Source organism: Mesorhizobium sp. WSM4884 (assembly GCF_029625675.1).
Classification (GTDB): domain Bacteria; phylum Pseudomonadota; class Alphaproteobacteria; order Rhizobiales; family Rhizobiaceae; genus Mesorhizobium.
This window is the reverse complement of the sequence record NZ_JARTVO010000003.1, coordinates 202501-317843: the sequence shown is the minus strand read 5'-3', so window position 1 is coordinate 317843 and position 115343 is coordinate 202501. Positions and strand designations below refer to the sequence as shown.

The 115343-nt window shown below is 64.3% G+C and carries 106 protein-coding genes, 1 tRNA gene, 2 rRNA genes and 2 pseudogenes (2 of these 111 only partly in view); 55 read left to right on the top strand and 56 right to left on the bottom strand.

The features are described 5' to 3' along the window. Positions 1-22 carry the final stretch of a zinc-binding dehydrogenase gene (locus P9236_RS06785; protein ID WP_278073832.1) on the top strand. It extends 899 nt beyond the left edge of the window, so 22 of the gene's 921 nt are visible here — the last part of the coding sequence; its start codon lies off the left edge, out of view; its stop codon occupies positions 20-22. 6 nt (positions 23-28) lie between these two features. Here P9236_RS06785 and P9236_RS06780 read toward each other — a convergent pair whose 3' ends face one another. The 9 genes from P9236_RS06780 to P9236_RS06740 form a co-directional block, all read right to left on the bottom strand. Next, positions 29-778 (bottom strand): SDR family oxidoreductase, encoded by a 750-nt coding sequence (locus tag P9236_RS06780; protein WP_278073831.1) that lies wholly within the window; start codon positions 776-778, stop codon positions 29-31. An 89-nt stretch (positions 779-867) separates the two neighbouring features. Continuing rightward, the gene (locus P9236_RS06775; protein WP_278073830.1) at positions 868-1206 is read right to left on the bottom strand and encodes a hypothetical protein; all 339 of its coding nucleotides are present in this window, start codon (positions 1204-1206) and stop codon (positions 868-870) included. Positions 1207-1209: 3 nt separating this feature from the next. Then, on the bottom strand, positions 1210-3468 hold the full coding sequence (locus P9236_RS06770; RefSeq protein WP_278073829.1) for a transglycosylase domain-containing protein: 2259 nt from the start codon (positions 3466-3468) through the stop codon (positions 1210-1212). Between the two features lie 279 nt (positions 3469-3747). After that, on the bottom strand, positions 3748-4131 hold the full coding sequence (locus tag P9236_RS06765; protein WP_278073828.1) for a hypothetical protein: 384 nt from the start codon (positions 4129-4131) through the stop codon (positions 3748-3750). A 167-nt stretch (positions 4132-4298) separates the two neighbouring features. After that, on the bottom strand, positions 4299-4445 hold the full coding sequence (locus tag P9236_RS06760; RefSeq protein WP_278073827.1) for a hypothetical protein: 147 nt from the start codon (positions 4443-4445) through the stop codon (positions 4299-4301). Between the two features lie 28 nt (positions 4446-4473). After that, complete coding sequence (locus tag P9236_RS06755; protein WP_278073826.1) at positions 4474-4728, bottom strand: GlsB/YeaQ/YmgE family stress response membrane protein; 255 nt, start codon at positions 4726-4728, stop codon at positions 4474-4476. 209 nt (positions 4729-4937) lie between these two features. After that, the gene (locus tag P9236_RS06750; RefSeq protein ID WP_278073825.1) at positions 4938-5141 is read right to left on the bottom strand and encodes a hypothetical protein; all 204 of its coding nucleotides are present in this window, start codon (positions 5139-5141) and stop codon (positions 4938-4940) included. 67 nt (positions 5142-5208) lie between these two features. Then, a complete protein-coding gene (locus P9236_RS06745) occupies positions 5209-5829 on the bottom strand; it encodes a ribonuclease D (protein ID WP_278073824.1) in 621 nt (206 codons plus the stop codon). Positions 5830-5977: 148 nt separating this feature from the next. Next, positions 5978-7363 (bottom strand): M20/M25/M40 family metallo-hydrolase, encoded by a 1386-nt coding sequence (locus P9236_RS06740; protein WP_278073823.1) that lies wholly within the window; start codon positions 7361-7363, stop codon positions 5978-5980. 536 nt (positions 7364-7899) lie between these two features. Here P9236_RS06740 and polA point away from each other — a divergent pair. Further along, complete coding sequence (polA, locus tag P9236_RS06735) at positions 7900-10866, top strand: DNA polymerase I (protein WP_278073822.1); 2967 nt, start codon at positions 7900-7902, stop codon at positions 10864-10866. Positions 10867-11070: 204 nt separating this feature from the next. Here the strand turns inward: polA and P9236_RS06730 are convergent, their stop codons facing one another. The 8 genes and pseudogenes from P9236_RS06730 to P9236_RS06695 form a co-directional block, all read right to left on the bottom strand. Beyond that, positions 11071-11475: a Fur family transcriptional regulator gene (locus P9236_RS06730; RefSeq protein ID WP_059184736.1), complete on the bottom strand. Its 405-nt coding sequence runs from the start codon at positions 11473-11475 to the stop codon at positions 11071-11073. A gap of 129 nt (positions 11476-11604) precedes the next feature. Next, positions 11605-12651: an L-glyceraldehyde 3-phosphate reductase gene (gene mgrA / locus P9236_RS06725; RefSeq protein WP_278073821.1), complete on the bottom strand. Its 1047-nt coding sequence runs from the start codon at positions 12649-12651 to the stop codon at positions 11605-11607. A 111-nt stretch (positions 12652-12762) separates the two neighbouring features. Then, a complete protein-coding gene (locus tag P9236_RS06720; protein ID WP_278073820.1) occupies positions 12763-13905 on the bottom strand; it encodes a Gfo/Idh/MocA family oxidoreductase in 1143 nt (380 codons plus the stop codon). Positions 13906-13916: 11 nt separating this feature from the next. After that, complete coding sequence (locus P9236_RS06715) at positions 13917-14663, bottom strand: sugar phosphate isomerase/epimerase (protein WP_278073819.1); 747 nt, start codon at positions 14661-14663, stop codon at positions 13917-13919. 38 nt (positions 14664-14701) lie between these two features. Next, positions 14702-15811, bottom strand: coding sequence for an ABC transporter ATP-binding protein (locus P9236_RS06710; protein ID WP_278073818.1), 1110 nt, complete (start codon positions 15809-15811; stop codon positions 14702-14704). After that, positions 15811-16686, bottom strand: a pseudogene (locus P9236_RS06705) (carbohydrate ABC transporter permease); the annotation flags it as partial. The pseudogene P9236_RS06705 and the gene P9236_RS06710, both read right to left, overlap by 1 nt. Positions 16687-16753: 67 nt before the next feature. Further along, the gene (locus P9236_RS06700; protein WP_278073816.1) at positions 16754-17647 is read right to left on the bottom strand and encodes a sugar ABC transporter permease; all 894 of its coding nucleotides are present in this window, start codon (positions 17645-17647) and stop codon (positions 16754-16756) included. 85 nt (positions 17648-17732) lie between these two features. Continuing rightward, entirely contained in the window at positions 17733-18971 is a 1239-nt protein-coding gene (locus tag P9236_RS06695; protein WP_278073815.1) for an ABC transporter substrate-binding protein, read from the bottom strand. 385 nt (positions 18972-19356) lie between these two features. Between P9236_RS06695 and P9236_RS06690 the strand changes: the two genes are divergently transcribed. After that, the gene (locus P9236_RS06690) at positions 19357-20400 is read left to right on the top strand and encodes a LacI family transcriptional regulator (protein WP_278073814.1); all 1044 of its coding nucleotides are present in this window, start codon (positions 19357-19359) and stop codon (positions 20398-20400) included. 111 nt (positions 20401-20511) lie between these two features. Here the strand turns inward: P9236_RS06690 and gndA are convergent, their stop codons facing one another. The 6 genes from gndA to P9236_RS06660 form a co-directional block, all read right to left on the bottom strand. Continuing rightward, entirely contained in the window at positions 20512-21936 is a 1425-nt protein-coding gene (gene gndA, locus P9236_RS06685) for an NADP-dependent phosphogluconate dehydrogenase (RefSeq protein WP_278073813.1), read from the bottom strand. A gap of 100 nt (positions 21937-22036) precedes the next feature. Further along, positions 22037-23671 (bottom strand): copper resistance CopC/CopD family protein, encoded by a 1635-nt coding sequence (locus P9236_RS06680; protein WP_278073812.1) that lies wholly within the window; start codon positions 23669-23671, stop codon positions 22037-22039. Positions 23672-23722: 51 nt separating this feature from the next. Beyond that, a complete protein-coding gene (locus tag P9236_RS06675; protein ID WP_278073811.1) occupies positions 23723-24241 on the bottom strand; it encodes a YcnI family protein in 519 nt (172 codons plus the stop codon). Between the two features lie 35 nt (positions 24242-24276). Beyond that, complete coding sequence (locus P9236_RS06670) at positions 24277-24804, bottom strand: copper chaperone PCu(A)C (protein ID WP_278073810.1); 528 nt, start codon at positions 24802-24804, stop codon at positions 24277-24279. 98 nt (positions 24805-24902) lie between these two features. After that, the gene (locus P9236_RS06665; protein ID WP_278073809.1) at positions 24903-25250 is read right to left on the bottom strand and encodes a DUF2946 family protein; all 348 of its coding nucleotides are present in this window, start codon (positions 25248-25250) and stop codon (positions 24903-24905) included. A gap of 128 nt (positions 25251-25378) precedes the next feature. Further along, a complete protein-coding gene (locus P9236_RS06660; protein ID WP_278073808.1) occupies positions 25379-26281 on the bottom strand; it encodes a GntR family transcriptional regulator in 903 nt (300 codons plus the stop codon). A gap of 253 nt (positions 26282-26534) precedes the next feature. Between P9236_RS06660 and P9236_RS06655 the strand changes: the two genes are divergently transcribed. The 6 genes from P9236_RS06655 (at position 26535) to P9236_RS06630 (ending at position 34190) form a co-directional block, all read left to right on the top strand. After that, positions 26535-28040 (top strand): altronate dehydratase family protein, encoded by a 1506-nt coding sequence (locus P9236_RS06655; protein WP_278073807.1) that lies wholly within the window; start codon positions 26535-26537, stop codon positions 28038-28040. A 109-nt stretch (positions 28041-28149) separates the two neighbouring features. Further along, positions 28150-29148: an aldo/keto reductase gene (locus tag P9236_RS06650; protein ID WP_278073806.1), complete on the top strand. Its 999-nt coding sequence runs from the start codon at positions 28150-28152 to the stop codon at positions 29146-29148. 180 nt (positions 29149-29328) lie between these two features. Beyond that, complete coding sequence (locus P9236_RS06645; protein ID WP_278073805.1) at positions 29329-30324, top strand: ABC transporter substrate-binding protein; 996 nt, start codon at positions 29329-29331, stop codon at positions 30322-30324. A 261-nt stretch (positions 30325-30585) separates the two neighbouring features. Then, positions 30586-32139, top strand: a complete 1554-nt coding sequence (locus tag P9236_RS06640; protein ID WP_278073804.1) for a sugar ABC transporter ATP-binding protein — start codon at positions 30586-30588, stop codon at positions 32137-32139. Further along, a complete protein-coding gene (locus P9236_RS06635; protein WP_278073803.1) occupies positions 32136-33101 on the top strand; it encodes an ABC transporter permease in 966 nt (321 codons plus the stop codon). The genes P9236_RS06640 and P9236_RS06635 overlap by 4 nt, the downstream gene beginning before the upstream one ends. A gap of 69 nt (positions 33102-33170) precedes the next feature. Beyond that, on the top strand, positions 33171-34190 hold the full coding sequence (locus P9236_RS06630) for a zinc-binding alcohol dehydrogenase family protein (protein ID WP_278073802.1): 1020 nt from the start codon (positions 33171-33173) through the stop codon (positions 34188-34190). Between the two features lie 149 nt (positions 34191-34339). Here P9236_RS06630 and phnF read toward each other — a convergent pair whose 3' ends face one another. After that, a complete protein-coding gene (gene phnF, locus P9236_RS06625) occupies positions 34340-35083 on the bottom strand; it encodes a phosphonate metabolism transcriptional regulator PhnF (protein ID WP_278073801.1) in 744 nt (247 codons plus the stop codon). 126 nt (positions 35084-35209) lie between these two features. On the opposite strand from phnF, the gene phnG reads away from it, so the two are divergent. The 12 genes and pseudogenes from phnG to phnE (P9236_RS06565) all read left to right on the top strand — a co-directional run bounded on the left by phnG (position 35210) and on the right by phnE (P9236_RS06565) (position 45914). Continuing rightward, positions 35210-35671, top strand: a complete 462-nt coding sequence (gene phnG / locus P9236_RS06620; protein WP_278073800.1) for a phosphonate C-P lyase system protein PhnG — start codon at positions 35210-35212, stop codon at positions 35669-35671. Then, entirely contained in the window at positions 35671-36282 is a 612-nt protein-coding gene (gene phnH, locus P9236_RS06615) for a phosphonate C-P lyase system protein PhnH (RefSeq protein ID WP_278073799.1), read from the top strand. Before phnG ends, phnH begins: the two co-directional genes overlap by 1 nt. Before the next feature lies 1 nt (position 36283). After that, positions 36284-37396: a carbon-phosphorus lyase complex subunit PhnI gene (locus tag P9236_RS06610; protein ID WP_278073798.1), complete on the top strand. Its 1113-nt coding sequence runs from the start codon at positions 36284-36286 to the stop codon at positions 37394-37396. Beyond that, positions 37393-38232 (top strand): annotated as a pseudogene (locus P9236_RS06605) (alpha-D-ribose 1-methylphosphonate 5-phosphate C-P-lyase PhnJ); the annotation flags it as partial. The gene P9236_RS06610 and the pseudogene P9236_RS06605, both read left to right, overlap by 4 nt. Before the next feature lie 137 nt (positions 38233-38369). After that, positions 38370-39146 carry a phosphonate C-P lyase system protein PhnK gene (phnK, locus tag P9236_RS06600; protein WP_278073796.1) on the top strand — a complete coding sequence of 259 codons (777 nt, stop codon included), beginning with the start codon at positions 38370-38372 and terminating at the stop codon, positions 39144-39146. A 163-nt stretch (positions 39147-39309) separates the two neighbouring features. After that, entirely contained in the window at positions 39310-40014 is a 705-nt protein-coding gene (gene phnL, locus P9236_RS06595; RefSeq protein WP_278073795.1) for a phosphonate C-P lyase system protein PhnL, read from the top strand. Beyond that, a complete protein-coding gene (locus P9236_RS06590) occupies positions 40011-40628 on the top strand; it encodes a DapH/DapD/GlmU-related protein (protein ID WP_278073794.1) in 618 nt (205 codons plus the stop codon). The genes phnL and P9236_RS06590 overlap by 4 nt, the downstream gene beginning before the upstream one ends. A 109-nt stretch (positions 40629-40737) precedes the next feature. Then, entirely contained in the window at positions 40738-41448 is a 711-nt protein-coding gene (locus tag P9236_RS06585) for a DUF1868 domain-containing protein (protein WP_278073793.1), read from the top strand. Between the two features lie 183 nt (positions 41449-41631). Further along, a complete protein-coding gene (phnC, locus tag P9236_RS06580) occupies positions 41632-42489 on the top strand; it encodes a phosphonate ABC transporter ATP-binding protein (RefSeq protein ID WP_278073792.1) in 858 nt (285 codons plus the stop codon). Between the two features lie 140 nt (positions 42490-42629). Continuing rightward, positions 42630-43538, top strand: a complete 909-nt coding sequence (gene phnD, locus P9236_RS06575) for a phosphonate ABC transporter substrate-binding protein (protein WP_278073791.1) — start codon at positions 42630-42632, stop codon at positions 43536-43538. A 56-nt stretch (positions 43539-43594) separates the two neighbouring features. Then, positions 43595-44548, top strand: a complete 954-nt coding sequence (gene phnE, locus P9236_RS06570) for a phosphonate ABC transporter, permease protein PhnE (protein WP_278073790.1) — start codon at positions 43595-43597, stop codon at positions 44546-44548. A 1-nt stretch (position 44549) separates the two neighbouring features. Beyond that, positions 44550-45914, top strand: a complete 1365-nt coding sequence (phnE, locus tag P9236_RS06565) for a phosphonate ABC transporter, permease protein PhnE (protein ID WP_278073789.1) — start codon at positions 44550-44552, stop codon at positions 45912-45914. 223 nt (positions 45915-46137) lie between these two features. Here phnE (P9236_RS06565) and P9236_RS06560 read toward each other — a convergent pair whose 3' ends face one another. The 3 genes from P9236_RS06560 to P9236_RS06550 all read right to left on the bottom strand — a co-directional run bounded on the left by P9236_RS06560 (position 46138) and on the right by P9236_RS06550 (position 49452). Beyond that, positions 46138-46989 (bottom strand): sugar phosphate isomerase/epimerase, encoded by an 852-nt coding sequence (locus tag P9236_RS06560; RefSeq protein ID WP_278073788.1) that lies wholly within the window; start codon positions 46987-46989, stop codon positions 46138-46140. A 63-nt stretch (positions 46990-47052) separates the two neighbouring features. Beyond that, a complete protein-coding gene (locus P9236_RS06555) occupies positions 47053-48240 on the bottom strand; it encodes a Gfo/Idh/MocA family oxidoreductase (RefSeq protein ID WP_278073787.1) in 1188 nt (395 codons plus the stop codon). A 156-nt stretch (positions 48241-48396) separates the two neighbouring features. Then, a complete protein-coding gene (locus P9236_RS06550) occupies positions 48397-49452 on the bottom strand; it encodes a sugar phosphate isomerase/epimerase (protein ID WP_278073786.1) in 1056 nt (351 codons plus the stop codon). A gap of 401 nt (positions 49453-49853) precedes the next feature. Here P9236_RS06550 and P9236_RS06545 point away from each other — a divergent pair, with 401 nt between their 5' ends. From P9236_RS06545 to P9236_RS06525, 5 genes are all read left to right on the top strand, one after another. Further along, on the top strand, positions 49854-50741 hold the full coding sequence (locus P9236_RS06545; RefSeq protein ID WP_278073785.1) for a sugar phosphate isomerase/epimerase: 888 nt from the start codon (positions 49854-49856) through the stop codon (positions 50739-50741). 59 nt (positions 50742-50800) lie between these two features. Continuing rightward, positions 50801-51970 carry a mandelate racemase/muconate lactonizing enzyme family protein gene (locus tag P9236_RS06540; RefSeq protein ID WP_278073784.1) on the top strand — a complete coding sequence of 390 codons (1170 nt, stop codon included), beginning with the start codon at positions 50801-50803 and terminating at the stop codon, positions 51968-51970. 2 nt (positions 51971-51972) lie between these two features. Further along, positions 51973-52689 (top strand): FadR/GntR family transcriptional regulator, encoded by a 717-nt coding sequence (locus tag P9236_RS06535; protein WP_278073783.1) that lies wholly within the window; start codon positions 51973-51975, stop codon positions 52687-52689. Positions 52690-52695: 6 nt separating this feature from the next. Continuing rightward, complete coding sequence (locus P9236_RS06530) at positions 52696-53673, top strand: hydroxyacid dehydrogenase (protein WP_278073782.1); 978 nt, start codon at positions 52696-52698, stop codon at positions 53671-53673. Positions 53674-53743: 70 nt separating this feature from the next. After that, positions 53744-54103: a hypothetical protein gene (locus tag P9236_RS06525; RefSeq protein WP_278073781.1), complete on the top strand. Its 360-nt coding sequence runs from the start codon at positions 53744-53746 to the stop codon at positions 54101-54103. A gap of 23 nt (positions 54104-54126) precedes the next feature. Here P9236_RS06525 and P9236_RS06520 read toward each other — a convergent pair whose 3' ends face one another. Beyond that, positions 54127-55422, bottom strand: a complete 1296-nt coding sequence (locus P9236_RS06520) for an amidase (protein WP_278073780.1) — start codon at positions 55420-55422, stop codon at positions 54127-54129. Positions 55423-55595: 173 nt separating this feature from the next. Here P9236_RS06520 and P9236_RS06515 point away from each other — a divergent pair, with 173 nt between their 5' ends. Beyond that, a complete protein-coding gene (locus P9236_RS06515; protein ID WP_278073779.1) occupies positions 55596-55943 on the top strand; it encodes a GFA family protein in 348 nt (115 codons plus the stop codon). 90 nt (positions 55944-56033) lie between these two features. Next, positions 56034-57203 carry a Tat pathway signal protein gene (locus P9236_RS06510; RefSeq protein WP_347405170.1) on the top strand — a complete coding sequence of 390 codons (1170 nt, stop codon included), beginning with the start codon at positions 56034-56036 and terminating at the stop codon, positions 57201-57203. A 124-nt stretch (positions 57204-57327) separates the two neighbouring features. On the opposite strand, the gene P9236_RS06505 is transcribed toward P9236_RS06510, so the two are convergent. Beyond that, on the bottom strand, positions 57328-58557 hold the full coding sequence (locus P9236_RS06505) for an MFS transporter (RefSeq protein ID WP_278073778.1): 1230 nt from the start codon (positions 58555-58557) through the stop codon (positions 57328-57330). A 171-nt stretch (positions 58558-58728) separates the two neighbouring features. Here P9236_RS06505 and P9236_RS06500 point away from each other — a divergent pair, with 171 nt between their 5' ends. Both P9236_RS06500 and P9236_RS06495 read left to right on the top strand, forming a co-directional pair. Further along, positions 58729-59694, top strand: coding sequence for an AraC family transcriptional regulator (locus P9236_RS06500; protein ID WP_278073777.1), 966 nt, complete (start codon positions 58729-58731; stop codon positions 59692-59694). 107 nt (positions 59695-59801) lie between these two features. After that, positions 59802-60233, top strand: a complete 432-nt coding sequence (locus P9236_RS06495) for a DUF4437 domain-containing protein (protein WP_278073776.1) — start codon at positions 59802-59804, stop codon at positions 60231-60233. Between the two features lie 34 nt (positions 60234-60267). Here P9236_RS06495 and P9236_RS06490 read toward each other — a convergent pair whose 3' ends face one another. The 7 genes from P9236_RS06490 to P9236_RS06460 all read right to left on the bottom strand — a co-directional run bounded on the left by P9236_RS06490 (position 60268) and on the right by P9236_RS06460 (position 66968). Beyond that, entirely contained in the window at positions 60268-61353 is a 1086-nt protein-coding gene (locus tag P9236_RS06490; RefSeq protein WP_278073775.1) for an ABC transporter ATP-binding protein, read from the bottom strand. After that, the gene (locus P9236_RS06485; protein ID WP_278073774.1) at positions 61353-62456 is read right to left on the bottom strand and encodes an ABC transporter ATP-binding protein; all 1104 of its coding nucleotides are present in this window, start codon (positions 62454-62456) and stop codon (positions 61353-61355) included. The genes P9236_RS06490 and P9236_RS06485 overlap by 1 nt, the downstream gene beginning before the upstream one ends. After that, positions 62453-62674 carry a hypothetical protein gene (locus P9236_RS06480; RefSeq protein WP_278073773.1) on the bottom strand — a complete coding sequence of 74 codons (222 nt, stop codon included), beginning with the start codon at positions 62672-62674 and terminating at the stop codon, positions 62453-62455. Before P9236_RS06480 ends, P9236_RS06485 begins: the two co-directional genes overlap by 4 nt. Further along, positions 62671-63627: a carbohydrate ABC transporter permease gene (locus P9236_RS06475; RefSeq protein ID WP_278073772.1), complete on the bottom strand. Its 957-nt coding sequence runs from the start codon at positions 63625-63627 to the stop codon at positions 62671-62673. Before P9236_RS06475 ends, P9236_RS06480 begins: the two co-directional genes overlap by 4 nt. Position 63628: 1 nt before the next feature. After that, entirely contained in the window at positions 63629-64534 is a 906-nt protein-coding gene (locus P9236_RS06470; RefSeq protein ID WP_192253241.1) for a sugar ABC transporter permease, read from the bottom strand. 67 nt (positions 64535-64601) lie between these two features. After that, positions 64602-65918: an extracellular solute-binding protein gene (locus P9236_RS06465; protein ID WP_278073771.1), complete on the bottom strand. Its 1317-nt coding sequence runs from the start codon at positions 65916-65918 to the stop codon at positions 64602-64604. Positions 65919-66272: 354 nt separating this feature from the next. Continuing rightward, on the bottom strand, positions 66273-66968 hold the full coding sequence (locus P9236_RS06460; protein ID WP_278073770.1) for a TetR/AcrR family transcriptional regulator: 696 nt from the start codon (positions 66966-66968) through the stop codon (positions 66273-66275). Between the two features lie 133 nt (positions 66969-67101). On the opposite strand from P9236_RS06460, the gene P9236_RS06455 reads away from it, so the two are divergent. The 3 genes from P9236_RS06455 to P9236_RS06445 are packed head-to-tail and all read left to right on the top strand — an operon-like array spanning position 67102 to position 69595. After that, positions 67102-68298 (top strand): Tm-1-like ATP-binding domain-containing protein, encoded by a 1197-nt coding sequence (locus tag P9236_RS06455; RefSeq protein WP_278073769.1) that lies wholly within the window; start codon positions 67102-67104, stop codon positions 68296-68298. An 11-nt stretch (positions 68299-68309) separates the two neighbouring features. Next, entirely contained in the window at positions 68310-69164 is an 855-nt protein-coding gene (locus P9236_RS06450; RefSeq protein ID WP_278073768.1) for a phosphoenolpyruvate hydrolase family protein, read from the top strand. A 14-nt stretch (positions 69165-69178) separates the two neighbouring features. Beyond that, a complete protein-coding gene (locus P9236_RS06445; protein ID WP_278073767.1) occupies positions 69179-69595 on the top strand; it encodes a cupin domain-containing protein in 417 nt (138 codons plus the stop codon). A 65-nt stretch (positions 69596-69660) separates the two neighbouring features. Here P9236_RS06445 and P9236_RS06440 read toward each other — a convergent pair whose 3' ends face one another. Then, positions 69661-70851 (bottom strand): Xaa-Pro peptidase family protein, encoded by a 1191-nt coding sequence (locus tag P9236_RS06440; protein WP_278073766.1) that lies wholly within the window; start codon positions 70849-70851, stop codon positions 69661-69663. Positions 70852-71163: 312 nt separating this feature from the next. Between P9236_RS06440 and P9236_RS06435 the strand changes: the two genes are divergently transcribed. From P9236_RS06435 to P9236_RS06410, 6 genes are all read left to right on the top strand, one after another. Beyond that, complete coding sequence (locus tag P9236_RS06435) at positions 71164-72774, top strand: ABC transporter substrate-binding protein (protein WP_278073765.1); 1611 nt, start codon at positions 71164-71166, stop codon at positions 72772-72774. Positions 72775-73053: 279 nt separating this feature from the next. After that, entirely contained in the window at positions 73054-74040 is a 987-nt protein-coding gene (locus P9236_RS06430) for an ABC transporter permease (protein WP_278073764.1), read from the top strand. Beyond that, positions 74037-74867, top strand: coding sequence for an ABC transporter permease (locus P9236_RS06425; RefSeq protein ID WP_278073763.1), 831 nt, complete (start codon positions 74037-74039; stop codon positions 74865-74867). Before P9236_RS06430 ends, P9236_RS06425 begins: the two co-directional genes overlap by 4 nt. After that, on the top strand, positions 74864-75874 hold the full coding sequence (locus tag P9236_RS06420; RefSeq protein ID WP_278073762.1) for an ABC transporter ATP-binding protein: 1011 nt from the start codon (positions 74864-74866) through the stop codon (positions 75872-75874). The genes P9236_RS06425 and P9236_RS06420 overlap by 4 nt, the downstream gene beginning before the upstream one ends. Then, on the top strand, positions 75871-76650 hold the full coding sequence (locus P9236_RS06415; RefSeq protein ID WP_278073761.1) for an ATP-binding cassette domain-containing protein: 780 nt from the start codon (positions 75871-75873) through the stop codon (positions 76648-76650). The genes P9236_RS06420 and P9236_RS06415 overlap by 4 nt, the downstream gene beginning before the upstream one ends. Beyond that, a complete protein-coding gene (locus P9236_RS06410; RefSeq protein ID WP_278073760.1) occupies positions 76647-77153 on the top strand; it encodes an L-2-amino-thiazoline-4-carboxylic acid hydrolase in 507 nt (168 codons plus the stop codon). Before P9236_RS06415 ends, P9236_RS06410 begins: the two co-directional genes overlap by 4 nt. A 62-nt stretch (positions 77154-77215) precedes the next feature. Here P9236_RS06410 and P9236_RS06405 read toward each other — a convergent pair whose 3' ends face one another. The 3 genes from P9236_RS06405 to P9236_RS06395 all read right to left on the bottom strand — a co-directional run bounded on the left by P9236_RS06405 (position 77216) and on the right by P9236_RS06395 (position 80892). Next, entirely contained in the window at positions 77216-78004 is a 789-nt protein-coding gene (locus P9236_RS06405) for a DeoR/GlpR family DNA-binding transcription regulator (protein WP_278073759.1), read from the bottom strand. Between the two features lie 213 nt (positions 78005-78217). After that, entirely contained in the window at positions 78218-79513 is a 1296-nt protein-coding gene (locus P9236_RS06400) for an FAD-binding oxidoreductase (protein WP_278073758.1), read from the bottom strand. A 2-nt stretch (positions 79514-79515) separates the two neighbouring features. Further along, on the bottom strand, positions 79516-80892 hold the full coding sequence (locus tag P9236_RS06395; protein ID WP_278073757.1) for a glutamine synthetase family protein: 1377 nt from the start codon (positions 80890-80892) through the stop codon (positions 79516-79518). A 409-nt stretch (positions 80893-81301) separates the two neighbouring features. Here P9236_RS06395 and P9236_RS06390 point away from each other — a divergent pair, with 409 nt between their 5' ends. Beyond that, positions 81302-81817 carry a GFA family protein gene (locus tag P9236_RS06390; protein WP_347405169.1) on the top strand — a complete coding sequence of 172 codons (516 nt, stop codon included), beginning with the start codon at positions 81302-81304 and terminating at the stop codon, positions 81815-81817. 18 nt (positions 81818-81835) lie between these two features. On the opposite strand, the gene P9236_RS06385 is transcribed toward P9236_RS06390, so the two are convergent. The 5 genes from P9236_RS06385 to P9236_RS06365 are packed head-to-tail and all read right to left on the bottom strand — an operon-like array spanning position 81836 to position 86636. Beyond that, positions 81836-82597, bottom strand: a complete 762-nt coding sequence (locus P9236_RS06385; RefSeq protein WP_278073756.1) for a glucose 1-dehydrogenase — start codon at positions 82595-82597, stop codon at positions 81836-81838. Between the two features lie 11 nt (positions 82598-82608). Continuing rightward, positions 82609-83421, bottom strand: a complete 813-nt coding sequence (locus tag P9236_RS06380; RefSeq protein WP_278073755.1) for an ABC transporter permease — start codon at positions 83419-83421, stop codon at positions 82609-82611. Then, positions 83421-84314 carry an ABC transporter permease gene (locus P9236_RS06375; RefSeq protein ID WP_278073754.1) on the bottom strand — a complete coding sequence of 298 codons (894 nt, stop codon included), beginning with the start codon at positions 84312-84314 and terminating at the stop codon, positions 83421-83423. Before P9236_RS06375 ends, P9236_RS06380 begins: the two co-directional genes overlap by 1 nt. 44 nt (positions 84315-84358) lie before the next feature. Then, positions 84359-85519: a spermidine/putrescine ABC transporter substrate-binding protein gene (locus P9236_RS06370; RefSeq protein WP_278073753.1), complete on the bottom strand. Its 1161-nt coding sequence runs from the start codon at positions 85517-85519 to the stop codon at positions 84359-84361. After that, positions 85500-86636 carry an ABC transporter ATP-binding protein gene (locus P9236_RS06365; protein WP_278073752.1) on the bottom strand — a complete coding sequence of 379 codons (1137 nt, stop codon included), beginning with the start codon at positions 86634-86636 and terminating at the stop codon, positions 85500-85502. Before P9236_RS06365 ends, P9236_RS06370 begins: the two co-directional genes overlap by 20 nt. A gap of 118 nt (positions 86637-86754) precedes the next feature. On the opposite strand from P9236_RS06365, the gene P9236_RS06360 reads away from it, so the two are divergent. Further along, on the top strand, positions 86755-87567 hold the full coding sequence (locus tag P9236_RS06360; protein WP_278073751.1) for a LuxR C-terminal-related transcriptional regulator: 813 nt from the start codon (positions 86755-86757) through the stop codon (positions 87565-87567). Here the strand turns inward: P9236_RS06360 and P9236_RS06355 are convergent. Further along, positions 87545-88198 carry a GntR family transcriptional regulator gene (locus P9236_RS06355; RefSeq protein WP_278073944.1) on the bottom strand — a complete coding sequence of 218 codons (654 nt, stop codon included), beginning with the start codon at positions 88196-88198 and terminating at the stop codon, positions 87545-87547. The genes P9236_RS06360 and P9236_RS06355 overlap by 23 nt on opposite strands. A gap of 335 nt (positions 88199-88533) precedes the next feature. On the opposite strand from P9236_RS06355, the gene P9236_RS06350 reads away from it, so the two are divergent. From P9236_RS06350 to P9236_RS06290, 13 genes are all read left to right on the top strand, one after another. Beyond that, positions 88534-89661: a BMP family ABC transporter substrate-binding protein gene (locus P9236_RS06350; RefSeq protein ID WP_278073750.1), complete on the top strand. Its 1128-nt coding sequence runs from the start codon at positions 88534-88536 to the stop codon at positions 89659-89661. Positions 89662-89683: 22 nt separating this feature from the next. Beyond that, positions 89684-90826: an ABC transporter permease gene (locus P9236_RS06345; protein ID WP_278073749.1), complete on the top strand. Its 1143-nt coding sequence runs from the start codon at positions 89684-89686 to the stop codon at positions 90824-90826. Further along, positions 90826-91752 carry an ABC transporter permease gene (locus tag P9236_RS06340; RefSeq protein WP_278073748.1) on the top strand — a complete coding sequence of 309 codons (927 nt, stop codon included), beginning with the start codon at positions 90826-90828 and terminating at the stop codon, positions 91750-91752. The genes P9236_RS06345 and P9236_RS06340 overlap by 1 nt, the downstream gene beginning before the upstream one ends. Positions 91753-91792: 40 nt before the next feature. Continuing rightward, positions 91793-92494 carry an isochorismatase family cysteine hydrolase gene (locus tag P9236_RS06335; protein WP_278073747.1) on the top strand — a complete coding sequence of 234 codons (702 nt, stop codon included), beginning with the start codon at positions 91793-91795 and terminating at the stop codon, positions 92492-92494. Between the two features lie 10 nt (positions 92495-92504). Beyond that, complete coding sequence (locus P9236_RS06330) at positions 92505-94037, top strand: ABC transporter ATP-binding protein (RefSeq protein WP_278073746.1); 1533 nt, start codon at positions 92505-92507, stop codon at positions 94035-94037. After that, entirely contained in the window at positions 94037-94705 is a 669-nt protein-coding gene (locus P9236_RS06325) for an isochorismatase family cysteine hydrolase (protein WP_278073745.1), read from the top strand. Before P9236_RS06330 ends, P9236_RS06325 begins: the two co-directional genes overlap by 1 nt. Further along, complete coding sequence (locus tag P9236_RS06320) at positions 94698-95048, top strand: cupin domain-containing protein (protein ID WP_278073744.1); 351 nt, start codon at positions 94698-94700, stop codon at positions 95046-95048. Before P9236_RS06325 ends, P9236_RS06320 begins: the two co-directional genes overlap by 8 nt. Beyond that, complete coding sequence (atzF, locus tag P9236_RS06315) at positions 95045-96841, top strand: allophanate hydrolase (RefSeq protein WP_278073743.1); 1797 nt, start codon at positions 95045-95047, stop codon at positions 96839-96841. Before P9236_RS06320 ends, atzF begins: the two co-directional genes overlap by 4 nt. Positions 96842-97127: 286 nt before the next feature. Next, positions 97128-97826, top strand: a complete 699-nt coding sequence (locus P9236_RS06310) for a GntR family transcriptional regulator (protein WP_278073742.1) — start codon at positions 97128-97130, stop codon at positions 97824-97826. 298 nt (positions 97827-98124) lie between these two features. Further along, complete coding sequence (locus P9236_RS06305; RefSeq protein ID WP_278073741.1) at positions 98125-99480, top strand: glutamine synthetase family protein; 1356 nt, start codon at positions 98125-98127, stop codon at positions 99478-99480. Between the two features lie 399 nt (positions 99481-99879). Next, entirely contained in the window at positions 99880-100947 is a 1068-nt protein-coding gene (locus P9236_RS06300; protein WP_278073740.1) for an HlyD family efflux transporter periplasmic adaptor subunit, read from the top strand. Then, entirely contained in the window at positions 100944-103736 is a 2793-nt protein-coding gene (gene rbbA, locus P9236_RS06295) for a ribosome-associated ATPase/putative transporter RbbA (RefSeq protein WP_278073739.1), read from the top strand. Before P9236_RS06300 ends, rbbA begins: the two co-directional genes overlap by 4 nt. Next, complete coding sequence (locus P9236_RS06290) at positions 103736-104848, top strand: ABC transporter permease (protein WP_278073738.1); 1113 nt, start codon at positions 103736-103738, stop codon at positions 104846-104848. Before rbbA ends, P9236_RS06290 begins: the two co-directional genes overlap by 1 nt. Before the next feature lie 71 nt (positions 104849-104919). Here the strand turns inward: P9236_RS06290 and P9236_RS06285 are convergent, their stop codons facing one another. The 7 genes from P9236_RS06285 to P9236_RS06255 all read right to left on the bottom strand — a co-directional run bounded on the left by P9236_RS06285 (position 104920) and on the right by P9236_RS06255 (position 112074). Next, entirely contained in the window at positions 104920-105909 is a 990-nt protein-coding gene (locus P9236_RS06285; RefSeq protein WP_278073737.1) for an ABC transporter permease, read from the bottom strand. Continuing rightward, positions 105906-107426 carry a sugar ABC transporter ATP-binding protein gene (locus P9236_RS06280; RefSeq protein WP_278073736.1) on the bottom strand — a complete coding sequence of 507 codons (1521 nt, stop codon included), beginning with the start codon at positions 107424-107426 and terminating at the stop codon, positions 105906-105908. Before P9236_RS06280 ends, P9236_RS06285 begins: the two co-directional genes overlap by 4 nt. A 64-nt stretch (positions 107427-107490) precedes the next feature. Continuing rightward, positions 107491-108483: a substrate-binding domain-containing protein gene (locus P9236_RS06275; protein WP_278073735.1), complete on the bottom strand. Its 993-nt coding sequence runs from the start codon at positions 108481-108483 to the stop codon at positions 107491-107493. Positions 108484-108567: 84 nt separating this feature from the next. Then, positions 108568-109344 carry an SDR family oxidoreductase gene (locus P9236_RS06270; RefSeq protein WP_278073734.1) on the bottom strand — a complete coding sequence of 259 codons (777 nt, stop codon included), beginning with the start codon at positions 109342-109344 and terminating at the stop codon, positions 108568-108570. A gap of 2 nt (positions 109345-109346) precedes the next feature. Then, a complete protein-coding gene (gene dgoD / locus P9236_RS06265; protein ID WP_278073943.1) occupies positions 109347-110510 on the bottom strand; it encodes a galactonate dehydratase in 1164 nt (387 codons plus the stop codon). A gap of 88 nt (positions 110511-110598) precedes the next feature. Next, positions 110599-111342: a FadR/GntR family transcriptional regulator gene (locus tag P9236_RS06260; protein ID WP_278073733.1), complete on the bottom strand. Its 744-nt coding sequence runs from the start codon at positions 111340-111342 to the stop codon at positions 110599-110601. Between the two features lie 90 nt (positions 111343-111432). Then, positions 111433-112074, bottom strand: a complete 642-nt coding sequence (locus P9236_RS06255; RefSeq protein WP_278073732.1) for a ThuA domain-containing protein — start codon at positions 112072-112074, stop codon at positions 111433-111435. Between the two features lie 63 nt (positions 112075-112137). On the opposite strand from P9236_RS06255, the gene P9236_RS06250 reads away from it, so the two are divergent. After that, positions 112138-112284, top strand: coding sequence for a hypothetical protein (locus P9236_RS06250; protein ID WP_278073731.1), 147 nt, complete (start codon positions 112138-112140; stop codon positions 112282-112284). A gap of 126 nt (positions 112285-112410) precedes the next feature. Here P9236_RS06250 and P9236_RS06245 read toward each other — a convergent pair. The 3 genes from P9236_RS06245 to P9236_RS06235 form a co-directional block, all read right to left on the bottom strand. Further along, positions 112411-112487: transfer RNA gene (locus P9236_RS06245), tRNA-Met, on the bottom strand. Positions 112488-112620: 133 nt separating this feature from the next. Continuing rightward, positions 112621-112735: ribosomal RNA gene (gene rrf / locus P9236_RS06240) — 5S ribosomal RNA — on the bottom strand. Positions 112736-112805: 70 nt separating this feature from the next. Continuing rightward, positions 112806-115343: ribosomal RNA gene (locus P9236_RS06235) — 23S ribosomal RNA — on the bottom strand (it continues 288 nt past the right edge of the window).

Genomic DNA, 115343 nt, shown 5'->3' with positions numbered 1-115343 from the left:
CGTTCTCACCATAAGCAGATGAAACTGCTCACACGTGCTGGCCGCCGTTGATGTGGATCTCCGAGCCGGTCACGTAGGACGCCTGGCCCGAACACAGGAAGAAGATGATATCGGCCACCTCCGAGGTGGCGCCGAGACGGCGCATCGGGATCGTCTCGACGATCTTGTCGGTGCCGGGCGACAGGATGGCGGTGTCGATCTCGCCCGGCGCGATCGCGTTGACGCGGATGCCGTGCGGGCCGAAGTCGTGCGCCATCTCGCGGGTCAGCGAGCCAAGCGCCGCCTTCGACGTCGCGTAGGCCGTGCCGGCGAATGGATGCACCCGCGTGCCGGCGATCGAGGTGACGTTGACGATCGAACCCTTGGCAGCGGCCAATTCCTTGAACAGGCCGCGCGCCAGCATGATCGGCGCGAAGAAATTGACCTGGAACACGTCGCGCCAGACATGCATCGGCGTCTCGATCGAGTTCATCCGGCCGCCGTCCTTCAGCTTCGGCGAGATGCCGGCATTGTTGACCAGCGCATGCAATTGCCCGCCATGCGCCTCCAGCCGGTGACGGATTTCCGAGACGGCGATGCCGACATCCTCCTGGTCGGCGAGATCGACCTTGATGTGGTCCTCAGGGCCGGCCGGCCATGGACAATCCTCGGCGAAGGCCTGGCGCGAGCAGGTGATGACGCGCCAGCCTTCGCGCGAGAAGCGCTTCACCGTCGCATGGCCGATGCCGCGGCTGGCGCCGGTGAGCACGATGGTTTTTCTGCTGTCGATTTCGGCCATGTCGCGGTCTCCGGCGCGTGATCTAGCCGAATATGGTTACAATGGCGAGAGGCCGCTAGGAGATCGCAAGATCGGCCGGCAATTGCCATTCAATAGCAAGTCGGGCACGCCGCGCGCAGGCCGAGATTGAGAAGAAAAACCAGACCCGACAACGTCCAGAGCACCGCTAGAAAAGTTCCCCGCGACCGTCTGGCTACGCGTGCAATGCCCCAGGCCAACCCATAAGGCAATAGAAACCCCAGGATGACGGAGCCGTATATTGCCCCGACTCTTTCCTGATCGAGGTATCGAGGATCGGGGTAATAGAGATATGGCAGGTGTCGAATGGCCACCACACTGACCGTCATCCCGGCCAGCAAGAGCCACTGCCACGTGCTTAGACGCTTGTATTCTTTCCCATCATTCGACTCGGCCGGTTCGCCTGCCATTGTCTAACCCCCGCTCAATATGTCGAGGATCGAGGTCTGGCGCTTCTTGGTGGGGCCGCCGACGTCGCCGGGCGGCACGGGATGCTTGATCGAAGCGGTCGATCCGCTGTCGCTCGGCATGTCGAAGCCGCCGGCGTCGACGGTCTCGGCCGGCCGTGCGGTCCGCACCGGACGCGCCGACGCCGGGGCGACGGGCTGCGACTGGCCGACCGCCGCAGGCGGCGCCGGAGGCGGCGAGCTATCCGCCGACGGAATCTCGTCCGGCACGACCGTATCGGACGGCGTCGATTTCCAGGTGCCGGGCAGCGGCCGCACAGGCACGCCCTCATGCGCGGCGACCATGAACTCGTGCCAGGCCTGCGCCGGCAATGCGCCGCCGGTCACCTTCTTCATCGGGCTGCCGTCGTCATTGCCGAACCACACGCCGGTGGTCAGGTTGGCGGTGTAGCCGACGAACCAGGCATCGCGCGAATTCTGGCTGGTGCCGGTCTTGCCGGCCGAAGGCCAGTTGAAGGCCGCCTTCTTGGCGGTGCCGACCTCGACCGTGCCCGTCATCATCGAGTTCATCATGCCGACGATGTCGGCCTTGAGGACGCGCGGCGCGCTGCCGCCATTGTTCTCGTAGAGCACCTTGCCGTTGGCCGTGGTGACGCGGCGGATGAAATGGATGTCAGGCTTGTAGCCGCCATTGGCGAACGGCACATAGGCGGCGGTCAATTCCAGCGGCGTCACTTCTGAGGTGCCGAGCGCGATCGAGGTGTTCGACTGCAGATCGGACTGGATGCCCATGCGGTGCGCCGCCTCGACCACCGCGTCGGGGCCGACTTCCATGGTGAGCTGCGCCGCCACCGAGTTGAGCGACTTGGCCAGCGCCGTCGCCAGCGTCACCTTGCCGTAATATTTGCCGCCGTAATTGTCGGGCGTCCATTTGCCTATTCTGATCGGCGCGTCGTTGCGCACGCTGTCCGGCGTGCGGCCGGCTTCCAGCGCCGCCATGTAGACGAAAGGCTTGAAGGCCGAGCCCGGCTGGCGGCGCGCTTCCGAGGCGCGGTCGAACTGGCTGGTCGAATAGTCGTAGCCGCCGACCATGGCGCGCACGGCGCCGGAATCGTCGATCGACACCAGCGCTCCTTGCGTGACGTTGAGCTTCTTGCCGCTCTCGTCGATCAGCCGGCGGATCGACTGTTCGGCAAGCTTCTGCAAGGTCAAGTCGACGGTGGTGTCGATGACGATGTCGCCGCGCACGTCGCCGATCAGGTCCGGAAGCTCTTCCATGATCGTGTCGGCGACATAGTTCTCCGAGCCGGTCCAGTAAGACGGCGCGCGCGTCGCCGGCGCGCTTAGCGCCACCTTGTACTCCTTGTCGCTGATCTTGCCTTCCTCGCGCATGGCGGCGAGCACGAGCTGCGCGCGCTCTTCCGCCGCCTTCGGGTCGCGCGCCGGCGATAGCCGCGACGGCGCCTTGAGCAGGCCGGCGAGAAGTGCCGCCTCCGACAGCGAGACATCGCGCGCGCTCTTGCCGAAATAGCGCCGCGAGGCCGCCTCCACGCCATAGGCGCCGGAACCGAAATAGACCCGATTGAGGTACATTTCGAGGATCTGGTCCTTGCTGTGCTTGTGCTCCAGCCAGAGCGCCAGGAGCACCTCCTGCACCTTGCGCTCCAGCGTGCGGTCCGGCGTCAGGAACAGGTTCTTGGCGAGCTGTTGCGTCAGCGTCGAGCCGCCCTGCGAGAAATGCCCGCCGAGCACGTTGGTGACCATGGCGCGCGACAGCCCGATCGGATCGATGCCGAAATGCGAATAGAAGCGACGATCCTCGATGGCGACGACCGCCTCGGGGATGTAGGGCGACATTTCATGCAGGCCGACGGCCTCGCCGCCCGACATGCCGCGATTGGCGATCAGCCCGCCGTCGACCGAGACGATCTTGATGTTGGGCGCGCGGTCGGGAATGGACCAGGTCGTCGCCGCCGGCATCTTGGCGCCGTAATAGACGACGATGCCGGCCGCCGCGATGCCGCCCCAGATGCAGAGCACGAAGCACCAGTAGAGCAGACGGCCGAAGATGGAAAACAGCCCGCGCCGGTTGCGATCGCGGCCACGGCCGCGCGATTTCGCCCTGGCGGATTTGCGCCTTGCTGCGGATTTGCGATTTACCGGCACGACGCGATCCTCCTCGCTGACCGAAAAGCCTTCGGAGGATTTCGCGCGCGGCGAGCCCTCGAAGCTCGGTTCGATGCGACTGTCTCTGCGGTTCGCCATGCGCTGTGCTTGCTGCCCCCGGTGCCGATGGCGCTCGAGTTGCAGAGTAGATGCGGCGGTTTAAAGGCGCGTTAAGTGGGGAAAAATCGATGCGATTGAGAATCAAATGCTTGGCAAGCACCCAATCCGGCCCGGTTCCGTGGGGCGAAGCTTCCGGTCACCGCACTGGACGGCTTGGGCAAGACTGCATGCGTTTTGAATCTTGTCGGAGCGCGATCGGCGTGAGGATTCGACCGCGCTCCTTGCCGGACTGCATCCGGCGGGCAAGTAGGCTGTGGACTAGTCGAGCACGGCGCGGACCGACAGCGCCGCTCTCGATGCCTGCATCACGTCGCCGACATGGCAGTAGCAGACGATCTCGTGCAGCTGATAATCGGTCAGCTGGAAGAAACGCTTCGCCTCTCCATAGCTGTCGCCCTTCAAACCTTCATCGTGCAAAACCGGGTCTTCCAGGGCCACCGATATCGGCGAGCCGTCGCCGCGCATGACATTGCGTTCCGCCGAGGCGCGGTACTCGGTGCCGGTAAGCGCGGTCAGGAGCCGGCTGGGCTCACGTTCGAGAAGCTCCGCCCAACGCTCGAGGCGCTGGGTTCGGCTCATGACGGGTTTAGCGATGCGGACCTCGGCAACGGCGTGCAGTTGGTCCAGTGTTTGGTGCCTCATGGCAACCTCCTAGTGGCTAGGTTGGTCGGCCCCAAACTCCCTATGCCCAGGATGATATCGCCGAACCGCCCGGACGTCATCTTGTTTGCCGCCCGCTCCCGCAAGATTGATGGGAGCCGTTATCCGAAACAGGCCGGTCAAGCCGCGAGATGCGGACGCGACCCGGCTCAATTCTGTTGGATCGAGATGCCCTTGTCGTCGATCTTGAGTTCCACGCCCTTCGGCCGGGTTTGCTCACGATAGATATAGATGCCGAGCGCGATGATCACGACCAGCAGCGCGCCGATGATCAGATAGAGCATGTTCTGCTTCATGGCGCGCCCTTGATGTCCATGCCGGGCATCAAGCCTGCTTCACCAGTTTGATCAGCACCAGCAGGATCACCGCGCCGATGGTGGAATGGATGATCGCGGCGAGAATGCCGCCGCCTATGGCGAAGCCCAGCCGTGGGAAGATCCAGCCGGCGATCAAGGCGCCGACGATGCCGACGACGATATTGCCGATCAGCCCGAAGCCGAAACCCTTGACGATAAGGCCGGCGAGCCAGCCGGCGATGGCGCCAACGATGATGAAGACGAGGAGACTTTCGATACCCATGCAGGTTCCCTCCGGACAAGCGGCGAGAGCGGAGCGAGGCTCCGAATCGCCTTCGAGATCAACGACTTCAAGCTATGCGAAAGTCCTTGTCGGCGCCAGCGACGGCGCTACCAACGCATGCCACCCAAGTGAGCAGCGGTTTTGGGAAAACGACATGCGTAAAAAAGCTAAAAGCGCGTCGCCTCAATCCGGCTCATAGCGACGCGCTTTTAGTCGTCGTCATCGTCGTCCGATGCAGGCCGCCAGCTCGTCGGATCGACCTTTTTCTGGGTGTCGCTGTCGGTGTAGACCCACCAGCCGCCGTCGCGATACTGGCCGACGGACTCGTTGATCACGCCGTCGCCGTCTTTCCACATGACGGTAACCTTGGAGCCGTCCTTCGGCGCGCTCGCTATCGGTTTGCGCTCTGCCATTTCATTCCCTCCCCATCTCATTGCGACAACGGACCGGCAGGAACGTCGCTCGACGCGCCGGGTTCCGTCAGCTATGCGCGAAGATGTCTTCCTCCGCCCAGCCCATCAGGTCGAGCTTGGCGCGCGTCGGCAGGAAACGGAAGCAGGCGTCGGCCTCCTTGCTGCGGCCCTCGCGCGCCAGCCGCATGGCCAGCACCTCGCGCAGTCGGTGCAGGTAGAGCACGTCGGATGCGGCATATTCGAGCTGCTCGGGCGAGAGCGTTTCGGCCGCCCAGTCCGAGGACTGCTGCGCCTTGGACAGGCCGATGCCGAGCAGTTCGCTGCAGATGTCCTTCAACCCGTGGCGGTCGGTATAGGTGCGGGTCAGCCGCGAGGCGATCTTGGTGCAGAACACCGGCTCGGCCATCGCGCCGAAGGCGTGGTAGAGCACGGCAATGTCGAAACGGCCGTAGTGGAACAGCTTGGTGACGGCGCGGTTCCTGAGCAGCGTGACCAGGTTCGGCGCCTTCTTCTGGCCCGGCGCGATCTGGATGACGTCGGCGCTGCCGTCGCCAGGCGAGATCTGCACCACGCAGAGCCGGTCGCGATGCGGGTTGAGCCCCAGCGTTTCCGTGTCGATGGCCACCGCCGCGACATTGTAGCGGGACAGGTCCGGCAGATCGTTCTTGTGGAAACGGATGTCGGTCATTCTCTTCTCCGGATCGCGGCCGCAATGACGCGCATCCCTTGGGATGCGCAAGCATGCGGCAGCACGTTGCGCTGGTAATCCGTCCTCGCCGCGATCCGGGGAAAAATCAACAGAAAGTTGATTTTCACACCTTGGGTTGATTTTCGGGTCAGCGGGTCAGCGCGTCGAGGATGCGCGCCCAGGAACGCTGCCCCTTGTGGAAGGAGGTGAGCTCGTACTTCTCGTTGGGCGAATGGATGCGGTCGTCATCGAGGCCGAAGCCGACCAGCAGCGATTCCATGCCGAGATAGGTCTGGAAATCGCCGACCACGGGAATGGAGCCGCCGCCGCCGGTGGTGACGGCCTGCTTCTCCCATTCGTCGGACAGCGCATCCTTGGCCTTGGCGAGGAAAGGCGAGTCGTAGGAAAGCTGGATCGCCGGCGAGCCGCCATGCGGATGGAACTCGACCGAACAGTCGCCCGGAATGCGTTCGCGCACGAACGCCTGGAAGGCAGCGCGGATCTTCTTCGGATCCTGCTTGTGCACGAGGCGGAACGACACCTTGGCCGAGGCTTCCGCCGCGATCACGGTCTTGAAGCCCTTGCCGGTATAGCCGCCGATGATGCCGTTGAATTCGGCCGTCGGCCGCGCCCAGGTGAGCTCGAGCAGGGAGCGGCCCTTTTCGCCGGCGGGAATGGAAAGCCCGACCGGTCCGAGGAACGTCTCGGCCGTTTCGCCGAGCCCCTCCCACGACTTCAGCACTTGGCTGGGCGTCTCCTCGACACCTTCATAGAAGCCCGGGATGGTGACATGGCCGTCCTTGTCATGGACGTCGGCGAGTATCCTGGCCAGGATCCGGATCGGATTGGCGGCCGGGCCGCCATAGAGGCCTGAATGCAGGTCGCGGCTGGCGGCCTTGACGACGACCTCCTCGCCGACCATGCCGCGCAGCGACACGCAGATCGAGGGCGTCTCGCGGTTCCACATGCTGGTGTCGCAGACCAAAGCGAAATCCGCCTTCAGCTCGGCTGCGTTCGCCTCGAGGAACGGCTTCAGCGACGGCGAGCCGGATTCTTCCTCGCCCTCGAACAGAATGGTGACGCGGCACGGCAGGTTGCCGTGTACCTGCTTCCAGGCGCGGCAGGCCTCGACGAAGGTCATCAACTGCCCCTTGTCGTCGGCCGAGCCGCGCCCCGTGATCACCTTGCGGCCGGGCTCGACCTCCTTGATCGACGGTGCGAACGGATCGGTTTGCCAGAGCTCGATCGGATCGACCGGCTGCACGTCGTAATGACCGTAGAACAGCACATGCGGCGCACCGGCCGGTCCGTCATGATGTGCCACCACCATCGGGTGTCCGGGCGTGTCGCGTACGCTGGCGTCGAAGCCGATCAGCTTGAGTTCGGCGACCAGCCATTCGGCACCCTTGCGGCAGTCGGCGGCATAGGCGGGATCGGTGGAGATCGACTTGATGCCGAGCAGGCCGAAAAGCCGCTCCAGGCTCTGGTCGAGATTCTGGTCGAGACGGTCGAGGACAGGGGAGATTCTGGACATTTCTTCAGCCTTTCGATTCTGGCCTCGACCCTAAAGGGGCGAGCGAAAAACGCAAAGCCGTGATCGTTGGACCAAGGACTCTGGCGCCGGTAACACGCGGGCTGCAGGCAAAAAAGAACCGCCGTGGTGGAGGGGAAACCACGGCGGTCTTTACTCGAAACGTTGCGGCAGCCCGGAGAGGGGGGATAGGCTGCCGCAGTTTGCCCGGGATAGGCGGGGGACGGGCCTTACTCCGGACTTCGGCGAAAACTGCCGATGACAGCTATTTGGGTCCGTGAACATGGCGATTCAAGGGCACGAAAATTACACTTTTGTAACATAGCCGTGAGCGGCCGGATTCTTATGCACGTCGCAGAAAATGCGCGGCGGTTTTGGGACCGGCATGCATCAAAGCATAGCCTGAAGGCGCGTCACCCGATGCCCTGTCGGCCCGATGCGCTTTGATGGACAGTATCTGTCAGGGGCGTTGCCGGAACCCGTGGGTTGCGCAGCCTTTGGCATGGACCGCGCCGCCCTGCCGCGCTATCCCTGCCGGCATGAAAAAAGGCGATCATCTCTTTCTTGTCGACGGCTCCGGCTATATTTTCCGCGCCTACCACGCGCTGCCGCCGCTCAACCGCAAATCCGACGGCCTGCCGACCAGTGCCGTGCTCGGCTTCTGCAACATGGTGTGGAAGCTGATGCAGGACGCACGCAACACCAGTGTGGGCATTGCGCCGACGCATTTCGCCGTCATCTTTGACTATTCCTCGAAAACCTTCCGCAGCGATCTCTATCCCGAATACAAGGCCAACCGCTCGGCGCCGCCGGAAGACCTCATCCCGCAATTCGGCCTGATCCGCCAGGCGACCGTGGCCTTCAATCTGCCCTGCATCGAGATGGAAGGCTTCGAGGCCGACGACATCATCGCCACCTATTGCCGGCTCGCCTGTGAAGTTGGCGCCGACACCACCATCGTCTCTTCCGACAAGGACCTGATGCAGCTCGTCGGCCCGACGGTCCGTATGTACGATCCCATGAAGGATCGCCGGATCAGCGTCCCCGAAGTGATTGAGAAATGGGGCGTGCCGCCGGAAAAGATGATCGACCTGCAGGCGCTGACCGGCGACTCGATCGACAACGTTCCGGGCGTGCCGGGCATCGGACCGAAGACCGCGGCGCAGCTTCTGGAGCAATTCGGCGACCTCGATGGGCTTTTGGCCCGCGCCGGCGAGATCAAGCAGGACAAGCGGCGCGAAACCATCATCGCCAATGCCGACAAGGCGCGCATCTCACGCGAGCTGGTGACGCTGAAGAACGACGTGCCGCTGAAGGAAGGGTTGGACGATCTCATCCTGCATGCGGCGGACGGGCCGAAGCTGATCGGCTTCCTGAAGACCATGGAATTCACCACGCTGACCCGCCGCGTCGCGGAAGCGACCGGAACCGATATCGGCGACGTGCAGGCGGCGCCCGTCACCATCGAGCGCGCCGACACCGCGCACGGCCCCGATGTCGGCGCCGGCGCGCCGCCGGCCCCAAGGCCGGCCATGGCGACGCCGAACGACGCCGCGAAGCCTGCCGCGCCAGTAAGAGCGGAAAACGCTCCGCCGCAGGGCGACACCCCTTCCCTGCTCTCGGCGCTGCGGCTGGAGCAGGCGACGGCGCGCAAGATCGACCCTTCGGCCTATACGGCCATTCGCGACACGGCCACGCTCAAATCCTGGATCGCCGAGGCGAAGGAGGCCGGCATCCTGGCCTTCGACGCAGAGACCACCTCGTCCAATCCGATGCAGGCCGAGCTGGTCGGCCTCTCCATGGCGAGCGCGCCCGGTCGCGCCGTATACGTGCCGCTCGCCCATAAGAGCGGCAACGGCGACCTGCTTGGCGGCGGCATGCTGGCGGACCAGATCCCGGTCCGCGAGGCGCTGGCGCTGCTCAGGCCGCTGCTCGAGGACAGGTCGGTCCTCAAGATCGTGCAGGACATGAAATACGACATCGTCGTGATGAGCCGGCACGGCATTGAGGTCGCCCCGTTCGACGACACCATGCTAGTCTCCTATGTGCTCGACGCCGGCACCTCCGGCGGCCACGACCTCGCCTCGCTGTCGGAGAAGTGGCTCGGCCATGCACCGGCCTCGAAGAAAGAGCTTGCCGGCTCGGGAAAGAGCGCCGTCGGCTTCGGCCAGGTCGACATCGAGCGGGCGACCGCCTATGCCGGCGAGCAGGCCGATCTGGCGCTGCGGCTTTGGCAGCTGCTGAAACCCCGGCTCGCCGCCAAGGGCCTCGTTTCCGTCTATGAACGGCTGGAGCGGCCGTTGGTGCCCGTGCTCGCCCGCATGGAGCAGCGCGGCATTTCGATCGACCGGCAGATCCTGTCCAGGCTGTCGGGCGAGCTGGCGCAGGGTGCCGCCCGCGTCGAGGAGGAGATATACGGGATCGTCGGCGAGCGCATCAACATTGGCTCGCCCAAGCAGCTCGGCGACATATTGTTCGGCAAGATGGGCCTGCCCGGCGGCTCCAAGACCAAGACCGGTCAGTGGTCGACCTCGGCGCAGCTTCTGGAAGACCTTGCCGCCGAAGGCCATGAGCTGCCGCGCAAGATCGTCGACTGGCGCCAGCTCACCAAGCTGAAATCGACCTATACCGATGCGCTGCCGGGCTTCATCAATCCCGGCACCAATCGCGTCCACACCTCATATGCGCTGGCGGCGACCACGACAGGACGCCTGTCTTCCTCCGATCCCAATCTGCAGAACATCCCGGTGCGCACTGCGGAAGGCCGCAAGATCAGGACGGCCTTCATCGCCGAGAAAGGCCACAAGCTGGTCTCGGCCGACTACAGCCAGATCGAATTGCGCGTGCTGGCGCATGTCGCCGAGATCCCGCAGCTCAAGCAGGCCTTCGCCGACGGCGCCGACATCCACGCCATCACCGCGTCGGAAATGTTCAACGTGCCAGTCGAAGGCATGCCTTCTGAAGTGCGCCGGCGCGCCAAGGCGATCAATTTCGGCATCATCTACGGCATCTCGGCCTTCGGCCTCGCCAACCAGCTGTCGATCCCGCGCGAGGAGGCAAGCGCCTACATCAAGCGCTATTTCGAGCGCTTCCCGGGTATCCGTGACTATATCGAGGAAACCAAGGCCTATGCCCGCGAATACGGCTTCGTCGAGACCATCTTCGGCCGCCGCATCCACTATCCGGAGATAAGGTCCTCCAACCCGTCGCTCCGCGCCTTCAACGAGCGCGCCTCGATCAACGCCAGGCTCCAGGGCACCGCCGCCGACATCATCCGTCGCGCCATGGTGCATATGGAAGAAGCGCTGGAGAAGGCGAAGCTGTCGGCCCGCATGCTGCTGCAGGTGCATGACGAGCTGATCTTCGAGACGGTGGAAGCGGAAGTCGAAGCGACGATCCCCGTGGTGCGCCGGGTGATGGAGAACGCGCCGATGCCGGCGGTCTCGATGTCGGTGCCGCTGCATGTCGATGCGCGGGCCGCGGATAATTGGGACGAGGCGCATTAACGCCTCAGATTCGTTCGTCATCCACGGGCGGAGCAAGGAGCGAAGCGACGCGCGCACGGCGGTTGCGGATAGCCTCGCAAGGTACGCCGCTCTTCGATCCAGATTCTGCGCCGTTGGCGGCGAGTGTATGTCACGGCATGGATACTAGGGTCTGCGCGCGTCGCTTCGCTCCTTGCTTCGCCCTAGTATGACGACGTGAAGGTCTTACGCGGCCTCGGCCCGGCACTTCGCGCACACGCCCCGAAACTCGATCACCGCCTTCTTGGCGGCGAAACCCGTCGAGCGCACCCACTCGTCCAGCCGGTGGTCGACATCGTGGTCGGACATCTCGGTCACCTGGCCGCAGCTGTCGCAGATCGCGAAGGCGGTCATCGAGTGGCTGTGATCGTGCGGCTCGGCGCAGGCAACGAAGGAGTTGAGGCTTTCGAGCCGGTGCACGAAGCCCGACTTCACCAGCGTGTCTAAAGCGCGATAGACCTGCAGCGGCGCCCGGAAGCCGCGCTCGCGCAGCTGGTCGAGCAGCATATAGGCGCTGAGCGGCCCGCTAGCGGCCTCGAGCTTCTCGAGCACGCACAGCTGGTTCTTGGTCAGCGCATCCCTTGCCGTCATCTTGTCCATCCGGTCGTCGCATCGTCTCGCGTGCCGATTGCGCACATGAAACGCTCACCGCTCATGAGATAGCGACGAATGCGCATTTTTGCCACTGTTTCCGCAGTTGGCTTGCCTGGCGCGCAGCCACTACTTGCGCGGCGGCCCCTTGCGCTCGGCGGAAGCCGCCCACAGGTTGATGTCGGCCTCGCGTGCGTAGCTGTCGATCTCGGCAAGCTCGGCATCGCTGAACTCGAGCGTCTTGAGCGCGCCGACGCAATCCTCGACCTGCTCCGGCCGGCTGGCGCCGATCAGCGCCGTCGTCACCCTGCCTTTGCGCAGCACCCAGGCCAGCGCCATCTGCGCCAGCGTCTGGCCGCGCCGGCCGGCGATGGCGTTGAGCGCCTTGATGTTGGCGATCGACTGGTCGTTGATGAAGGCGGGCCTGAGCGACTTGCCCTGGGATGCACGGCTGCCCTCGGGAATGCCGCCGAGATATTTGTCGGTCAGCATGCCTTGCGCCAGCGGTGAGAACACGATCGAGCCGATGCCCAGCCCCTCCAGCGTGTCGAGCAGCCCGTCCTCCTCGACCCAGCGGTTGAGCATCGAATAGCTCGGCTGGTGGATGAGGCAAGGGGTGCCGAGCTGGCGCAGAATGTCGGCCGCCTCGCGCGTGCGCTGCGAGTTGTAGGAGGAGATGCCGGCATAGAGCGCTCTGCCCGAGCGCACCGCATGGTCGAGCGCACCCATCGTCTCCTCCAGCGGCGTCTCGGGATCGAAGCGATGGGAATAGAAGATGTCGACATAGTCGAGCCCCATCCGCTTCAGGCTCTGGTCGAGGCTCGCCAGCATATATTTGCGGCTGCCCCATTCACCGTAGGGACCTTCCCACATCCCGTAGCCCGCCTTGGTCGAGATGATCAGCTCGTCGCGATAGGCGGCGAAATCAGTACGCAAGATCTCGCCGAACGCGGTCTCGGCCGAGCCGGGCGGCGGGCCGTAATTGTTGGCGAGGTCGAAATGCGTGATGCCGAGGTCGAAGGCCTTGCGCACGATCGCCTGCTTGGTCCTGTGAGGCGTGTCGTTGCCGAAATTGTGCCACAGCCCGAGCGAGATGGCCGGCAGCTTGAGGCCGGACCGTCCGCAACGGTTGTAGATCATTTTCTCGTAGCGGTTCTCGGCGGCGACATAGGGCATGGGGAATCCTCGGGATCGAAGCGGCGCGGGGATCGCCGCTACATGACTTGAATCGATGCTTGCCCTCCATCCTTACCCTCTCCCCGCCGAAACGGGGAGAGGGGTCGCCACCTACTTTTTCTTCGCCAGCAGCGCCTTGGCCTCCTTGATGCCGAGCGCTGCCGGTCGCTCGCAAGTCGTTTGCATCACGACGAACTTGCCGCTTTCACCGGAGCGCAGGATGCCGGTCATGACGTCGACGGCATGCAGCGCCAGCTCCATCGAGCAGCGATGCGGCCGCCCTTCGGCGATGGCGATCGCCATGTCGGCAAGGCCTGCGGTGCGATAGTTGGCCATCATGCCCTGGCTGTGCATCTCGTTGGGCACGCCGAACGGATGATCCCACTTGGGCAGCTTCTTCACCGGCTTGGTCGCATCGGTGAAGCGAACCTCGCCACCGAAGAAGTTCGGATCGGGCACGAAGACGGTGCCCGCCTCGCCATAAAGCTCCATCGGCGCGTGGCCATGGCTCCAGACGTCCCAGCTGGTGTTGAGCGTCACCACGGCGCCGTTCGCGAACTCCAGCAGCGCGTGGATGGTGGTCGGCGTGTTGACCGGGATTTTTTCGCCCGCGCGGGGCTTTGAGCTGATCGTTCGCTCCTTGGCCGGCGTCGCCGCAAAGGCCGCAACCTGCTTTACCGGTCCGATCAGCTGGATCAGGTTGGTGACGTAGTACGGACCAATATCGAGCACCGGGCCGGCACCCGGCTGGAAGAAGAAATCTGGGTTGGGGTGCCAGTGCTCCATGCCGTGGCCCATCACATGGCACGTGCCGCTGGTGATCCTGCCGAGCTTGCCGCTGTCGATCAGCTCGCGCGCCAGCTGATGCGCGCCGCCGAAGAACGTGTCCGGCGCCGAACCGATGCGTAGCCCCTTCTTCTCGGCCCGTTTCTTAAGGTCGAGCCCTTCCTCGATCGACAGCACGAAAGGCTTTTCCGAATAGACGTGCTTGCCGGCCTCGAGCACCGCCTTCGACACTTCATAATGCACGGCCGGAACGGTGAGATTGACGACGATGTCGATCTCGTCGTCCTTGAGAAGGTCGTTGACCGTCTCGGCGCGGAGCTTGAACTCCTTCGCCCGCATCTTCGCCGCGTCCATGTTGATATCCGCGCAGGCGCGCATCTTGATGCCGCGAAACAGCGGCGCCAGCGAGAAATACGCCTTCGAGATGTTGCCGCAGCCTATGACGCCTACGCCAAGTTTGTTTGCCATGATGGTATGTCCTAGTAATTCTTGACGGATTCGATCGAGCGACGGGCGAAGCGCTCGATGTCGTTGGGGTTGTCCTGCTCCATGACGAAATACTTTGCCGCGCTTCTGGCGCGCAACGTCTTGATCAGGCCGGGCCAGTCGATGGTGCCGTGACCGACATCCGACCAGCCGTCCTCGTCGAGCCCCTCGCCTGGCTTGGCCATGTCCTTGACGTGGACGGCATTGATGCGACTGCCGTGCCTCTCGATCCAGGGCAGCGGATCGGCGCCACCGCGCACCACCCAGGCGACGTCCATCTCCCAACCGATGTCGGGCGCCGCGGACAAGATATGGTCCTGCGGCAGCGAACCGTCGGCGAGCGACTTGAACTCGAAATCGTGGTTGTGCCAGGCAAATCCGTAGCCGCCTTTCTTCACGGTCTCGCCGACCTTGGCGAGCCGCTCGCCGAAGCCGCGCCAGCCGGTGGCATCGCCGGGCCGCGCATCGGGCATCAGATAGGGGCAGATCAAGAGCGAGATGCCGAGCGCATCGGCTGTTCTGCGCACGCCGTCGAAGTCCTTTTCCAGCGCATCGATCGAGAAATGCCCGGTCGGCATGGCGAGCCCGTTCTTGTCGAGCTCGGCGCGGAAAGCCTTGGGATCGTCATAAACGCCGCCGAAGCCTTCGACTTCCTTGTAGCCGAGCTCGCCGAGCATCTTCAGCACGCCGTCCCATGGCTGGAAATTTCGGGCGCTGTAGAGTTGGAATGACCAGTTCATCTGTCCTGTCCGTTCTGCTTGGGGATGATTTTTTCGGGTTAAAGGCGGCTGTCGGTCTCGGCGTCGAACAGCGAAGCGCGCGCCGGATCGAAGCCGATGCGGATCGCATCGCCGTTGCGCAGCGTCTTGTCCGCTTCGACGCGGAACGAGAGGATCTGGCCGCCGAGCTTGGTCCAAACCAGCGTGTCGGAGCCCATCGGATCGACGATCTCGACCGTTGACTCGGCGGTGAAGGGCATCGCCTTGGCCGCGTCTCCGAGGGCAATGTGCTCGGGCCGGATGCCGAAAACGCAGGGCTTGCCGGCACGGCCGTTGTCGCCATCGAACTGATAGCGCCCGAGCGGCACGGAAACACCATCGGCCTTGAACAGGGGAGCATCGCCCGCCTGCAACTCCCCTTTGAGGAAATTCATCGCCGGCGAGCCGAGAAAGCCGGCGACGAAACGGTTGACCGGGCGGTTGTAGATCGTCTGCGGCGCATCGAGCTGCTGGATCACGCCGCCCTTCATCACCGCGATGCGGTCGGCCAGCGTCATCGCCTCGATCTGGTCATGGGTGACGTAGATCATCGTGTTCTGCAGCCTGCGATGCAGAAGCTTGATCTCGACGCGCAGCTCAGAGCGCAGCTTGGCGTCGAGGTTGGAGAGCGGCTCGTCGAACAGGAAGACGTCGACGTCGCGCACCAGCGCCCGCCCGATCGCCACGCGCTGGCGCTGGCCGCCGGAAAGCGCCGACGGCTTGCGCTGCAGAAGCGGTTCGATCTGCAGGATCTCGGCCGCGCGTGCGATGCGCTTGGCGATCTCCTCCTTCGGCACGCCGGCCACGCGCAGGCCGAAGGACAGGTTCTTCTCCACCGTCATCTGCGGGTAGAGTGCGTAGGACTGGAACACCATGCCGATGCCGCGGTCTTTAGGCTCCTCCCAGGTGACGTTCTTGCCCTTGATGAAGATGCGGCCTTCCGAAATGTCGAGCAGGCCGGCTATGCAGTTGAGCAAGGTCGACTTGCCGCAGCCCGACGGCCCGAGCAGCACGATGAACTCGCCCTCGGCGACGTCCAAGTTGAGCGTCTTCAGCACCGACATGACGCCGAAATTTAGCGACAGGTCCTGGATCGAAACGCTGGGATTGGCGATTGCTGCTGCCATCATCATCCTTTCACCGCGCCAGCGGCGATGCCGCGCACGAAGAGCTTGCCGGAAACGAAATAGACGATGAGCGGCACGAGGCCGGTCAGGATGGTCGCGGCCATGTTGACGTTGTATTCCTTCACGCCCTGCACCGAGTTGACAATGTTGTTGAGCTGCACCGTCATCGGATAGGTGTCGGGGCGGGTGTAGACGACGCCAAACAGGAAGTCGTTCCAGATGCCGGTCACCTGCAGGATAATGGCGACGACGAAGATCGGCATCGACATCGGCAGCATGATGCGTAGATAGATGCCCCAGAACCCGGCGCCGTCGACGCGCGCGGCCCTGAACAGCTCCTCCGGCATCGACGTGAAATAGTTGCGGAACAGAAGCGTCAGGATCGGCATGCCGAAGATCGAATGCACGATCACCAGGCCGGTGAGCGTGCCGTAGATGCCGATCTCGCGCAGGATGATGACGATCGGATAGATCATCACCTGATAGGGGATGAAGGCGCCGACGATCAGGATAATGAAGAAGCTGTCGGCGCCCTTGAAGCGCCAGTTGGCCAAAGCATAACCGTTCACCGAAGCGATCGCGATCGACAGCAGCACCGACGGCACGGTGATGCGCACCGAATTCCAGAAGCCGCGCGAGAGCCCGTCGCAATTAAGCCCGGTGCAGGCGGTCGCCCACGCCTTTACCCAAGGCTCGAAGGTGATCTCCAGCGGCGGCGAGAAGATGTTGCCGAGGCGGATTTCCGGCATGCCTTTCAGCGACGTGACGACCATCACGTAAAGCGGCAGCAGATAATAGAGCGCCACGACGATCAGCGTGCCGTAGAGGAAGATGTTGCGGCGCGACAGCACGTGTCGCGGCTTCGTTCCGCTCGGCCCCAATGTATCGGGCAACGGAGCCTCGCGCCGGAGGGCGTCCGCCTTGACGGGGATGGAAGCCGCAATCTCAGCCATGCTTCTTGCCTCCGAATTCGAGATAGGCCCATGGCACGATCACGATGACCACCGAGAGCAGCATCATGGTCGAGGCGGCAAAACCCTGGCCGAGATTCTGGGCGAAGAACATGTAGTCGTAGACGTATTTCGCCGGCACTTCGGAGGCGATGCCGGGGCCGCCGCTGGTCTGGGCAACCACGAGGTCGTAGACCTTGACGATGCCCGCTGCGATGATCACCAGCGTGGTGATGAAGACCGGTCGCATCATCGGGATGACGATGAAGAGATAGGTCTTCCACATCGGGATGCCGTCGACCCGCGCGGCCTTCCAGATGTCCTCGTCGATGCCGCGCAGGCCGGCGAGCATCAGGCACATGATCAGCCCCGTGCCTTGCCACAGTGCTGCGATCGAAATGCCGTAGATGACAATGCTGGAATTGTAGAGCGGATCGAAGCTGAAGCTCGTCCAGCCGAGGTCGCGCACGACGCGCTGGACGCCGAAGTCCGGATTGAGCAGCCACTGCCAGACGAGGCCGGTGACGATGAAGGAAAGCGCGAAGGGATAGAGGAAGATGGTGCGGAACGTGTCCTCGAAGCGGATCTTCTGGTCGAGCAGCGCCGCCAGGATGAAGCCGATGACCAGCGAAAACACCAGCGAGATGGCGCCGTAGATCAGAAGATTCTCGATCGAGACCAGCCAGCGCGGCGTCGCCCACAGCCGGTAATATTGGTCGAGCCCGACGAAACTCAGCCGTGGCAGCAGCTTCGAATTGGTGAAGGAATAGAGCACCGTCCAGGCCGTGCCGCCGACGAAGACCACCAGCGCGGTCAGGATCATCGGGATCGACGCGACCTTGGCATTGAGATTGCGGAAAAGCTGGTTGGGGCGTTCGCTGTTGCTCATCTCGGCAGCCGCGCGGGGACAATGAGGACATCTCGCTCCCGACCCCGGATAAGCAGGGGCCGGGAGCTGGCGGGGGCGCCGTCGATCAGTCGGCCGAAGCGATGATGTCGGCGAAGCGCTTCTGCGCCTCTTCGAGCGTCATGTCGGGCTTGGCGAAGAATTCGGAGAACAGATCCTCCTTCTGCTTCTGGCTGTCCTGCGAGAGCAACTGGTCCGTCCACGGGATGACGGCGCCCTTGGCGAGGATGGCGAGACCCTTCTTCATGCAGTCGTTCGCCGTGTTGAGGTCGACGTCGCCGCGCACCGGCAGCGAGCCTTTCTTGAGATTGAAGGCGACCTGCGTCTTCGGATCGAGCAGCGTCTCGGCCAGGACTTCCTGTGCCTTGGCCTTGTCCGCATCCTTGAGCAGTGGGAAGTAGAAGGCGTCGCCGCCGGTCGCGATGACCTCGTTCAACCCGAGGCCGGGCAGGCAGGTATAGTCCTTGCCGGCGGTCTTGCCGGCGACCTGGAACTCGCCCTGCGCCCAGTCGCCCATGATCTGGCCGCCTGCCTTGCCGGTGATGACGAGGTTGGTCGCCTGGTTCCAGTCCTGCACGTTGGTGTTCTTGGCCATCTTGCGCGCGTCGTCGGCGGCCTTGAACACTTTGGCGATCTCGGGGCCGCCGGCGAATTTGGCGTCCTTTTCCTTGTAGACCTTGAGGAAGGCGTCGGTGCCGCCGACCGCAGCGAGCAGCACGTCGAAGGCGCCCGATGCCTGCCAGGGCTGACCGCCGACGGCGAGCGGGATGATGCCGGCCTTTTCCAGCGCCGGCGCAGCGGCCACAAACTCGTTCCAGTCCTTAGGCAGCGGCACGCCTGCCTTCTGGAAGGCCTCGTTCGACAGCCAAAGCCACTGCCAGGAATGGATATTGACCGGCACGCAATAGATCTTGCCGTCGATGGTGCAGCTATCGAGCAGGCTCTTAGGCCGCACGATTTCCGTCCACTTGTCCTTGGTGGCGAGATCGGTGAGGTCGCGCATCAGCCCGGCCTGGACAAGCTCCTCGGCCTGGCGACCGTGATTGAATTGGGTGGCGCCCATCGGGTCGCCGCCGGTGATGCGGCTGATCATGATCGGCCGCGCCGTGCCGCCGGAGCCGGCGATGGCGCCATCGACCCAGTGATTGCCGGTCGCGTCGAAGGCCTTGGCGAGTTCAGCCACCGCCGCCGCCTCGCCGCCCGAAGTCCACCAATGGGTGACTTCGAGGTCGGTCGCGGCCGCCGGTCCGGCGAAGTTGAGCGCGACCGTCGCGGCGAACGCGGCAGTCAGGAATTTGTATCGCATTTCGGTTTCCTCCCAGAATCTGAAACGTTACAGATTTTCGATACGGCAAATGACCGGCATAGGCAACCCCTCGAATGAACTTCGTCCAAAATTTTTTCGAGTCGCGAACAAAATCCTTCTGCTGGAAGCGCTCGGCAGTGCCAAGCTCAACCGAATGATGCCAAAACCCGCAGGAAACTGAGATTTCTTTGCGATTCCAGTGGCTTTCGGCTCACTTCCTCACCACTGGCGGTGAAGATCGCGCTCAACCGCCTGGTCTGGGGAGTTGGCAATCTGTAACGTTTCAGTATATTGAATCGCGTCACGGGCTGAAAGCCGCGCAAATGTCGACGCGAAGGATTGCCGGTCAGCCTCGCGGCTGCTATGCGCCTGATGGGCGGGACGAATGGACAGACGAACCAAGGACAAGGACGGCGACACGTCGGCCAGGGAACGGCCGACGCTGAAGACGCTCGCCTTCATGACCGGGCTCGGCGTCACCACCGTCTCGCGCGCGCTGAAGGATGCGCCCGAAATCGGCGCCGAAACCAGGCGCCGCGTCCAGCTCGTCGCCAAGCAGATCGGCTATCGTCCCAACCGCGCCGGGGTGAGGCTGAGAACCGGCAAGACCAACGTTATCAGCCTGGTGCTCAACACCGAGCACGAGCTGATGAGCTTCGTCTCCGACATCATCTATGGCGTCACCGAGGCGATCGCCGACACGCCCTATCACCTGATCGTCACGCCCTATTCGCGCTCGCAGGATCCATTGGATCCGGTCCGCTACCTGGTGGAGACGGGCTCCGCCGACGGCGTCATCATTTCGCGCACGCAGCCCAACGATCCGCGGGCCCGCTACATGCTGGAGCGCGGCATTCCCTTCGCCACGCATGGCCGCACCGACATGGGGCTGGTGCATCCCTATCACGACTTCGACAACTACGCCTTCGCCGGCGAAGCGGTGCGGCATCTGGCCGGCATGGGCCGACGCCGGCTCGCTTTGCTGACGCCACCCATCGGCCTGACCTATCGCGGCCACACTGTGGACGGTTTCACCGATGCGCTGAGCGAAGTCGGCGTCAGCGAAGTGCCGTTCAACACCGTCACGATCGATCATTCGATCGAGCAGATCAGGATGCGGACCGCGCAGCTGATGCGGCGCGAGGATCGGCCGGACGGCTTCGTCAGCAGCGCCGCTGCGGCGACGCTCGCCATCGTCGCCGGCATCGAGGATGCCGGCCTGAAGCTCGGCCGCGACGTCGACGTGGTTTCGAAACAGTCGTCGGAACTGCTGCATCTGTTCCGGCGCGAACTGCTGGTGGTCAACGAGAATTTCCGGCTCGCCGGCTCCGAGCTCGCACGCGCGGTGCTCGGCTGGATCGGCGGCGCCGACCCCGGATCGCTGCAGTCGCTCAGCACGCCGGGCGAGGTCTTGCCTTTTCGAGGTTAGTGCTGGTTGCCGGTCAAGGAGGACCCTCTGCTCGACGCCGGAGATTGGCCAAGGCCACGCGGCTTCGTCATCAACTCTGAGGAATGCCCGACGACTTGACGCGACCTGGGCCTAAGCAGCCCCGCTGCCCCACGGCCCGTGGAACGCACCCTGCTCGCCGATCCGCTCGAAGCCATGCGCGCCGAAGAAATCGCGCTGTGCCTGGATCAGGTTCGAGGTGCCCCGGCCTTGACGGTAGCTGTCGAAATAGGCGAGCGCCGAGGACAGCGCCGGCACCGGCGAGCCGGTCTCCGAGGCTCTCGCAACGATCCGCCTGAGCGACGGATGCGCTTCCTTCATCATGGCGATGAAGGCCGGCGCCATCAGAAGGTTGGTGGAGGCGCCGCCCGAGCCGAAGGCCTCCGCCATCATGTCCAGCATCTGCGAGCGGATGATGCAGCCGGCGCGCCAGATCTTGGCGATGGTCGGCATCGGCAGGTTCCAGTTGAACTCTCTTGAGGCGCCGCTCATCACCGCGAAACCTTGCGCGTAAGCCGCGATCTTGCCGGCGAACAGCGCCAGCTCGAGATCCTTCAAAAGAGCCGCCTTGTCGCCGGAAATCTTCTCGACGCCGATATTGCCATAGGCCTTTTCCGCCGCCTGCCGCTCGTCCTTGATCGACGACAGCACGCGCGCCGCCACGGCCGCTTCGATCGCCGTCGCCGGAATGCCAAGCTGCTGCGCCTCGATGACCGACCATTTGCCGGTGCCTTTCTGGCCGGCGCGGTCGAGGATGACGTCGACCACCGGCTTGCCTGTCTTCGGATCGTCGGCCGCCAGAACCTTGGCGGTGATCTCGATCAGGTAGGAGTTGAGCCGGCCCTTGTTCCAGTCTTCGAAGACCTTGCCGATTTCCTTCGGTCCCATGGAGAGGCCGTCGCGCAGGATGCCGTAGATCTCGGCGATCATCTGCATGTCGGCATATTCGATGCCGTTATGGATGGTCTTGACGAAATGCCCGGCGCCATCGGTTCCGAGCCAGGCGGCGCACGGCTCGTCCTTGAATTTCGCGGAGATCGCCGTCAGCACCTTCTCGACGCGCTTCCAGGACTCTTCCGTGCCGCCGACCATGATCGACGGCCCATGGCGCGCACCCTCCTCGCCGCCGGAGACGCCCATGCCGATGAAGGTCAGACCCGAGCCAGACAGCTCGGAGAAGCGCCGCATCGTATCGCGGAAATTGGCGTTGCCGGCATCGATGACGATGTCGTTGTCGGAAAGCACGCCGCGAAGCGCCGCGATCTGCTCGTCGACCGGCTTGCCGGCCAGCACCATGATGATGATCGGCCGAGGCGGTCGGATCGCCGCGGCAAGTTCCTCCAGGCTGTAGCAAGGGACGACCCTGTCCTTCAGTGGACCGGCGCTCTCGAGGAAGGTGTCGGTGCGCGATGGGGTGCGGTTGAAGACGGCGATGCGGTGCCCATGCTCGGCGATGTTGAGCGCCAGGTTGGAACCCATCGTGCCAAGGCCGATCAGGCCGATTTCGGCTTTTTCCATCGTTTCTTCCCTGCTTTCGAATGCTTTTGTTGGAGGCCGCGTTTTGCAAAGGATGATTGACGGGCCTTCGCGACCGCGTCAACCGCCTCGCCGAATAGTGTCACTCCGCTCTGATGTCGATCGGCGCCTCGATCTTCACCATCTCGAAATCCGAAACGAGAATGTCGAGCCGGGCGTTCCAGCGGCCCGGCAGCGGTATGACGAGATTGTCGACCCGCCAGGTGCCGTCGCCGGGTTTGGTCGCCGGCCGCCTGATCGGCTCGATGCCGGAGTCCGGCTTGGACAGCACCAGAGTTACCTCCTTGGCGTCGAGCGGCCCGAAATCGCCGGTCATGATGACCATGGAAGCGGCGACCTGACCGGCGTGGCCGGGTATGATGCTGAGATCGGCCATCGCCTGCAGCGTATGGATATGGACCGATACCGGCTGCGCGGCGGCGATCGCCAGCGCGCGCGGCGGCGGCGTGAAGCGCCAGCCGGCGGCGACGCCGAAGATGGCGAGCACGATCAGCGTCTCGATGCCGATCGAACGCACCAGTCGCCGCTGCACTTCCGTGTCGCCCGCCTCGGCTGGCGCGGTGAGCGTCCAGCGGTTGACCGAGGCGAGCGTGAACAGGAACAGCAGCAAGGCAAGCTTCAAGAGCAGCAGGCGGCCGTAGGCTGTGTTGATCAGCGCCGCCGGCTCCTGCACCTGGATGATCGCCAGCACAACGCCGCTTGCGGCAAGCACGGCAACGACAGGCAGGATCGCACGCGAGAACCGGCGTAGGAAAACCTTCGCCTCCGCCGGCTGGTATCGCAAGGCAAGGCCGAGCGGCGCCAGCGCGCCCGCCCAAAATGCGATGGCCGCGCCGTGCAGGAATACCAGCGACCGCGTCAGCCATTGCGGCTCGGCGGCGCTTGCATGGCCGCTGGCGGAAAGTGCCGTGCCCACGCCGACGAGCCCGGCAAGCGCAAGCAGCTTGCGGCAAGCTCGGGGCCCGGCGAGAGACAGCAGCGCGAAGCCAAGCGCGATCAGGGCGACGAGAACCGTCCAGCCGAAACTGGTTTCAATCGCGGTCGTCCAGACGATCGGCGCTGCAAACCGTGCGAGCGGCGCCCCGAGCGCGTCCAGCCCTTGAAAGCCGAGCGAAGTCGGGGCGGCAGCCAGTCCACAGAGCAGAGCGCCTGTGACGAAACGCCGGCCGCAGCGGCGGCTTTCGGCCAGCCAGGCGAGCGAGAAGGCGCCGCCGGCGCCGAGAAACAGGCCGACATAGAGGAAGAGCTTGCCGATCCAGATCGCCGTGCGCAGCGACCAGTCGACGGTTTCGCCGACAACAGGCGCCGCACTCGGCGCGCCGACGGAAAACAGCGCCGAGCCGCCGACCGGATGGCCGTCCTCCGAAATCACCCGCCAACTCAGCACATGTGTGCCGGATTTGAGCGTCTCGGGATTGTCGATCTCGACGGTTCGGTCCGTGAGGCGAAAGGAGGTCAGGGCAAGCCGCGTGCCGTCCGGCCGCACAATAGTAAGGACCAACGGCGAGACCGGCTCGCTGAAGGTCAGCGAGAAACGGGCGGGGCTCTGCATCAACACCGTGCCGTCGGCCGGATCGGTCGCGACAAGCGCCGCATGCGCGAAGGCGCGGCCAGGCAGCACCAGCGCCAGCATCAGCACGAAAGCCGCGATCAGGCCGCCGGTGACTTGCCTGATGCGGCTGCCGCTCAGGCGGACTGGGTAAGATGCTGCGTTCATGCGGTCTTTCGAGAGGCGATGGCGCGCCCGAGCGGGCACGCCATCAAAGGATCATTTCTTCGGCAGCAATTTGATGCCGGGCGCCGGATTTTCCAAAGCATCCTCATCCTGGCCTGCCGCCGGAATTTCGATCCAGCGAGCCGCGGCATCGCCGCATTCCTGCACGACCGGGAAATAGAGCATCTGGCCGGCAGGCAGATCGGCAGCCAATGAGGCGCGGAAAACGAACTCGTCATAGAATTCGTCCAGCAGGTTGCCGCCGCTCCAGTCGACTTCCTTGACGCCGGTGGTCAGCGTCTCGCCATAGAGCTGATACGATTTCTCGTACCTGCCCTTCTTGGTCTGCAGCGTCCAGCCTGGCTTCGGCATCGGCTTCACCGAAATGACGCCTTCCGGGATCTGCACCCGCACCGCCGTCGTCGCCTTGCCTTCGCAGCCATGCGGCACGCGCAGAACGGCTTTGTAGGTCGAGCCGACAGCCGCTTCCTGCGTTTCCAGCGTGATGTGGGCGAGCGCGGCGGTCGTGCCGAGCGTCAGGAACGCGCCGGCCGCCAAAAGATACTTCTTCATGAATTATCCCTCTGATTTCTGGTGCGGGCGGGCGATCAATCGGCGTGCTCGTCCATCTCCGTCTCGCCCATGCCTTCGACGAGGAACTCGACCTTGACGCTGCCGGCCTTCTCGAAGGTCAGCGTCGCAGGGAACTTTTCGCCTTGCTTGGGCTGTCGTTTGAGGCCGATGAACATCAGGTGATAGCTGCCGGGCTTGAGTGCGACCTTGCCGCCGGCCGGGATTTCGAGGCCGCCGGTGACCGGCCGCATGGTCATGACGCCGTCCTTGACGCCCATTTCATGCAGTTCGGCCTTGTCGGAGATGTCGGAGGAAATCGACAGCAGCCGGTCCGGCGCACTGCCTTTGTTGGTCACGGTGAAATAGCCGCCGGCCACCTTGGCGCCGGGCGGCGTCGCGCGCGACCAGGGATGCCCGATTTCGAGATCGCCGGCCTTGAATTCATGCGCGAGGGCGCCGGGAATGCAGGCGAACAGGAAAAGGAGGGCGATCACTGCGAGGCCGAGGTGTTCGAAGCCACGCGGATGGGCCTGTGCGCGCGCTGCTGGAAAAGAATTGGACATGGTTGCTCCATGGCTATGAGATCGCGCCGGCGTCCGGTCGCGAGCAGTCTGATCTTGGATGAATGCACCCGCGAAAGGTTCCGCAGGGAGTCGTGCCGTCAGATCGTAGCCGGCGGCGCGCGCGGATTGGCCGGCGACCGGTCGCGGGCGAAATCGAGATGTCTGAAAGCCGGGGGCGGGAAAGCGACCGCTTCGAATGCCGAGGTCCTGGCAAGCGCGCCACTGTCCGGCGGCGGCAGATGCGCCGACGAAACCATGCTGCAGCCGAGCGAACAGCAGGCCGGCATATGCTGCTGGTGCGGATCGTCGCCGGGAAGCTTGACCGCCCCGTCATGTGTGCAGATGACGTTGCCGAAGGCATCGAGCTGCGAAGGCGCGCCGAAGGCGAAGGCGCCGAGCGCCGACTGGAGCAACAGCAACAGCGCCGCGACCAACGCGGCCGGCATGCTCCATCGTCTCAGCCGGATATCCAACGGTTTGCCTCTTCCAAGCAAGTTGGCGGACCCTAACACGGCGCCGGCGGCTGGAAAATCGGCAAAACCAGGCTGCGGCAACGCGGCGCGATACGCCAGACTCAGGCGAGCTGCGCCTGCCGCCCTTCTGGAATGGAACTCAGCAGCGTCTGGCGCGCCGACTTCAGATGCTTGCGGCAGGCGGCGTCGACCTTTGCGGGATCGCGGGATTTCAGCGCCGCGACATAGGCCAGATGCTCCTGGACAGCGACCTCGTTACGCTCGCGTTCCTGCGCCTTGTTCCACTGATAGTGGTAATGGAAGATCATCGCGATCACATCGTAGAAATCGACGATGAAGCGGTTGTGCGAGGCGCGATGGATCAGCCGGTGGAAGCGCTCGTCGAGCTCGGAGAATTCATTGAAGCGCGTTGCGATTTCGCGGGCCAGCTGGCGATGTTCTTCCTCGAGCCTGTCCAGGTCCGCCCAAACTGCGCTCTCCTCCGGCAGCGCGACGAAGGCCGCCGCCGAGCGCAATTCGAACATCTCGCGGATTTCGGTCAGCTCCAGCGCGAAGGCGCGGGTGAAGCCTTTCAGCACCCAATGGCTGTTGCGCCGCTTCTCGATCAGGCCGAAGCGCGAGAAGCGAATCAGGAATTCGCGCACGCTGGTGGTGCCGACGCCGATCTCGCGCGCGAGCTCCAGTTCGTTGATCTGCATGCCGGCCTCGGCGCCCTCGGCAAGCAGCCGGCGCATGAAGGAACGCTCGATGATCTCGGCCAGCGAGTCGGTCTCCTCCTCGGGGAAGAAATCTTCCGGCCGCGGCGACCTCAGCACCGTCTTGTTGCGCTTGTTCCAGGCGATCAGCCCCGTTTCCTCCATGCGTGAGAGGATGCTGCGCACCGTGGTGCGGCTGACGCCGAGCAGCGTTCCAAGCTCCGGCTCCGACGGCAGGCTCTTGGTTTCGTCGAGCAGCCTCAGGCCGCGGTTGAAGGCGTCCTTGTAGACGTTGTTGCTCTTCGACATGCCCCGTATCCCCCAACGCTTGCGGCGGCCCGCCGGAAGCGCGATATGATCGGTGTTCCTAGCGCAAGCCTCCGAAAAGCGGAACGGCTTTCGCCGGCTTGCCGGACGAGCAATTGCGCACCGAAAGAACGCGCGCCGCTCGCGGTGAAAAAACAATTGACGCAAAAATGTTTTTTCACGATAAAAGACATTATCCTCAAATGGGCGTATGTCAATCCGCCCACATTCCCAGGTTTACCCAGGACAGCCGCCCGTGAACGCCGCAACCACCATTCTGCTTTCCCCCGCCGACAATGTCGCGGTCGCCAATGGCCGCATCGAGATCGGTGCTGCATTGCCAGGCGGCGCGGTCGCGACTGCCGCGATCGACCCGGGGCACAAGGTGGCGATCAAGACGATCGCGGCCGGCGAAGCGGTGGTGAAATACGCGCAGGCGATCGGCCGCGCCACACAGGACATCGCGCCGGGGGAGCACGTCCATTCGCACAATCTGGTGTTCGAGAGCGGCCGCCTGCCGGTGGTGCCGCCGAGCGAGGCCGAGCACGCCACCGAGGCCGACCGCAAGCGCACCTTCATGGGCTATCGCCGCGCCGATGGTCGCGCCGGCACGCGCAACTTCATCGGCATCATCGCCAGCGTCAATTGTTCGTCCACCGTCTGCCATGCGATCGCCGACGAGGCCAACCGCACGCTGCTGCCAAAATATCCCGGCATCGACGGCTTCGTGCCGATCGTGCACGGCCAGGGCTGCGGCATGAGCTCCACCGGCGACGGAATGATGGTTCTGCACCGCACGCTCGCCGGCTATGCCCGCCATCCGAATTTCGGCGGCGTGCTGATGGTCGGGCTGGGCTGCGAGGTCAACCAGCTCACGCTTTACGGCCAGAAGGGCGTCGCCGCGGGAAAACGGCACTTCAACATCCAGGAGGCCGGCGGTTCGCGCAAATCCGTCGAAAGGGCCATGGGCGTGCTGGCCGAGATCGCCGAGGAAGTCGGCCAGTTGCAGCGCGAGCCGATCCCGGTCAGCGAGATCGTGGTCGGCCTGCAATGCGGCGGCTCGGATGGCATGTCCGGCATCACCGCCAATCCGGCGCTGGGTGCCGCCGTCGATATCCTCGCCGGCTGCGGCGGCATCGGCATCCTGTCGGAGACCACCGAGATCTACGGCGCCGAGCATCTGCTTGCCTACCGCGCCGCCTCGCCCGAGATCGCCGCCAAGCTCGACAGCTACGTCAAATGGTGGGAAGACCATACCGCCAAGCACGGCGCCTCGATCGACAACAACCCCTCGCCCGGCAACAAGCGCGGCGGGCTCACCACCATCCTCGAAAAGTCGTTGGGCGCCGTCGCCAAGGGCGGTCAGACGTCGCTCAACGGTGTCTTCGGCTATGCCGAGAAGGTCTCGGGCAGCGGCTTGGTGTTCATGGACACGCCCGGCTACGACCCGGTTTCGGCCACCGGCCAGGTTGCCGGCGGCGCCAATGTCATCGTCTTCACCACAGGCCGCGGTTCCTGCTTCGGCTGCCGGCCGACGCCGTCGATCAAAGTCGCCACCAACTCGACGATGTACCACCAGATGGAAGAGGACATGGACGTCAATTGCGGCGTCATCGCTTCCGGCGAGAAGACGATCGCCGGCATGGGCCGCGAGATCTTCGAGCTGATCATCGAGACGGCGTCCGGCCGCAAGACCAAGAGCGAGGCGTTCGGCTACGGCGACAACGAGTTCGTGCCCTGGCATCTCGGCGCGACGCTCTAACTATTTGTTTTTACGCAATTCCGGACGGAAAAACCGCTACACACTTTTCCTGGAATTGCTCTAGGCATTGTCAAAATAACGGCCGGTCGAACGGCAAGGGGAGGCTTTGATGAACAAACGCCGGATCGGCACGACCGCGCTCGAAGTCACCGAAATCAGCTTCGGCGGCGCGGCGATCGGCGGCCTCTACCGCGCCTGTCCGCGCGAGGCCGCCATGGCAACGCTGGAGACGGCGTGGAATGCCGGGCTGCGTTATTTCGACACCGCGCCCTTCTACGGCTTTGGCCTTTCCGAGCGCCGGACCGGCGACTTCCTGCGCGACAAGTCCCGCTCGTCCTATGTACTTTCGACCAAGGTTGGCCGCCTGTTCCGTCCGGTGCCGGAAGATCAGGTTCCCGACCACTCCTATGTCGATCCGCTGCCTTTCGCGCTCGATTACGACTATTCCTATGACGGCATCATGCGCTCGGTCGATTTCTCCTACGCGCGGCTCGGCCTCAACAAGATCGACATCCTGTTCGTCCACGACATCGGCGTCTACACGCATGGCGAAGAGGCAACGAAGATCCATTTCCGCCAGTTGATGGATGGCGGGCTGAAGGCGCTGGAGGAACTGAAATCGTCCGGCACGATCTCCGCCTACGGTCTCGGCGTCAACGAGGTCCGGATATGTCTCGACGTGCTCCGCCGCGCACCGCTCGACTGCATCCTGCTGGCCAGCCGCTACTCGCTGCTCGACCGCAGCGCCGAGGCCGAATTGCTGCCGCTCTGCCGCGAGCGGCGGACCTCGCTGATCATCGGCGGCGTCTTCAACTCCGGCATCCTGGCGACCGGCCCGGTCGAGGGCGCGCATTTCGATTACCTGCCAGCCACCAAGGATATTCTCGACCGGGTCGGCGCGATGCAGCAGATCGCCTCCAAAGGCGGCTATCCACTGGCCGCGGCAGCGTTCCAATTTCCGCTGCACGAGCCGGTCGTGGCTTCGGTGCTGACCGGCACGGCCAAGCCCGCCAATCTGACGCGCAACCTGGAGCTGCTCGACACCAAGGTACCAGCGGCCGAATTCGCCAAATACGATCCCTATACGATCATCCAGCGGCTTGGCTGAGATGCCGGTGTCATGCTCCAGCCCGTATCACGCAATCGGCACCAAACAGTGCTTGCATAGACCGTACCATTGCACTATCAAAACACGGCAAATGTTTTTTATTGATAAAGTTCCGTTTGGTTCTCGCCTATCCAGATGGAGCTTCCGCAACCTTCACCAGGCGACATAGGGAGGAACCTAATGAAATTTGTGACCAGCCTTCTCAACCGCCGCGCCTTCGTGGCACTGGCCGCCGCCTCGATGCTCGCCGGCGCGATGCATTCGGCCCCCGCCTCGGCGGCCGACGTGACCATCCCGATCATCGTCAAGGACACCACCTCCTTCTACTGGCAGATCGTGCTGGCCGGCGCCCGCAAGGCCGGTAAGGACCTCGGCATCAACGTGCCGGAGCTCGGCGCCCAGGCCGAGACTGACGTCAACGGCCAGATCTCGATCCTCGAGAACGCCGTCGCCGGCAACCCGGCTGCGGTCGTGATCGCGCCGACCGAGGCCAAGGCGCTCGGCAAGCCGATCGACGAGGCCGCCTCCAAGGTCAAGGTCATCGGCATCGACTCCAGCGCCGAATCCAAGGCCTTCACCTCCTTCCTGACCACCGACAATGTTCAGGGCGGCCGCGTCGCGGCTGACGGCCTCGCCGCCGCGATCGGCGCCGCCAATGGCGGCAAGGTCGAGGGCAAGGTCGCGCTGATCACTGCGCTGCCGGGCGCCGGTTCGCTCGAGCAGCGCGCGCAAGGCTTCAAGGAGCAGCTCAAGGCCAAATATCCCGGCCTTCAGCTCGTCGCCGACAAATATGCCGACGGCCAGGCCACCACCGGCCTCAACATCGCGACCGACCTGATCACCGCCAATCCCGACCTCAAGGGTATCTTTGCATCCAACCTGATCATGGCGCAGGGCGTCGGCCAGGCCATCGCCGAGAACAGCCTTGCCGGCAAGGTGGCGCTGATCGGCTTCGACAGCGACGAGAAGCTGATCAAGTTCCTCAATGACGGCGTCATCTCCGGCCTCGTCGTCCAGGATCCATACCGGATGGGTTACGACGGCATCAAGACCGCTTTGGCCGCCTCGAAAGGCGAGAAGGTCGAGGCCAATGTCGATACCGGCGCCAATCTCGTCACCAAGGACAACATGAAGGATCCGAAGATCGACGCGCTGCTCAACCCGAAGCTCAACTGAGCGGCATCGCGACAATCGTTTCCGGGGCCTCGACGCCCCGGAAACATCCGCCGCGGAAAGGCTTGGAAATCCGCCGGCTTGCTACGGAGCAATTCCAGGAACAGTGCGAAGCGGTTTTCCGTCCGGAATTGCGTGAGACCAAACTCCTAAAGCGGGTCGGCATTTCATTGGAAGCTGAACCGCTTTAGGCTCACCGTCAAGATGCGCTCGAAGACGCATCGCTGCGTACCCACCGGTTGAGATCAATCTGGGAGGATTGTCATGACGTCGACGGCGCAGGAACTGCACCCCGCACCAACGCTGGAGCCCGGCAGGACGATCCTCGAACTCAAGGGCCTCGAGAAGCGCTATCCCGGCACCCATGCGCTAAAGCCGGTGAACCTTGCCTTCAAGGCGGCCGAGATCCACGCCATCGTCGGCGAGAACGGCGCCGGCAAATCGACGCTCATCAAGCTGCTCACCGGCGTCATGCCGCGCACCTCCGGCGAGGTGATCTGGGAGGGCAAGCCTGAAGCGCTCGCCACGCCGCACGAGGCGATGGCGCTCGGCATCAATGCCGTTCACCAGGAGGTGGTGCTCTGCCGCCATCTTACCGTCGCCGCCAACATGTTCCTCGGCGAGGAGAATTCGCGCTTCGGTCTCCTGCAGCAGCGCGCCATGGTGAAGGAAGCGCAGAAGATCATCGACGGGCTGGGCTTCGATTTGCCGGCGCATGTCGTGCTCGGCGACCTCACCATCGGCCAGCAGCAGCTGATCGCCGCCGCCCGCGCCACGGTGCGCGGCACCAAGTTCCTGATTTTCGACGAGCCGACCGCCTATCTCACCCGCAAGGAAGCCGACCAGCTGTTCAAGCTGATCCGCCGGCTGAAGGGTGAAGGCGTCACCATCATCTATATCAGCCATCGGATGGAGGAGGTATTCGAGCTTGCCGACCGCGTCTCGGTGCTGCGCGACGGCACGCTCGTCGGCACCCGCAACATCGCCGAGACCAACGAGCCGGAATTGGTCAAGCTGATGATCAACCGCTCGATCGAGCAGATCTACCACAAGGAGCACTTCACGCCTGGCGCGACGATCGTCGAGACGAAGAACCTCTCGGGCAAGGGCTTCGAGAATATCTCGGTAACCGTCCGCGCCGGCGAGATCGTCGGCCTCTACGGGCTGATCGGCGCCGGCCGCAGCGAGTTCGTAACCACGCTCTATGGCCGCCACAGGAAGTCTGCCGGCCAGATCCTGTGGCAAGGCAAGGAGGTGCAGGTCAATTCCGAACACGATGCGATCCGGCTCGGCATGGCCCTCGCTCCCGAAAGCCGTCGCGATCAGGGCTTGTGCCTCAACCTGCCGGTCGGCATGAACCTCAACCTGCCGATCTACAAGCGCATTTCGAGCAATCTTCTGATCTCCGGCTCGCGCGAGAAGGCCGAGGCCGAGCGCCAGATCACGGATCTCCGCATCAAGACGCCGACGCGTCATGCGCTCGCCTCCAGCCTGTCGGGCGGCAACCAGCAGAAGATCGTCATCGGCAAATGGCTGGCGCATGGCGCCAAGCTGTTCATCTTCGACGAACCGACAGTCGGCGTCGATGTCGGCACCAAGGCCGAGATCTACCGGCTGTTCTCGACGCTGCTGTCGAAGGGCGCCGGCATCATCCTGATCTCGTCCTATCTGCCGGAAGTCTATGAGCTCGCCGACACGCTGCATGTGTTCCGGCGCGGCAAGCTGGTCGCCACGCATGGCTTCCACACCGCCAGCCACGAGGACATTTTGGGTCAAGCACTGGCCGAGAAACAAGAAAAGTCGGGAGGACAAAAATGAGCACCGAGGCGATCCCCGCCGAAAAACCCAAGCGCAATTTCAACGCCCTGTTCGGGCTGACGCTGCTTGGCCTTCTGCTGCTGATGTGGATCGTGCTGGCGGTCGCCACGCCGTCCTTCGCCACGGCGCTCAACATCACCAACCTTCTGCGCCAGGGCTCGCTGATCGCCATCCTCGCCGTCGGCCAGACCTTCGTCATCATTACCGGCGGCATCGACCTTTCGGTCGGCGCGGTGGTCGGCTTCACCACCGTCGTCGTCGCGCTTCTGATCAATGCCGGCTGGCCGATCTGGGCGGCGGTGCTGATCACCTTGCTGGTCGGCGTCGCCATCGGCCTCTTCCACGGCTTCGGCATCGTCAAGATGGGCCTGCCGCCCTTCATCATCACCCTCGCCACCATGACCTCGCTGCGCGGCATAGGCTTGCTGATGACCAACGGCAATTCGATCTCGATCAACAGCGACCCGTTCCAGGCCTTCTCGCGCGGCTCGCTGCTCGGCATCCCCTATCTGTTCTGGATGGTGATCCTGGTCGCGATACCGTCTTACGTCTTCCTGCATCACACGCGCTGGGGCCGCTACTTGTTCTCGGTCGGCTCCAACGCCGAGGCCGCGCGCCTTTCCGGCGTGAATGTGCCGCGCACCATCTTCATGGCCTATATCCTGTCCGGTCTGCTTGCGTCCTTCGTCGGCGTGCTGCTCGCCTCGCGCATCGGCATCGGTAACCCGACGCAGGGCGACACCTATGAACTGCAGGCGATCGCCTCGTCGGTGATCGGCGGCACCTCGCTGTTCGGCGCCATCGGTTCGGTGCACGGGCCGCTGATCGGCTCCTTCATCCTTTCGACGATCAACAACGGCGCCAACCTGCTCAACGTCAACACCTTCTGGCAGCGCGTCATCACCGGCATGCTGATCATCGTCATCGTCTACTTCGACGGCCTGCGCCGTCGCGGCAAATAACCGTCCCTGAAATGGCGCACCGGCCTCGATCGACCGAGGCCGGCGCTCTCGCAAGTACTGGATCAGCGCATGAAAGCCGTCGTCTGCCGCTCGCCCGGCGACCTTGTCCTCGAAGACCGTACGGAACCCGGTGCGCCGCCGCCCGGCTGGGCGCGGGTCGCCGTCAGCCATGTCGGCATCTGCGGCACCGACTACCACATTTTCGAAGGCAAGCACCCTTTCCTCGCCTACCCGCGCATCATGGGCCACGAGGTCTCGGGCACGGTCGTCGAGAGGGGTGAAAACGTCGACCTTTCCGTGGGCGAGCCGGTGATCATCAATCCCTATCTCGCCTGCGGCGAATGCATCGCTTGTCGCCAGGGCAAGCCGAATTGCTGCGTCAGCATCGAGGTGCTCGGCGTGCATCGCGACGGCGCCATGTGCGACGAGATCCTGGTGCCGGCGCAGAACCTTTACCCAGCGAACGGCCTGTCGCTGGCCGATGCGGCGGCGGTCGAATTCCTGGCGATCGGCGCGCACGCCGTGCGGCGCTCGCATGCCGTGCCCGGCCAGCGCACTCTGGTCATCGGCGCCGGGCCGATCGGCCTCGGCACGGCGCTGTTTGCCCGCATCGCCGGGCTCGACGTCAACCTGCTCGACATGAGCACCGAGCGGCTCGGCTTCGCCGAAAGCGAGCTCGGCTTTGCGGCACTCGACGGCTCGAAGGCGCAGGCGACCGAACTGGTGCGGCAGGCGACCGGCGGTGAAGGTTTCGACCTTGTGTTCGACGCCACCGGCAACACGCAATCGGTGCAGTCGGCCTTCGCCCATGTCGCGCATGGCGGCACGCTGGTGCTGGTCAGCGTCGTCAAGGACGACATCACCTTCTCCGACCCCGAATTCCACAAACGCGAGATGACGCTGGTCGGCAGCCGCAACGCCTTGCATGCCGATTTCGACCATGTCGCCGCCTCGATCCGGGACGGCGCCGTGCCGCTCGCCAAGCTCGTCACCCATCGCACGACCCTTGCCGGCACGCCGCGCGATCTCGCGCGATGGGCGCATGAGAAGTCGGGGCTGATCAAGGCGGTCATCGAGGTCGGATCATAACATGACGGGTGGTGAACCCGGACCGAATTGACGGCGCGCCGCGTCGGTCGGGAAGGCGCTCCTCAAACGCCAAGCCGCTGACAAGTAGCGACCGGAGTTGGTCTGGTATCAGCGCGAGTCAGATCAATCACGGTCTCGGACAAGGCCAGCTACAACGCCGAAAGCCTCAACTCGACCCGCTCGGCGGGAAATCGCGACTCCGCGAACTGGATAGGCTGGCCATCGACCGTCACATTGATGGCAACCGTGACAAGCACGATGGCGCCCGGCTGCAGGTCGAGATCGGCAAGATCGTCCGCATCGGCGTGGCGCGCCGACAGCACCGTCGAGTGCCTCAGATAATCGTTGATGCCGAAGCGCTTCAGCGAGGCCGTGATCGATCCCGTCTCGGCCATCGCGGCCTCGATGCCGGCGAAGCGCTTGGCATCGAACCAGGTCGTCGCGCGCGACACCGCATGCCCGTCGGCCTCGCCGCGCGTCTCCAGACGGATCACGGCCGCCCCCCTGGCGATGGCGAGCGCTTCGGCGATGCGCCGATTGGCTGGCTCGGTCGATGACGACAAGAGCGCGATGTGCCGCTCGCTCGTCTGCCCTTGCAGACCGGTCGAAAAGCGCGTGCGCGCGCCGATCGGATAGGACAGCCGCTTGCGCGACAAAACGAAGGTGCCGCGCCCCTGCTCGGCCTTGAGCACACCTTCCTGCACCAGCGCGGCAATGGCGCTGCGTACGGTATGGCGGTTGACGCCGTAGCGCTCGGCCAGCGCGACCTCAGGCGGCAGCGCCGCATTCTCGACGAAATCGCCGCTCGCGATCCCCTGCAGGATCCTGTCGGCGATCTGCCGCCACAGCGACACGCCGCTGCGCCTCTCGATGCTGCTCGCCAGCCCGATCATTTCCTGCCCCCGAACATTTTTCCCCTTTTGTCATCCACCCGTCATGGACTCTCGTTACGAGGTGACTATAATTTGTATAGTTGTCTATATCAATATACAAATTATCTCGATGCGAGGAGTGAAGCAATGCGAGGACAGGAAGCGCGCGAGCAGGCCGAGCGAAAAGCCGTTATGGCGACGCTGGCGCACGCAGCGCCCGAAGAGATCGCGCGTCTTTGGAATGGCTCCGGCCTGCCCTTGGAGGCCGAACTGCTGCGCGGTCCGGAAACCGGATTGGTGACGGTGCGTGGCAGGATCGGCGGCGGCGGCGCGCCCTTCAATGTCGGCGAGGCGACCGTCACCCGCGCAACGGTGCGGCTCCCCTCCGGGCAGGTCGGCCATTCCTATGCGCTCGGCCGCGACAAGAGCAAAGCCAGGCTCGCCGCAATCGCCGACGCGCTCTGGCAGGACCCTGTTCATCGCGAGGCTGTCGAAACGAAACTGGTCGCGCCGTTGCGCGCTGCGCTTGTTGCGGCGCGCGAGAAACGGCGGGTCGAGACGGCGGCCACGAAAGTCGATTTCTTCACCATGGTGCGCGGAGAGGACTGATGGATATCGCCACGCAATCGATCGAAGGCGGCTTCGCCGATCCCGTCTTCAACGCTCAAGTCGTATTCCGCGCCATCATGGACGCCATGGCGCGCCCAGGCAGCGTCCAGGCGCTGCCGGCGCTCGCCCAACCACCAGCGCCGCTGTCTAAAACTGCCGGCGCCGTCGCGTTGTCGCTGTGCGACAACGACACGCCGATCTGGATCGATCCGCGACTGCAGGCCGAAGCGTCTGTGAAGGCCTGGCTCGGTTTCCACACCGGCGCGCCCTTGGCCAACACGCCTGCCGACGCGCATTTCGCTTTGGTAGCCAATCCGGCGCAGATGGCGGCGCTCGACGGTTTCTCGCAGGGCACGCAGGAATATCCCGACCGCTCGACGACATTGATCCTGTTGGTCGACGATCTCGCTTCCGGTCCGTCGCTACTGCTCGAAGGCCCCGGCATCGAGAAGACGGCGATAATCGCGCCGACGGGCATGCCGCGCCATTTCGTCGAGCAGTGGAAGCAGAACAACCAGCGTTTCCCGCGCGGCGTCGACATCATCCTGGCGGCGCCCGGCCACCTCGCTTGCCTGCCGCGCACCACCCGCATCCAGACGATGGAGGCATGACATGTATGTCGCGGTGAAAGGCGGCGAAGCCGCAATCGCCAACGCCCACCGCCTGCTTGCCGATCGCCGCCGCGGCGACCGCTCGGTGCCGGCCCTGCGCCTCGATCAGATCGTCGAGCAGCTTGCGCTCGGCGTCGACCGGGTGATGAGCGAAGGCTCGCTCTACGACCGCGAGCTCGCGGCTTTGGCCCTCGTCCAGGCGCGGGGCGACATGATCGAGGCGATCTTCCTGGTGCGCGCCTACCGCACCACGCTGCCGCGCTTCGGCTACGCCAACCCGGTCGACACCGGCGCCATGCAGATCGAGCGGCGCGTGTCGGCCACGTACAAGGACCTGCCCGGCGGCCAGGTGCTCGGTCCGACCTTCGACTATACCCACCGCCTGCTCGATCCGGAGCTTGCCGCCGGCGCGGAAGTCGAGACGCCCGCGCAGCGCTCGGCCGAAGCGGAAGCCATGCCGCGCGTCTCCGCGATCCTAGCCCATGAGGGCCTGATCGAGGCGGATGGCGACATGCCGCTAGACCACATCCCCGGCGACATCACCCGCGAGCCGCTGCAATTCCCGATGGCGCGCGACATCCGCCTGCAGGCGCTGTCGCGCGGCGATGAGGGTTTCCTGCTGGCGCTCGGCTACTCGACGCAGCGCGGCTATGCGCGCAATCACCCCTTTGTCGGCGAGGTGCGCATCGGCGAGGTCGAGCTGGAGCTCGACGTGCCCGAGCTGCCCTTCGCCGTACCGCTGGGCTCGATCCGCGTCACCGAGTGCCAGATGGTCAACCAGTTCAAGGGCTCGGCCAAGGCGCCGCCGCAATTCACCCGCGGCTACGGACTGGTCTTCGGGCAGAGCGAGCGCAAGGCGATGGCGATGGCACTGTGCGACCGGGCGCTGCGCGCGACCGAACTTGGCGAGGACGTCGTGGCCGCCGCGCAGGACGAGGAGTTCGTCATCTCGCATTCCGACAATGTCCAGGCCACCGGCTTCGTCGAGCACCTCAAGCTGCCGCACTATGTCGACTTCCAGGCCGAGCTCGACCTGGTCCGCCGCATGCGCGCCGAATACGAGGCGCGGGAAAATGGGGGCAACGGTGAAGAGAAAAGGGAGGCCGCGGAATGAACGTGCAACCGACAGACATCGCCACCTACAACTTCGCCTATCTCGACGAGCAGACCAAGCGGATGATCCGCCGCGCGATCCTCAAGGGCATTGCCATTCCCGGCTACCAGGTGCCCTTCGCCTCGCGCGAGATGCCGATGCCCTATGGCTGGGGCACCGGCGGCGTGCAGGTCACCGCATCGATCATCGGCCCGGACGATGTGCTCAAGGTCATCGACCAGGGCGCCGACGACACCACCAACGCCGTTTCGATCCGCGCCTTCTTCAAAAAGGTCGCCAAGGTCGCGGTCACCACAGAGACCGCCAAGGCGACGATCATCCAGACCCGCCACCGTATCCCGGAGCAGCCGCTCAACGCGGGCCAGGTGCTGGTCTTCCAGGTGCCGATCCCCGAGCCGCTGCGCTTCCTCGAGCCGCGCGAGACCGAGACGCGCAAGATGCATGCGCTGGAGGAATATGGTCTCATGCATGTAAAGCTCTATGAGGACATCGCCAGGCACGGCCGCATCGCCACCACTTACGCCTATCCGGTCAAGGTCGAGGGCCGCTATGTGATGGACCCGTCGCCGACGCCGAAATTCGACAATCCGAAGATGCATCGTTCGCCGGCCTTGCAGCTCTTCGGCGCCGGCCGCGAGAAGCGCATCTATGCGGTGCCGCCTTTCACCGACGTCGTCAGCCTTGATTTCGAGGACCATCCTTTCGAGGTGCAGACCTTCGACCAGCCCTGCGCGCTCTGCGGCGCCGAGAACGTCTATCTCGACGAGGTCATCCTCGATGACCATGGCGGCCACATGTTCGTCTGCTCGGACACCGATCACTGCGAGAAGCGGCGCAGCGATCCTACCTCCCCCTTGTGGGGAGGTCGCGCCGAAGGCGCGGGTGGGGATCATGATCAATTTTCTTCTTCCTCAACCCCCACCCCGGCGCTGCGCGCCGACCCTCCCCACAAGGGGGAGGGTAAGGAGGCCCAATGAGCGACGAACCTCTGCTGCGCGTCTCGGCGCTCTCCAAATTCTACGGCTCACGCGTCGGCTGCGAGAACGTCACTTTCGATCTGTGGCCGGGCGAGGTGCTGGCGGTGGTCGGCGAGTCCGGCTCCGGCAAGACGACGCTGCTCAACTGCCTATCCACGCGTCTGCTGCCCTCTTCCGGCACGGCGAGCTACCGCATGCGCGACGGTCAGTGGCGCGAGCTCTACCGCATGAGCGAGGCCGAGCGCCGCTTCCTGATGCGCACCGACTGGGGTTTTGTCCATCAGAACCCGGCCGACGGCCTGCGCATGACGGTTTCGGCCGGCGCCAATGTCGGCGAGCGGCTGATGGCGGTCGGCGACCGCCATTACGGCAAGATCCGCGCCACCGCCGTCGACTGGCTGTCGCGCGTCGAGATCGACGAAGACCGCATCGACGACGAACCGCGCGCCTTTTCCGGCGGCATGCGCCAGCGCCTGCAGATCGCCCGCAACCTGGTGACCGGACCGCGGCTGGTGTTCATGGACGAGCCGACGGGCGGGCTCGACGTTTCGGTGCAGGCGCGCCTGCTCGACCTGTTGCGAGGGCTTGTCACCGATCTCGGCCTCGCGGCCATCGTCGTCACGCACGACCTCGCCGTGGCGCGGCTTCTGTCGCAGCGCATGATGGTGATGAAGGACGGCCGTGTCGTCGAAAGCGGCCTCACCGACCGCGTGCTCGACGACCCGCGCGCGCCGTATACGCAGCTGCTCGTGTCTTCGATTTTACAGGTGTGATGATGGAACGCATTTCCTTGGCACCGACCCCCACCCCGCCGCTTCGCAGCGACCTTTCCCACAAGAGGAAGGGTGGAACGCCGGCGCCCTACCTCCCCCTTGTGGGAAGGTCCGGGTGGGGGTACTTCAGCCACCACGCAAACAGCGACAGGAGCACTTTCTGATGCCCACGCCTCTCGTCGTTTCCGATGTCGCCAAAAGCTTCACCATGCATCTGCGCGACGGCGTCACGCTGCCGGTGGTGGCTGGCGTCTCCTTCTCGATCCGCGCCGGCGAATGCGCGGTGCTCGGCGGCCCGTCCGGCGCGGGGAAAAGCTCGATCCTCAAAATGCTCTACGGCAATTACGCCGTCGACGCTGGCCAGATCATCGTCCAGCATGGTGGGCTGATCGACCTCGCCTCCGCCAGCCCGCGCACCGTGCTCTCCGTGCGCCGTCACACCATCGGTTATGTCAGCCAGTTCCTGCGCACCGTGCCGCGTGTTTCGGCGCTCGACGTCGTCGCCGAGCCCCTGGTCGAGCGCGGCGAGGACAGAGAGGCGGCGCGGGAGAAAGCACGCACCTTGCTTGCGCAACTCAATTTGCCGGAAAAGCTCTGGGCGCTGCCGCCGGCGACATTCTCCGGCGGCGAGCAGCAGCGCGTCAACATCGCGCGCGGCTTCATCACCGAGCATCCGATCCTGCTGCTCGACGAGCCGACCGCTTCGCTCGACGCCAGGAACCGCGACGTCGTGGTCGAACTCATCGCCGCCAAGAAGGGGGCTGGCGTTGCTCTGCTCGGCATCTTCCATGACCAGGACGTGCGCGACGCGGTTGCCGACCGCGTCATCGATGTCACCGCCTTCGCCGCCGGAAAGATCGCCGCATGACGAAGAAGCTTTCGGAGGCGCCGCTGGTTCACGAGACGGCTGAGGTCGAGAACTCGAAGCTCGGCCGTTGGACCGAGATCGCCGAGCGCAGCCGCGTCTCGGAAAGCGAGCTCGGCGACTATTCCTACATGATGCAGGATTGCGCCGTCTGGTGCGCGACCATTCGAAAGTTCTCCAACATCGCGGCCGCTGTGCGCATCAACGCCACCAACCACCCGATCTCGCGGCCGACGCTGCACCACTTCACCTATCGCGCCTCGGACTACTGGGACGATGCCGAGCATGAGAGCGAGTTCTTTGCCCAGCGCCGCGCCAAACGGGTCACCATCGGCCACGACACCTGGCTCGGTCACGGCTCGACCATCCTGCCGGGCGTAACCGTCGGCGACGGCGCGGCGGTCGGCGCGGGCGCGGTGGTGTCGAAGGATGTCGCGCCTTACACCATCGTGGCCGGCGTGCCGGCAAAACCGATCCGCGAGCGCTTCGACCGCCGCACCGCCGAACGCTACCAGGCGCTCGCCTGGTGGGATTGGGACCATGCCCGGCTGCGCTCGGCACTCGACGATTTCCGCGAGCTCTCGGCCGAGGCTTTCCTGGAGAAGTATGGCGGCTGACGATGGTGAATGGTCAATAGTGAATGGCTGGGAAGCCTTCCTCACCATTCACCATTCACATCCTTGACACACGACTCGGACAGGAGGCGATTTCCCCACGGAGATCGTCATGCTCGACAAAGTAAAACCCTCGCTCGCCTCCTTCTTCGAAGGCACCAACCCGACGCCGCCGGTGCATCTCGGCACGCGCTACGACACATCGGGCAACTTCCTCCTTGAGCCTGGCAACACGGTCGTCAGCCACCTTGTCACGGGCTCGCCATCGGAAGCCGCGATCATCGAGGTGCGCGAGCGCATCCGCGCCATGCCCGACGCCGACCGCCTCGCCTTCACGCCGATCTCCAGCCTGCACATGACCTTGTTCCAAGGCATCATCGAGTACCGGCGCCGCCTTCCCTTCTGGCCGGCCGACATGCCGCTCGATGCCAGCATCGACGAGATGACCCGCCTCTACCTTGAGCGGCTGCAGGGCTTCGAGGGCAACGGTGCATTCAGGATCAAGACCATCGGCGTCACGCCAAACGGCCTGACCGTCGCCGGTGCCACGGAAGAGGACCACGCTGTCCTCAAGGCATGGCGCGACGCGCTCTCGATCCCGTTCGGCTACCGCCATCCGGACCACGAAACTTATGTCTTCCACATCACATTCGCCTATCAGATCCGCCGGCTTGCCGACGAACGAGTGTCCGCCTGGCAGGACCTGTTCGACGAGTGCCTGGCGTTCCTCGATCGCGAGGCTCCGGTGATCGAATTGCGCCCGCCTGCCTTCTGCAGCTTCAAGGACATGAAGCATTTCGAGGAATTGCTCGTCCTTGGCTGACGGTCGATGCAGGTCGCCCAAAGGTGCAAAGCGGTTTTGGGACAACGACATGCATCAAACCGACAACATGATCTGGCCTGTGAGTCGTAACAAAACTGACATCAATCCGACACCCCAGCTTCATGGGGCTGCGCTAGCGAAGGTTAACGGACCTTCGAAACCGCGACGTACCGGAGTTTTGCCATGTCAGCATCATCGGCCACGCTGGAAATCCGCGGCGTAACCCGACGATTTGGCAAGAACACCGCTGTCAGCGACATCAACGTCTCGATCCCGCAGGGCCAGATGGTCGGCATCATTGGCCGTTCCGGCGCCGGCAAGTCGACGCTTCTGCGCATGATCAACCGTCTCATCGATCCTAGCCAGGGATCGATTTTTTTTGACGGCGCCGAGGTTTCCAGCCTGCAGGGGTCGCCGCTGCGCCGCTGGCAGCGCGACTGCGCCATGATCTTCCAGCAGTTCAACCTCGTGCCGCGCCTGGACGTGCTGACCAACGTGCTGCTCGGCCGCCTCAACCACCGCTCTACGCTTTCCAACCTGCTTGGGATGTTCTCGCGCACCGAATGCGCCGAGGCGGTGGCCGCGCTCGAGCGCCTCGATATCGCCCGCACCGCGTTGCAGCCGGCCGGCACTCTGTCCGGCGGCCAGCAGCAGCGCGTGGCGATCGCGCGCGCCATGATGCAGCAGCCGAAGGTGCTTCTGGCCGACGAGCCGATCGCCTCGCTCGACCCGCTCAACGCCAAGGTGGTGATGGACTCGCTGCGCGACATCAATTTGCGCGAAGGCATCACCGTCGTCACCAACCTGCACACGCTGGACACCGCCCGCGCCTACTGCAACCGCATCATCGGCATGGCCGCCGGCAAAGTCGTATTCGACGGCGCGCCCGAGGATCTCGATCGCGATGCCGTGCGCACCGTCTATGGCGCCGACGCCAACGGGGTCGAGATCACCGAGGCCATCACGTCGACCAGCGTCAACATCAAGCCGAAGATCACCGCATCCGCCGGACCGCTCGAACCGGCCTTCCCCGGCTACTGAGTCCATCGCCCGGATCGTAGCCGCTCCGGGCAAATCGTGGATTTCGGCAAGAGCAACCCGGATCGCCCGCCCGCGTCAAAGGCTGAACTCAAAAATTCGAACGCTGCCGGCGCGAAGCCGGCAAAACAGGAGAGAGATCAATGTTCAGGAAAATGGTTTTTGGCGCCGTATCGTTGCTGGCCATGGCGGCAAGCGCCGCCCACGCCGCTGACATCAAGGAGTTCCGCGTCGGCATCCTCGGCGGCGAGAACGAGACCGATCGTCTGCGCAACTACCAGTGCCTTGCCGACCACCTGAAGGCCGAATTCGGCTTCGAGAAGGTGTCGCTGTTCCCGGCCGCCGACTATGACGGCGTCATCCAGGGCCTGCTCGGCGGCACGCTCGACTTCGCCGAGCTCGGCGCGTCCGGCTACGCCAGCGTCTACCTCAAGGACCCGAACGCCGTCACCCCGATCCTCACCACCAAGCAGACCGACGGCTCGACCGGTTACTATTCAATCGGCCTGGCACTGAAGACTTCCGGCATCACCGATATCAAGTCGGCCAAGGGAAAGAAGCTCGGCTATGCCGACCCGGATTCGACCTCGGGCTACCTGATCCCGCTGACCCAGATTCCGAAGGACACCGGCGCTTCCAACGAGAGCTACTTCGCCTCGACCCAGTTCAACGGCGGTCATGAGAACAACGTGCTTGCCGTCCGCGACGGCAAGGTCGACGTGGCGGTGGACGATTCCTCCGGCATCGGCGACTTCAAGAACGGCTACACCTCCGGCACCTTCCACAAGGAAGTCGCCAAGGGCGCCGTCGACCCGAACGACTTCGTCGAAGTGTGGCGCTCGGGCCTGATCCCGAACGGCCCGCTGGTCGTCCGCACCGCGCTCGGCGCCGACATGACCGCCAAGCTCACCGACTTCTTCACCCAGCTGCCGACCAAGGACAAGCCCTGCTTCGAAGGTGTCGAGGGCGGCGATTTCACCGGCTACGTTCCCGTGAAGCCGGACTTCTACAAGGTCATCGTCGAGGCCCGCAAAGCCGCGATCGGCGGCTGACGACATCAGGAAAGGGGCGGCGTCTTAAAACGCCGCCCTTTTTGCATTCACCGATCATGACAACAGCGACAATTCATTCCGAAGCGACGCGGCAGCAGGCCGACGCCTGGCGGCGCCAGACGTCGCTGCGCCGCTTCTACACCGCGCTCGGCGTCGGCCTGCTGCTGGTCGCCATGGTCGCGACCATGTGGTTCGCTGACGAAGCCAATGCGGGCCATTTCTTCGAGCGGCTGCCGCATATCCTCGACTTCCTGAGCTGGCTTATCCCGAAGGACTGGAACGACGTCTGGCGAGCGCTGTTCGACATCGCCTCGCCGCACGACAAAGGCACGCAGGAGTTCAACTTTCCGCTCGGCCGCGTCTATATCTGGGGCGGCTTCTACATCCCCGAATATTTCGAGCTGATGCTGACCACCGTCAACGTCGCGCTGGTCTCGACCTTCATCGGCTTCGTCTTTGCCGTGCCATTCTCCTTCATCGCCGCGCGCAACCTGACGCCGAGCCAGATCCTGCGGCTCATCGTCAAGCGTTTCATGGAACTGCTACGCGCCTTCCCGGAGATCGTCATCGCCGGCCTGTTCGCGGCCATCGTCTCGATCGGCCCGGTAGCAGCCATCATCGCCATCGGCCTGCATTCGATCGGCGCGCTGGGCAAGCTGTTCTACGAGATCAACGAGAACATCGACATGCGGCCCGAGGAAGGCCTGCGCGCGGTCGGCGCCAACTGGATCGAGCGGGTGCGCTTCGCCGACCTGCCGCAGGTGCTGCCCAACTTCATGTCCTACACGCTGCTCAGGATCGAGATCAACGTGCGCATCTCGACCATCATGGGAGCCGTGGGCGGCGGCGGCATCGGCGAGGAGCTGAAGCTTGCCATCTCGCGCGGATTCGGCGCCAAGACCCTGGCGCTGGTGCTGCTTCTCTTCGTTACCATCTTCTTGGTCGACCAGTTCTCCGCCTGGCTGCGCCGCAAGCTGGTTGGTGAACAAGCCTTCTTGATGAATGCCTGAAATGGCCATGACAGTCGATGAAATCAAAGCCATTGAGGATCGCCACCCGCAGGTATTCCAACGGCCGGCCTACAAGCGCTTCTGGCCGCTATTTCTGATCGTCGGCACCCTGCTTTATCTCGCCTACGCCTTGTGGTTCTTCAGCCTGCCACAGGTGCTGAGGGAATCGCACTGGGAGCGCCTGCCGCTCTTCCTGTCGCAATGGATCAGCTACGACCTGCAGCCGGAATTCCGGCTCGACCAGCCTGAGATCACGCCGAAATATCCGCGCTTCTCCGCGCTCGGCGAACATCCCGATCCGGATTGGGTGATCAAGAATCCCGACGGCACCTACACCGTGCAGATCGACGGTGAGGCCAGATCCGTCACCTTCGACAAGACCAAGGCGACGATCGTCGCCAACGGCCAGACCGTGCCGATATCGCTGACCGGCGGCAAGCCGGTGGTTACCGGTCCGGTGCCGGACTGGGTCATCGTGCATGACGACGAGGTCGTCGCCAGGATGGGCTTTGTCGGCGAGGTGCGCGTCACCGTCGACCGCGTCAAGGTGCGCAAGCGCTTCCTCGGCTGGGCGAATTTCGTCTTCGACACACGCTCGCCCTTCTTCGGCAAATCGGCGGGCGAGGTGTTCTCGCTGATCCTCTCCGGTCCTGAGCTCCAGCCGGGCACATCGAACCTCGCTTTAGCCGCCGACAACATCTGGAACAACGCCCAGTGGCAGCATGGCGATGTCTGGACGAAGCTGCTGCAGACCATCGTCATGGCGTTCCTCGGCACGCTGCTCGGTGGCATCGTCGCCTTCCCGCTCGCCTTCTTCGCCGCCCGCAACATTACGCCGAGCGGCCTGCTCAGCCAGGTGCTGAAGCGCTTCTTCGACTTCATGCGTTCGGTCGACATGCTGATCTGGGCGCTGTTCTTCACCCGCGCCTTCGGCCCCGGCCCGCTGGCGGGAAGCGCCGCTATCTTCTTCACCGAGATCGGCACGCTCGGCAAAACCTATTCGGAGGCGCTGGAAAACATCGACGACAAGCCGCGCGAAGGCGTGCTCTCGACCGGCGCCAACGGCATCCTGGTGCAGCGCTACGGCGTGCTGCCGGAAGTGGTGCCGATCTTCATCAGCCAGACACTCTACCAGTGGGAATCGAACACCCGCGGCGCGACCATCATCGGCGCCGTTGGCGCCGGCGGCATCGGCCTGAAGCTGTGGGAAGCCATGCGCACCAACTCGAATTGGGCGAACGTCTTCTATATGGTGCTCTTGACGCTGCTCGTCGTCTTTATCTTCGACAACATCTCGAACTTCCTGCGCCGCAGGCTCAGCCGCACGCTGCATGATTACAATAGGTTGCAGGCTGCGCCGGGGTAGTTCGCGCCTTCGTCATCCTCTGGCGAAGCAAGGAGCGAAGCGACGCGGCGCAGACCCGAGGATCCATTCCGTGACATTGGCCATGGAATGCAGCGGTTCAAAAAGTGGCGCTTACTCGGCGTCCCGATCTGCACCGTTGCGAAGCGTCGACGTCACGGAATGGATCCTCGGGGCTCCGCGTCCGCTTCGCTCCCGCTCCGCCCGTGGATGACGAAGGGAAGGCTTACGCCGCCTTCCTCCACCCATCCTTGATATGCCTGTACCCTTCGCGATAGACCGCCTCGGGGCTCTCGGCGAAATCGCGCCACACCTTAGTCGCCGCCGCCAGATCCTTCAGCGAACGCCCGAAGGATTCGATGGTCAGCCAGTCGTCATAGCCGCTCTTGCGGATGGCGGCGAAGGTTTCCTTCCAGGGGATGTTGCCGCGCCCCGGCACGCCGCGGTCGTTCTCCGAAATATGGATGTGGACGATGTTCTTGCGGTTGCGCGCATAGGCGCCGATCGGGTCGGCTTCCTCGATATTGGCGTGGAAAGTGTCGTACATCGCCTTGATGTGCGGGCGGTCGATCGCATCGATGTGTTCCGACAGATCGTCCATCGTGTTGAGCAGATAGCATTCGAAGCGGTTGAGAGCCTCGAGCCCGATGGTGATGCCTTTCTTGCCGGCATGGTCGCCGATGGCGCGCTGCGAGGCGATCGAACGCTTCTTCTCCGCCGCCGTCGGCCCGCTGCCGGAAAAAGCGCCGAGCGTCGAATGCAGCGGCCCGCTCAATCGGTCCGCGCCGAGCGCCGCGCTGCAGTCGATCGCCCATTTCATGTAGTCGATACCGGCCCTGCGCGTCGCAGCGTCCGACGAGATCAGGTTCATCGCCGGATCGCCCATGGCGGAGACCGCGGTGCGCTCCAGGCCGATGCGGTCGAGCATCTCACCGAGCCTTTTGTAGTCGTCGGGTTCACCCGCAAAGACCGGGACCTCGACGCCGTCGAAGCCTGTCGCCTTGATGTCCTTCAGCAGCGCCTCGTGCTTCTTCGAGACGCTGGTCGTCCACAAGAACATGCACATGCCGATTTTCATCGACACCCTCCCCCTTCAACGCCCGGCTGTCCCTTCCCGCCGGCTCTGCCACATGCTCCCTGGCTACAGTTTCGTCCACGCCCCATTCTTCTTCGACGACTTCACGCAGGCCTCGATGAAGGCCATGCCTTCAACGCCGTCCGCGATCGTCGGGAAGATCACATCCTTAGCCAGCTTGCCGCCCTTCTTGCGCGCCGCGCGAATGGCGCGGGCCGCCTCCTGGTAGATGTTGGCGAAACCTTCGAGATAGCCCTCTGGATGGCCTGATGGAACACGAGTCACGCGCGCTGCCACCGGCATCGCGCCGGCGCCGGCGCGGGTCAGCAACTGCTTCGGCTGGCCGAACGGCGTGTACCAGAGATAGTTCGGATCGGCCTGCACCCATTCAAGTCCGCCCTTCGAACCGTAGATGCGCAGCTTCAGTCCGTTCTCGTGGCCAGGCGCCACCTGGCTCGCCCAGATCATGCCCTTGGCCGGATGCTTGTTGCCGACCGGCTTGAAGCGCAGCAGCACATTGACGTTGTCGTCGAGCTGGCGGCCCGGCACGAAGGCGTCGAGGTCGGCCGAGAGCGCATCGAGCTCCAGCCCCGAGACGAAGCGCGCTAGGTTGTAGGCATGCGTGCCGATGTCGCCGAGCGCGCCGCCGGCGCCGGCCTGCTTCGGGTCCGAGCGCCAAGAGGCCTGCTTCTGGCCGGTGGCGGCGAGGTCTTCCGTCAGCCAGTCCTGCGGATATTCCGACTGCACGATGCGGATGTCGCCAAGCATGCCCTTGGCCACCATCTCGCGCGCCTGGCGCACCATCGGATAGGCGGTGTAGTTGTGGGTGAGCACGAACACCTTGCCGGTCTTTTCGACCAGCGCCGCGAGCTTCTTCGCCTCGGCCAGCGACGTCGCCAGCGGCTTGTCGCAGATGACGTGGATGCCGGCCTCTAGGAAGGCTTCCGCCGCAGGCACATGCACGTTGTTGGGCGTCACGATCGCCACTGCCTCGATGCCGTCCGGGCGCTTGGCTTCGGCCTTGGCCATCTCGGCAAAGGAACCGTAGCTGCGCGCCGGATCGAGCCCGAGTTCTTCGGCCGAAGCCTTTGCCCGTTCCGGATTCGACGACAGCGCGCCGGCCACCAGCACGAAATCATTGTCCATGCGCGCCGCGATCCGGTGCACCGCGCCGATGAAGGCGCCCTGCCCGCCGCCCACCATGCCGTAGCGGATCGGGCCGCCTCCCGTTTCCGACTTCGATGCGCCGACCATTTTTTGTCTCCCTCGTTGTCTCGGATATGCCTCCCCTCGGGGAGGGTGGCCCGAAGGGCCGGTGGGGTCGGTTCATGCCGAGCCCCACGCCCGGCGACCCCACCCCGACCCGCTTTGCGGATCGACCCTCCCCTCAAAAGGGGAGGGAAAGTAGCGCTAGATTCCCATCATCGCCCGCAGCAGCTTCTTGTCGCTCGTGCCGCCGGCGAAATCGTCGAATGCCCTCTCGGTCACCCGGATGATATGGTGCTGGATGAAGGGGGCGCCTTCGGCGGCGCCGTCCTCGGGATGCTTGAGACAGCATTCCCATTCCAGCACCGCCCAGGAATCGTAGTTGTACTGGGTGAGCTTGGAAAAGATGCCGCTGAAATCCACCTGCCCGTCGCCGAGCGAACGGAAGCGTCCGGCGCGATTCACCCAGCCCTGATAGCCGGAATAGACGCCCTGCCGTCCCGTCGGGTTGAACTCGGCGTCCTTGACATGGAAGGCCTTGATCCGCTCGTGATAGATGTCGATGAATTCGAGATAGTCGAGTTGCTGCAACAGGAAGTGCGACGGATCGTAATTGATGTTGCAGCGCTTGTGGCCGCCGACCGCGTCGAGAAACATCTCGAAGGTCGCGCCGTCGAAAACGTCCTCGCCCGGATGGATCTCGTAGCCGACGTCGACGCCGTTCTCGTCATAGACGTCGAGGATCGGCTTCCAGCGCTTGCCGAGCTCGGCGAAGGCCTCCTCGATCAGCCCCGGCGGGCGCTGCGGCCACGGATAGAGGTAGGGGAAAGCGAGCGCGCCGCTGAAGGATACCGAGGCCTTGAGGCCGAGATTCTTCGATGCCTTGGCGCCGAATTCCATCTGCTCGACCGCCCATTTCTGCCGGGCCTTCGGATTGTTGTGCACCTCGGGCGGCGCGAAACCGTCGAACTGCGCGTCATAGGCCGGATGCACCGCGACGAGCTGACCCTGAAGGTGCGTCGACAGCTCGGTGATCTCGACGCCGGCGTCGGCGCATATGCCTTTTACCTCGTCGCAATAGGCCTTCGACGATGCCGCTTTCTTGAGGTCGAACAGGCGCCCGTCCCAGGTCGGGATCTGCACGCCCTTGTAGCCCAGGCCGGCTGCCCATTTGGCGATCGAGGCCAGCGAATTGAACGGCGCCGCGTCGCCCGCGAACTGCGCCAGAAACAGGCCGGGACCCTTCATTGTCGTCGGCATCGGCATCCTCCCTCTCTCGGTTTCGCGACCAAGCATAGCGCCGATTGGAATGAGGGCCAGCCTGTTTGGTCGTTTGGTGTCGGCGCCAAAACATGGCGTCATTCTGGTATTACCAAATCTAGCCATCCGGTCAAGCCACAGCAAATGGCGGAAAGGCAGTGCCCACAACCGTAAGAGGAAGATTTAACCCATTAAAATCAACACATTGTATAGAGAGCCGGGCGTCACGTGCGGTCTCCTTGCCGTTCATGTGAATTTGCTGTAGAGGTCTTGTCAGGCCCAATTGGTCGAACCAGTTTCAAGAAAAATCGCTGGAACGCCTTGGGGAGGAATCGTGCGGCGCCCTCTTTTTTGGAGGCGTCGGGGCAAAAGTGACAGGCGAATTCTGGGAAGGATAGACCATGCATCTTTCGACGCACAACTGGATGCGGGCGGAGCCGCTGGAGGTGACGCTCAAGCGCATCAAGAAGTTCGGCTATGAGTCGATCGAGATTTCCGGTGAGCCCGAGCAGTACCGGATCAAGGAAACGCGCGCGCTGCTGAAGGAGCACGGCATCCGCTGCTGGGGCGCGGTGACACTGATGCTGGGCGAACGCAACCTTGCCGCCAAGAACCAAGGCCAGCGCGAGCGCTCGGTGCAATACGTCAAGGACGTGCTGACCATGGTGAGCGAGCTCGACGGCGAGATCATCACGCTGGTTCCCGCGACCGTTGGCAAGGTGGTGCCGGACGGCACCGAGGCGGAAGAATGGGGCTGGGTGGTGGACGCCACGCGCGAGTGTTTCGCCCATGCCAAGAAGGTCGGCGTCAAGATCGCCGTGGAGCCGCTCAACCGCTTCGAGACCTATCTCTTCAACCGCGGCGCCCAGGCGCTGGCGCTCGCCGACGCGGTGAGCCCGGAATGCGGCGTCTGCCTCGACGCCTATCACATCCACATGGAGGAATTTAACGTCTATGACGCCATCCGGCAGGTCGGAAAACGCCTCTACGACTTCCATGTCGCCGACAACAACCGCTTCGCCGCCGGTCTCGGCCAGATCGATTGGCCGAAGATCGTCGGCACGTTGAAGGAGATCGGCTATGACGGCGCGCTGACCAATGAGTTCGTCGCGCCCGTCGACCGCACGCCGGCCGCTCCCTACCCGGAGATGGTGGAGCGCAACCCGGTCGACATCTCGCCCGAGCAGCTCAAATTCATCCAGGACCACGGCTCCAGTGTGCTCACCGAGAAATTCTACACCGACCAGATGCGCATCACCGCCGAAACGCTGCTGCCGCTGATCAAGTAGAGGATCCGATCGAAGCTTAGCCCTTCCGCCCTCGCCGGGCGGCGGGGCCGGGGATGAAGATGCGTATCAGAAACGTCCAAGCCTGGTGGGTTCGCATACCGATCGAAGCGGAGCGGCAGCACCGCAGCGACTTCGGTCAGGTGACGACGTTCGACGCCGCCATCCTGCGCATCGAGACCGAGGACGGCCTGATCGGCTGGGGCGAAGGCAAGAACGCCGCCGGCAGCGCCGGCAGCTATGGCGCGCTGGTCCACATGCTGAACCACGAGATTGCGCCGCAGCTTATCGGCCGCGACCCGGCCGACATCGGCATCATCTGGGAGATGCTCTACAATGGCGTGCGCCATCAAACGGCGGCCCATGGCGGCCACGCCATGCCTCAGCTGGCGCGGCGCGGCATGAGCGTGGCAGCGATCAGCGCCGTCGACATCGCGCTCTGGGACATCCTCGGCAAATCGTTGGAGCAGCCGGTCTGGCGGCTGCTCGGCGGCCGCAAGGTCGAGCGCATGCAAGCCTATGCGTCGGGCGGCTGGGCCGGGGCCGACGCGATCGGCGAGCAGCTCAAATCCTACATCGCCAAAGGCGGCTTCAAGGCGCTGAAGATGCGCGTCGGCGCCATGGACGGCGCGCCGCATATTTCGGCCGCGCGCGTGCGTGCCGCGCGGCAAGCGATCGGCCCGGACGTCGAGTTGATGGTCGACGCGCACGGCACTTACACGGTCGCCGAGGCGAAGCGCTTCATCAGTCTCACCGCCGATCTCGATCTCGCCTGGTTCGAGGAGCCGGTGATCGCCGACGACAAGCCCGGCATGGCCGAGGTGCGCGCCTCGGGCTCGGTCCCCGTCGCCACCGGCGAAAGCGAGGCGACGCGCTATGCCTTCCGCGATCTCGCGGTGCTGAAATCGGCCGATATCTTCCAGCCGGACCCCGCCTTCTGCGGCGGCATCAGCGAGGCGATGAAGATCGGCACCATCGCCAGCGCTTTCAACCTCCGTTTTGCGCCGCATCTTTGGGCCGGCGCACCCTGCTTCTTTGCCGGGCTGCATGTCTGCGCGGCCTCGCCCGCGAGCTTCATCGTCGAATATTCGCTGGGCGCCAATCCGATGATCCACGATCTGGTCAAGGAGACTGTCGAAGCAAAGGACGGTATGATAGCGATTCCTGAAAAGCCCGGATTGGGATTCACCATTTCGGAGCGATTCCTGGAGGCGCACGCGCAACGCATCTGACGATGAAAGAAAAGAACCTTCTTGCGGAACTCGCCGCCTATCTGTTCTCCAACTCGGACAAGGAGTCGGGCCGCACCCCGTCGGAGCGCGAGCTGGCGGAGCATTTCGGCGTCAGCCGCGGCCAGATCCGTGAGGCGCTGGCGATCCTGGAAGCAATGCGCATCGTCGAGCGCCGCGCCAAATCCGGCATCTATATCGACACCAAGCAGGCGAGCGTAGAAGCGTTGGCGCTTTTCGCCCGCGCCGGCCTGCCGCTCGATCCAGTGCAGATCTACGAGACCGTCGAGCTGCGCAAGATCCATGAGATCAAGGCGGCCGAGCTTGCCTGCTCGCGCGCAACGGAAGAGAATTTCGAGCGGCTGCGCGAGATCCTGAAGGCCTCCGAGGAACGCATTGCCGCCGGCGAAGGCCTCGCAAAGGAAGACCGCGAGTTCCACCTCGAGATCGTGCGGGCGACCAAGAACGGCGTCTTCCACAATATCTGCAGCGTCTACTATCTGATGGGCGAGCAGCGCCTGCCGATCTATTTCAACGACCCCGAGCGCAGCGTGCGCTCGCATGCCGAGCATATCCAGATCTACGAGGCGCTGCTGCGCCGCGACGGCAACCTCGCCCAGGCGCTGATGAGCGCCCATCTGCAGGGCGCGGAGAGCTACTGGAAAGGGATCATCGAAGGTCGCTGGACGGAGCCGAAAAGCGCGACGCTCGAGAAGGCCTGAACGCTGATGCCCAAGATCCTGTCGACGCATCCGCTGCATCCACGCGCCACCAAAATGCTGGCCGGCGCCGGCAGGCTGGCTATTGCGTCCGCCCTCGATGCCAGGACGCTGGCCGCCGAGGCGAAGGACGCCGACATCGTCATCGTGCGCGCGCCGCTGCCGCCGGAACTCTTCGATGGCGCCAAAAACATGCGCGCGGCGATCCGCCACGGCGCAGGTCTGGACATGATCCCGGTCGAGGCGGCGACCGCGGCCGGCGTGCTGGTGGCGAACGTGCCGGCCGTCAATGCCCGCTCGGTCGCCGAGCATGTGATGTTCACGGCGCTTGCGCTGTTGCGGCGCTTCCGCGTCATGGATCGCGACCTGCGCGCCAAGGGCTGGCTCGCAGGGCGCGAGCACGCCAACTCGACCAGCGAACTGGCCGGCAAGACGATCGGCATCGTCGGTCTTGGGGCCGTCGGTCAGGCCGTCGGCCATATCGCGGCGCACGGTTTCGACCTCAATGTCGTGGCGACCACGCGCAGCTTGCGTCCGGCGCCGGAACGCGTCGGCTTCCTGTCGATCGACGCGCTGGTCGAGCAGAGCGACATCATCGTGCTCTGCTGTCCGCTGACCGAGGAAACGCGCGGCCTGATCAGCGGCGAGCGCATCGCCCGCATGAAGCCCAATGCGCTTTTGATCAATGTCTCGCGCGGACCGGTGGTCGACGACGAGGCGCTGATCGAAGCCCTGCGGAAGGGTCGCATCGGCGGTGCCGCGCTCGACGTCTTCGCGACCCAGCCGCTGCCGCCGAACCATCCCTATTTCGGCTTCGACAACGTCATCGTCACCCCTCATATGGCCGGCATCACCGAGGAATCGATGATGCGCATGGGCGTCGGCGCCGCCGGCGAAGCCTTGCTGGTGCTGGCCAACAAGCTGCCGGTCAACCTGCGCAACCCTGAAGTGATCGAGCACTACCGGCGGCGCTTTCCGACCGACTGACGCCTGCCTCAATTTTCCCGGATTTGACGACGACCTTCCAGCTATGCCTAAAAGTGCCGCGCGAGCCCTGTTGATCGCTGGCTTCTGCCTGTCCGGGGCCGAAGCCCGTGCCGACGGACAGGGCAGCTATATCCCCTGTGACAACGGCTTGCGCTGCGCGATGGCGCCCTGCCCTTCGAACAGCGCGCTCGACCTCGCCTCCGGCAAGATCATCAAGGGCGTCTCGGTCGACATTGACGGCCTGCCGCAACAGGACAAGGCGCTCGACCTGTCGGACAAGCTCTATGCCGGCAAGGTCGTCGTTGCCGGCACGATCGAGAACCGGCCGCATAGTTTCAATGGCAAGCGGTACAGCCTGCCGACGCTGGTCGCGACGGGCATCGAGAGGGCAGCGAAGGACAGCGAGCGCGGCCATTGCTCGGCACATTGAGGCTCGCCGCCGGGCCATCAGCCTCAGCCCTTCAGCAAAGCCTCCACCGACGCGGCGATGCCGAGAAGGCGACGATCGTGCCCATGCCTCGCCACCAGCATCAGTCCGGCCGGCAGCTTTGTGCCGGGCATCGGCAGCGAGACGGCGCACAGATCGAACTGGTTGGCGACCTGCGTGTTGCGTAAGAGCAGACCTTCCGTTCGGTCCCGAAGCGCTTCATCGCCGGCCATGGCGGCGATCGACGGCGCAACCATCGGCACGGTGGGCAGGGCAAGCACGTCGACCGCTTGCAGCCGTTCCTCCATGGCCGCAACCAGTTCTGTCCGGCGGCGGATTGTCCTGATGTAGGCGGAAGCAGGAACCGTCAGCGCGCGCGACAAAGGCCCGCTGACATGCGGATCGACCGGCACCGACACGCCGGACGCCAGCCAGTCGGCATGCACTTCCGCGCCTTCCATCGACGCGATCGAAGCCCTTTTGGTCGCTGCGCGCATCTCGGCGATGAGATCGTCGATCGGCAAGTCGGCGACGCGTCCGCCGACTTGTCCGATCTTGCCGATGCAGCGCTCGAAGGCTGCGACGACCTCGGCTTGGTTGTCGTCAAAGAGCCGGCCGCACGGAATGCCTACACGCAGGCCGGCGAGCGGGATCGGGTGGAGAGCAGTTGGCTCCTCGCCCACCATGATCGCGTCGGCAGCTATGCAATCGGCCACGCTGCGGGCGAGCGGACCGATCGAATCTAGCGTCGCCGACAAGGGAAAGGCGCCGGCCAGCGGCACGCGCCGTGCCGTCGGCTTGAAGCCGACGACGCCGTTCAGCGAGGCCGGAATGCGCACCGAGCCGCCGGTGTCCGAGCCGATCGAGACGTCGCTGCTGCCCTCGCCCACCGCGACCGCCGCTCCCGATGACGAGCCGCCCGGGATCAGGCTGGCATCGGCGGCATTGCCCGGCGTGCCGTAATGCAGATTGTCGCCGATGGCAGTGAAGGCGAACTCGGTCATGTTGGTCTTGCCGAGGATCACGGCGCCTGCCTGGCGCAGCCGGCGCACGATCGCCGCGTCCCGCGCGGCGGGCTGGGCACCGGCGCGCATCAGCGAGCCCGCCCGCGTCGGCTCGCCGGCGACATCGAACAGATCCTTGATCGAAATGATTACACCATCGAGCGGTCCAAGGCTTACGCCGGTCTTCCGGCGGGCATCGGCCGCATCGGCCGCGGCGGACGCCGCTTCGGCATAGAGCTTGGTGTAGACCTTCTCGTCGCCGGCGCGATTGGCAAGACGTGACAGGATGATTCCGAGACGGTCGCGGACGGATTGCATGTCGATGTCGGACTCCGCAAGAATGCAACGTCTTTAAAACAATTCCAGGAAAAGTGTGTAGCGGTTCCGTCCGGAATTGCGTGAAAACAAAGACTTGATGCGGCCGGCCAGGCCTGCGCAAGGGATAACCCGGCAAGCGTGCCTTTGCACCTGCCAGTGATAGGAAGAGGCCGATGCTGTACAAAGGCAGCTGCCATTGCGGCAAGGTGGCGTTCGAGGTCGAAGGCGAGCTCGGCGGCGTCGTGCACTGCAATTGTTCGATCTGCGCGCGCAAGGGCGCGCTGCTTTGGGCCGTGCCGCATGAAAGCCTACGGTTGGTCGCCTGGGGCGATGACCTCGGCAAATACACTTTTGGCAAAGGCTCGATCGCACATCGCTTCTGCCGGACCTGCGGCATCCATCCCTTCGCCGAGGATGTCAGCCAAAGCAGTGAGCGCAGCGCCTACATCAACATCAATTGCCTCGAGGGGGTCGACCTCGCCGCAGTGCAGGTCTTCGAATTCGACGGCCGCGCTGCCTAGGGAGCGCCAGAACCTTGGGTCCGAGCAGGAAAGGACCATTGCCGCAAGCGCTTTGCCGCTCGCTATGGATGCAAGCGCTTGCATGCCAGCATGGTCGACCAGCAGGCCTTGATGGAGATCAAAGGGCAACCTTCCGACTGGCACTATCTTGCCTGCGAGTTTGGCCGAGAGGGCACGATGAACAGGCGAAAGATGCTCGTCGGCGCAGGCGCCTTGGTTGTCGCGGCGGGCGCCGGTGTAGCCGGTTGGCGATCGGCGGTCGGATCGATGGCCCAGTATGAGGCATTCACCGCGCGATTGCATGGCCAACTGAAGCCCGACCTTGAAGCCGTAGTCCGCTATGCCACCTTGGCGGCAAATAGCCATAATACGCAGCCCTGGCGGTTCCGGTTGGAAGGGCAAGCAATTGAGATACTGCCTGACTTTCGGAGGCGGACTCCTATCGTCGACCCTGACGACCATCATCTTTTTGTCAGCCTGGGATGCGCCATGGCCAACCTTGCACTCGCCGCGGCGGCGACAGGCCGTCCGGGCGAGGCCTCGCTCACGGCCGGCGGCGATGGTGTCCGTTACGATTACGTCATGGGCGCGCCAAAGGTGGACCCGTTGGTCGACGCCATTTCAAAACGCCAATCGACGCGTGCCGAATACGACGGTCGCGCCGTCCCTGCGGCGGATCTCGTCGAAGTCGAGCGAACAGCTGCGATCCGGGGGGTAAGCCTCGCACTCGTCACCGACAGGACACGGATGATAAAGGTGCGGGATACCGTCCTTGCCGGCAACGAAGATCAGATGAACGATCCCGCGTTCATGCGTGAACTGAAGCAGTGGATACGATTCAACCCGCGCAGCGCGATGGCTCGAGGTGATGGGCTCTTCTCTGCCGCGAGCGGCAATCCGGTGCTGCCGACTGGCTTGGGTCGGATCGCGTTCGACCGGCTATTCAACGTCGCGCAGGAAAATCAGAACTACGCCCGTCAAATCGACTCTTCCGCCGGGATCGCGGTCTTTTTTGGCGAGCGACCGGACCATGATCACTGGATCAGGGTCGGCCAGGCGTGCCAGCGCTTCGCTCTGGCCGCAACGGGCCTGGGGCTCAAGATCGCCTTTATCAATCAGCCCATCGAGGTCGCCCGCCTGCGCGCCGACCTGGCGGCGATCGTCGGCGAGACCCGCAGACCTGATCTTGTGATGCGGTTCGGGTACGGACCCACCTTGCCTTTTTCGCCAAGAAGGCCGGTGGCTTCGGTCATCGGTTGATCGCGTCGGATAACAGCGGCCAGGATTGCTGGCTTGTTCCGCTTGCCAAATCACCGACGTTCCAGCAGCCACAATGACAGCTTCGACCCGGAGCCGCTGAAGGTCCCGGGTCGAAGCTGAAAGCTCATACTGAGTTAGACTGTTCAGCCTGTTTCGGCCCGATCGCGAAAGTCACCAGGGCCGCAAGCAGCGTCGCCGCGGCGCCATAGGCGAAGGCGCTGGCGACACCGGCATGGTCGACCAGCAGGCCGCCGAAGACCGCGCCCAGCGCGATCGCCACCTGGAACGTCGCGACCATCAGGCCGCCGGCGCTCTCGGCCTGGTCGGGCGCGGCGCGCACCAGCCAGGTCTGCAGCCCGACCGGCACCGCGCCGAAGGCGAAGCCCCAGGCGGCAACCGCGATGGCCGCGATCGCCGACGAGGCGCCGAGGATCAGCATGGCAAGCGCTGACAGCGCGATCAGCAACGGCGCCAGCGCGACCGCAAGCTTCAGGTTGCGCTCGGCCAGGAAGGCGCCGGCGAAATTGCCGAAGAAGCCGCCGATGCCATAGGCGAGCAGCACCAGCGAAATGGTCTCGATGGGCATGACGGGAACCGTCTCCAGGAACGGCCGCACATAGGTGAAGCCGGCAAACTGTCCGGAGGCGACGAGCAGCACGACCAGGAGAGCGACGCGGATCGTCGGCCGCTTCAGCACGTCGATCAGGGTCCGGAAGCTCGCCACCGCCGTCGGCGGCAGGCTGGGAATGGTGGCAAGCTGCACCAGCAAGGTCAGCGCGCCGACGACCGCCGCGATCATGAAGGCCGTGCGCCAGCCCCAGATATCGCCGACATAGGCGCCGACGGGAGCCGCCGTCACGGTGGCCACCGAAACGCCGGTCAGGATGATCGACATGGCGCGCGGCATCAGCCGCATCGGCACCAGCCGCATCGCCATGGCGGCCGACATCGACCAGAAGCCGCCGAGCGCGATACCCAGAACCACACGGGCCAGAAGCAACATCGCGAGCGAGGAAGCGAAGGCGGCGACGAGGTTGGAAACGATCAGGAGGACGGTGAGTATCCACATGACCAGTCGGCGGTCGAGCCGCTTGGTGACGATGGCCATGGTGGGCGCGGCGATCGCGCCAACGACGGCCGTCGCCGTCACGGCCTGGCCGGCGGCGCCTTCGCTGACGCCAAGATCCTGCGCCAGCCTCGTCAGCAGGCTGGCGGGCAGGAATTCGGCCGTTACCAGGCCGAACACGCCGAGCGCCAGCGAGACCACCGCGCCCCACACAGGCTCGGTTCGTTCCTCCGGTTCGGTTCTGTCGAGAACAGCGTCGTCGATGACGCCTGTGGCGGATTCGGTCATGGCAAATTCTCCGATCTGTCTGCGGCGCCACGCGGAGGATGACCATCCGTGGACCAACCCGCTACATGCTTGGCGGGGGCTCCGTCGGTCCGATTTGGTTGCGGCGCAACATTTGGCCGCGGTGCAACATAGGGAGTGACTGCCTGGAGTTTCCATGCTAGAAACGCCGAAATGAATTACAATTCGTCCAAAACCACATTGCCGGCATCCGGCGACCCGCTGACCGACATGTTGCGCGGCTTGCGGCTCGATGGCGTCGACTATGGCCGCTGCGTGCTGGGCGAGCCTTGGGCTGTTTCCTTCCCCGCGCAGAAGGCGGCGCGCTTCCATTTCATCGGCCAGCAGGGCTGCTGGTTGTTCTCGCCGGCCAAGGAATGGATCGAGCTCAAGGTGGGAGACGCGCTGTTGGTGCCGCGCGGCGACGAGCACGTGCTGGCGAGCGCGCCGGGCGTTCCGCCCGTGCCGATCGGCCGCTACACCATCGAGCCGGTTTGCGAGAACATCTACGATGTCTCCAACGGCTGCGACGGCTGCAAGACCTTGCTGTTTTGCGGCAGCATGCACTTCAATCTCGACGGCTCGCATCCGCTGCTCGACATGATGCCCGACCTGATGCGCGCGCATGAACTGATGGCGAACGCGCCGGGCATCCAGCATCTGCTCGACGCGATGGCCGGCGAGGTGACGATGGACCGCGTCGGCTCCGGCGGGATTCTGGCTCGGCTCGCCGACGTGCTCGCCGCCACGATCATCCGCTCCTGGGTTGAGAATGGCTGTGGCGACGCCACCGGTTGGATCGCCGCCGTCCGCAACCCGGACGTCGGCAAGGTGCTCGCCGCAATTCACCTGCAGCCCGATCGCGACTGGACGGTGGAGGCGCTCGCGAAGATGATGGGGGCGTCGCGTTCAGCCTTTGCGCAGCGCTTCGCCACGGTGGTCGGCGAGACGCCGGCTAAATATGTGCTGCGCGTGCGCATGCACCAGGCGCGGCAGTGGCTCGCCCGCGACGGCATGAGGGTGTCGGTGGCGGCGGCGAAACTGGGCTACGATTCCGAAGCCTCCTTCAGTCGCGCCTTCAAGCGGGTGATGGGCGTCGCGCCGAGCCATCTGCGCAACAATGGCGACGACCATCCCTGACATCGCGGCCACGCTGCCACCTGGCTGGAGGAATTGCCAAATCTTTTGGACGAAGGGCCATTCCTCGCCCGCTGAGACGGCATAAGCTCTTGGTGGAGGAAACCGCCATGGCCAATTGCTTTGCACCGCTCGCGCTTGCCGCGCTGGCCGTCCTTCCGGGACGGGCGTTCGCGCTCGAGGACAGCTACCTGCCCGCCGACAAGATTCCTTACCTCGTCGAAGCGCCGGACCAGCCGCAGCGCCTTGGTCCGCTGTGGGGCGAGCGCGCCAAAGGCCCGGCCGGCACGCTGCTCAAGGTCCCCGGCAACTGGCGCGCGCCGGTCCACGCTCACACCGCCGACTATCGCGCCGTCGTAATCAAGGGGCTCTGGGCGCATTGGCAGATGCAGGGCGGCGAAGCGACCAAGGTCGAGCTGCCGCCGGGCTCCTACTGGACCCAGAAGGCCGACGAGATGCATGACGACGCCTGTCTGTCGGACACCGAATGCGTGATCCTTTTGATCAACGACAAGCCTTACGAAACCTACCTGCCGAAATAGCAAGCCGTGGCAGTCCAACCAAGCGGCTGGCCGCTTAGCCGGCGTGGCGCAGGCTAACCCCGCTGCCCTTGTCGAACATCACCACCTTGTCCGGGTTCCAGGCGAAGCGGACCGGCTGCTCGATCTCGATGGCGGTTCTCGCAGGCACCGTGGCTCTCAGCATCGTATCGCCGACCCTCAATGTCACGATCTTCTCGACGCCGTGGTTCTCGACATCATGGACCTGTGCCTCGACCGGCGCGCCGCTCTCCAGATAGACGTCCTCCGGACGGATGCCGAAGACGAGCGGGCGACCGTCGGTCGCACCACCCGTCCTGGCTCCCCCAGAAGGCGGTAATTCGAAATTCATCGGCGCCATCACCGCACGGTTTTCGACCAGCCTGCCGTCGATGAGATTCATCGGCGGCGAGCCCACGAAACTCGCGACATAGGTGTCGCGCGGATTGTTGTAGATCTCCTGCGGCGTGCCGGTCTGGACGATGCGGCCATGGTTGAGCACGCCCACTTTGTCGCCCATCGACATCGCCTCGATCTGATCGTGAGTAACGAACAGGAAAGTCGCGCCGAGCTGCATCTGCAGGTTTTTCAGCTCCGTGCGCAGCGCCTCGCGCAGCTTCGCGTCGAGCGCCGACAGCGGCTCGTCCATCAGGAACACCCGCGGCTTGCGCACGATCGCCCGGCCGATCGAGACGCGCTGCATCTCGCCGCCGGAAAGCCTGTCGGTCTTGCGGTCGAGCAAGTGCTCGATCCTGAGCGTGCGGGCTGCGCGCGCGACGCGATCCTTGATCTCGTCGTCCGGCAGGCGGCGGATCTTCGGCTTTAGCGGGAACTCGAGGTTCTCGCGCACCGTATAACGCGGATAGAGCGAATATTGCTGCAGCACCAGCGCCACGTCGCGCTCGGCCGCGCCCCAGCTAGCAACATCGACGCCGTCGATGAAGACCTGTCCCTCGGTCGGCTTGTCGAGCCCGGCGATCAGGCGCAGCGTCGTCGTCTTGCCGGCGCCCGTCTCGCCGAGCAGCACGAAGAACTCGCCGTCGGCGATCTCGAGATTGAGGCCCGTCAGCGCGGTGTGGCCGCCGAACTTCTTGGTGATGTTCTTCAATTCGATATGGGCCATTACAGCCTTACTCCGAGTGACTTGCCGCTTGCCGTGTCGAAGAAATGCGCCTGCTCCGGATCGATGCGGGCATGGACCTTTTCGCCGGGACCCGAGACGTAGCCGGCCTTGGTGCGGGCGCGCAGCATCTTGGAGCCGACCTTGAGGTCGACAATGTCGAAAGAGCCGAGCGGCTCTATGATCTGTGCCTCGACCTGCATGTAGCCGGGCGCGGCATCGTGCCGAACGAGCACGCCTTCCGGACGGATGCCGAGCGTCAAGCCACCGTTGGAATGCCCGTTGAGCTTGGACAGGAGCTCGCGCGGGAATTCGAAACCCTTGGGCGTGCCGCCGACGGTAACGGAGGCGATGCCGGCCTGATCCGCGACGTTGGCCTCGGCGACGTTCATCACCGGACTGCCGACGAATTGCGCCACGAACAGGTTGGCCGGGTGCGAATAGACCTGGTCCGGCGTGCCAACCTGTTGGATGAAGCCTTCATGCATGATGACGATGCGGTCGGCCAGGCTCATCGCCTCGATCTGGTCGTGCGTGACGTAGATCGTGGTCGAACCCTGCTTGATGTGCAGCCGCTTGATCTCGGCCCGCATCTCCTCGCGCAGCTTGGCGTCGAGCGCGCCGATCGGCTCGTCCATCAGCATCGCCTTCGGGCGCCGCACCAGCGCCCGGCCGATCGCCACGCGCTGCATGTCGCCGCCCGAGAGCGCCGACGGCTTCTTGTCGAGCAGGTCCGTGATGCGCAGGACCCGGGCGATCTCGCGCACCGACTTGTCGACCTCGCCGCTGCTCAGTCGCGTTGCGCGCAGCGGAAACGCGATGTTCTCGAAGACCGTCATATGCGGATAGAGCGAGAAGGATTGGAACACCATGGCGATGTCGCGGTCGGCCGCCTTGAGGTGCTGCACGGCCTTGCCGTCGATCAGGATGTCGCCCTGATCGATCGTCTCCAACCCCGCTATCGCGCGCAGCGTCGTGGTCTTGCCGCAGCCCGACTGCCCAAGCAGCACGATGAACTCGTTGTCGGCGATGGCGAGGTTCAGATTGTGGATGACCTGGACGGCGCCGAAGAATTTCTCGATGCCGCGAAGTTCGATCTGCGTCACTGCCGAGCCCCCTCATGCGTCGCGGCGCCGGTTTCCTCACTCTGCTCCGGCGCAATCTTGGACGTGATGTTGAAGCCGATCAGCCCGATCAGGATGATCGTCACGCCGTAGGAATGCAGGCCAAGGCTCCATGGCTGGCAGAGCGCGATGATGCCGAGCACCATGAGGATCTGCGATGCCGGCAAAAGGTACTTCTCGTTGATCGCGCGAAAACTCATTTGCGGATCGCTCCGAAAGTCACGCCGCGAAGCAGATGGTTGCGCAGCAGGAAGGTGAAGATCGCGACCGGCAGCAGGAACAGGAACGTGCCTGCCGCGATCGTGGTCCAGTCCGGCAGGCCAGAACCGATCTGGCTTGGGATGAAGGGCGGCGCCGTCTGCGCGCGCCGGTTGGTCATGATCAGCGCGAAGGCGTACTCGTTCCAGGCGGTGATGAAGCAGAACACGGCGGTGGCGGCGATGCCGGTCGCCGCTTCCGGCAGCACGATCTTGAAGAAGGCTTGCATGCGCGTATAGCCGTCGACCAGCGCCGCCTCCTCATACTCCTTCGGGATCTCGTCCATGAAGCCCTTCATCAACCAGACCGAGAAGGACAAGTTGAAGGCCACGTAGAGGATGATGAGTCCGATATGCGAGTCGTTGAGGCCGACCGCCCGGTACATCAGGAACATCGGGATGGCGACCACCACCGGCGGCAGCATGCGTGTTGACAGGATGAAGAAGAGAAGATCCGCCTCGCCGGCGATCTTGAAGCGCGAGAAGCCATAGGCGGTGAAGGTTCCCATGCCCACCGCAAGCACGGTGCTGATCACCGCCACGATCAGGCTGTTCATGAACCGGTCGGGATATTGCGAAAGCTGCACGTCCTTGCCAACTTTCAGCACCCGCTCGCCGCCGTCATAGATCTTTTTTTCCCACCAGGGCGCGGACTCGTAGGCTTGCGGGTCGACCGTCTTCTGCATCTGCACGCGCTTGGTGAAGAGCCGCACGAACGGCGTCACTTCGGGTTCGAAGAGGACGGTGGGCGGCACGCTGACGGCGAGCTCCTTCGGCTTGAACGCCGTCGAGGCGATCCAGTAGATCGGCGCCAGGAAGATCAGCGTGGCGATCAGCACCGCGGCGATTGCCGCGCGGTTGAGCGCGACCTCTGAAGAAGTGCGGACGGCGGCCATCTCAGCGCTCCTTCACCTTGTTGAGATACTTCACGTAGAGGTTGGTGATCGCCAGCACCATGATCAGCACGATGTAGGCGAGCGCGCAGGACTTGCCGGTATCCCACTGCTGGAACGCCTGCTTGTAGAGCCGGATCGCGATCAGCTCGGCGGTCGGCTGGGTCGTCATCGTGTAGGCGATGTCGAAGGTCTTGAAGGCTTCCATGGTGCGGAAGATCAGCGCGATCAGGAGGATCGGCGAGACCAGCGGCAAGGTGATGCGGGTGAAGGTGTACCACCAGCTGGCGCGATCGATCGCGGCGGCCTCGTAGAGGTGCTGCGGCACGGCCGACAGGCCGGCGAGCGAAAGCAGCATGACGAAGGGCGACCACATCCAGATGTCGGTGATCGCGACGGCGTAGAGCGCGCTGTCGGGATTGGAAAGCCAGGCGAAGTCGCCAAGGCCGAAGACGTAGTTGATCGGCCCCCAGGACGGACTGTAGAGCAGTTGCCAGAACAGGCCGACGACCGCCGCCGACATCATCATCGGCAACAGCAGAAGCGTGGTGATCAGGCCCTTCATCGGAAAGCTGCGGTTGAGCAGGAGCGCAAGGCCGAAGCCCACGATCATCTGGCCGGCCACCGACACGATCACGTATTTCGCGGTGATGACGAAGTTCGACCAGATGTGGTCGTCGGTCAGCAGCTCGCGATAATTCTGCAGGCCGACAAACTGCCAGGGCTCGCTGCGGTTCGCAGCGAAGTTGGTGAAGGAATAGCCGAGCGAATAGATCAGCGGAAAAATGTTGAAGACGATCAGGAAAACCAGCGTCGGGATGATGAACATGTTGCGGATGGTCAGATCCGACCAGCCGCGGGCAGCGGCCCTGGATGCGGGATCAAGATTGGTGAGGGCTACCGAAGCCAACGGTCGTTCTCCCTGAAAACAGGAATGCCGGAGGGGAAGCCCTCCTCCGGCATTCTGACTGCGATGCTTACTTGTAGCGGTTGTATTTGGTGAACGTTGCCTTCCAGTCGGCGGCGGTCTTGTCGAGCGCTTCCTGGGCGGTGCCCTTGCCGCCGACCACGAACGGATAGATGTTCTGGTTCAGCTGATCGAGCACCTCGGCGTATTCAGGCGTTGCCCAGAAGTCCTTGACCATGAACATCGTGTCGTAGAACGCCTTGTTGTAGGGCGTGGCGTTCTGGAAGGCTTCCGACTTCAGCACGGCCTGGCTGCAGGTATAGCCGCCGAGCTCGGCCCACTTCTTCTGGGTCTCGTCCTTGATGAACCACTCGAGGAACTTCATCGCCTCGTCCTTGTTCTTCGAGTACGAGACGACGGAGATGCCCTGACCGCCGAGAGCGGCGAAGCGCTTGCCGTCCGGACCGGCCGGATTGGCGAAGAAGCCGGTGACGTCGGCATAGGGGTTGGTGGCCTTGTTCACCAGCGGCGGGAAGAAGGCGAAGAAGTTCATGCTCATCGCGGCGAGCCCGCCGGTGATCGCCTGGTTGTCTTCCACGAAGAAGGTCTTGCCCCAGCCCGGAGGCGTGAACTTGTAGAGTTCCTTGTACATGTCGAGGCCGGCGGCGGCCTCCTTCGAATTGGTGACGCCGTCCACCTTGTAAGTTGCGTAGTCGCCGAGATCGCCGCCATAGCTGAAGATGGCGCTTTCCACGCCCATCGCCATAGCGTCATAGGAATTGTCGGTGTAGATGGCGATGCCGTAGCGCTTCTGGTCCGGACGGTGGAAGAACTCGGCGATGTCGCGCAGCTGCGCATAGGTCTTCGGAATGTCGAGGTCGTAGCCGTATTTGGCCTTGAAGGCTTCCTTCTCCTTCGGGTCCTCGAACCAGTCCTTGCGGTAGGACCAGCCGATCGCGTCGCCTTCCAGCGGGATCGCCCAATATTTGCCGGACCCGCCGGGATATTCGGCATAATATTTGATGGTCGCGGGCGCCATCACATCGCCAAGCTTGTGCTGGTTGAAGAAATCGGTGAGGTCGACATAGTGACCCTGCGTCGAACCGGCGCCCAGCCATTGCGAGTCGCCAACCACCATGTCGTAGGCGTCGCCGTGCGCGTTGAATTCGGTGAAGGCCTTGGTCTGGAAGTCCGGCCACGGCGTGGTCTGCACCGTGACCTTCACGCCCGTTTCGGCCGTGTAGTCGTTGACGAGTTCCTGCAGATAGTTCGCCGGATCCCATTCCGCCCAGAAGATGGTGAGTTCCTTGTCCTGCGCGCGGACGGATGTCCCGCAGGCAAGCGCCAGCCCGATACCAGCGATCACGCTGGTCACTATCTTGCGCATAGTTTTCCTCCCTTGTGCGCATTCTACCGTGTCATGCGGGCCGGCAGTGTGGTCGGCCCTGGTAGTTCCTCCCGTGATGGCACTTTTCCGGCTTTGAGCCTCCTCGCCCTGCCGGAAAAACGGATCGCAATCCGCACTTTCGATCCGCTTTATGCGTACTGATCTGGTATTACCAATTCAAGAGGGCCGTCAAGCTCTTTCTTGGACGCAGAAACGCGGCTCGGCAAGCCAATCGAAGTGGTATCTGTCTGTTTTCTCGTGTTTTTCCTACTCCTTGATACGTTAAGGCCTTGTTTCTGGCGATGCACCACAATTATTATGCGTAACTGTCTCCCCAATCTGGTCGAACCAGATTTAAGACATTCCCGCTCCAGCTGCCGCGGAAGCTCCACTCGCTTTCGCTTCCGATTCCGCCATCGCCGCGCGCACCAGCACGCCTGCCGCCCACCCGGCGACCGACATCGTGTCGCGGCTGTCCAGCCCCCATATGTCCTTCAGCACGATCAGCACCTCGACGCCGAACATCAGCGACAGCGCCTGCGCCAGACGCTTGAACTGGCGCGGCTTCAGTTGGCCTTTGAGTGGTGCGATCGCGTCCTTCAGCAGTTCGACGCGATGGCCGCGCTTGAAGGCTGGCTCGGCACCCAGCGTGCCTGCCTGCCTTTGCGCCCATTGGTCGAGCGAAAGTTTGAGCGCCGCCTTGAACGTCGCCTCGAAAGCTTCGATGCGCGGCATGGCTGAGGCGAATAGTTCGGCGACGCGCCGCTCCGGATCTTTCGAATTCGACTTCCAGGTCAGGATCGGACCGAGCCCCTCGTCGACCACCGCCTGCACCAGTGCCGCCTGGCTTGGGAAGTAGCGATATGCGGTCGCGCGGGAAACTTCCGCGGCCTCGGCCACCTCGCTCACGGACGGTGTCACGCCGGACTGCATCAGCCTGGTCGCCGTCTCCAGCATCAGCCGCCTGGTGCGCGCGCGTGGCCCCTTTTCGGCTGCCGGCGCCTGCTCGGCATCGTCGTTGGAAGCAGCTTGTTGACGTGAGACATCCATGTCAATACGATACGCGCGTCTCAAAAAATTGCAATGGCTCCCTTTTTGGACTGGTTGCGTTGACACGTAAAGCACTAAGCCTTCAGGAATTGAGCATCGCCGCCTCTGGGCCAGCCAACATAGAGAGGCGTCAATGAACCACATCTATGTGGTCGGCACCGCCGACACCAAGGGTGAGGAGCTCGCCTTCCTGGCCGATGCCGTGACTGCCGCCGGCGGCACGGTCCTCCGCGTCGACATCGGCACGCGCGGCGCCACCGTCCCCGTCGATGTCGAGGCAGGCGAGGTCGCGGCACATCATCCGGATGGAGCCGGCGCGGTGCTCGGCATCGACGATCGCGGCACGGCCGTTGCCGGCATGGGCGTCGCCTTTGCCCGCTTCATCCAATCGCGTGACGACGTCGCCGGCGTGATCGGCATCGGCGGCGGCGGCGGCACCTCGATCGTCACCGCCGGCATGCGCGCACTGCCGCTCGGCCTGCCCAAGATCATGGTCTCGACGCTGGCCTCCGGCGACACCGCGCCATATGTCGATGTCTCCGACATCGTCATGATGCCGTCGGTCACCGACATGGCCGGCCTCAACCGGCTGTCGCGCGTCGTGCTGCACAACGCCGCCCAGGCCATCGCCGGCATGGCCGTAAGACCGGCACCCGTCGCCGCCGGCAAGCCGGCGCTCGGGCTGACCATGTTCGGCGTCACCACGCCATGCGTGACCGCGATCGTCGAGCAATTGCGCGCCGACTATGACTGCATGGTCTTCCACGCCACCGGCACCGGCGGCCGGTCGATGGAGAAGCTCGCCGACAGCGGCCTGCTTGCCGGCATTATCGACATCACCACCACCGAAGTCTGCGATCTCCTGTTCGGCGGCGTGCTGCCGGCAACCGAGGATCGCTTCGGCGCGATCGCCCGCACCAAGCTGCCATATGTCGGATCGGTCGGCGCGCTCGATATGGTGAACTTCTGGGCGCCGCCGACGATCCCCCAGCGCTATCACGGGCGACGGTTCTACGAGCACAATCCGAACGTCACGCTGATGCGCACCACCGCTGATGAATGCCGCAGGATCGGCGAATGGCTCGGCGGCCGCCTCGCCCGCTGCGACGGCCCGGTCCGCTTCCTGATCCCGGAAAAGGGCGCGTCGGCGCTCGATATCGAAGGCGGCGCCTTCTTCGATCCGGAAGCCGATGCGGCGCTGTTCGAGGCGATCGAGCGCACCATCGAGCCGACCAGGAACCGCACCGTGACGCGCCTGCCGCTGCACATCAACGAACCCGCATTCGCCAAAGCCGCCGCCGAGGCCTTCCTCGACATCGCCAAGAAGTGAGACCGGACAGAATGGCCGCCATTCCGCGCAGAGAAATCCTGGAAAAATTCCGCAAGATGATCGCCGAGGGCGTGCCGATCGTCGGCGGCGGCGCCGGCACCGGCCTGTCGGCCAAGGCCGAGGAAGCCGGCGGCATCGACTTGATCATCATCTACAATTCCGGCCGCTACCGCATGGCCGGGCGCGGCTCGGCCGCCGGCTTGCTCGCCTACGGCAACGCCAACGAGATCGTCAAGGAAATGGCCTATGAGGTGCTGCCGGTAGTGAAGAAGACGCCGGTGCTGGCCGGCGTCAACGGCACCGATCCCTTCGTCATCATGCCGCTGCTGCTCGCCGAGCTGAAGACGATGGGTTTTTCCGGCGTGCAGAACTTTCCGACCGTCGGACTGTTCGATGGCACCATGCGCCAGAGTTTCGAGGAGACCGGCATGGGTTTTGGCCTCGAGGTCGACATGATCGCCGAGGCGCGCAAGCTCGACCTCTTGACCACGCCCTACGTCTTCAATCCGGACGAAGCGCGCGCCATGACAAAGGCCGGTGCCGACATCGTCGTCGCGCATATGGGCGTGACGACCGGCGGCTCGATCGGCGCCACTTCGGCGAAGTCGCTCGACGCCTGCGTGAAGGAGATCGACGCCATCGCGGACGCCGCGCGCTCGGTGCGCAAGGATGTCATCCTGCTTTGCCATGGCGGGCCGATCTCGATGCCCGACGACGCGCGCTACATTCTGGAACGTTGCGAAGGGCTGCACGGCTTCTACGGAGCGAGCTCGATGGAGCGATTGCCGGCCGAAGCGGCGATCGCCAGGCAGACGGCGGATTTCAAGGCCGCGGCAGTCGGCAAAGCGAATGCTGCCAGCAACTAGGGAGGGATGAGCCAATGGCCGACAAGAGCAAGGTGTTCGTCTACCCGAAGGACGTCAGCGCCTTCGGCTTCGACTGGGGCAGGCTGGCCCTCACCGTCGCGCCGGAAGTGAATGGCGCGGAGCGCTTCTCAGGCGGCGTCGTCGACCTGCCGCCGGGCAAGGGGCACACCCGCCACAACCATCCGGGCGCGGAGGAGATCATCTTCGTCGTCTCGGGCCATGGCGAGCAGATGGTCGAGGACGAAAAGGGCAATCCGGTTGTCGCCAAGGTCGGTCCCGGCTGCACCATCTACGTGCCGGAAAGCCGCTTCCATTCCACGCTCAACACCGGCGATCAGCCGATGCAGCTCTTCGTCGTCTATTCGCCCGCCGGCCCGGAGCTGGCGTTGCGCGACCTGCCCGATTTCAGGCTGCTGCCGGCCGGGCAGTGACAAATCTTTCCTTCTCCCCATTCAACGGGGAGAAGGTGCCCGAAGGGCAGCGCCGGCCTTCGGCTCTATGAAGCTCCGCCCCTGTTCCACCCCCTGCCCCGATCGCCGAACATCACATAGCCGGCATCGGTCACCGCGACCGTGTCCTCCAGCTTGATGAAGCCGCGCGTCGGATGAAGCATGGTGGTCTCGACCGAGAGGACCATGTTTTTTTCCAGCGGCTTGGCGGCATAGGTGCCTTCATAGGTGACCGGATGGTTGGTCATCAGGAACGGCGCCTCATGGGTGATCAGACCCATGCCGTGGGCGAAGAAATCCGTGTAGGCCGCAACCTTGGAAGCCTTCAGCACGCTTTCGGCATGCGCGATCATGTCGCCGCCGAGCGTGCCTGGCTTGACCTTCGAGAAGGCCGCCTGCTGCACCGCCTCCACTTCGGCCAAGAGATCCTCCAGCTCGGCATCCGGCTCGCCAAGCACGCCCATGCGGCAGAGGTCGCCGATATAGCCGTGATAATTGCCGCCGGAATCGATCGACAGCACCTCGCCCTTCTTCCACGCCTGGTCCGAGGCGGCGCGGTTGTGGCTGGAGCCCAGCGTCAGCAGGCAATATTCGAAATGCGCGCCGCGATTGGTCTCCTCGCGCCTGAGCCGCTCGATGATGTCGGTCTTGGTCGTGCCCTCGCGCGCCCAGCGAATAGTCGCCAGCATGGAATCGGTGATCAGCTCGGAGGCGATGCGCAGTCTTTCGAGTTCCGCTTCGGTCTTGATGGCGCGCATGTTTTCCAGCATGCCGGTCGCGTCGACCAGCTTCGCATCCGGCAGCGCCTTGCGGATCAGCGTATAGGCATCCGCCGGCAGGAAGCCCGGCTCGATGCCGATGCGCGCCGCCGCTCTGCCGATCTTCTGCAGATGCTCCACCGCCAGATTGGCGGCGTCGAGCGTGCCCCAACAGGCGGCATGCAAGGTCGGCGTCCAGAACGGATGGTTCTGGTGCTCGCCGCCCTCCATGCGGTTGCCGATATAGGCCGCATGCTCCGGCCCGCCTTTCTCGTAGAGGACGATCGGCAGATAGCGGCTGTGGCCGATGGCATCCATCGCGGCAAAGAAGATGAACTTGTAGCCGCCGAGCAGATATTGCGTGTTGTGCTTGGAGGTGGCGAAGAGCACGTCGATGCCGGCCTCCTCCATCAGCCGGTCCACCCGCGCCTGGTCGAACGGAATGCTGCTGACGTCGGTCTTGCCCGGAGCGATGTTCATCTGCCTCTCCCTGATCTTTTGGCCGCCTAAGCTTTCGCCTAAATCCTGCACCACTTTTGCCACTTTGGTCCAGCCAGAACCAACTGCTTTCCGGTTGAACTTGCCACCGCGCCGATCGAAACAGTATTTCAATTGCAAATCTGGTCCTACCAGATTTGCAATTGTCGATGGCTCGATATAACTGGTCCAGCGAACGAAAATTTCAAAGCCAAGCCAGCATGCGCCAAATCCGTCTCTGGCGAAACCTTTGCCGAAGGCCATAATCGCGCCCATTGTCCGCGCCCGTTGCGACGCGAAGAGGGGAGTTGAGCGATGTCCGAATTGACGATTTCACGCCGTGGCCTGCTTGCCGGTTCGGCGCTGCTCTTGGCCTCGACCGCGCTGCCGGCGATCGGCATGGCGCAGACGCCGAAGAAGGGTGGCAGGCTGATCGTCGCCGCCGATTCCGAGCCGCGCAACCTCAACCCGGCGATCGTCGCCTCCAATGGCGTCTTCTTCATTTCCAGCAAGGTCGTCGAGACGCTGGCCGAAGCCTCCTTCGACGGCAAAGACGGGCTTCAGCCGCGCCTTGCGCTCTCCTGGGAAGGTGCGGCCGACGGCCTGTCGGTAACCTTCAAGCTGCGCGACGGCGTCAAATGGCATGACGGCAAGCCCTTCAGCTCGGCCGATGTCGCCTTCTCGGCGCTGCAGGTCTGGAAGCCGCTGCAGAATCTCGGCCGCACCGTGTTCAAGGACCTCGTCGCCGTCGATACGCCCGACGAGCTGACCGCGGTGTTCAAATTCGCCAAGCCGACCCCGTTCCAGCTCATCCGCAACGCGCTGCCGGCGCTGACGAGCGTCGTGCCGAAGCATGTCTATGAGGCAGGCAAGATCGATGACAACCCGGCCAACAACGCCCCGGTCGGCACCGGCCCGTTCAAATTCGCCGAATACAGGGCCGGCCAGTATTACCGGCTGGCGCGCAACGACGACTATTGGGGCAAGGACGAGCCCTATCTCGACGAGATCGTCTACCAGGTGCTGCCCGACCGCACCTCGGCGGCGGCGGCGCTCGAGGCGGAAGAGATCCAGCTTGCTGCCTTTTCCGCCGTGCCGCTCGCTGATCTCGACCGCATCTCCAAGGTGCCGGGCCTGAAAGTCATCACCAAGGGCTATGAGGGGCTGACCTACCAGCTCGTGGTCGAGATCAACCATCGCCGCAAGGAACTGGCCGAGCTGAAGGTGCGGCAGGCGATCGCGCATGCCATCGACAAGGATTTCGTCGTCAAGACGATCTTCCTCGGCTACGCCGCGACCGCCACCGGCCCGGTGCCGAAGAACGATCCGCAATTCTACACCGCCGACGTTCCGACCTATCCGTTCGACGTCGCCAAGGCCAACGACCTGCTCGATGAAGCCGGCTACAAGCGCGCCGACGATGGCAAGCGGTTCACGCTGAAACTGCTGCCGGCGCCCTATTTCAACGAGACGAAACAGTTTGGCGATTATCTGCGCCAGGCGCTGGCCGCGATCGGCATCGATGCCGAGATCGTCAACAACGACTCGGCCGCGCACATCAAGGCGGTCTATACCGACCATGCCTTCGACCTCGCCGTCGGCCCGCCCGTATTCCGCGGCGACCCAGCGATCTCGACCACCATCCTGGTGCAGAGCGGCATTCCGGACGGCGTGCCCTTTTCCAACCAGGGCGGCTACAAGAGCGCTGAGCTCGACGCGCTGATCGCCAAGGCCTCGGAGGCGCTCGACACGTCGGCTCGCACCGAACTCTATAAGGAATTCCAGAAAAAGGTCGCGGCCGACCTGCCGTTGATCAACGTCGCAGAATGGAGCTTCATTTCCGTCGCCCGCGACACCGTCGGCAACATCGCCAACAACCCGCGCTGGGCAGTGTCGAACTGGGCGGATACGTTTTTGAAATCGTGACACAGTCGCGCGGATGAGAATTCGCAAAAGCATGCGATCTTGGGCAAAGACCGAGTTCCCGCCCACCCCCCTCTGTCCTGCCGGACATCTCCCCCGCAAGGGGGGAGATCGGCAGCTTTTTCGACAGCGCCCTCTTTGCAGAGGAGATACGACTTCGGAGATTGGCGAAAGCGGGGGTGACATCCAATCTCCCCCCTTGCGGGGGAGATGTCCGGCAGGACAGAGGGGGGTGCCCGGGCGTGACATTTCATATTGTCGCCTCATGTCGCCGAGGGCGCCATGACCCGCGCTCTCCGCCTCCTGCGCCGCCGTCTCGTCGGCAGCATCTTCGTTCTCCTCATCGTCGTCATCGGCAGCTTCCTCTTGCTCGAAGCCGCACCCGGCGACGCGGTCGACGCCTATATCGTCTCGACCGGCGGCGATGCCGGCATGATCGAATTGCTGCGCCACCGCTGGGGCCTCGACCAGTCGGAACTGACCCGCCTCGCCAACTACCTCTGGGCGCTGCTGCATCTCGATCTCGGCCAGTCCGTCACCTTCTCGCGGCCGATCCGCGACGTCATCCTCGAACGCCTGCCGACCACGCTCATCCTGATGGGCAGCGCCACCGCGCTCTCCTTCGGCCTCGGCTCGGCGCTCGGCATCTACGCCGGCGCTAGACCGGGCAGCTTTCGCGATCGCTTGCTGTCGATCGGCTCGCTGGCGCTTTATGCCGTGCCCGGCTTCTGGCTCGGCCTGGTCTTGATCGTGGTCTTCGCCGTCGACCTGCGCTGGCTGCCGATCGGCGGCGTCGAGACCATTGCCTCCGACAAAGCCGGGCTGGCGCGGGCCACCGATATCGCCACCCATCTCGTGCTGCCCGTGGCAGCACTCGGCTTCATCTATCTGGCGCTCTACCTGCGCATGATGCGCGCCGGCATGGCCGAGGCATGGCGTCAGGATTTTGTCCTCGCCGCCCGCGCCAGAGGTCTGCCGCGCCGCCGCATCGTGCTTGCGCATGTCGCCCGCAACGCGCTCCTGCCGCTGGTCACCATGCTCGGCCTGCAATCGGCGCAGATGCTGGGCGGCAGCGTCGTCATCGAAAGCGTCTTTGCCGTGCCTGGCCTCGGCCGGCTGGCGCAGGAAGCCGTCGCCGGCCGCGACACGCCGTTGCTGCTCGGCATCATCCTGGTCAGCGCGGTTCTGGTCATTGTCATCAACCTCCTGGTCGACCTCGCCTATGCCTTTCTCGATCCGCGCGTCGGCGCCAGTGAGGCCGGCGCATGAGCCGGTTGCTTCGTTTCTTCCGCGCGCCGGAAGCGATCGCGGGCGCGCTCATCCTCGCCTTGCTGGTCGCCATGGCGCTGGCAGCCCCGTCGTTGTTTCCCGGCGATCCTCAGGCGATCGCCGGTCCGGCTTTGCTGCCGCCGTTCCAGGACTGGTCGCTGCCGCTCGGCACCGACCGGCTCGGCCGCGACGTGCTTGCCGAGCTTTTCCACGGCGCCCGCACCTCGCTGGCCGTCGGTCTGGCGGCGGCCGCCGCGGCGCTCCTTATCGGCGCGGTGGTCGGCACGCTGGCCGGCTTTGCCGGAGGCCTGATCGACGACGTGCTGATGCGCGTCACCGACGCGTTCCAGACCGTGCCGAGCTTTCTTCTCGCGCTGGCCTTCGTCAGCATCGTCGGCCCGTCGCTTGGCGTGGTCGTCGTGGCAATAGCGCTCGGCGCCTGGACCGGACCCGCGCGTGTCGCGCGCGCGGAAGTGCTGTCGATCCGCGAGCGCGACTATGTCGCCGGCGCCCGCGTCATCGGCATGCATCCGATTGCGATCGCCTTTCGCGAGGTGCTGCCCAACGCGCTGCCGCCCGTGCTCGCGCTGTCCTCGGTGATCGTGGCAGCCGCCATCCTCACCGAGGCAGCACTCTCCTTCCTCGGCCTCGGCGATCCCAACCGCGTCACCTGGGGCGGCATGATCGCCGAAGGCCGTGCCGTTTTGCGGGCCGCGCCGTATCTGTCGATCTTTCCCGGCATCGCGCTGGTGCTGACGGTGCTCGGCGTCTATCTCGCCGGCGAAGGCGTGGTGGAAAGCACCGCGGTGCGCAGGAGCCTGTCGTGACGGCGCTGCTCTCGATCCGTGATCTGACGGTGAGTTATCGCCGCGATGGTGCCGAGGTGACGGCGCTGAAAAGTGTGAGCTTGGATGTCGAAGCCGGCGAGCGCCTGGCGATTATTGGCGAAAGCGGTTCGGGGAAAAGCACGCTGGCGCTGGCGATTGCGGGGTTGTTGCCAGGCTTGGCTGAGATCGGCGGAACGATCGGATGGTCAGCAAGCCAATTTCAAACGCCTCGTTCCTTCGCACCCCCCTCTGTCCTGCCGGACATCTCCCCCGCAAGGGGGGAGATTGAGCCCTCATCTCCGCCTTCACCAATCGCCGACGTCGCAGAAGGAGCGCTGGCGCCGAAGCTGCCAATCTCCCCCCTTGCGGGGGAGATGTCCGGCAGGACAGAGGGGGGTGCGAAGGAACGCAAACTTATCCGACCAAGCGACGAGACACCCCTGCTCGGCCACGACATCGGCTTCGTCTTCCAGGATCCCTCCTCCAGCCTCGACCCCGTCATGCCGATCGGCAAACAGATCGCCGAGGTCGCTCGCACGCATCTAAGCCTGACCTGGCGCGAGGCCTACGCCAAAGCCAAAACCCTCCTCGAACGCGTCCGCCTCCCCGACCCTGAATCTGCCTTGCGCGCCTATCCGCACCAGCTTTCCGGCGGCCAGAAACAGCGCGTGGCGATCGCCGCGGCAATCGCGGCCGGACCGAAACTGCTGATCGCCGACGAGGCGACCAGCGCGCTCGACACCATCGTGCAGGCCGAGATCGTCACCCTGATCCGTAGGCTGGTGGCCGAGGACGGCATGACGCTTGCCTTCATCAGCCACGACATCGCCCTCGCCGCCACGCTGGCCGAGCACATCGCGGTGCTGCGCCATGGCGAACTGGTCGAGTTCGGCGAGACCAGTCAAATCATCAACGCGCCGCGCCATGCCTATACGCGCACACTGCTCGATGCCCATCTCGGCCTCGACGCCGAGCCGCTGCTTGGCCGGCAGGGCGCCTCGGCATGAGCCTGCTCGCCGTCTCCAACCTCGCCAAGCGCTATCGCCGCGGCGGCAAGCCTTTTCCCGCGGTCGACAATGTCTCATTCGGGATCGGCCCGGCCGAAACGCTGGCGCTTGCCGGCCCGTCGGGTAGCGGCAAGTCGACGATCGCGCGGCTGGTGCTGCGCCTGATCGAGCCCGACGCCGGCCGCGTCGAATTCGAAGGCGCCGACTTCCTTGCGCTGTCGGGTGCTGCGTTGCGCGCCCACCGCGCCCGCCTCCAGATGGTGTTCCAGGATCCGCTCGCCGCCTTCAATCCGCGCGCCACCGTGGCGCGGGTGCTGGACGATCCCTTGCGCGTCCATAACATTGCCTCGCGCGCCGAACGCCCACGTCGCATCGCAGCACTGCTGGAGCGCGTCGGCCTCGATGCTGGCCTTGCTGCGCGCGCCATCCACGAAATTTCCGGCGGCCAACGCCAGCGCGTGGCCATCGCCCGCGCTATCGCCACGCAGCCGTCGCTAATCGTGCTCGACGAAGCAGTCTCGGCGCTCGATGTGTCGGTGCGCGGACAGATCCTGGAACTGCTGCTCGACCTGCAAAGACAGGAACGGATCGCCTATCTCTTCATTTCGCATGACCTCGGCGTCATCCGCGCCGTCGCCCATCGCGTCGCCATCCTCGACGCCGGCCGGATCGTCGAGAGCGGCGACGCCCGCGCCGTCATCGCCAACCCGCAATCGGCGATCGGCAAGGCGCTGGTGGCGGCAACGCCGAAATTGAGCAGGACCGCAACGCCATGACCGATCCCGAAACAGGCAGAGCCGAAAAACTGTCGCGCGAGCTCGACTCCGCTTTCCGCAACCGGGCCGATCTCTATCGCCTCTTCCTCGACGAACTGACCGCCGAGCTCGGTGCCGAGAAGGCCGAAGCGGTGATGATCCGCACCAACGAAAAGCGCGGCCGGGAGGTCGCGGCGGCGGCTTTCGCCGATTTCGGCCCCAACGACGCACCAGCGATCGGCGAAGCGTTCCTGGCCGTCAGCCCTGATGATGGCCGAATGTATCCGACCCATGTCGATCGCGGGCCGGACCACATCGCCTTCAAGGTCAAGCGTTGCCCGCTGAAGGACGCTTGGGTCGAGGCCGGCGTCAGCGAGGAAAAGCTGGCCACGCTCTGCCGCATTGCCGGCGCCTTCGACCGCGGCCTGTTCGAGGCGACCGGCGTGCGCTTCGCCAACGTCACCTGGACGCCCGGCCATGGTAACGGCTGCTGCCATATCGCGCTGACCAATCGCGACGCGTAGAACAATTCGAGGAAAAGTGTGAAACGGTTTTCCGTCCGGAATAGCGTCTGTCCGATTGTCCATCAGCCGCCGGCAAAGACGTGCAGCTCCGTGCCCGCTTCGTCGATGGCCGCGCGCAGTTCCGCCACCGGCTCGTTGTCGGTGACGATGTCGGAAATATCGCTCAGCGCGCAGACGCGTTCCAGGCTGCTGCGGCCGAATTTGTCGTTGGTGACGACCAGCGTCGTCGACAAGGATCTGGCCATCATCGCGCGCTTCACGGCGGCCGCGCCCGAAACCATGTCGCTCGGCCCCTCGGCGTTGACGGCCGATGCGCCGATTATCGCCACATCGGCATTGTAGCGGCGCACGAATTCGACCGTGTCCTCACCAAGCACGGCAGCCTCGCGCCCGTCATAGGTGCCCGGGCAGAGGATGACACGGAAGCTCTGGTTGGCGCCGGCAACCGATGCGATGCCGACCGAGTTGGTGATGAGGGTGAGATCTCGCCGCAATTGGGAAAGGCTGCGCGCGACCTCGTAGGTCGTCGATCCGCCATCGATCATCACGATGCGGCCGTTCTCGACCAGGCCCGCGGCACCGCGCCCGATGCGGGCGCGCTCCTCGACCAAGGTGAGGCCGCGTTCGGCGATCACCGGCTCCGACGTCATCAGCGAGATTGTCGCACCGCCATAGGTGCGGTTGATGAGCCCCGCTTCGCCGAGCTCGATGAGATCGCGGCGGATGGTCTCGCCGGCGACGCCGATGCGCCGAGCGAGCTTCGAGATGCGGATCGACGCCGAGCGCCGGACTTCCGACAGGATCAGCTCATGTCGCTCCTTCTTCGTCAGCCGTCCGGGCTCGATATTCATCGCTCTTCCTTCCCGGGATTTCGTTCCCGGCCTCAGGACATTAGCCACGCCGGGAAAGGGAAAGCCAGCCCAGGGTCTGTTGAGTTTGAGGTCAGGCCGAGCCGAAAATGATGGCTTCCGAGAACCGGAGCGGAGCGTACTCAAAGTACGTGAGCACCGGAAGCGCAGGAAACCACCATTTGCAGGCCGGCCTCACCTGAATATCAACAGACCCTAATGTCTCAGCCGATCGCGCATGGCATACCACAGCATGCCGAGCACATAGAGCGGCCCACGCAGCGCCGTGCCGCCCGGAAACGGCAGCGGCGTCAGCGTCGAGAACAGATCGAGCCGCGAGGCGTCCCCCGTGATCGCTTCCGCGAGCAATTTGCCCGACAGCGTCGACAGGATGGCGCCCTTGCCGGAATAACCGTGCGCGAAATAGACCTCGCCGTAGTGCCCGACATGCGGCAGGCGTGACGTCGTCACCGACACCAGCCCGCCCCACGCGTGATCGATCCGGCAGCCTCTGAGCTGCGGGAAGATCTTTTCCATATGCGGGCGCACGAAACCGGCAATGTCGGCCGGCGGCGAAGGCGTGTAGCGCTCGCCGCCGCCGAACAGCAGCCGGCCGTCCGCCGACATGCGGTAATAGTTGACGACGAAGAGCGTGTCCGACACCGCGACATTGGACGGGATGACGTTGCGCTTGCCCAAGGGCTCGGTGGCGACGATGTAGTTGCCGATTGGCATGATGCGGCTGTTGACGCGCGGCTCGAGCCCTTCCAGCAGCGCATCTCCGGCTAGCACGACATGACGCGCGCGAACCGAGCCTTTGTCGGTGAAGACGCGGATGGACGGCTCGCGCTCCAGTCGGACGGCGACCGAGTTCTCGTGGATTGTGACGCCGGCGCCGACTGCGGCGCGCGCCAGCCCCAGCGTGTAGTTCAGCGGATGCATGTGACCGCCGAGCCTCTCGAAGACCGCGCCCTGATAGGGCGTGTCCACCATCTGCCGCGCCTGCGCCGCCGACAGGATCTCGACGTCGGTAAAGTTCATCACCTTGGCGAGGCACTCCGCTTCTTCCTCGAAGTCGCGGATATCCGAGCCGTTGACAGCACCGACCAGGTGGCCGGTCAGGCGCAGGTCGCACTCGATGCCGTGGCGGTCGATGATGTCGAGCACCAGCCCGCGTGCCTCGAAGGCGAGGTCGAACAGCGCCTTCGCCCGTTCCGGCCCGAACGCCTTGACCAGCCCCTTGGCGCCCTTGCGCAAGCCGGGAATCATCTGGCCGCCATTGCGACCGGAGGCGCCCCAGCCGATCTTGCCGCCCTCGAGCAGCACCACTTTCAGGCCGCGTTCGGCCGCGTGAAGTGCCGCCGAAAGCCCCGTGCAGCCGCCGCCGACCACTACGAGGTCAGCCTCGGCGTCGCCGATGAGTGGCTGATGGTCCGGCGCCGGATTGGCGGTGGCGACATAGTAGGATTTGCCGATATCGAGACCGGAATTGAAACCTGTCGAACGAGCCATGGTCACACCTTGAGCAGCAGATGGTCGCGTTCCCACGACGTCACCACGGTCTGGAACAGATCGAGCTCGACGCTCTTCACGCGCAGATAGGTCTGGAAGAAATCCTCACCGAGCAGCGCCCGCACCGGCTCGCAGGCGGCGAAGCGGTCGAGCGCTTCCTCCATGGTTTTCGGCAGCGTGCTCTGGCTTCGATAGGCATTGCCAAAAGCTTCCGGCGAGCGGTCGAGCTTCTCCTCGATGCCGAGATAGCCGGCGATCAGCGAACCGGCCATGGCGAGATATGGATTGGCGTCGGCGCCGGGAAGCCGGTTCTCGACCCGCCGAGCCGCCCGCCCGCCCATCGGCACGCGCAGGCCGCAGGAGCGGTTGTCATGCGACCATTCGATGTTGGCCGGCGCGCTGTGACCAGGCCGGATGCGGCGATACGAGTTCACGTTGGGTGCAAACAGCGGCATGATTTCAGGGATGTATTTCTGCAGGCCGCCGATGAACTGCGCGAACATCGCGCTGTCCTCGCCGTCTTTGCCGGCGAACAATGGCTCGCCGCTTTCGTCGACGATCGACATGTGCAGATGCATCGAGCTGCCGGCCTGCGCCGCGATCGGCTTCGCCATGAAGGTGGCGTGCATGCCGCTCGCCTGCGCCGCCTGCCGCGCCATGCGCTTGAACAAGAGCACCTTGTCGGCCAGTGCCAGCGGATCGCCGTGCAGGAAATTGATCTCGAGCTGCGCCGTGCCGGACTCGTGGATCAGCGTGTCGAGCGGCAGGCCGGCGACGGCGGCGTGGTCGTAGAGGCGCCGCGTCACCGTTTCGAATTCCTCCAGCGCCTGCATGTCGTAGGGATGCTGCACGCTTTCCGGCCTGCCGTTGCGTCCGACCGGCGCGGTCAGCGGCTGATCCGGATCTGGGTTTGGCGCCGTGAGGTAGAATTCGAGCTCCGGCGCCATCACCGCGCGCCAGCCACGCTGGCGGTAGAGATCGAGCACGGCCCGCAACACATGGCGCGGCGAAGCCATCCAGGGCCGGTCGTCCATGTGGAACGTATCGGCAAAAACATAGGCCTTGCCGGCCCCGCCGCCGGGCACAAGACAGAGCGTGGAAAGGTCGAGCACCATGCGCATGTCGGGGTCTTGATAGGCAAAGCCCTCGTCGATGGAGCCGGAGTAGCGGCCGTCGATGGCGACCAGGAAGGCGCTGCTCGGCAGGTAAAGCGCCCGGTCCTCGAGCGACTTGAGGAACTTCGCTGCCGGCAAGGCCTTGCCGCGCAGCACGCCGTTGACGTCGGGCACGAGGCACTCGACCTCGTTTATTCCGTGCGTGGTCAGCCAGCTTTGCGGATCGGCGCGGCTGGAGAGTGAAAGGTCTTGTTTGTCAGGCATCGGTCATGTCCGTACGAAGGAGAAGTCGCTTCGGCGGGCACGTCCGTTTCGGTTTGAGCGTTAAATAAGCTGTGCGTTATTTGAATGACGGACGCCCGCCTGATGGCCGGCCGAGAGGCCGGAATGAGCGTTCCTGCTACTCCTTCGGTCCAGCCGTCGCGAACGACATGCGAGCCGACCTTGGTCTCCTCCGCGCGTTGCAGGTTCTCGTGCCGGCAGCAGCGCATGATCAGTGACAACCCGCCGAAGCACGGATTCTTGCGGCCGAAATTGAAAGCGGCCGAGAGCGGGAGAGCCTTTTTGCCACTTGCACGGCAAGCCTCGTCAAGGAACCTGGCCCCATGGTTTGACCGATCGTCGCTCCCAGCGCAAGCCCGGCCCTCGAAACAAGGCCTCGTATTAGCGTCGAATGGCCGTAAGGAACCGGATGCCGCGTTTGATGTTCCCGAACAGAACGATCTTCAACACGACCGGGAGCGACAGGATGGAAAGCAGGATCGAAACGGGGGCATGTTTTTGCGGTGCGGTCGCCGCGGAGATGCAAGGCGATCCTTTCTGGATCTGCTTCGACCATGATGACGATTGCCGCCGGGCGATCGGAAGTCCCATGACCATCTGGGTCGGTTACCGCCCGCGCCAGTTCCGGCTGACCCGCGGCCAGCCCCGGGAATTCTCGAAGACCCGAGGCATCGTTCGCACCTTCTGCGAAAAATGCGGCACCTCGATCACCTACCGCGACGAAGGGCTGAGGGACGAGCTCTATGTCACCATCGGTTTTCTCGATCATCCGGGGAGGTTTCGGCCATGCGCCCACGCCTATTGGCGCCTGCGGCTGCCCTGGTTGGAATTTTCCGACGATCTGCCGCGCATCGACGCCTATTCGCGGCGCCGCGATCCGGCGTTCGGCAATCCCGCCGACCGGTGAGAGCTTCGCCAGGAATGCTCAGCCGATGCTCTCGCCGCCGTCGACGACCAGAGCCTGGCCGGTCATGAAGGACGAGCGGTCGGAGACGAGAAACAGAATGGCTTCGGCAATCTCTTCCGCGCTCGCCCAGCGCCCCATCGGAATTTTGGTGCGGACATAGTTTTCGATCGCATCGCGTCCGCCCATCTGGGCGATGAACGGCTTGTTGAACGGCGTGTCGACCCAGCCCGGGCAGAGCGCGTTGATGCGCACATTGTGTCTTGCGTAGTCGAGCGACATCTGCCGGGTCATCGCCACCACCGCATGCTTGGACGTGGCATAAGCGATCATCTCGCGATCGTAGAAGACGCCGGAATTCGACGCGGTGTTGAGGATGACGCCACCGCCCTGCGCGATCATCGCCGGCATCACGGTCTTGGCCGCGAGGAACTGCGCCCGCACATTGATCCGCCAAGAGGCATCCATGCCGTCGGTGCTCACTTCGGTCAGCGTGCCGCCGACCTGGATGCCGGCATGGCTGTGCAGAATGTCGATCCGGCCGTGCGTGCCGAGCGTTCCGGCGATGAGGTCCTCGACCGCCGTGTCGTCGCCGACATCGGTGGCAACCGCCTCGGCGCGGCCGCCGGCTTCGCGGATATCGGACGCCGTGGCTTCGCCGGCTGCCGGGTCGCGGTCGGCGATCACCACGACCGCCCCTTCTCTCGCCATGATCATGGCGCCGGCGCGCCCGATGCCCGACCCCGCGCCCGTCACCACGGCGATGCGATCTTTCAAAATCATGGGCTTGTCTTTCAAGGCGATGGTTTTCGTCGGCCGAGCTGCCATTGCGCGAGCAGGACCAGCAGGACCGACGCGGCGAGCACGATCGTGGCGATGGCGTTGATCTCCGGCGTCACGCCGCGCCGGATCGAGGCGAAGACGTAGATCGGCAGCGTCGTCTGCGCGCCGGCGACGAAGAAGGCGACGATGAAGTCGTCGAAGGAGAAGGTGAAGGCGAGCAGGAAGCCCGCGATCACCGCCGGCATGATCTGCGGCAGCACGATCGAGCGGAACGTCGTCAGCGGCGTAGCGTAAAGATCGCTCGATGCCTCGACCAGGTTGCGGTCGAGGCTGCCGAGCCGGGTGCCGACGATCATCGTCACCAGCGCCATCGAGAACAGGCCGTGCGCGGCGATGATCGAGCCGTAGCCGAGCGCAAGGCGCGGCGGCTGGTCGGTTGGCCACAGCGAAGCGAGGAACGGATTGACGACGGCGAAGAGCTGCACCAGCGCCACCAGCGTCGAGATGCCGATGACCACGCCCGGAACGACGATGGCGGCGCCCAGCAGCGCATCGAAGAGCGCTCGCGTCCGCACGCCGACGCGCTGCAGCCCGAGCGCAGCGGCGGTTCCGCAGACCGCCGCGAGCAGGGCGCTGATGGTGGCGATGAACAGGCTGTTCTTAAGCGCTTCGACCAGGAACGGATTGGACAGCGCCTTGCCATACCATTGCAACGAGAAGCCGGTGAACTCGCTGGCATGATGGCCGGCATTGAAGGAGAACAACACCACCAGCGCGATCGGCAGATAGAGGAAGATAAAGACGGCAACGACGAAGGCGCGCATCAGATCAGGTCCACCCGGCGGGCGCCCGAAAGCCGGGTCGAGATGCGGTTGGCGACGATCAGCACCACGACCGAGACCAGCACCAAAGTGATCGCGATCGCCGATCCGAACGGCCAGTTACGCGATTGCAGGAACAGGTCGACCAGCGCGTTGCCGATGAAGAATACCTTGCCGCCGCCGAGCAGCGTCGGGATCAGGTATTCGCCGAGCAAAAGGATCATCACCAGCGAGAAGCCGGTCATCACGCCGGGCAGCGACAGCCTGAGCGTCACACCGAGGAAGGTCGACAACGGCGTCGCGCCGAGATCGGCGGACGCCTCCAGCAGCCGGCGGTCGAGCCGCTCCAGGCTGACATAGATCGGCAGGATCATCAGCGGTAGATAGCCGTAGACGATGCCGAGCAGCACCGCGCCCGGCGTGTTGATCAGCCTGAGATCCTCGATGCCGACATAGGCGAGCAGTGCCGGAATGCCGCGCCCGCCGAGGATGTACATCCAGGCATAGGTGCGCATCAGCAGGCTGGTCCAGAACGGGATGACGATCAGCGCGAGCAGGATCAGCCGCCAGCGTTGCGGCGCCCGCAGCGCCAGATAATAAGCGACCGGGTAAGCGACGATGAGGCAGGCGAGCGCGCCGACCGGGGCCAGCACCATGGTGTTCCAGAACGCGGTCGCCCGCGCCGGCAGGTTGGCGTATTGCGCGAAGGTCAGCGCGGCCTGATAGCCGCCCTCGGGCGCCCGCTCGCCGACGCTGAAGATGGCGATGGCCACGAAGGGCAGGACCAGGAACACGACAAGCCACAGCGTCGCCGGAGCGAGCAGCAGCGCCGTCAGGAAATTCTTGCGAAAGAGACTGCCGCGCATCGAGAAAGCCGCATCGGGACCGGCGGACATTTGCCCGCCGGCGGTAAGAACTTGACCGGGGTTGGTCCCTTGCCTCACGCGGCCTTGAAGCGCGCCATCAGTTCGGCGCGGCCCGGATCGGTAAGCGTCGCCGCGGCGCCGAACTCAAGCGGCTTCAAAAGATCGGCGGCCGGATAGAGGATCGGATTGTCGAGCACCTCTTTCGGCAGCAGCGCGTTGACCCGCGCGTCGGTCGAGGGCGCGCCGTTGGCCAGATGCTCCTTCACCGCGACCTTCGGGTTCATCAAGTAGTTGAGCAGCGCATAGCCGGCCGGCTTGTTCGGCGCGTCCTTCGGGATGGCGTAGAAGTCGGTCCAGATCTCGCCGCCTTCCTTGCCGAGCACATAGGCGATCTCGGGGATGTCGCGGTGAAGCTGCGCGCCGTCATTGGTCCAGCACATCGTCATCCAGGCATCGCCCGAGCGCATCGACGGCTGGTAGTCGCTCGACACGGCGAACAGATGCGGCTTGACCTTGAGCAGCAATTCCTCGGCCTTGGCGAGCTCGTCCTGCTTCAGCGAGTTGAAGGAATAGCCGTAATATTTCAGCGCGTTGCCGATGGTGGTGAGCTGATAGTCGTGCACCATGGTGCGGCCGTCGGCCTCGGTCATCGCCGTATCCCAGAACTCCTTCCAGCTCGACATCGGCTTCGTAAGCTTCTTTGTGTTGACGGCGAAGCCGGTCGTGCCCCAGTTCTTCGGCACGGCGTAGATCGTGCCGTCGATCGTACCTTCCGCGGTGAAGCGCGCGTCTTCCTTGGTGCCGTCGAAATTGCCGAGCTTGGCCATGTCCAGCGGCTCGATGATGCCGAGCTTCTTGTAGGTCGAGATGGTATAGTTGGTCGGCACGAACAGGCTCCAGCCCGAGCCGCCGGCCTGCAACTTGGCCAGCATCTCCTCGTTCGATCCGAAGACGTTGACCTCGACGGCCACACCCGTCTCGGCCTTGAAATTCTCGAAGGTCTGAGGGTCGTGGTAGTTCGGCCAGGTGGCGATCGACATGCGGTCGCCGAGGTTCTCGGCAAAGGCCGGCGTCGGCATGATGCCGAGCTCGCGCGCCATCACCGCGGTCGCGAAGCCAAGGCCGGTAAGGCCGAGGAAGTCGCGACGGCTGATCGAGCCGCGCTTCAGGCGCATCAATTGATCGACGAATTTTTCAGGGCTTATCGGCAGTCCGTCACGATAGGATTTCGACATGTTGGTCTTCCCTCTGGTTGGTCCCGTTGTTCTTGGGTTGCGGAAACGCCAGTGGCGCTCCGACGGCAAAGCCGATGGCGACGGGTTCGCCAGGCTTGAAAAGGTTGCCCTGGCCGATCGCGTGATCGGCCTTGGCAAGCAGTGATCCGATGCCCTGGACCTCGATCGCGTATTCGGCTGTCGAGCCCAGAAAAATCCGGTTGCGGACGACGCCCTTCAGGCTGCCGCCTCCCAACGCCGAGAGGCTGAGCGATTCCGGTCGCAAACTGACGGATACCGCCTCGCCCCGGCTAAGCGGCGCCCGCTTGCGCGCGGAAATCACCGTGCCGTCGGCAAGCGCGACGTCGACGAGGTCGCCGGAGAGCCCGGCCACCTTGCCGCTCAAGAGATTGGTCTTGCCGACGAAGTCGGCGACGAACAGGTCGGCCGGCTCGTCATAGATCTCGCTCGGCTGCCCGATCTGGACGACGCGGCCGCCATTCATGACGCAGACGAAGTCGCTCATCGACAGCGCCTCTTCCTGGTCGTGGGTGACCAGCACGAAGGTGATGCCGATCTCGCGCTGCAGGTTCTGCAGCTCGATCTGCATGTCGGTACGCAGTTTCTTGTCGAGCGCCGCCAGCGGCTCGTCGAGAAGCAGCACCGCCGGCTTGTTGACCAGCGCCCGGGCGAGCGCGACGCGCTGCTGCTGGCCGCCGGAAAGCTCGTGGATCTTGCGGCGTCCGTAACCGGCGAGTTGCACCATCGCCAGCGCCTCGCCTGCCTTTGAGGATATCTCGCGCGACGACAAGCGCGGCCTTGCCTGGCGCAAGCCGTAGGAGATGTTGTCCTCGACATCGAGATGCGGAAACAGCGCATACTGCTGAAACACCATGTTGACCGGGCGCCGGTAGGGCGGCGTTCCGGCCATGTCGCGGCCGCGGATCAGCACCTGGCCCTCGCTCGGCTGCTCGAAGCCGCCGATCATGCGCAGGCACGTCGTCTTGCCGCAGCCGGACGGACCGAGCAGCGCGACGAAAGCGGAAGGCGGGATGGCAAGGTCTATGCCGCTGACCGCCGTGACGGCGCCGTAGCGCTTGGTGACCGCGCGAAACTCGATATCGGGCACTGCAGTCAAGCCACGGGCTCCAGCGACAGCGTGAGGCAATGTCGTGACGCTAGCAGAGCCAATGGCAGCTAGTATATACCTCGCAGGTGGTATATTTAGCCGATTTTATCGTTCAGAGGGGTACGAATTGGCCACCTCCCGCAGTGACGACTACAACGCTTTAGCTGCCGTCATCGCCGCGACGCGCGAGACCGGCGGCGGCCATTTCGGCGAGGCGATCGTCGGCTGGCTGCGCGGGCATGTCCGCTTCGACCATTGCGTGATCTTCGGCTATCGCGGCGCCTCGCGACCGCCGTTGCTGTTCGAAACTTTCTCGCCGGCCGAAAGCCACATCTTTGTCGCGCTCTATCAGGAAGGGCCTTATCTGCTCGACCCCTTCCATCACGCCGCGGTCGAGCGCAAGGAGGGGTTCTGGCGCATGCGCGAGTTGGCACCAGACCGCTTCTATGCCAGCGAATACTACCGCTCCTATTACAGCCAGACCCGGCTCGCCGAGGAGGTCGGCTTCTTCGTGCCGCTGGCCGGCAAGGATGCGCTGGTGCTGTCGCTGATGCGGCTGCGCGCATCGGGGCCATTCGGAACCGCCGACGCCAGGCTGCTGCGCGACATGGCGCCGGCGGTGGTCGGCTTCTGCCGACTGCGCTGGCCGGCTTTGCCCGCCGACGAGGTCGCGGTCCCGCCGCCGGGCGAGACCGTTGCGACGGCCAATGAATTGGATCGCGCCCATATCTGGAAGAGCCTGTCGCTGACCTCGCGCGAAAAGCAGGTCGTCGACCTCGTGCTCCAGGGCCACTCCACGGAATCGATCGCCAGGGCGCTCAGGATCGTGCCCGGGACCGTCAAGGTCCACCGCCGCAACATCTACCGCAAGCTCAAGATCAAGTCGCAGGCCGGCCTCTTCGCGCGCTTCGTCGAGATCATCGACGCGCGGATCGGCTGACCTTCGGTTCCATCGGGTCGACGGCCGCGAACACCGCGCTCGCCTCGCTGACGATTGATACATGATCTCGGGCGGCCTTGCCGGCAGCCGCCGCATCGCCGCGCATAATCGCGGTAACGATCACATCATGCTCCTGCCAGGACTTGGCCAGCCGGCCCGGCAGCATGAACTGCGCGCGCCGGAACGGCGCCAGCCGGCTGCGGGTCGCCACGGTCAAATCGTGGATATGCGTGTTGTGGGCGCCGCGATAGAGCCGGCTGTGGAACTCGGTGTTGAAATACTCGTAGTCCTCCTCGGCGCCGAGCTGCACGAGCCGCGCCGATGCCTGATGCTCCATCTCCAGCGAGCGGCGCTCGGCGGCGGTCATTCGCTCGGCCGAGAAGCGCGCGCAGATCGCTTCCAGCTCGGCCATGCTTTCGAACATCGAAGCGAGATGTTCCTGCGTGATCACCGCGACGATGGCGCCCCGGTTGGGCCGTCTTTCGACCAGCCCCATCGCGCTCAAGTGGCCTAGCGCCTCTCGGACGGGCGTGCGCGAGACGTCGAAACGGGCGGCGAGCGAGATCTCGTCGAGCCTTTCGCCGGGGCGCAGATAGCCGGTGACGATGCGGTCCGCGATCGCCCTCACCATCTGATCCACGGTCGTGCCCGACCTGACCAAGCGCTTTCCCGACACGCCTCCTCCCGTCCCGTTTCTATGTCTGGAGCCGCGGCTTGGATGGCCCGCAGGCTGGTTTCGACTCAAGTCGCATCTCTGTATGCCTAGATTTTAACCTCCATGTCAAATTGATCGTTTTTCAGGCAAAAAGTGCATGCACTTGCCTTGCTTTTATGCAGACCCGCTAAATTCATCTATTGATTTTATTACAGAAAATATCGCTGCGGAACTGGCATAGCGATTGCATGCACTTTCTTGACGAAACGTTAACCGACCCGCGCCGGGTCCAAGAAAGGGGAGCATTCGAAATGACCGAGAGATTCATGCTTAGCCGCCGCGACCTGCTCAAGACCTCCGCCGTCGGAGCGGCGCTCGGTCTGGCCTCGGCAACCTTTCCGATCCGCGCGGCGCGCGCCGCCTCCGCCACCGTCGGCTTCATCTATGTCGGTCCGAAGGACGACTATGGCTACAACCAGGCGCATGCCGAAGGCGCCGCCTCGTTGAAGGGTATCGCAGGCATTTCCCTCGTCGAGGAAGAGAACGTTCCCGAGACGGTCGACGTCCAGAAGACGATGGAATCGATGATCAATCTCGACGGCGCCTCGCTGATCTTCCCGACTTCGTTCGGCTATTTCGATCCGCATATGCTGGCCATGTGCGCCAAGTTCCCCGACGTGCAGTTCCGCCATTGCGGCGGCATGTGGAACAAGGAAAAGCATCCGATGAACGCCGGCTCCTATTTCGGCTATATCGGCATGGGTCAATACCTGAACGGCGTCGTCGCCGGACACACCACCAAGTCGAAGAAACTCGGCTTCGTCGCCGCCAAGCCGATCCCGCAGGTGCTGCTCAACATCAACTCCTTCCTGCTCGGCGCGCGCTCGGTCGATCCGGCGATCACCTGCCAGGTGATCTTCACTGGAGAATGGTCGCTGGCGTTCAAGGAGGCCGAGGCGACCAACGCGCTGATCGACCAGGGCGCCGACGTCGTCACCTGCCACGTCGACAGTCCCAAGGTGGTGGTCGAGACGGCCGCCGGCCGTGGCGCCTTCGTCTGCGGTTACCACGCCAACCAAAGTCCGCTGGCGCCGGAAAAATATCTGACCGGGGCGGAGTGGAACTGGGCCAAGGTCTACAAGATGTTCGTCGACGACCTCGTCGCCGGCAAGCCGCTGCCCAATTTCACGCGCGGCGGGCTGGCCGACGGCTTCGTCAAGATGAGTCCGCTCGGGCCCGCCGTCAGCGAAGCCGCGCGCAAGCAGTTCGACGCCACGCTGGCCGAAATGATGAAGGGCGGCTTCTCGGTCATAAAGGGACCGCTGAAGAGCAACAAGGGCGCCGTCGTCGCGACGGAAGGCCAGGCCTTCGTCGAGACCGCCATCGAGCTCGAAAGCATGGACTATCTCGTCGAGGGCGTCGTCGGCTCGACGGCCTGAGCGGGCCAAGGGAGACGAGGCGATGACGGAGGCGGTAAGCAGTACGGACGTGCGGGCCATCCTCGATGCGAGGGGATACCGGACGGCGCTCGAATGGATCGCCAGGCGGGCAGAGGCCTTCGTCATTCCGCTCGCCGCGCTGGTCGCCGGCATGCTGCTGTTCAGCCTGTTCATCGCGATGGTCGGCAAATCGCCGGTCCAGCTCTACGAGACAATGTGGCGGGGCGGCTTCGGCTCCTGGTTCTCGATCCAGAATTCGCTGTCGCGCGGCGCGCCGCTCTTGCTAGCGGCACTCTGCGTGGCGCTGCCGGCGCGCCTTGGCCTAGTCGTCATCGGCGGCGAGGGCGCGATCGTGCTCGGCGGCGTCGCCGCGGCCGCCATCGGCGTGGCGCTGAACGGCGCGCCGTCTTTTCTCGTCATCCTCCTCATGGGCGTGGGGGGCGTGGCCGCCGGCGGCATCTGGATAGGTGCCGTCGGCGCGCTGCGTCACTACCGCGCCGTCAACGAGACCATCTCCAGCCTGCTGATGGCCTATATCGCCATCGCACTGATGAACTATCTGGTGGAAGGGCCGCTGCGCGACCCGGCCTCGCTCAACAAACCCTCGACCCAGCCGCTGGCCGATATCTACCGCGTCGGCAACATCCCGGGCATGGAAGTGCACTGGGGCCTCGTCGTCGGCATCCTCGCCTGCGTGCTCTCCTGGCTGCTGATCGAGAAGACTCGCTGGGGCTTCGCCGCCCGCATCGCCGGCGGCAATGTCAGGGCGGCGCAGGTGCAGGGGCTTGCCGTCGGTCCGCTGATCGTCGGCTTCACCGCGCTGGCGGGCGGCTTCGCCGGCCTTGCCGGCATGCTCGAGATAGCGGCCGTGCAGGGCAGCGCCAACGGCTCGCTGGCTGCCGGCTACGGCTATACCGGCATCCTCGTCGCTTTCCTCGCCCGCCACAATCCGCTTGCCATCATCCCCGTCGCCTTCCTGCTTGGCGGCATCGACGCGTCCGGCGGGCTGATCCAGCGCCGCATGGACCTGCCCGACGCGACCGTTCTGGTGCTGCAGGGCATACTGTTCATCGTCATCCTGTTCAGCGAGACCTTCTACGGCCGCTTCAAGCTCTTCAACCCCGACCTCTGGCAGAGGCCCGATTCCTTGAAGGGGACTGTCTGATGGAAGCCACCGACATCGGCCTCTGGGGCGTGCCGCTCGCCATGCTGGGCGGCGCCATCCGCGTGTCCACCCCCTTCATCTTCGTCTCGCTCGGCGAGGCCATCACCGAACGCTCGGGCCGCATCAATCTCGGCCTCGAAGGCACGCTGGTGTTCGGCGCCATGAGCGCCTATGCGATGGCGGTGATGACCGGCTCGCCATGGCTCGGCCTTTTGGCCGCAGCGGTCGCCGGCCTCTGCTTCGGCCTCTTCCATGGCTGGATCTGCAAGTTCCCGAAGGTCAACGATATCGCCATCGGCATCGCCCTGATGCTGTTCGGCACCGGTCTCGCCTTCTTCTTCGGCAAGCCGTTCATCCAGCCTTCCGCACCAGATCTGCCGGCGATCCCCTTCGGCGCTTGGTCCGACATCCCTCAGGTGCAGGCGGCGCTCAACGTCAACGTGCTGTTTCTTGTCGGTGCCGCGCTCGCGGCTTTCCTCTGGTGGGCGTTCCGCAACACGCGCATCGGCCTGATCGTGCGCGTGGTCGGCGACAGCGCCGATGCCGCGCGCGCCATGGGCCTCGACCCCAACACGGTGCGCCTGCTGGCCACCGGCGCCGGCGGTGCGCTAGCCGGTATCGGCGGCGCCTATCTGTCGCTCTATTATCCCGGCAGCTGGACCGAGCGCATCTCGTCGGGCCAGGGACTGATGGCGGTGGCGCTGGTCATCTTCGCCCGCTGGAACCCGCTCGGCTGCTTTGCCGCGGCACTTCTGTTCGGTGGCGCCGGCGCGCTCGGCCCGGCGCTGCAGTCGGTGGGCGTCACCCAGGGCTACTACCTCTTCTACGCCGCGCCCTACATCCTCACCCTCATCATCATGATCGCCACCTCGTCACCGAGCCGCACGCTCGCCGGCGCTCCAGGCGAACTGTCGATCACCAAATGACCGCGCACCACGTGCCGCTCGCGAGACCGGAGTTTTTGCCATGAACGCCAGAGCCGAGATCACCCAGCGCTACATCGACGCCGATCCCTATCCCTGGCCCTACAATGGCGATCTGCGGCCGGACAACACGGCGCTGATCATCATCGACATGCAGACCGATTTCTGCGGGCCTGGCGGCTATGTCGACCATATGGGCTATGACCTTTCGCTGGTCAGGGCGCCGATCGAGCCGATCAAATCTGTGCTCGCCGCCATGCGGGCGAAGGGCTACACCATCATCCACACGCGCGAGGGCCATCGGCCCGACCTCGCCGACCTGCCGGCCAACAAGCGTTGGCGCTCGCGCCGCATCAATGCCGGCATCGGCGATCCGGGGCCATGCGGACGGATCCTGGTGCGCGGCGAGCCGGGCTGGGACATCATCCCCGACCTCTACCCGGCCGAGGGCGAGCCGATCATCGACAAACCGGGCAAGGGCTCGTTCTGCGCCACCGACCTCGAATTGATCCTCAACCAGCGCGGCATCGAGAACATCGTGCTCACCGGCATCACCACCGATGTGTGCGTGCACACCACCATGCGCGAGGCCAATGATCGCGGCTTCGAATGCGTGATGCTGGAGGATTGCTGCGGGGCGACCGACTACGGCAACCATCTGGCGGCGATCAAGATGATCAAGATGCAGGGCGGCGTCTTCGGCGCCGTCTCGAATTCCACCGCCCTCGTCGCCCAACTGCCATGAGGAACCGGCGATGAGCGGAACTCTCCACCGCAAGGCGATCGGCGTCGAGACCATCGGCATGACCATGCGCTTCGGCGCCTTCACCGCGCTCGACGACGTCTCAATCAAAGTGTCTGCAGGCTCCTTCCACGCCCTTCTCGGCGAGAACGGCGCCGGCAAGTCGACGCTGGTCAAATGCATGATGGGTTTCTATCACCCGACGTCGGGCGACATGATGGTCGACGGACGCCAGGTGACGATCGCCAGCCCCAGGGATGCCTCGGCGCTCGGCCTCGACATGGTCTATCAGCATTTCACGCTCGTGCCTTCGCTGACCGGCGCCGAGAACCTGGTCATCTCGCGCGAGAAGGTGCCGGGCATCATCGACTGGCGCAAGGAGCGTGCAGCACTTGCAGCCTTCATGGAGCGCATGCCGTTCAAGCTGCCGCTCGACGTCAAGGTGGCCGAGCTCGCGGCCGGCGAGAAACAGAAGCTGGAGATCATCAAGCAGCTCTATCTCGGCCGCAATTTCCTGGTGCTGGACGAGCCGACATCAGTCCTCACCCCGGGCGAGGCGCAGGAAGTGCTTGGCCTGGTGCGCGGCATGACGAAGGCGGGCGACCTCACCGTGCTGATGATCTCGCACAAGTTCCACGAGGTCACGGCATTCGCCGACGACATCACGGTGTTGCGCAAGGGCAGGCTCACAGGAACCGGGAAGGTCTCGGCTCTTTCGCGCAGCGAAATGGCGGCGATGATGATCGGTGACCAGCCGATCGCCGCGCTCGACAGCCGCGCCGCGCCGGAGCCGGATGCCGAGATCGTGCTCGAGGTCAAGGCGCTGAAGGCGCCGGACCGAACCGGGCTCAAATCGATCAACATCGCCGAGCTCGGCGTGCGCTCCGGCGAGATCGTCGGCATTGCCGGCATCTCGGGCAACGGCCAGAAGGAGTTCCTGGAAGTGCTGGCCGGACAGCGCGCTAGCGAGGCGGGCAAGGTCATGGTTCGCGGCACGGCCTATGCCGCGACACGCGCGGAGGCGCGTGCGCTCAACGTCCGCCTCATCCCGGAGGAGCCGCTGAAGAATGCCTGCGCGCCGAGGATGACGGTCGCCGAGAACATCGCCTTCCGCACCTTCGACGTCGATGGCAACGGCAGGCCGGTGAGCTGGATCAGCGCCGGCGCCATCAAATCCTTCAGCGCCCGGCTGGTCGAGCAGTTCAAGGTCAAGACCGCATCGCTCTCCTCGCCGATCGCCTCGCTGTCGGGCGGCAATGTGCAGCGCGCCGTGCTCGCCCGCGAGCTCACCGGCCAGGTCGACCTTTTGATCGTCTCCAACCCCTGCTTCGGCCTCGATTTTTCCGCCGTCGCCGAAATCCGCGCCCGCATCATGAAGGCGCGCAACGCGGGGGCCGCGGTGCTCCTGATGTCGGAAGATCTGGATGAGCTCCTGGAGCTCTCGGACCGCATCCTCGTCATGTCCGACGGCGCGCTGGTCTACGAGACGCCGATCGCGCAGGCGAGCGTTCAGACGATCGGCGAGCACATGGCGGGGCACCACTGATGGCAAAAATCGAAGCGCTGCCTTTCACCTTTGCCTTCGAGCCGCAGTCGACGGCGCTTATTGTCATCGACATGCAGCGCGACTTCGCCGAGCCCGGCGGCTTCGGCGCCAGTCTCGGCAACGATGTCAGCCGGGTGACGGCGATCGTGCCGACGGTGAAAAAGCTGATCGAAGGCTTCCGCGCCGCCGGCCTGCCGGTGATCCACACCATGGAGTGCCACAGGCCCGACCTTTCGGACCTGCCGCCCGCCAAGCGCAACCGTGGCAACCCGTCGATCCGCATCGGCGATGTCGGCCCGATGGGCCGCGTGCTGATTGCCGGCGAGCCAGGCACCGCGATCCTCGATGAGCTTGCGCCCTTGCCTGGCGAGATCGTCATCGAGAAACCCGGCAAGGGCGCCTTCTACGCGACCGGCCTCGGCGATGACTTGAAGCGGATCGGCGCCCGGCAGCTGGTCTTCGCCGGCGTGACGACAGAAGTCTGTGTGCAGACGACGATGCGCGAGGCCAACGACCGCGGCTATGAGTGTCTGGTCGCCGAGGACGCGACGGAGAGCTACTTTCCCGAATTCAAGACCGCCGCGCTCGCCATGATCAAGGCGCAGGGCGCGATCGTCGGCTGGACGGCGACCACCGACCAAGTGCTCGAGGGAATTGCGAATGCCTAATCTTGCCTTTGCCGGCCTCGTCGACGGTGGCTGGCGCGATCTGGCGTTCGAGCCTTTCCGCGACGGCGTGACGGTGCACTGGCTTCTCAAGGGCGGGCCGGTCGAGCCGTCCGTGGCGGTCCTTAAATATCAGCCGGGCGCCGGTGTGCCGCGCCACCGCCATGCCGGGCTGGAAACCATCGTCGTGCTGGAAGGCACCCAAAGCGACGAGAACGATGACTATCCGGCAGGCAGCGTGATCCTCAATCCGGTCGGCACCGAGCATTCGGTGTGGACGAAGGACGGCTGCGTCGTGCTGATCCAATGGGACCTGCCGGTGATCATTCTGGGGGAGACGAAATGAGCGACATCCGCTTCGACATCGCCAGCCTGCATGCCGCCTACGGGGCCGGCACCGGCATAGCCGAGGTGATCGATACGGTGCTGGCCCGCATCGAGGCGGCGGGCGATCCCGGCATCTTCATCCACCTTGCGACAAAAGCCGTGATGCTGGCCGAGGCCGAAGCGCTCGGCTCGTTCGACCCGGTGGCCAAGCCGCTCTGGGGCATCCCCTTCGCCGTCAAGGACAACATCGATGTCGCCGGCATGCCGACCACGGCCGCCTGCGCTGAATATGCTTACACGCCGGACAAGGATGCGACGGTCGTAGCGAAGCTCAAGGCGGCGGGCGCCCTGGTCGTCGGCAAGACCAATCTCGACCAGTTCGCCACCGGCCTCGTCGGCGTGCGCACGCCTTGGCCGATCCCGAGGAATGCGATCGATCCTAAGCTCGTGCCCGGCGGCTCCTCCTCCGGCTCCGCGGTGGCGACGGCGCGCGGCATCGTCTCCTTCGCGCTCGGCACCGACACCGCCGGCTCGGGCCGTATCCCGGCCGGCCTCAACAACATCGTCGGGCTGAAGCCAACCGTCGGCGCGCTGTCGACGGCGGGCGTGGTGCCGGCCTGCCGGACGCTCGACTGCGTCTCGGTTTTCGCGCTGACGGTCGACGACGCCTATGCGGTGTTCTCGGCCGCCGCGGCGCACGATGCCGCCGATCCCTATTCGCGCGACATCGCCGTCCAACCACTCGCCGCCCGCCCGCCGGTGCTGAACATCGGGGTCCCGGCAAAGGTCGACCTGAAGTTCTTCGGCGACGCATCGATGCAGGCCGGCTTCGAAGCTGCTCTCGCTGCCCTGGAGGCGCGCGGCGCCAGGCTCGTCGAGATCCCGTTCGGCGACTTCTACGCAACCGCCGACCTGCTCTACGAAGGCGCCTGGGTGGCGGAGCGCTATGCGGCGATCCGTGATTTCTTCGAGGCGAATGAAACAGCGCTCCATCCGGTGACGCGCAAGATCATCGGCGGCGCCAGAAACCTGTCGGCCGCCGACGCCTTCCGCGGGCTCTATGCCTTGCAGGCCTACAAGGCGCGGCTTGCCCCGATCATCGCCTCCGTCGATCTTTTCTGCGTGCCGACCGCGCCGACCCACTACACGGTCGATGCCGTGCTTGCCGATCCGATCGCCACCAACAGCCGGCTCGGCACCTACACCAATTTCGTCAATCTCCTCGACATGTGCGGCATCGCCGTGCCGGCCGGCAGGCGCGACGACGGCCTGCCGATGAGTGTTACGCTTCTGGCCGCCGCCAGCCGGGACGGCCTCGTCGCGGCGGTCGCGCGCGACCTGCATTCGGCGAGCGGCCTCGCCCTCGGCGCGACCGGGTGGCGGCAGTCGAGCGCGCGCCCAGCCAGCGCATCGGCCGAGGATGGCATGATCGAAATGGTTGTCGTCGGCGCGCATCTTTCGGGGATGCCGCTCAATGGCCAGCTCAAGGAAGCTGGCGCGCGTTTCTGCCGGGCGACGACGACGACGCCTTCCTACAAGCTCTATGAGCTTGCCGGCCAGGCCACGCCAAAACCGGGACTGATCCGCGTCGCAGGCGGCGGCACCGCGATCGAGGTCGAAGTCTGGCGGCTTTCTGCCGAGGCATTCGGCCGCTTCGTCGCCGCCATCCCGCCACCGCTCGGCATCGGCACCATCGAGCTCGACGACGGAACATCGGCGAAGGGTTTTCTGGCCGAGACCGCCGGTCTGTCGGCGGCGACGGATATCTCCGCCTATGGCGGCTGGCGTAGTTTCCTCGCCAGGACCCAATAAGCGCAACGACGGCCGGGAGCCTTCCTGCCAGCTAAACGACGGGAATCTTTGTTGGCCGGAGGTCGAGGCCCGCCTGCCAGTTCCGAGGTCCGCGTCAGGCCAACGGAGAATCGCTCTACCGCACGCATGATGCCGCTCGTCGAGTCAGCCGGGATGCAATCCTGGCCGCCCTTGCGGCGGCGCGCGTTAACCGCCTATCGTGCGGCTCGAAACCGCCAGCCAAGTATCCCGGCGGCGGATTGCTTGACGAAACGGATTTCAGGGCGGACGAAGCAGCGCATAGCCAATGGCCGACAAAACACAATTCGGACTGACTGCCCTCGACACGGTACCCCTGCATGAGAAAGTCTATCTGGAACTGGTGCGGGCGCTGATGTCGGGTCAGCTCCAACCCGGCCAGAAGCTGACCTCGCGCAAGCTCGCCAAGGAGCTCGGCACCAGCGACATGCCGGTGCGCAGCGCCTTCATGCGGCTGCAGGCGCTGAGGGCGCTGAGCCCGATGCCGAACGGCAGCGTCGAGGTGCCGGTGATCTCGGCCGACCGCTTCCAGCAATTGACCGACGTGCGCACGATCCTGGAAGGCACAGCCGCCGAGCTCGCCACCAAACGCATCAACGGCAACAACCTGCGCGCCATCCGCCGTCACTGCGCCGAGCTCACCCAGGCCGCCCGCAGCGGCGACATCGACGATTATCTGCGCAAGAACCACGACTTCAAATTCTCGATCTATCGCCACTGCGGCAACGAACAGATGATCTTCCTGATCGAGACGGTGTGGATGCAGGTCGGGCCTTTCCTGCGCAACCTGCGCATGGGCTTCGAGGACGACCTCGCCGGCATTCTTGGCATCGACTATCACGAGGAGGTCGTGGAGGCGATCGAGGCCGGCGATGGCAAACGGGCAAGCGCGGCCATCGTGCGCGACATCGGCGAAGGTGCGACACACATTCTCAAGCAGGTCAGGTTCCCGGAACTGCGGCAGTAACATTCGGGCGTTGGCGATCCTTCGCGCCTCTGTCCCGCCGACATCTCAAAGGTTTCTGCCGCAGCCGGTAAACGACCGTTCGAATGCCCCTTGGCTTTCCCCCACTCGCCGGCTATGTTGCGATCGCAGATCGCAAATTGTGGACCGGAAATGCCGCCCGATATCCCAGCTAGTGAATTGAAAAGATGAAGGAAATCAGCCCGAAAACATCCTGGGCGGCCTTCACGAACTCACAAGCTATAGAATGGATATCGTAGCCGAAATGGCTACAGCACCTCCAGAAAAATAGGGGTTGAAATTGGGCGATGCAATTGCGGACGTTTTGAACTGGCTTGACAGCAGGAGCGACATCCAGAGCCTGAGGGCCGCGGTGTGCGACCTCAACGGCATCATGCGCGGCAAGCGCATCCCGGTCGAGCAGGCGCGCAAGGCGCTCGAAGGCAAGCTGCGCATGCCCTTTTCGCTGATCGGGCTCGACATCTGGGGAGAGGACATCGAAGGCAACGCGCAGGTCTTCTCCACCGGCGATGCCGACGGCCTTTGCCACTGGACGGGACGCGGCATCCTGCCGGTCAACTGGACGGCGCATCCGACGGCGCTGTTGCCGCTGTGGCTGGCGGATGAGGCCGGCGCGCCCTATCTCGGCGACCCGCGCCGCGCGCTGGCCCGCATCCTCGACCGCTATGCCGCGCTTGGCCTGACGCCGGTTGCTGCAACCGAGCTCGAATTCTACCTCGTCGACCCGACATCGCAGCGGCCTGTCGGCCCTGTCTCGCCAGTCACCGGGCGGCGGCTCGATTCCGATGCAGCGCTTTCGATCGACGAGATCGACGATTTCGAGGCCTTCATTCACGATGTCTACGAGGCCTGCCGCATGCAGGGTATCCCTGTCGACACCGCGATCGCCGAGAACGGCGTCGGCCAGTTCGAGATCAACCTCAACCACGTTCCCGACGCCTTGCGCGCCGCGGACGACGCCGTGCTCTTCAAGCGCACCGTCAAGGGCATTGCGCGCAAGCATGGCTTTGCCGCCTGCTTCATGGCCAAGCCCTATGGCGAGCGCGCCGGCAACGGGTTCCACGTCCATTTCAGCGTCGTCGACAAGGAAGGCCGCAACATCTTCGACGACGGCAGCGACCAGGGCTCCGAGACCATGCGCCACGCGGTCGGCGGCCTGCTTGCCGCCATGGCCGAGAGCACGCTGGTGTTCGCGCCGCATTTCAATTCCTACCGCCGGCTTCGGCCAAGATCCTATGCGCCGACAGCCGTCGCCTGGGGTTACGAAAACCGCATGGTGGCGATACGCATTCCGGGTGGCCCATCTGCCGCGCGTCGCATCGAGCATCGCGTCTCCGGCGCCGACGCCAACCCCTATCTGGTGTTGGCGGCGATCCTGGGCGCCGCGCTGATGGGCATCGAAAAACAACTGTCACCCGGCGAGCCGACCGGCGGCGAGGGGCAAGGACTGACGCTCGCCAAGCTGCCCCCGGACTGGGCCTCGGCCATCGCCGCGTTCGAAACCGGGCCGCGCGTCGCGGAAATCTTCCCGGCTGTGCTGCGCGACGCCTTCATCGCTTGCAAGCGCCAGGAGCTCAACACCTTCGCGCTCAACGTCAGCGATTTCGAGATCGAGACCTATCTCGAAAGCGTTTAATCGCCCAAAACTGTGCATCGGTTTGGGAAAACGACGTGCATCGAAGCAACGACCTGAAGCGCGTCGATCAAATCCGTTTCGACGCAACGCGCCTTAACGCGCCTTAAGGAGGCGCTTCGGTCTGTCCGAAGGTCGGCGAACGCCTCGATGCGATGAAACAGGGCACGGACTTCTGGTGACCTGGGCAACTTTCCTCGAAGGCCGTTCTGCGCCGCCGGTGTGCTTCTCCCGCGATTGATGCGGATCAAGGTCGCCATGCCGGGCCTCTGTTTTGGTCCCGTTCAGCTCTCAGCCCGAACGGAGTCCCCCCGCCATGATCGGCATCTCGTTGAGCCCTGAACGGATCCATTTTGCGCCGCCCGCGCTCGTCCGCGCGTCGCGCAACGCAGGAGGCCGCCAATGAAAGGTTCGTTACGGTGGCTGTCTCCCGTCATTCTGATCGCGCTCGCGGCAGCCGGCTATTACGCATGGCAGCGATCCGAGGCCGGGGCGTTGCCGCAAGGCATCGCCAGCGGTAACGGCCGCATCGAAGCGGTCGAAATCGACGTCTCCACGAAAGCATCGGGGCGGATCAAGGAAATCCTGGTCGGCGAAGGTGATTTCGTCAAAGCCGGCGAAGTGCTTGCCCGCATGGACACCACCCAGATCGAGGCTCAGCGCCGCCAGGCCGAGGCGCAGCTTCAGCGCGCCACCATCGGCGTCGAGACCGCCGGCAGCCTGGTGACGCAACGCGAAGCCGAAAAGACGGCAGCCGCCGCGGTCGTCGCGCAGCGCGGGGCCGAGCTCGACGCCGCCGAGCGGACCTTGGCGCGCTCCCAGCAGCTCGCGGTCAACAACACCGTCTCCCAGCAGGTTCTGGACAACGATCGCGCCGCCGAGCAGAGCGCGAAGGCCGCCGTTGCCGCGGCGCAGGCCCAGCTCGCCGCCAGCGAGGCGGCCATCAATGCTGCGAGGGCACAGGTGGTCGATGCCAAGGCCGCGGTCGATGCCGCGCAGGCGGCGATCGAAAGCATCGATGCCGATATCGACGACGCCGTGCTGAAATCGCCGCGCGATGGACGTGTCCAATTCCGGGTGGCGGAACCCGGCGAGGTGCTTGCGGGCGGCGGGCGCGTGCTCAACCTCGTCGATCTCGGCGATGTCTACATGACGTTCTTCCTGTCGACCGCGCAGGCTGGCCGCGTCGCCATCGGCTCCGACGTACGCCTCGTGCTCGATGCGGCGCCGCAATACATCATCCCCGCCAAGGTGACCTTCGTCGCGGACGTCGCGCAGTTCACGCCAAAGACCGTCGAGACGGAGGAGGAGCGCCTGAAGCTCATGTTCCGGATCAAGGCGCATATCTCGCCGGAGCTGCTCCGCAAATATATCCAGCAGGTCAAGACGGGTTTGCCCGGTGTGGCTTATGTGCGGCTCGACCCGCAGGCTGAATGGCCGGCCGGCGTCCAAGGAAAGCTTGTGCAATGAACGCTCGGGCGGACGGCGCCGCTGCCTTCTCGCCGAAGCGGGTCGCGCGGCTGGAGAACGTCGGCCATGTCTATGGGAAGGTCCGGGCTCTCAATGCCATATCGCTGGACTTCCCGACCGGCTGCATGGTCGGCCTGATCGGGCCGGACGGCGTCGGCAAATCCAGCCTGCTTTCCCTGGTTGCCGGAGCGCGGACGATACAGGAAGGTCATATCGAGGTGCTGGGCGGAGACATGGCCGATCTCCGCCACCGGCAGAGTGTCTACCCAAAGATCGCCTATATGCCGCAGGGCCTTGGCAAGAACCTCTATCCGACGCTGTCCGTGTTCGACAACATCGATTTCTTTGGCCGCCTTTTCGGGCACGACCGGCGGGAGCGGGAGCGCCGCATCGGCGAGCTCCTGAGGCGTACCGGACTTGCGCCTTTCGCCGATCGGCAGGCCGGCAAGCTTTCGGGCGGTATGAAACAGAAACTCGGCCTCTGCTGCGCCCTGATCCACGATCCGGACCTCTTGATCCTGGATGAGCCGACTACCGGCGTCGACCCTTTGTCGCGCCGCCAGTTCTGGGAACTGATCGATGAGATTCGCAAGAGCCGCGACGGCATGAGCGTCATCATCGCGACGGCCTACATGGAGGAGGCCTCGCGCTTCGACTGGCTGGTGGCGATGGATGGAGGCCGGGTGCTGGCGTCCGGAGCCCCGGCCGACCTGCTCGCACGGACCGGCGCGCCCGACCTCGACGCGGCTTTCATCGCCCTTCTCCCGCCGGAGAAGCGAGGCAGCCACGAGACGGTGAAGATCCCTCCGCGACCCGCCGATGCCGACGGCGTATCCGCCATCGAGGCTGAACATCTCACCATGCGCTTCGGCGATTTCACCGCGGTCGACGACGTGAGCTTCCGCATCGGCCGCGGCGAGATCTTCGGCTTCCTGGGCTCGAATGGCTGCGGCAAGACGACCACCATGAAGATGCTGACCGGGCTGCTCGAACCGAGCGACGGCAAGGCACGGCTGTTCGGACGCGAGATCGACTCGCGCGACATCGAGGTGCGGCGGCGCGTCGGCTATATGTCACAGGGATTCTCCCTCTACTCGGAACTGACGGTTCGGCAAAACCTCGATCTGCATGCCCGACTCTTCGGCATGGCCGACGCCGCGATCCCGTCCCGGGTCGAGGAGGTCGCGCGGCAGTTCGGTCTGGCCGACAACGTCGACGCGCTGCCCGAAGCACTGCCGCTCGGCATCCGCCAGCGGCTGTCGCTGGCGGTAGCGATGATCCATTCCCCCGAGATACTGATCCTCGACGAGCCCACTTCCGGAGTCGATCCTGTTGCCCGCGACGGGTTCTGGCGGATTCTCGGCGATCTCTCCCGTAAGGCGAACGTGACGATCTTCGTCTCCACGCATTTCATGAATGAAGCGGAACGCTGCGATCGCATCTCGCTTATGCACGCCGGCAAAGTACTGATCAGCGACACGCCCGCCGGCATCGTCGGGAGCCGCTCGGCGGCAACGCTGGAAGAAGCCTTCGTCGGATATCTGGAGGAGGCGACGGGGCCGGAGCAGCGCGGCACATCGGGCTCGGCCGCCGAAACAGTACCGCTCGCGAAAGCGCTCGGCGCGCCGCACAGCCAACCCAAAGAGAGCCGCGACGGCCGTTTCTTCGATCTGCGCCGCATGTTCGCCTACACCCGCCGCGAGGCGATGGAGCTCGCACGCGATCCGATCCGCGCCACGCTGGCTACCATCGGCAGCCTCATCCTGATGTTCGTCGTCGGCTACGGCATCAACATGGACGTCGAGAATCTCTCCTTCGCCGTCCTCGATCGCGACGACACGACGATCAGCCGGGACTATGTGCTGCAGATCGCCGGCTCGCGCTATTTCACCGAGAAGACGCCGATCACCGACTATGCCGATCTCGATCGGCGCATGGAGGACGGGGAACTCAATCTCGCCATCGAAATTCCGACCGGGTTCGGGCGTGACCTCGCGCGCGGTCGCCACGTCACGATCGGCGCGTGGATCGACGGCGCCATGCCGACGCGCGCCGAAACCGTGCTGGGCTATGTCTCGGGAATGCATGCCGGCTGGCTCACGCGGAAGGCGCGCGAACTCTACGGCGACGCCGCCACCGCCAGCGCCTTCCAGCTCGATATCCGCTACCGCTACAACCCCGACGTCCGCAGCCTCGACGCCATCGTTCCGGCCGTCCTCCCGATGCTTCTCCTGCTGATCCCTGCGATGCTGGCCGTGCTGAGCGTGGTGCGGGAGAAAGAACTCGGCTCCATCATCAATTTCTACGTCACGCCCGTCACCCGGCTCGAATTCCTGGTCGGCAAGCAGATCCCCTATGTGATCCTCGCGATGCTGAACTTCGTGCTGCTGACTGCCTTTGCCGTCTTCGTTTTCGGCGTGCCGTTGACCGGCAGCCTTCCTGCATTCGCCGCCGCCGCCCTTCTTTACGTCATGGCCACGACCGCAATGGGGCTCTTTCTGTCGACCTTCATGAGCAGCCAGATCGCGGCGATCTTCGGAACCGCACTGCTCACCATGATCCCCGCCACCCAATATTCGGGCATGATCGACCCGGTCTCGTCGCTGCAGGGCGTGGGTGCATTCATCGGCCGGATCTATCCGACCACCTATTTCGTAACGATCTCGCGCGGCGTCTTTTCCAAAGCGCTCGGCTTTGCCGACCTGTCCGGCGCGTTCGTGCCGCTGCTCGTCGCCATTCCGGTGCTGCTCGGCCTTGGAGCGGCTTTTTTGAGAAAACAGGCCCGCTGATGCGCATCGCCAACATATACGAGCTCGGCATCAAGGAACTGCGCGGTCTTGTACGGGACCCGATGATGCTTGTGCTGATCGTCTACGCCTTCACCGTCGCCATCTACACCGAATCCAAGGCGATGCCCGAGACGCTCAATCATGCTGCGATCGCTATCGTCGACGAGGATCAGTCGCCGGTCTCATCGCGTATCGTCACGGCATTTTACCCGCTTTACTTCACCGCGCCGCGACTGATCTCCCAGCCCGAGATGGACAGCCGCATGGATTCAGGAATGGACACATTCGCGCTGGACATTCCGCCGAGCTTCCAGCGCGACCTCCTGGCTGGCCGTTCTCCAACGGTTCAGCTCAACATCGACGCCACCCGCATGTCGCAGGCCTTTACCGGCGGAGGCTATGTCCAGTCGATCGTTTCGGGGGAAGTGAACGAATTCCTGAACCACTATCGCTCCCAGACTTCGCTCCCCGTCGAGCTCGACCTGCGGGCGCGATTCAATCCCGAACTCAACAAGGGCTGGTTCGGCGCCATCACCAATGTCATCTCCTCCATCACCATGCTTTCGATCGTGCTCACCGGTGCCGCGCTGATACGCGAGCGCGAGCACGGCACGATCGAGCATCTGCTGGTGATGCCGGTCACCCCGTTCGAAATCATGACGAGCAAGATCTGGTCCATGGGCATCGTCGTCCTCGTGGCGTCGGGCCTTGCGCTCGTCTTCGTCATCCAGGGGCTGCTGTCGGTCCCGATAAACGGATCGATCGCGCTTTTCATGGTGGGCGCGGCCCTCGACATCGTCGCCATGACCTGTCTGGGTATCTTCCTTGCCACCGTCGCCGGCTCCATGCCGCAATTCGGCCTGCTGCTGATGATGGTGCTCCTGCCCCTGCAGGTGCTGTCCGGCGGCGTGACCCCGCGCGAGAGTATGCCCCTCGCCATCCAGGCCGTCATGTTCGTCGCGCCCAACACGCATTTCGTCATGCTGGCCCAGGCGATCCTGTTCCGCGGCGCGGGCCTCGATGTCGTCTGGCCGCAGCTTGCGGCGCTGCTGGTCATCGGCATGCTGCTGTTTGCGTTCTCGCTCCGCCGCTTCCGTCAGTTCCTGAAATAGGAACCGCAATCCAATGCTTCGAGATTGAGACCTGCATCGCAAGCGTGTAGTGGCCGATCTGCGCACACGGCCTACTCTCCCGCCCGCGCCCGCTGGCGCTCCTGGACGATGACCGCCAGGATCAGCAGCGCGCCCTTGGCAAGCAGCTGGTAGAAGGTCGGCACGCTGGTCAGGATCATGCCGTTATTGAGGACGCCAATGATCAGCACCCCAAACATGGCGCCGACGATCGTGCCCTTGCCGCCCTGCAGCGCGCAGCCGCCGAGAATCGCGGCGGTGATCGCCTCGAGCTCCAGCCCCTGGCTGCCGGAGGCCGGCTGTCCGGACATAGTGCGGCTGGCGAGCACCAAGCCGGCCACCGCTGCCGCGAAGCCGCTCATGGCGTAGATCGAGATCTGATAGCGGCGGATCGGAATGCCGGCGAGCCGCGCCACCGTCGGATTGCCGCCGAGCGCGTAGATGTTCCTGCCGACCACCGTCTCGCGGGTGAAGACGATGAACGCCGCCATAGCGGCGATCAGCAGCCAGATGGCAAAAGGCAGGCCAAGGAAGGTGCCGATGCCGAGCGCGCGCAGGCTGTCGCCGGTGATCGGGATCGAGTTGCCGTTGTTCATCAGATAGGCGAGGCCGCGGAAGGCCGACATCGTTCCAAGCGTCGCGATCACCGCGTTGACCGGGCCGTAGACGATGATCAGCCCGTTGACAGCGCCCGCTACAAGTCCGGCGAGCAGCCCGGCCAGGATACCGGCCGAAATAGAGCCGGTTTCCTGTGCGGCGACGGCAAGCACCATGGTGCTCAGGCCCACGATGGAACCGACCGAGATGTCGAGCCCGCCGGAGACGATGACCACGGTCTGCGCCATTGCCAGGATGCCGAGGATGGTGACCGCGAGCCCGATATTGATCAGGTTGCGCGGCGTGAAGAAGACGTCGGGCCTGAGCGCGCCGAAGATCGCCAGCAGCACGATCAGCGCGATCAGCAGACTGATGTTCTGCGCGCCGATGCGGCCGAACAGACTTGCCGGCGCGTGTTCGCGGCCGGCGGTCGCGGTATCGGTCACGATACTCTCCTCTCGATTGTCTCTTTTCCCGAGCGCATGGCCAAGGCCAGCACCGCTTCCTCGCTCGCTTCCTGCCACGGAAGCTCGCCGCTGATGCGCCCGCTCTGCATGACCAGAACGCGATCGGCGAGGCCGAGCAGCTCCGGCATCTCGGAGGAGATGAGCAGGATGGCGAGGCCCTGGTCGGCCAGGCTTTCGATGAGCCTGTAGATCTCTGCCTTGGCGCCGACGTCGATGCCGCGCGTCGGCTCGTCGAGGATGAGCACGGCCGGCCCCCGCGCCTGCCAGCGCGCGAAGACGACCTTCTGCTGATTGCCGCCGGACAGTTTTCCGACGGCCTGCTCGATCGACGGCGTCTTCACCCTGAGCTCGGCGACGTGGCGGGCGACCAGCGCGCGCTCGCGCCTGCGGCTGAAGAAGCCGAAGCGCGACACCATGTCGGGCACCACGAGGCTGACATTGTCGCGCACAGCCTGCATCAAGAGCAGCGCTTCCTGCTTGCGGTCCTCCGGCACCAGCCCGATTCCGGCCGCGACGGCATCGGCCGGTTCGCGCGGCTTGTAGGGTCGGCCGCCGACCGTCATCCGTCCCGACAGCAGCGGGTCGAGGCCGACGATGGCGCGCGCGACTTCCGTCCGTCCGGCGCCGACCAGTCCCCCCAGCCCGACGATCTCGCCGGCCCTCGCCTCGAAGCTGATCCCGTCGACCCGGCGTGTCGTGACAGCTTCCAGCGCCAGCCGGACCGGCCCCAGCGTGCGTTCTCTTCGGTTGAACAGGTCGCTCACCGGCCTGCCGACCATCAGCCGCACCATGCGCTGCTCGTCGAGCGCCGCGATCGGCTCGTCGGCGACGCGGCTGCCGTCGCGCATCACCACGCAGCGATCGGCAAGCTCGATGATCTCGCGCAGGCGGTGCGAGATGTAGATCACGGCGACGCCGTCGGCTTTCAGACGCCGGATGACGCGGAACAGCCGCTGCGCCTCGTCCTCCGTCAGGGACGAAGTCGGCTCGTCGAAGGCGAGGAGCCTCGCGCCTGGCCGCAGCGCCCGCATGATTTCGATGAGCTGCCTGAGCGCCGGGCTGAGCCCATGGCAGCGCTGCCCGGGCGACAGCACGTCGGCCACGCCGAACGTGCCGAGCAGATCGAGACTGCGCCGCTCCAGATCCGCGCGGTCGAGGAACAGGCCGCCGCGCGCCCTGATGTCGCCGATGAAGATGTTTTCCGCCACCGTCAGCTCCGGAATGATCTCCGGCTCCTGATGGATGACGCGGATGCCAGAGCCATGGGCGACGCGCGGCGAGCTGAGCTGGACCGGCTGCCCATCGACCAGCACCCGGCCGGCATCGGGCCTGTGCTCACCCTCCAGCACGCGCATCAGCGTAGACTTGCCGGCGCCGTTCTCGCCGATGAGCGCCGTGATCTCGCCGGCATTGAAGGCGACCGACACATCTCGCAGCGCCTGCACGGCGCCGAAGCGCTTGCTGACGCCCTCGACGGAAACGACGGGCACGGTCATCGACGGGCGGCTCCGCATGAAGCCGCCCGCCCAAGGGCCACCCGCCGTGAGGCGGAAAGAAAGCCTAGGACTTGCAACCGAGCGTATCCTTGAACTTGTCGAAGTTCTCGCCGCTGATCAGGGTGGCGTCCTGGAAATAGTCCTTCTGCATCTCCTTGCCGGTGGCCTGGTCGTAGAGCGCCTGGATCGCGGCCGCGCCATGCTTGGCGCTGTCCAGCCACATCGTGCCGCGGAAGCCCGAGGGCTTGCCGGCGCCGAAGGCCTCGCAGGAACGCGACCCGTCGATGCCGATGCCGATGACGTTCTCCGGCTTCATGCCGGCATTCTCGGTGGCGCGCACGCCGCCGAGCACGCCGTCGTCGTTGCAGGAGAAGAAGATCCACTTCTCGGCATCCGGATTGGCAGTCAGCGTGGTCGAAACGACGTCGATCGAGTTGACCATGGTGTTGTCGTAGGGGATCGAGACGATGCGCGACTTGATCTCCGGGATCGCCGCGACCAGCGCTTCCTGCGCGCCCTTGTTGCGGCGCATGCAGGTGTCGGCCTTCTGGTCCTCGATCGAGCCGACGCGCACGTTGGAGAGGTCCTTGTCCCAGCCTTCGGCCTTGGCGATGCGGGCGATCTCGGTGCCGACCTGCTTGCCGATGTTGAGCGCGTTCATGCCGACATAGGCAACCGGCGTGCCGTCGGCGAAGGCGATGTCGTCGTCGACCGCGATCAGGCCGATCTTGGCGGCCTTCGCCTTGTCGGCGACGACCGGGCCGAGCGAACGATCCGGCACCACCACGGCGATGCCCTTGACGCCGTCCCCGACATAGGTGTCGAAGGTGGTGACGGCGAGGTTGGCGTCGAACTGGACGTCCTGGACAAGCAGGTCGACGCCGAGCTCGGCGGCCTTGTCCTTGGCGCCTTTCACCTCGCGCACGAACCACGGATGGTCGCCCATCTTGTTAATGTAGCCGAACTTCATCTTATCCTGCGCGCCGGCGCCATGGACCGTCAACGCGACGGCGGCGGTCGCCGCCACCGCAAGGCATGCCTTGATCATCTTTTTCATTGGCTTTCCTCCCTATCGATCCCGGGCCGGCGGGACGTGATCCGTTTGAAGACGTTTCCGGCGACCGGCCGCCGGTGCGAAACCTCATTCGTGGTAGAGAACCGAGCGACCGCCATCGATGACGATGCAGGCCGCGTTGATGAACGGCGCCTCGTCTGAGCCGAGGAAGACGGCGGTCATCGCCACCTCCTCCGGCCGGCCGATACGGCGCGGCGGGTGCAGGTCGTAGGTGCGCTGGCGCTCCGCCTGCGGGTCCGCAAATGTGTTCCAGTAGTCGACCGCGATCTGCGTCTCGATGTAGCCGGGCGCGATCGCGTTCACACGGACACCTTCGGCGGCGTATTGGATGCCGAGCGACCGCACCAGGCCGATCAGCCCGTGCTTGGCGACCGGATAGGGAAAGGTGGACGGGATGATCGCGAAGGAATGGCAGGACGCGATGGCGACGACCGACCCCTGCTTCTGAGCCCGCATCGCCGGCAGAACTGCGCGCGCCGAATACCACACGCCGTCGAGATCGACGGCAAAGCAGCGCCGCCATTCCTCCTCCGTGGTTTCCAGCGGCTCGTGGAAAACGTTGATGCCGGCATTGGCGACCAGCACGTCGATGCGGCCGTAGGCGGCAAGCGCTTGTTCCGCCATCGCCTCGCAGGATCTGCTGTCCGCGACGTCGGTTTCCACGAACAGCGCCCGCGCACCACTTTCGACGAGCGAGGCGACGACCTTCGCCCCCGCCGAAGCGTCCTTTTCCGCCACCACGATCGCGGCGCCTTCGGCCGCCATCGCGCGCGCCGTCGCCTCGCCGATGCCGCGCCCGGCGCCGGTGATGATCGCCACCTTGTCCTTGAGACGCCCCGCCATCGTCACCAGTCCACGATGGTGCCGTCGGCGAGCACGGCGTTGGTGGTGTGCATGACTTCGGGATTGTAAGGATGTCGCTCTGCGACCACCTCGTCGACCTCAACGCCGAGCCCCGGCGCGTCCGGCACCTGCCAGCAGCCGTCGACCATGCGGATCGGCCCCTTCACGACCTCGAAATACCAGGGCACGGCGCCGACCATCTCCTCCTGGATCAGGTGGTTGGGGGTGGAGACGGCGAAATGCAGCGCCGCGGCGCCCGCGATCGGGCCGAGCGGATTGTGCGGCGCCACCCCTACGGACACCGCCTCGGCCATCGCCGCGATCTTCTTGGCCTCGAGCAGGCCGCCGCAATGGCAGATGTCCGGCTGCACGACGTCGACCGCCCCTGCCCGGAACAGATCGTCGAATTCGGGACGGTCGACCAACCGCTCGCCGGTGGCGATCGGCACGCGCGACTTGGCGGCGAGCTGCGCCAGCGCGCCGGTCTCGCCCGGCGGCAGCGGCTCCTCGACGAACATAGGCCGGTGCGGCGCGAGCGCGTCGATATAGGCGAGCGCGGTCGAAGCGGAGGCCGGACGGCCGTGGAAGTCGACCATGATCTCGACTTCCGGCCCGACCGTCTTGCGCAGCGCCTCCATGAGCCGGCCGACCTTGTCGACCTCGATGAGCGGAGCGTGATAGTGGCTATAAGGGATGAAGACGGCCTTCAGCGCGCGATAGCCCCTGGCTACCACCTCGGAGGCCCGCTGCACCAGCGGCTCGGCGTCCAACGTTTCATAGACGGCGCGCATGTCGCCGAGGCCGAGATGGGTATAGACCTTGACCCGGTCGCGCACCTTGCCGCCGAGCAATCGCCAGACCGGCTGATCGAGCCATTTGCCGAAAATGTCCCAGAGCGCCAGCTCGATGCCCGAGACGGCCGACATGCCGATCACGCCCAGCCGCCAGAACGAATGCTTCTTGAGGATGCGCACCGCCTGCTCGATGTCGCGCGGATCGCGGCCGATCAGCAGCGGCGCCAAGTCGGCGACGGCGCCGACGACGGCCTGGGTCTTCCATTCCAGCGTCGCCTCGCCCCAGCCATAGAGATCCGGCTGGTCGGTCTCGATACGCACGAACACCCAGTTGCGCATATCCGCGTTCACGACGCGCGTGGTGATCGCCACGATTCTCAAGCGCGACTCCTCCCAGATGGCACTTAGATCATATGAAATTCGATTATCATATGATCTAAATTGGCGTCAAGAAGGCGTGTCAGGCTTTTGTGTGGAGGTCGTCGGCGGCGATGTCGAGCAGCCTGTTCATGGCGGCGCGGGCGCCGGCGGTATCGCGGATGCGGATCGCCTCCAGCACCGCGACATGCGCCGAGAGCGCGCGCGACTGCGCTTCCATCAGCGGGTTGGTGACGAGGAATGTGGCGCGCAGCGCAGCCTCCAGCATGCCGACCAACCCCTTGAGCACGACATTGTGGCTGGCGGCGATGACGCCCTTGTGGAAGGCAAGATCCGCCTGGCAGACGGCGTTGAGATCGCCAGGGATGTTGTCGCGCATGCCGACCACCGCGCGCTCGATATCGGCGAGATCGGCAGCGGTGGCGCGCCTGGCGGCGAGTTCCGCGGCCGCCGGCTCGAAGATCCTGCGTGCCTCCAAAAGTCCGGAGACCAGTTCCTCGTCGTCCTGGATCGCCGGGTGCCAGCCAAGGACCACCGGGTCGAGCAGCCGCCAGTTGTCGCGCGGCAGCACGCGCACGCCGGCGCGCCGCCTGGCCTCGACGAGGCCTTTCGCCGACAGCACCTTGACCGCTTCCCTGACCGAGGTGCGGCTGACGCCCAGCATGGCGCAGAGCTCGTCCTCGCGCGGCAGGGCGTCGCCGGGAGCATAGTTCCCGCCCAGGATGCGGCTGCCCAGCACGCTGACGACGGCGTTGTGCACGCTCGCCCCGCCCTGGTCGACCGAAGGCATCCAGCCGATTGCATCCGCAGGAACGATGGTTTCCACGCAATCCTCTCCCGTAGAGCACGCTGCAGCTAGCTGTTGTATGGAAGGCTAGGTCTTATGTAAATCACAATTCATATGATCTTTGCCAGCTCAGCGTGCCGCCCAGATCAAGCCGCGGCGCAGGATCGTTCGCATCTGCGGAACCTCGAACTCCTTGGCTACATGGCCGAGTGACGAATAAAACACCCGGCCCTTGCCATGCCGGCGCTTCCACACGACCGGCATGACCACGCCGTCGATCCACGGCGCGTGTTGGCCCGAGAAGGTGGTGGTCGCCAGCACTTCGTTCGAGGGATCGACATGCATGTAATACTGCTCGGAGCGGTAAGCGAAGTCCTCGATGCCGGCCATGGTCGGATCGTCGCGCCGCACGATGTTCACCCGGTAATCGATGATATTGCCGGGATGCGCGACCCACTGGCCGCCGCACATGAACTGGTATTCCGTCGATTCGCGAAATGCATCGCCCATGCCGCCATGATAGCCTCCGAGACCGACGCCGCTCTCGACCGCCTTGGTCAGATTGGCCTCTTCGGCCTTGGCGAGCTTGGACATGGTGTAGATCGGCACGATCAGGCTGAGCTCCGCGATGGCCGGATCGGCGAACACCGCGGTCGTGTTTTCCATGCGCACGGCAAAGCCTTCTTCCTCGAGCATCGTCTTGACGACGTTAGCTCCGGCTTCGGGTTCGTGGCCTTCCCATCCGCCCCATACGATCAGCGCCTGCCGCATCTTGTGCTCCTCATGCGTTAAAGCATGTCTCCCGAAAGTGGGAACCGGTTTCGGGACAAAGACATGCGTAAAATCAAAAACCTGATGCATGCCGCCCAAAAGTACGCAGCGGTTTTGGGGCAACGACATGCATCAAACAAAGACTTGAAGCGCGTCGCCGGTATCCGTTTCAGCGCGCCGCGCTTTAGCGTCCGCGGCCGAAACGTGTGACAGCGGGCGCCGAGCGACCATCGCCGCAAAGTCGTGTGGAGTCGAGTTGGAAAAACGCATGGCGACGCAAACAAAGTTCGGCGCAAAAACGAAAACGGCCCGCGCGAGGCGGGCCGTTTTGAAACTTGGTTGCGGGGACAGGATTTGAACCTGTGACCTTCAGGTTATGAGCCTGACGAGCTACCGGGCTGCTCCACCCCGCGCCAACCATAGAGGTAAGCATAAGCTTACCGAATTCAAGTGGCCGCCAAATGAAAAGGCCGCTTGCGCGGCCCAGGATCCCGTTCGGCGGGCCTTATCGTAAGGAGAAGACTTTGTCGAACGTGCGCTTGGCAGACCTGGCAGCGACCTACTCTCCCGCGTCTTGAGACGAAGTACCATCAGCGCTGGAGCGTTTCACGGCCGAGTTCGGAATGGGATCGGGTGCAGCCGCTCCGCCATAACCACCAGGTCGGCAAAACGCACGTTCAAATCGAGAAGCTGTCTATTCGTGCCGCCTACAATGGGCACAAGTAATGAGAACGATCAAGCCGATCGAACTATTAGTACCGGTAAGCTTCAAGCGTTGCCGCTCTTCCACACCCGGCCTATCAACGTGGTCGTCTTCCACGGTTCTCAGGGAATACTCGTTTCAAGGTGGGTTTCCCGCTTAGATGCCTTCAGCGGTTATCCCGTCCGGATATAGCTACCCTGCAATGCGGCTGGCGCCACAACAGGTCCACCAGAGATCCGTCCATCCCGGTCCTCTCGTACTAGGGACAGATCCTTTCAATATTCCTACACCCACGGCAGATAGGGACCGAACTGTCTCACGACGTTCTGAACCCAACTCACGTACCGCTTTAAATGGCGAACAGCCATACCCTTGGGACCTGCTCCAGCCCCAGGATGCGATGAGTCGACATCGAGGTGCCAAACAACCCCGTCGATATGGACTCTTGGGGGTCATCAGCCTGTTATCCCCGGCGTACCTTTTATCCGTTGAGCGATGGCCCTTCCACGCGGGACCACCGGATCACTATGACCGACTTTCGTCTCTGCTCGACTTGTCAGTCTCGCAGTCAGGCAGGCTTATGCCATTGCACTCAGCGAACGATTTCCGACCGTTCTGAGCCCACCATCGCGCGCCTCCGTTACTCTTTAGGAGGCGACCGCCCCAGTCAAACTACCCACCATACATTGTCCCGGACCCGGATAACGGGCCGCGGTTAGACATCCATAGTAATAAGGGTGGTATTTCAAGGGTGGCTCCACCTGAGCTGGCGCCCAGGCTTCAAAGCCTACCACCTATCCTACACATGCCACTACGAATGCCAATGTAAAGCTATAGTAAAGGTGCACGGGGTCTTTCCGTCTAACCGCAGGAACCCCGCATCTTCACGGGGAATTCAATTTCACTGAGTCTATGCTGGAGACAGCGGGGAAGTCGTTACGCCATTCGTGCAGGTCGGAACTTACCCGACAAGGAATTTCGCTACCTTAGGACCGTTATAGTTACGGCCGCCGTTTACTGGGGCTTCGATTCAGAGCTTGCACCCCTCCTCTTAACCTTCCAGCACCGGGCAGGCGTCAGACCCTATACGTCGCCTTGCGGCTTCGCAGAGCCCTGTGTTTTTGATAAACAGTCGCTACCCCCTGGTCTGTGCCACCCTCCTCTGCTTGCGCAGAAAAGGGTCACGCTTCTTCCGAAGTTACGCGTGCAATTTGCCGAGTTCCTTCAGCATAGTTCTCTCAAGCGCCTTGGTATACTCTACCAGACCACCAGTGTCGGTTTCGGGTACGGTCTATAAGGAGGAGCTATTTCCTGGAACCACTCCGCTGCCCTTTCAATCCGATAAGATTGGACAACTTGTGTGATCCGTCACTACCTCCAGGCTCACGAATATTAACGTGATTCCCATCGACTACGCGTTTCCGCCTCGTCTTAGGGGCCGGCTAACCCTGCTCAGATTAACTTTAAGCAGGAACCCTTGGTCTTTCGGCGGGGGAGTCTCTCACTCCCCTTACGTTACTCATGTCAGCATTCGCACTTCTGATACCTCCACCGCCCCTCACGGGTACGGCTTCATCAGCTTACAGAACGCTCCGCTACCGCTCGTGATTGCTCACGAACCCTAAGCTTCGGTGTATGGCTTTAGCCCCGTTACATTTTCGGCGCAAAGACCCTTATTTAGACCAGTGAGCTGTTACGCTTTCTTTAAATGATGGCTGCTTCTAAGCCAACATCCTGGTTGTTTTGGGATCCTCACATCCTTTCCCACTTAGCCATAACTTGGGGACCTTAGCTGTAGGTCAGGGTTGTTTCCCTTTTCACGACGGACGTTAGCACCCGCCGTGTGTCTGCCGACTAGTACTCCCAGGTATTCGGAGTTTGGTTAGGTTTGGTAATCCGGTGAGGACCCCTAGCCCATCCAGTGCTCTACCCCCTGGGGTATTCGGTCGACGCTCTACCTAAATAGATTTCGCGGAGAACCAGCTATTTCCGAGTTTGATTGGCCTTTCACCCCTAGCCACAAGTCATCCCGAACTATTGCAACAGTTATGGGTTCGGCCCTCCAGTAAGTGTTACCTTACCTTCAGCCTGCTCATGGCTAGATCACTCGGTTTCGGGTCTAATGCAACGAACTGAACGCCCTGTTCAGACTCGCTTTCGCTGCGCCTACACCTATCGGTTTAAGCTTGCTCGTCACACTAAGTCGCTGACCCATTATACAAAAGGTACGTGGTCACCCTTGCGGGCTCCCACTGTTTGTAGGCAATCGGTTTCAGGTACTCTTTCACTCCCCTTGTCGGGGTGCTTTTCACCTTTCCCTCACGGTACTAGTTCGCTATCGGTCATGCACGAGTACTTAGGCTTGGAAGGTGGTCCTCCCAATTTCAGACAGGATTTCACGTGTCCCGCCTTACTCGAGGACGATTGATCGCATTACGCGTACGGGGCTGTCACCCGCTATGGCCCAACTTTCCAGAAGGTTCCGCTTGTCTCTCAATCGCCACTGGCCTGGTCCGGGTTCGCTCGCCACTACTTCCGGAGTCTCGGTTGATGTCCTTTCCTACGG

Coding starts and splice junctions, on each gene's coding strand:
- P9236_RS06780 (WP_278073831.1), bottom strand. CDS start 778: ATGGCCGAAATCGACAGCAGAAAAACCATCGTGCTCACCGGCGCCAGC.
- P9236_RS06775 (WP_278073830.1), bottom strand. CDS start 1,206: ATGGCAGGCGAACCGGCCGAGTCGAATGATGGGAAAGAATACAAGCGT.
- P9236_RS06770 (WP_278073829.1), bottom strand. CDS start 3,468: ATGGCGAACCGCAGAGACAGTCGCATCGAACCGAGCTTCGAGGGCTCG.
- P9236_RS06765 (WP_278073828.1), bottom strand. CDS start 4,131: ATGAGGCACCAAACACTGGACCAACTGCACGCCGTTGCCGAGGTCCGC.
- P9236_RS06760 (WP_278073827.1), bottom strand. CDS start 4,445: ATGAAGCAGAACATGCTCTATCTGATCATCGGCGCGCTGCTGGTCGTG.
- P9236_RS06755 (WP_278073826.1), bottom strand. CDS start 4,728: ATGGGTATCGAAAGTCTCCTCGTCTTCATCATCGTTGGCGCCATCGCC.
- P9236_RS06750 (WP_278073825.1), bottom strand. CDS start 5,141: ATGGCAGAGCGCAAACCGATAGCGAGCGCGCCGAAGGACGGCTCCAAG.
- P9236_RS06745 (WP_278073824.1), bottom strand. CDS start 5,829: ATGACCGACATCCGTTTCCACAAGAACGATCTGCCGGACCTGTCCCGC.
- P9236_RS06740 (WP_278073823.1), bottom strand. CDS start 7,363: ATGTCCAGAATCTCCCCTGTCCTCGACCGTCTCGACCAGAATCTCGAC.
- polA (WP_278073822.1), top strand. CDS start 7,900: ATGAAAAAAGGCGATCATCTCTTTCTTGTCGACGGCTCCGGCTATATT.
- P9236_RS06730 (WP_059184736.1), bottom strand. CDS start 11,475: ATGACGGCAAGGGATGCGCTGACCAAGAACCAGCTGTGCGTGCTCGAG.
- mgrA (WP_278073821.1), bottom strand. CDS start 12,651: ATGCCCTATGTCGCCGCCGAGAACCGCTACGAGAAAATGATCTACAAC.
- P9236_RS06720 (WP_278073820.1), bottom strand. CDS start 13,905: ATGGCAAACAAACTTGGCGTAGGCGTCATAGGCTGCGGCAACATCTCG.
- P9236_RS06715 (WP_278073819.1), bottom strand. CDS start 14,663: ATGAACTGGTCATTCCAACTCTACAGCGCCCGAAATTTCCAGCCATGG.
- P9236_RS06710 (WP_278073818.1), bottom strand. CDS start 15,811: ATGATGGCAGCAGCAATCGCCAATCCCAGCGTTTCGATCCAGGACCTG.
- P9236_RS06700 (WP_278073816.1), bottom strand. CDS start 17,647: ATGAGCAACAGCGAACGCCCCAACCAGCTTTTCCGCAATCTCAATGCC.
- P9236_RS06695 (WP_278073815.1), bottom strand. CDS start 18,971: ATGCGATACAAATTCCTGACTGCCGCGTTCGCCGCGACGGTCGCGCTC.
- P9236_RS06690 (WP_278073814.1), top strand. CDS start 19,357: ATGGACAGACGAACCAAGGACAAGGACGGCGACACGTCGGCCAGGGAA.
- gndA (WP_278073813.1), bottom strand. CDS start 21,936: ATGGAAAAAGCCGAAATCGGCCTGATCGGCCTTGGCACGATGGGTTCC.
- P9236_RS06680 (WP_278073812.1), bottom strand. CDS start 23,671: ATGAACGCAGCATCTTACCCAGTCCGCCTGAGCGGCAGCCGCATCAGG.
- P9236_RS06675 (WP_278073811.1), bottom strand. CDS start 24,241: ATGAAGAAGTATCTTTTGGCGGCCGGCGCGTTCCTGACGCTCGGCACG.
- P9236_RS06670 (WP_278073810.1), bottom strand. CDS start 24,804: ATGTCCAATTCTTTTCCAGCAGCGCGCGCACAGGCCCATCCGCGTGGC.
- P9236_RS06665 (WP_278073809.1), bottom strand. CDS start 25,250: ATGCCGGCCGCGTTGGTCGCGGCGCTGTTGCTGTTGCTCCAGTCGGCG.
- P9236_RS06660 (WP_278073808.1), bottom strand. CDS start 26,281: ATGTCGAAGAGCAACAACGTCTACAAGGACGCCTTCAACCGCGGCCTG.
- P9236_RS06650 (WP_278073806.1), top strand. CDS start 28,150: ATGAACAAACGCCGGATCGGCACGACCGCGCTCGAAGTCACCGAAATC.
- P9236_RS06645 (WP_278073805.1), top strand. CDS start 29,329: ATGAAATTTGTGACCAGCCTTCTCAACCGCCGCGCCTTCGTGGCACTG.
- P9236_RS06640 (WP_278073804.1), top strand. CDS start 30,586: ATGACGTCGACGGCGCAGGAACTGCACCCCGCACCAACGCTGGAGCCC.
- P9236_RS06635 (WP_278073803.1), top strand. CDS start 32,136: ATGAGCACCGAGGCGATCCCCGCCGAAAAACCCAAGCGCAATTTCAAC.
- P9236_RS06630 (WP_278073802.1), top strand. CDS start 33,171: ATGAAAGCCGTCGTCTGCCGCTCGCCCGGCGACCTTGTCCTCGAAGAC.
- phnF (WP_278073801.1), bottom strand. CDS start 35,083: ATGATCGGGCTGGCGAGCAGCATCGAGAGGCGCAGCGGCGTGTCGCTG.
- phnG (WP_278073800.1), top strand. CDS start 35,210: ATGCGAGGACAGGAAGCGCGCGAGCAGGCCGAGCGAAAAGCCGTTATG.
- phnH (WP_278073799.1), top strand. CDS start 35,671: ATGGATATCGCCACGCAATCGATCGAAGGCGGCTTCGCCGATCCCGTC.
- P9236_RS06610 (WP_278073798.1), top strand. CDS start 36,284: ATGTATGTCGCGGTGAAAGGCGGCGAAGCCGCAATCGCCAACGCCCAC.
- phnK (WP_278073796.1), top strand. CDS start 38,370: ATGAGCGACGAACCTCTGCTGCGCGTCTCGGCGCTCTCCAAATTCTAC.
- phnL (WP_278073795.1), top strand. CDS start 39,310: ATGCCCACGCCTCTCGTCGTTTCCGATGTCGCCAAAAGCTTCACCATG.
- P9236_RS06590 (WP_278073794.1), top strand. CDS start 40,011: ATGACGAAGAAGCTTTCGGAGGCGCCGCTGGTTCACGAGACGGCTGAG.
- P9236_RS06585 (WP_278073793.1), top strand. CDS start 40,738: ATGCTCGACAAAGTAAAACCCTCGCTCGCCTCCTTCTTCGAAGGCACC.
- phnC (WP_278073792.1), top strand. CDS start 41,632: ATGTCAGCATCATCGGCCACGCTGGAAATCCGCGGCGTAACCCGACGA.
- phnD (WP_278073791.1), top strand. CDS start 42,630: ATGTTCAGGAAAATGGTTTTTGGCGCCGTATCGTTGCTGGCCATGGCG.
- phnE (WP_278073790.1), top strand. CDS start 43,595: ATGACAACAGCGACAATTCATTCCGAAGCGACGCGGCAGCAGGCCGAC.
- phnE (WP_278073789.1), top strand. CDS start 44,550: ATGGCCATGACAGTCGATGAAATCAAAGCCATTGAGGATCGCCACCCG.
- P9236_RS06560 (WP_278073788.1), bottom strand. CDS start 46,989: ATGAAAATCGGCATGTGCATGTTCTTGTGGACGACCAGCGTCTCGAAG.
- P9236_RS06555 (WP_278073787.1), bottom strand. CDS start 48,240: ATGGTCGGCGCATCGAAGTCGGAAACGGGAGGCGGCCCGATCCGCTAC.
- P9236_RS06550 (WP_278073786.1), bottom strand. CDS start 49,452: ATGCCGACGACAATGAAGGGTCCCGGCCTGTTTCTGGCGCAGTTCGCG.
- P9236_RS06545 (WP_278073785.1), top strand. CDS start 49,854: ATGCATCTTTCGACGCACAACTGGATGCGGGCGGAGCCGCTGGAGGTG.
- P9236_RS06540 (WP_278073784.1), top strand. CDS start 50,801: ATGCGTATCAGAAACGTCCAAGCCTGGTGGGTTCGCATACCGATCGAA.
- P9236_RS06535 (WP_278073783.1), top strand. CDS start 51,973: ATGAAAGAAAAGAACCTTCTTGCGGAACTCGCCGCCTATCTGTTCTCC.
- P9236_RS06530 (WP_278073782.1), top strand. CDS start 52,696: ATGCCCAAGATCCTGTCGACGCATCCGCTGCATCCACGCGCCACCAAA.
- P9236_RS06520 (WP_278073780.1), bottom strand. CDS start 55,422: ATGCAATCCGTCCGCGACCGTCTCGGAATCATCCTGTCACGTCTTGCC.
- P9236_RS06515 (WP_278073779.1), top strand. CDS start 55,596: ATGCTGTACAAAGGCAGCTGCCATTGCGGCAAGGTGGCGTTCGAGGTC.
- P9236_RS06510 (WP_347405170.1), top strand. CDS start 56,034: ATGGTCGACCAGCAGGCCTTGATGGAGATCAAAGGGCAACCTTCCGAC.
- P9236_RS06505 (WP_278073778.1), bottom strand. CDS start 58,557: ATGACCGAATCCGCCACAGGCGTCATCGACGACGCTGTTCTCGACAGA.
- P9236_RS06500 (WP_278073777.1), top strand. CDS start 58,729: ATGAATTACAATTCGTCCAAAACCACATTGCCGGCATCCGGCGACCCG.
- P9236_RS06495 (WP_278073776.1), top strand. CDS start 59,802: ATGGCCAATTGCTTTGCACCGCTCGCGCTTGCCGCGCTGGCCGTCCTT.
- P9236_RS06490 (WP_278073775.1), bottom strand. CDS start 61,353: ATGGCCCATATCGAATTGAAGAACATCACCAAGAAGTTCGGCGGCCAC.
- P9236_RS06480 (WP_278073773.1), bottom strand. CDS start 62,674: ATGAGTTTTCGCGCGATCAACGAGAAGTACCTTTTGCCGGCATCGCAG.
- P9236_RS06475 (WP_278073772.1), bottom strand. CDS start 63,627: ATGGCCGCCGTCCGCACTTCTTCAGAGGTCGCGCTCAACCGCGCGGCA.
- P9236_RS06465 (WP_278073771.1), bottom strand. CDS start 65,918: ATGCGCAAGATAGTGACCAGCGTGATCGCTGGTATCGGGCTGGCGCTT.
- P9236_RS06460 (WP_278073770.1), bottom strand. CDS start 66,968: ATGGATGTCTCACGTCAACAAGCTGCTTCCAACGACGATGCCGAGCAG.
- P9236_RS06455 (WP_278073769.1), top strand. CDS start 67,102: ATGAACCACATCTATGTGGTCGGCACCGCCGACACCAAGGGTGAGGAG.
- P9236_RS06450 (WP_278073768.1), top strand. CDS start 68,310: ATGGCCGCCATTCCGCGCAGAGAAATCCTGGAAAAATTCCGCAAGATG.
- P9236_RS06445 (WP_278073767.1), top strand. CDS start 69,179: ATGGCCGACAAGAGCAAGGTGTTCGTCTACCCGAAGGACGTCAGCGCC.
- P9236_RS06440 (WP_278073766.1), bottom strand. CDS start 70,851: ATGAACATCGCTCCGGGCAAGACCGACGTCAGCAGCATTCCGTTCGAC.
- P9236_RS06435 (WP_278073765.1), top strand. CDS start 71,164: ATGTCCGAATTGACGATTTCACGCCGTGGCCTGCTTGCCGGTTCGGCG.
- P9236_RS06430 (WP_278073764.1), top strand. CDS start 73,054: ATGACCCGCGCTCTCCGCCTCCTGCGCCGCCGTCTCGTCGGCAGCATC.
- P9236_RS06425 (WP_278073763.1), top strand. CDS start 74,037: ATGAGCCGGTTGCTTCGTTTCTTCCGCGCGCCGGAAGCGATCGCGGGC.
- P9236_RS06415 (WP_278073761.1), top strand. CDS start 75,871: ATGAGCCTGCTCGCCGTCTCCAACCTCGCCAAGCGCTATCGCCGCGGC.
- P9236_RS06410 (WP_278073760.1), top strand. CDS start 76,647: ATGACCGATCCCGAAACAGGCAGAGCCGAAAAACTGTCGCGCGAGCTC.
- P9236_RS06405 (WP_278073759.1), bottom strand. CDS start 78,004: ATGAATATCGAGCCCGGACGGCTGACGAAGAAGGAGCGACATGAGCTG.
- P9236_RS06400 (WP_278073758.1), bottom strand. CDS start 79,513: ATGGCTCGTTCGACAGGTTTCAATTCCGGTCTCGATATCGGCAAATCC.
- P9236_RS06395 (WP_278073757.1), bottom strand. CDS start 80,892: ATGCCTGACAAACAAGACCTTTCACTCTCCAGCCGCGCCGATCCGCAA.
- P9236_RS06390 (WP_347405169.1), top strand. CDS start 81,302: ATGGCCGTAAGGAACCGGATGCCGCGTTTGATGTTCCCGAACAGAACG.
- P9236_RS06385 (WP_278073756.1), bottom strand. CDS start 82,597: ATGATTTTGAAAGATCGCATCGCCGTGGTGACGGGCGCGGGGTCGGGC.
- P9236_RS06380 (WP_278073755.1), bottom strand. CDS start 83,421: ATGCGCGCCTTCGTCGTTGCCGTCTTTATCTTCCTCTATCTGCCGATC.
- P9236_RS06375 (WP_278073754.1), bottom strand. CDS start 84,314: ATGTCCGCCGGTCCCGATGCGGCTTTCTCGATGCGCGGCAGTCTCTTT.
- P9236_RS06370 (WP_278073753.1), bottom strand. CDS start 85,519: ATGTCGAAATCCTATCGTGACGGACTGCCGATAAGCCCTGAAAAATTC.
- P9236_RS06355 (WP_278073944.1), bottom strand. CDS start 88,198: ATGGTGAGGGCGATCGCGGACCGCATCGTCACCGGCTATCTGCGCCCC.
- P9236_RS06350 (WP_278073750.1), top strand. CDS start 88,534: ATGACCGAGAGATTCATGCTTAGCCGCCGCGACCTGCTCAAGACCTCC.
- P9236_RS06345 (WP_278073749.1), top strand. CDS start 89,684: ATGACGGAGGCGGTAAGCAGTACGGACGTGCGGGCCATCCTCGATGCG.
- P9236_RS06340 (WP_278073748.1), top strand. CDS start 90,826: ATGGAAGCCACCGACATCGGCCTCTGGGGCGTGCCGCTCGCCATGCTG.
- P9236_RS06335 (WP_278073747.1), top strand. CDS start 91,793: ATGAACGCCAGAGCCGAGATCACCCAGCGCTACATCGACGCCGATCCC.
- P9236_RS06330 (WP_278073746.1), top strand. CDS start 92,505: ATGAGCGGAACTCTCCACCGCAAGGCGATCGGCGTCGAGACCATCGGC.
- P9236_RS06325 (WP_278073745.1), top strand. CDS start 94,037: ATGGCAAAAATCGAAGCGCTGCCTTTCACCTTTGCCTTCGAGCCGCAG.
- P9236_RS06320 (WP_278073744.1), top strand. CDS start 94,698: ATGCCTAATCTTGCCTTTGCCGGCCTCGTCGACGGTGGCTGGCGCGAT.
- atzF (WP_278073743.1), top strand. CDS start 95,045: ATGAGCGACATCCGCTTCGACATCGCCAGCCTGCATGCCGCCTACGGG.
- P9236_RS06310 (WP_278073742.1), top strand. CDS start 97,128: ATGGCCGACAAAACACAATTCGGACTGACTGCCCTCGACACGGTACCC.
- P9236_RS06300 (WP_278073740.1), top strand. CDS start 99,880: ATGAAAGGTTCGTTACGGTGGCTGTCTCCCGTCATTCTGATCGCGCTC.
- rbbA (WP_278073739.1), top strand. CDS start 100,944: ATGAACGCTCGGGCGGACGGCGCCGCTGCCTTCTCGCCGAAGCGGGTC.
- P9236_RS06290 (WP_278073738.1), top strand. CDS start 103,736: ATGCGCATCGCCAACATATACGAGCTCGGCATCAAGGAACTGCGCGGT.
- P9236_RS06280 (WP_278073736.1), bottom strand. CDS start 107,426: ATGACCGTGCCCGTCGTTTCCGTCGAGGGCGTCAGCAAGCGCTTCGGC.
- P9236_RS06275 (WP_278073735.1), bottom strand. CDS start 108,483: ATGAAAAAGATGATCAAGGCATGCCTTGCGGTGGCGGCGACCGCCGCC.
- P9236_RS06270 (WP_278073734.1), bottom strand. CDS start 109,344: ATGGCGGGGCGTCTCAAGGACAAGGTGGCGATCATCACCGGCGCCGGG.
- P9236_RS06255 (WP_278073732.1), bottom strand. CDS start 112,074: ATGCGGCAGGCGCTGATCGTATGGGGCGGATGGGAAGGCCACGAACCC.
- P9236_RS06250 (WP_278073731.1), top strand. CDS start 112,138: ATGCGTAAAATCAAAAACCTGATGCATGCCGCCCAAAAGTACGCAGCG.